This window comes from Streptomyces sp. NPDC001904, from assembly GCF_040297005.1.
Classification (GTDB): Bacteria; Actinomycetota; Actinomycetes; order Streptomycetales; family Streptomycetaceae; genus Streptomyces.
The window spans coordinates 162,058-277,400 of the sequence record NZ_JBEOYI010000002.1; the positions used below are offsets into that span (position 1 = coordinate 162,058).

General features: G+C 71.6%; 95 protein-coding genes, 4 tRNA genes and 1 pseudogene (1 of these 100 running past the window's edge). 75 read left to right on the plus strand and 25 right to left on the minus strand.

Annotation, left to right across the window (positions count from 1 at the left end; translation table 11 throughout):
* Nucleotides 1-203: 203 nt before the first annotated feature.
* A tRNA-Gly gene (locus tag ABT127_RS03230) sits at nt 204-277 on the minus strand.
* 130 nt (nt 278-407) lie between these two features.
* Here ABT127_RS03230 and ABT127_RS03235 point away from each other — a divergent pair.
* The 5 genes from ABT127_RS03235 to clpX all read left to right on the plus strand — a co-directional run bounded on the left by ABT127_RS03235 (nt 408) and on the right by clpX (nt 5,158).
* Nucleotides 408-484, plus strand: a tRNA-Pro gene (locus ABT127_RS03235).
* Between the two features lie 161 nt (nt 485-645).
* Nucleotides 646-2,004, plus strand: a complete 1,359-nt coding sequence (tig, locus tag ABT127_RS03240; RefSeq protein ID WP_351444191.1) for a trigger factor — start codon at nt 646-648, stop codon at nt 2,002-2,004.
* A 390-nt stretch (nt 2,005-2,394) separates the two neighbouring features.
* Entirely contained in the window at nt 2,395-3,000 is a 606-nt protein-coding gene (locus ABT127_RS03245) for an ATP-dependent Clp protease proteolytic subunit (RefSeq protein WP_111668324.1), read from the plus strand.
* Between the two features lie 56 nt (nt 3,001-3,056).
* Nucleotides 3,057-3,716, plus strand: a complete 660-nt coding sequence (locus ABT127_RS03250) for an ATP-dependent Clp protease proteolytic subunit (protein ID WP_111668325.1) — start codon at nt 3,057-3,059, stop codon at nt 3,714-3,716.
* Between the two features lie 155 nt (nt 3,717-3,871).
* The gene (gene clpX, locus ABT127_RS03255) at nt 3,872-5,158 is read left to right on the plus strand and encodes an ATP-dependent Clp protease ATP-binding subunit ClpX (RefSeq protein WP_351444192.1); all 1,287 of its coding nucleotides are present in this window, start codon (nt 3,872-3,874) and stop codon (nt 5,156-5,158) included.
* A 76-nt stretch (nt 5,159-5,234) separates the two neighbouring features.
* Here clpX and ABT127_RS03260 read toward each other — a convergent pair whose 3' ends face one another.
* Complete coding sequence (locus ABT127_RS03260; protein WP_351444193.1) at nt 5,235-6,185, minus strand: hypothetical protein; 951 nt, start codon at nt 6,183-6,185, stop codon at nt 5,235-5,237.
* A 115-nt stretch (nt 6,186-6,300) separates the two neighbouring features.
* Here ABT127_RS03260 and ABT127_RS03265 point away from each other — a divergent pair, with 115 nt between their 5' ends.
* Entirely contained in the window at nt 6,301-8,931 is a 2,631-nt protein-coding gene (locus ABT127_RS03265) for a valine--tRNA ligase (protein WP_351444194.1), read from the plus strand.
* A gap of 63 nt (nt 8,932-8,994) precedes the next feature.
* Here ABT127_RS03265 and ABT127_RS03270 read toward each other — a convergent pair whose 3' ends face one another.
* Together ABT127_RS03270 and ABT127_RS03275 are read right to left on the minus strand one after the other, a co-directional pair.
* On the minus strand, nt 8,995-9,546 hold the full coding sequence (locus ABT127_RS03270) for a hypothetical protein (RefSeq protein WP_351444195.1): 552 nt from the start codon (nt 9,544-9,546) through the stop codon (nt 8,995-8,997).
* Nucleotides 9,547-9,774: 228 nt separating this feature from the next.
* Nucleotides 9,775-10,788: a rod shape-determining protein gene (locus ABT127_RS03275; RefSeq protein ID WP_351444196.1), complete on the minus strand. Its 1,014-nt coding sequence runs from the start codon at nt 10,786-10,788 to the stop codon at nt 9,775-9,777.
* Nucleotides 10,789-10,930: 142 nt separating this feature from the next.
* Between ABT127_RS03275 and folC the strand changes: the two genes are divergently transcribed.
* The 10 genes from folC to ABT127_RS03325 all read left to right on the plus strand — a co-directional run bounded on the left by folC (nt 10,931) and on the right by ABT127_RS03325 (nt 23,672).
* Entirely contained in the window at nt 10,931-12,466 is a 1,536-nt protein-coding gene (gene folC, locus ABT127_RS03280) for a bifunctional tetrahydrofolate synthase/dihydrofolate synthase (protein WP_351444197.1), read from the plus strand.
* 5 nt (nt 12,467-12,471) lie between these two features.
* Nucleotides 12,472-12,816 (plus strand): DUF4233 domain-containing protein, encoded by a 345-nt coding sequence (locus tag ABT127_RS03285; protein ID WP_351444198.1) that lies wholly within the window; start codon nt 12,472-12,474, stop codon nt 12,814-12,816.
* A 152-nt stretch (nt 12,817-12,968) separates the two neighbouring features.
* A complete protein-coding gene (gene ndk, locus ABT127_RS03290) occupies nt 12,969-13,382 on the plus strand; it encodes a nucleoside-diphosphate kinase (protein ID WP_111668332.1) in 414 nt (137 codons plus the stop codon).
* Nucleotides 13,383-13,718: 336 nt separating this feature from the next.
* On the plus strand, nt 13,719-14,738 hold the full coding sequence (locus ABT127_RS03295) for a rod shape-determining protein (protein ID WP_059131610.1): 1,020 nt from the start codon (nt 13,719-13,721) through the stop codon (nt 14,736-14,738).
* A 209-nt stretch (nt 14,739-14,947) separates the two neighbouring features.
* Nucleotides 14,948-15,883: a rod shape-determining protein MreC gene (gene mreC, locus ABT127_RS03300; protein ID WP_351444199.1), complete on the plus strand. Its 936-nt coding sequence runs from the start codon at nt 14,948-14,950 to the stop codon at nt 15,881-15,883.
* Nucleotides 15,884-15,901: 18 nt separating this feature from the next.
* On the plus strand, nt 15,902-16,573 hold the full coding sequence (mreD, locus tag ABT127_RS03305) for a rod shape-determining protein MreD (RefSeq protein WP_351444201.1): 672 nt from the start codon (nt 15,902-15,904) through the stop codon (nt 16,571-16,573).
* A 102-nt stretch (nt 16,574-16,675) separates the two neighbouring features.
* Nucleotides 16,676-18,856 carry a penicillin-binding protein 2 gene (mrdA, locus tag ABT127_RS03310; RefSeq protein ID WP_351444202.1) on the plus strand — a complete coding sequence of 727 codons (2,181 nt, stop codon included), beginning with the start codon at nt 16,676-16,678 and terminating at the stop codon, nt 18,854-18,856.
* A 6-nt stretch (nt 18,857-18,862) separates the two neighbouring features.
* Nucleotides 18,863-20,068, plus strand: coding sequence for a rod shape-determining protein RodA (rodA, locus tag ABT127_RS03315; RefSeq protein ID WP_351444203.1), 1,206 nt, complete (start codon nt 18,863-18,865; stop codon nt 20,066-20,068).
* A gap of 77 nt (nt 20,069-20,145) precedes the next feature.
* Complete coding sequence (locus ABT127_RS03320; RefSeq protein ID WP_351444204.1) at nt 20,146-21,675, plus strand: CYTH and CHAD domain-containing protein; 1,530 nt, start codon at nt 20,146-20,148, stop codon at nt 21,673-21,675.
* A gap of 41 nt (nt 21,676-21,716) precedes the next feature.
* A complete protein-coding gene (locus ABT127_RS03325) occupies nt 21,717-23,672 on the plus strand; it encodes a TIGR03960 family B12-binding radical SAM protein (protein ID WP_351444205.1) in 1,956 nt (651 codons plus the stop codon).
* A gap of 71 nt (nt 23,673-23,743) precedes the next feature.
* Here ABT127_RS03325 and ABT127_RS03330 read toward each other — a convergent pair whose 3' ends face one another.
* Nucleotides 23,744-24,331, minus strand: coding sequence for a TerD family protein (locus tag ABT127_RS03330; protein WP_351444206.1), 588 nt, complete (start codon nt 24,329-24,331; stop codon nt 23,744-23,746).
* Nucleotides 24,332-24,417: 86 nt separating this feature from the next.
* Here ABT127_RS03330 and ABT127_RS03335 point away from each other — a divergent pair, with 86 nt between their 5' ends.
* From ABT127_RS03335 to obgE, 7 genes are all read left to right on the plus strand, one after another.
* Nucleotides 24,418-25,557, plus strand: coding sequence for a hypothetical protein (locus ABT127_RS03335; protein WP_502971619.1), 1,140 nt, complete (start codon nt 24,418-24,420; stop codon nt 25,555-25,557).
* A 46-nt stretch (nt 25,558-25,603) separates the two neighbouring features.
* Complete coding sequence (locus ABT127_RS03340) at nt 25,604-26,407, plus strand: TIGR03936 family radical SAM-associated protein (protein WP_351444208.1); 804 nt, start codon at nt 25,604-25,606, stop codon at nt 26,405-26,407.
* Nucleotides 26,408-26,659: 252 nt separating this feature from the next.
* Entirely contained in the window at nt 26,660-30,721 is a 4,062-nt protein-coding gene (locus ABT127_RS03345; protein ID WP_351444210.1) for an Rne/Rng family ribonuclease, read from the plus strand.
* A 211-nt stretch (nt 30,722-30,932) separates the two neighbouring features.
* Nucleotides 30,933-32,261, plus strand: a complete 1,329-nt coding sequence (locus ABT127_RS03350) for a phospholipase D-like domain-containing protein (RefSeq protein WP_351444211.1) — start codon at nt 30,933-30,935, stop codon at nt 32,259-32,261.
* A gap of 196 nt (nt 32,262-32,457) precedes the next feature.
* Nucleotides 32,458-32,778 carry a 50S ribosomal protein L21 gene (gene rplU, locus ABT127_RS03355; RefSeq protein ID WP_351444212.1) on the plus strand — a complete coding sequence of 107 codons (321 nt, stop codon included), beginning with the start codon at nt 32,458-32,460 and terminating at the stop codon, nt 32,776-32,778.
* A 16-nt stretch (nt 32,779-32,794) separates the two neighbouring features.
* Nucleotides 32,795-33,052 (plus strand): 50S ribosomal protein L27, encoded by a 258-nt coding sequence (gene rpmA / locus ABT127_RS03360; protein WP_026245994.1) that lies wholly within the window; start codon nt 32,795-32,797, stop codon nt 33,050-33,052.
* A gap of 117 nt (nt 33,053-33,169) precedes the next feature.
* Entirely contained in the window at nt 33,170-34,618 is a 1,449-nt protein-coding gene (gene obgE / locus ABT127_RS03365; RefSeq protein WP_351444213.1) for a GTPase ObgE, read from the plus strand.
* 83 nt (nt 34,619-34,701) lie between these two features.
* On the opposite strand, the gene ABT127_RS03370 is transcribed toward obgE, so the two are convergent.
* Nucleotides 34,702-36,810 carry a hypothetical protein gene (locus ABT127_RS03370; RefSeq protein ID WP_351444214.1) on the minus strand — a complete coding sequence of 703 codons (2,109 nt, stop codon included), beginning with the start codon at nt 36,808-36,810 and terminating at the stop codon, nt 34,702-34,704.
* Nucleotides 36,811-37,069: 259 nt separating this feature from the next.
* On the opposite strand from ABT127_RS03370, the gene proB reads away from it, so the two are divergent.
* From proB to ABT127_RS03395, 5 genes are all read left to right on the plus strand, one after another.
* Complete coding sequence (gene proB, locus ABT127_RS03375; RefSeq protein WP_351444215.1) at nt 37,070-38,221, plus strand: glutamate 5-kinase; 1,152 nt, start codon at nt 37,070-37,072, stop codon at nt 38,219-38,221.
* A gap of 177 nt (nt 38,222-38,398) precedes the next feature.
* The gene (locus tag ABT127_RS03380; protein WP_351444216.1) at nt 38,399-38,890 is read left to right on the plus strand and encodes a DUF8830 family protein; all 492 of its coding nucleotides are present in this window, start codon (nt 38,399-38,401) and stop codon (nt 38,888-38,890) included.
* A gap of 157 nt (nt 38,891-39,047) precedes the next feature.
* Entirely contained in the window at nt 39,048-40,334 is a 1,287-nt protein-coding gene (locus tag ABT127_RS03385) for a glutamate-5-semialdehyde dehydrogenase (RefSeq protein ID WP_351444217.1), read from the plus strand.
* 77 nt (nt 40,335-40,411) lie between these two features.
* Nucleotides 40,412-40,996: an SCO2584 family spore wall biosynthesis protein gene (locus tag ABT127_RS03390; protein WP_351444218.1), complete on the plus strand. Its 585-nt coding sequence runs from the start codon at nt 40,412-40,414 to the stop codon at nt 40,994-40,996.
* A gap of 58 nt (nt 40,997-41,054) precedes the next feature.
* Entirely contained in the window at nt 41,055-42,155 is a 1,101-nt protein-coding gene (locus ABT127_RS03395; protein ID WP_351444220.1) for an SCO2583 family membrane protein, read from the plus strand.
* Here ABT127_RS03395 and ABT127_RS03400 read toward each other — a convergent pair.
* Nucleotides 42,152-43,264: a M48 family metallopeptidase gene (locus ABT127_RS03400; protein WP_351444221.1), complete on the minus strand. Its 1,113-nt coding sequence runs from the start codon at nt 43,262-43,264 to the stop codon at nt 42,152-42,154. The two genes, ABT127_RS03395 and ABT127_RS03400, sit on opposite strands and share 4 nt — an antisense overlap.
* Nucleotides 43,265-43,363: 99 nt before the next feature.
* Between ABT127_RS03400 and ABT127_RS03405 the strand changes: the two genes are divergently transcribed.
* From ABT127_RS03405 to ABT127_RS03435, 7 genes are all read left to right on the plus strand, one after another.
* Nucleotides 43,364-43,492, plus strand: a complete 129-nt coding sequence (locus ABT127_RS03405; protein ID WP_351444222.1) for a hypothetical protein — start codon at nt 43,364-43,366, stop codon at nt 43,490-43,492.
* Nucleotides 43,493-43,620: 128 nt separating this feature from the next.
* A complete protein-coding gene (locus tag ABT127_RS03410) occupies nt 43,621-43,785 on the plus strand; it encodes a hypothetical protein (protein WP_181512755.1) in 165 nt (54 codons plus the stop codon).
* Between the two features lie 57 nt (nt 43,786-43,842).
* A complete protein-coding gene (gene nadD / locus ABT127_RS03415) occupies nt 43,843-44,505 on the plus strand; it encodes a nicotinate-nucleotide adenylyltransferase (RefSeq protein ID WP_351444223.1) in 663 nt (220 codons plus the stop codon).
* A 25-nt stretch (nt 44,506-44,530) separates the two neighbouring features.
* Nucleotides 44,531-46,234 carry an LCP family protein gene (locus ABT127_RS03420; protein WP_351444224.1) on the plus strand — a complete coding sequence of 568 codons (1,704 nt, stop codon included), beginning with the start codon at nt 44,531-44,533 and terminating at the stop codon, nt 46,232-46,234.
* A 172-nt stretch (nt 46,235-46,406) separates the two neighbouring features.
* Nucleotides 46,407-46,865, plus strand: coding sequence for a ribosome silencing factor (gene rsfS, locus ABT127_RS03425; protein WP_351444225.1), 459 nt, complete (start codon nt 46,407-46,409; stop codon nt 46,863-46,865).
* Complete coding sequence (locus ABT127_RS03430; RefSeq protein ID WP_351444226.1) at nt 46,862-47,509, plus strand: histidine phosphatase family protein; 648 nt, start codon at nt 46,862-46,864, stop codon at nt 47,507-47,509. The genes rsfS and ABT127_RS03430 overlap by 4 nt, the downstream gene beginning before the upstream one ends.
* A 113-nt stretch (nt 47,510-47,622) precedes the next feature.
* Nucleotides 47,623-47,695, plus strand: a tRNA-Ala gene (locus tag ABT127_RS03435).
* A 20-nt stretch (nt 47,696-47,715) separates the two neighbouring features.
* On the opposite strand, the gene ABT127_RS03440 is transcribed toward ABT127_RS03435, so the two are convergent.
* Entirely contained in the window at nt 47,716-48,606 is an 891-nt protein-coding gene (locus tag ABT127_RS03440; protein WP_351444227.1) for a helix-turn-helix transcriptional regulator, read from the minus strand.
* 236 nt (nt 48,607-48,842) lie between these two features.
* On the opposite strand from ABT127_RS03440, the gene ABT127_RS03445 reads away from it, so the two are divergent.
* From ABT127_RS03445 to ABT127_RS03455, 3 genes are all read left to right on the plus strand, one after another.
* Entirely contained in the window at nt 48,843-50,201 is a 1,359-nt protein-coding gene (locus tag ABT127_RS03445; RefSeq protein ID WP_351444619.1) for an MFS transporter, read from the plus strand.
* 88 nt (nt 50,202-50,289) lie between these two features.
* Nucleotides 50,290-50,520 carry a hypothetical protein gene (locus ABT127_RS03450; RefSeq protein ID WP_351444228.1) on the plus strand — a complete coding sequence of 77 codons (231 nt, stop codon included), beginning with the start codon at nt 50,290-50,292 and terminating at the stop codon, nt 50,518-50,520.
* A 3-nt stretch (nt 50,521-50,523) separates the two neighbouring features.
* Nucleotides 50,524-50,757, plus strand: coding sequence for a hypothetical protein (locus ABT127_RS03455; RefSeq protein ID WP_266719727.1), 234 nt, complete (start codon nt 50,524-50,526; stop codon nt 50,755-50,757).
* Here ABT127_RS03455 and ABT127_RS03460 read toward each other — a convergent pair.
* On the minus strand, nt 50,726-51,916 hold the full coding sequence (locus ABT127_RS03460; RefSeq protein WP_351444229.1) for a glycosyltransferase 87 family protein: 1,191 nt from the start codon (nt 51,914-51,916) through the stop codon (nt 50,726-50,728). The two genes, ABT127_RS03455 and ABT127_RS03460, sit on opposite strands and share 32 nt — an antisense overlap.
* A 158-nt stretch (nt 51,917-52,074) precedes the next feature.
* Here ABT127_RS03460 and ABT127_RS03465 point away from each other — a divergent pair.
* A tRNA-Ala gene (locus ABT127_RS03465) sits at nt 52,075-52,147 on the plus strand.
* 53 nt (nt 52,148-52,200) lie between these two features.
* Here the strand turns inward: ABT127_RS03465 and ABT127_RS03470 are convergent.
* Nucleotides 52,201-53,775, minus strand: coding sequence for an NADH-ubiquinone oxidoreductase-F iron-sulfur binding region domain-containing protein (locus tag ABT127_RS03470; RefSeq protein ID WP_351444230.1), 1,575 nt, complete (start codon nt 53,773-53,775; stop codon nt 52,201-52,203).
* Nucleotides 53,772-55,007 carry a ferric reductase-like transmembrane domain-containing protein gene (locus tag ABT127_RS03475; RefSeq protein WP_351444231.1) on the minus strand — a complete coding sequence of 412 codons (1,236 nt, stop codon included), beginning with the start codon at nt 55,005-55,007 and terminating at the stop codon, nt 53,772-53,774. The genes ABT127_RS03470 and ABT127_RS03475 overlap by 4 nt, the downstream gene beginning before the upstream one ends.
* Nucleotides 55,008-55,415: 408 nt before the next feature.
* Between ABT127_RS03475 and leuS the strand changes: the two genes are divergently transcribed.
* The 8 genes from leuS to holA all read left to right on the plus strand — a co-directional run bounded on the left by leuS (nt 55,416) and on the right by holA (nt 66,335).
* Nucleotides 55,416-58,340 carry a leucine--tRNA ligase gene (leuS, locus tag ABT127_RS03480; RefSeq protein WP_351444232.1) on the plus strand — a complete coding sequence of 975 codons (2,925 nt, stop codon included), beginning with the start codon at nt 55,416-55,418 and terminating at the stop codon, nt 58,338-58,340.
* Between the two features lie 130 nt (nt 58,341-58,470).
* Nucleotides 58,471-59,166 carry a hypothetical protein gene (locus tag ABT127_RS03485; protein WP_351444234.1) on the plus strand — a complete coding sequence of 232 codons (696 nt, stop codon included), beginning with the start codon at nt 58,471-58,473 and terminating at the stop codon, nt 59,164-59,166.
* 84 nt (nt 59,167-59,250) lie between these two features.
* A complete protein-coding gene (locus ABT127_RS03490; protein WP_351444235.1) occupies nt 59,251-60,099 on the plus strand; it encodes a DegV family protein in 849 nt (282 codons plus the stop codon).
* 96 nt (nt 60,100-60,195) lie between these two features.
* Nucleotides 60,196-61,173: a ComEA family DNA-binding protein gene (locus tag ABT127_RS03495; protein WP_351444236.1), complete on the plus strand. Its 978-nt coding sequence runs from the start codon at nt 60,196-60,198 to the stop codon at nt 61,171-61,173.
* A complete protein-coding gene (locus ABT127_RS03500) occupies nt 61,170-63,794 on the plus strand; it encodes a ComEC/Rec2 family competence protein (protein ID WP_351444237.1) in 2,625 nt (874 codons plus the stop codon). Before ABT127_RS03495 ends, ABT127_RS03500 begins: the two co-directional genes overlap by 4 nt.
* Before the next feature lie 271 nt (nt 63,795-64,065).
* On the plus strand, nt 64,066-64,947 hold the full coding sequence (locus tag ABT127_RS03505; protein WP_351444238.1) for a YceI family protein: 882 nt from the start codon (nt 64,066-64,068) through the stop codon (nt 64,945-64,947).
* 30 nt (nt 64,948-64,977) lie between these two features.
* The gene (locus tag ABT127_RS03510) at nt 64,978-65,223 is read left to right on the plus strand and encodes a hypothetical protein (RefSeq protein WP_351444239.1); all 246 of its coding nucleotides are present in this window, start codon (nt 64,978-64,980) and stop codon (nt 65,221-65,223) included.
* Nucleotides 65,224-65,348: 125 nt separating this feature from the next.
* Nucleotides 65,349-66,335 (plus strand): DNA polymerase III subunit delta, encoded by a 987-nt coding sequence (gene holA / locus ABT127_RS03515; protein WP_351444240.1) that lies wholly within the window; start codon nt 65,349-65,351, stop codon nt 66,333-66,335.
* Nucleotides 66,336-66,677: 342 nt separating this feature from the next.
* Here the strand turns inward: holA and rpsT are convergent, their stop codons facing one another.
* Nucleotides 66,678-66,944, minus strand: coding sequence for a 30S ribosomal protein S20 (gene rpsT, locus ABT127_RS03525; protein WP_351444241.1), 267 nt, complete (start codon nt 66,942-66,944; stop codon nt 66,678-66,680).
* 291 nt (nt 66,945-67,235) lie between these two features.
* Here rpsT and lepA point away from each other — a divergent pair, with 291 nt between their 5' ends.
* Both lepA and ABT127_RS03535 read left to right on the plus strand, forming a co-directional pair.
* A complete protein-coding gene (lepA, locus tag ABT127_RS03530; RefSeq protein WP_351444243.1) occupies nt 67,236-69,098 on the plus strand; it encodes a translation elongation factor 4 in 1,863 nt (620 codons plus the stop codon).
* Nucleotides 69,099-69,334: 236 nt separating this feature from the next.
* Complete coding sequence (locus ABT127_RS03535; RefSeq protein ID WP_351444244.1) at nt 69,335-71,224, plus strand: AMP-dependent synthetase/ligase; 1,890 nt, start codon at nt 69,335-69,337, stop codon at nt 71,222-71,224.
* 33 nt (nt 71,225-71,257) lie between these two features.
* Here ABT127_RS03535 and ABT127_RS03540 read toward each other — a convergent pair whose 3' ends face one another.
* Nucleotides 71,258-71,836 carry a response regulator gene (locus ABT127_RS03540; protein ID WP_351444245.1) on the minus strand — a complete coding sequence of 193 codons (579 nt, stop codon included), beginning with the start codon at nt 71,834-71,836 and terminating at the stop codon, nt 71,258-71,260.
* A gap of 13 nt (nt 71,837-71,849) precedes the next feature.
* Entirely contained in the window at nt 71,850-76,007 is a 4,158-nt protein-coding gene (locus ABT127_RS03545; RefSeq protein ID WP_502971620.1) for a HAMP domain-containing protein, read from the minus strand.
* 75 nt (nt 76,008-76,082) lie between these two features.
* Here ABT127_RS03545 and ABT127_RS03550 point away from each other — a divergent pair, with 75 nt between their 5' ends.
* The gene (locus tag ABT127_RS03550) at nt 76,083-78,092 is read left to right on the plus strand and encodes a SpoIIE family protein phosphatase (RefSeq protein ID WP_502971621.1); all 2,010 of its coding nucleotides are present in this window, start codon (nt 76,083-76,085) and stop codon (nt 78,090-78,092) included.
* Between the two features lie 39 nt (nt 78,093-78,131).
* The gene (gene hemW, locus ABT127_RS03555) at nt 78,132-79,364 is read left to right on the plus strand and encodes a radical SAM family heme chaperone HemW (protein ID WP_351444246.1); all 1,233 of its coding nucleotides are present in this window, start codon (nt 78,132-78,134) and stop codon (nt 79,362-79,364) included.
* A 207-nt stretch (nt 79,365-79,571) separates the two neighbouring features.
* Here hemW and ABT127_RS03560 read toward each other — a convergent pair whose 3' ends face one another.
* Both ABT127_RS03560 and ABT127_RS03565 read right to left on the minus strand, forming a co-directional pair.
* The gene (locus ABT127_RS03560) at nt 79,572-80,390 is read right to left on the minus strand and encodes a DUF3097 domain-containing protein (protein ID WP_351444247.1); all 819 of its coding nucleotides are present in this window, start codon (nt 80,388-80,390) and stop codon (nt 79,572-79,574) included.
* 34 nt (nt 80,391-80,424) lie between these two features.
* Entirely contained in the window at nt 80,425-81,177 is a 753-nt protein-coding gene (locus tag ABT127_RS03565) for an MBL fold metallo-hydrolase (RefSeq protein WP_351444248.1), read from the minus strand.
* A gap of 140 nt (nt 81,178-81,317) precedes the next feature.
* Here ABT127_RS03565 and hrcA point away from each other — a divergent pair, with 140 nt between their 5' ends.
* The 9 genes from hrcA to ABT127_RS03610 all read left to right on the plus strand — a co-directional run bounded on the left by hrcA (nt 81,318) and on the right by ABT127_RS03610 (nt 92,055).
* Nucleotides 81,318-82,334 carry a heat-inducible transcriptional repressor HrcA gene (hrcA, locus tag ABT127_RS03570; protein WP_351444249.1) on the plus strand — a complete coding sequence of 339 codons (1,017 nt, stop codon included), beginning with the start codon at nt 81,318-81,320 and terminating at the stop codon, nt 82,332-82,334.
* The gene (gene dnaJ, locus ABT127_RS03575; protein ID WP_351444251.1) at nt 82,335-83,471 is read left to right on the plus strand and encodes a molecular chaperone DnaJ; all 1,137 of its coding nucleotides are present in this window, start codon (nt 82,335-82,337) and stop codon (nt 83,469-83,471) included.
* A 203-nt stretch (nt 83,472-83,674) separates the two neighbouring features.
* A complete protein-coding gene (locus ABT127_RS03580; protein ID WP_351444252.1) occupies nt 83,675-84,751 on the plus strand; it encodes a nitronate monooxygenase in 1,077 nt (358 codons plus the stop codon).
* The gene (locus ABT127_RS03585) at nt 84,748-85,494 is read left to right on the plus strand and encodes a 16S rRNA (uracil(1498)-N(3))-methyltransferase (protein ID WP_351444253.1); all 747 of its coding nucleotides are present in this window, start codon (nt 84,748-84,750) and stop codon (nt 85,492-85,494) included. The genes ABT127_RS03580 and ABT127_RS03585 overlap by 4 nt, the downstream gene beginning before the upstream one ends.
* Nucleotides 85,495-85,654: 160 nt before the next feature.
* Nucleotides 85,655-86,227: a hypothetical protein gene (locus tag ABT127_RS03590; protein WP_351444254.1), complete on the plus strand. Its 573-nt coding sequence runs from the start codon at nt 85,655-85,657 to the stop codon at nt 86,225-86,227.
* Between the two features lie 58 nt (nt 86,228-86,285).
* Entirely contained in the window at nt 86,286-89,528 is a 3,243-nt protein-coding gene (locus ABT127_RS03595) for a S41 family peptidase (RefSeq protein ID WP_351444255.1), read from the plus strand.
* A 175-nt stretch (nt 89,529-89,703) separates the two neighbouring features.
* Nucleotides 89,704-90,057 carry a histidine triad nucleotide-binding protein gene (locus tag ABT127_RS03600; protein ID WP_351444256.1) on the plus strand — a complete coding sequence of 118 codons (354 nt, stop codon included), beginning with the start codon at nt 89,704-89,706 and terminating at the stop codon, nt 90,055-90,057.
* A gap of 16 nt (nt 90,058-90,073) precedes the next feature.
* A complete protein-coding gene (locus ABT127_RS03605) occupies nt 90,074-90,982 on the plus strand; it encodes a ribonuclease Z (RefSeq protein ID WP_351444257.1) in 909 nt (302 codons plus the stop codon).
* A gap of 23 nt (nt 90,983-91,005) precedes the next feature.
* Nucleotides 91,006-92,055, plus strand: coding sequence for an adenosine deaminase (locus tag ABT127_RS03610; protein WP_351444258.1), 1,050 nt, complete (start codon nt 91,006-91,008; stop codon nt 92,053-92,055).
* Here ABT127_RS03610 and ABT127_RS03615 read toward each other — a convergent pair.
* Nucleotides 92,028-93,356, minus strand: coding sequence for an MFS transporter (locus tag ABT127_RS03615; protein ID WP_351444260.1), 1,329 nt, complete (start codon nt 93,354-93,356; stop codon nt 92,028-92,030). The two genes, ABT127_RS03610 and ABT127_RS03615, sit on opposite strands and share 28 nt — an antisense overlap.
* Before the next feature lie 256 nt (nt 93,357-93,612).
* Complete coding sequence (locus ABT127_RS03620) at nt 93,613-94,425, minus strand: IclR family transcriptional regulator (protein ID WP_351444261.1); 813 nt, start codon at nt 94,423-94,425, stop codon at nt 93,613-93,615.
* Nucleotides 94,426-94,493: 68 nt separating this feature from the next.
* Here ABT127_RS03620 and ABT127_RS03625 point away from each other — a divergent pair, with 68 nt between their 5' ends.
* The 8 genes from ABT127_RS03625 to ABT127_RS03660 all read left to right on the plus strand — a co-directional run bounded on the left by ABT127_RS03625 (nt 94,494) and on the right by ABT127_RS03660 (nt 102,389).
* The gene (locus tag ABT127_RS03625; RefSeq protein WP_351444262.1) at nt 94,494-95,474 is read left to right on the plus strand and encodes a 5-dehydro-4-deoxyglucarate dehydratase; all 981 of its coding nucleotides are present in this window, start codon (nt 94,494-94,496) and stop codon (nt 95,472-95,474) included.
* Entirely contained in the window at nt 95,471-96,766 is a 1,296-nt protein-coding gene (locus ABT127_RS03630; protein WP_351444263.1) for a glucarate dehydratase family protein, read from the plus strand. Before ABT127_RS03625 ends, ABT127_RS03630 begins: the two co-directional genes overlap by 4 nt.
* Nucleotides 96,767-96,949: 183 nt before the next feature.
* On the plus strand, nt 96,950-98,041 hold the full coding sequence (locus tag ABT127_RS03635; RefSeq protein WP_351444264.1) for a carbohydrate kinase family protein: 1,092 nt from the start codon (nt 96,950-96,952) through the stop codon (nt 98,039-98,041).
* A 243-nt stretch (nt 98,042-98,284) separates the two neighbouring features.
* The gene (locus ABT127_RS03640; protein WP_351444265.1) at nt 98,285-99,037 is read left to right on the plus strand and encodes a GNAT family N-acetyltransferase; all 753 of its coding nucleotides are present in this window, start codon (nt 98,285-98,287) and stop codon (nt 99,035-99,037) included.
* A 162-nt stretch (nt 99,038-99,199) separates the two neighbouring features.
* Nucleotides 99,200-100,234, plus strand: a complete 1,035-nt coding sequence (locus ABT127_RS03645) for a PhoH family protein (protein WP_351444267.1) — start codon at nt 99,200-99,202, stop codon at nt 100,232-100,234.
* 15 nt (nt 100,235-100,249) lie between these two features.
* On the plus strand, nt 100,250-100,747 hold the full coding sequence (gene ybeY / locus ABT127_RS03650) for an rRNA maturation RNase YbeY (RefSeq protein WP_111667652.1): 498 nt from the start codon (nt 100,250-100,252) through the stop codon (nt 100,745-100,747).
* Entirely contained in the window at nt 100,744-102,036 is a 1,293-nt protein-coding gene (locus ABT127_RS03655; RefSeq protein WP_351444268.1) for a hemolysin family protein, read from the plus strand. Before ybeY ends, ABT127_RS03655 begins: the two co-directional genes overlap by 4 nt.
* Nucleotides 102,033-102,389, plus strand: a complete 357-nt coding sequence (locus ABT127_RS03660) for an MmcQ/YjbR family DNA-binding protein (protein WP_351444269.1) — start codon at nt 102,033-102,035, stop codon at nt 102,387-102,389. The genes ABT127_RS03655 and ABT127_RS03660 overlap by 4 nt, the downstream gene beginning before the upstream one ends.
* A 3-nt stretch (nt 102,390-102,392) precedes the next feature.
* On the opposite strand, the gene ABT127_RS03665 is transcribed toward ABT127_RS03660, so the two are convergent.
* Nucleotides 102,393-103,376 (minus strand): zinc-dependent alcohol dehydrogenase, encoded by a 984-nt coding sequence (locus tag ABT127_RS03665; protein WP_351444270.1) that lies wholly within the window; start codon nt 103,374-103,376, stop codon nt 102,393-102,395.
* A 111-nt stretch (nt 103,377-103,487) separates the two neighbouring features.
* On the opposite strand from ABT127_RS03665, the gene ABT127_RS03670 reads away from it, so the two are divergent.
* Nucleotides 103,488-103,841, plus strand: a complete 354-nt coding sequence (locus ABT127_RS03670; protein WP_351444271.1) for a cytidine deaminase-like protein — start codon at nt 103,488-103,490, stop codon at nt 103,839-103,841.
* 366 nt (nt 103,842-104,207) lie between these two features.
* Nucleotides 104,208-104,564: pseudogene (locus ABT127_RS03675) on the plus strand (transglycosylase family protein); the annotation flags it as partial.
* Between the two features lie 32 nt (nt 104,565-104,596).
* Here the strand turns inward: ABT127_RS03675 and ABT127_RS03680 are convergent.
* Nucleotides 104,597-104,935 carry a P-II family nitrogen regulator gene (locus ABT127_RS03680; RefSeq protein ID WP_351444272.1) on the minus strand — a complete coding sequence of 113 codons (339 nt, stop codon included), beginning with the start codon at nt 104,933-104,935 and terminating at the stop codon, nt 104,597-104,599.
* Nucleotides 104,932-106,245: an ammonium transporter gene (locus ABT127_RS03685; RefSeq protein ID WP_351444273.1), complete on the minus strand. Its 1,314-nt coding sequence runs from the start codon at nt 106,243-106,245 to the stop codon at nt 104,932-104,934. The genes ABT127_RS03680 and ABT127_RS03685 overlap by 4 nt, the downstream gene beginning before the upstream one ends.
* 120 nt (nt 106,246-106,365) lie before the next feature.
* Between ABT127_RS03685 and era the strand changes: the two genes are divergently transcribed.
* Nucleotides 106,366-107,328 carry a GTPase Era gene (gene era / locus ABT127_RS03690; RefSeq protein ID WP_351444274.1) on the plus strand — a complete coding sequence of 321 codons (963 nt, stop codon included), beginning with the start codon at nt 106,366-106,368 and terminating at the stop codon, nt 107,326-107,328.
* A 10-nt stretch (nt 107,329-107,338) separates the two neighbouring features.
* Here the strand turns inward: era and ABT127_RS03695 are convergent, their stop codons facing one another.
* Complete coding sequence (locus tag ABT127_RS03695) at nt 107,339-108,172, minus strand: helix-turn-helix transcriptional regulator (RefSeq protein WP_351444275.1); 834 nt, start codon at nt 108,170-108,172, stop codon at nt 107,339-107,341.
* 145 nt (nt 108,173-108,317) lie between these two features.
* On the opposite strand from ABT127_RS03695, the gene ABT127_RS03700 reads away from it, so the two are divergent.
* Nucleotides 108,318-109,172, plus strand: coding sequence for an NAD-dependent epimerase/dehydratase family protein (locus ABT127_RS03700; RefSeq protein ID WP_351444625.1), 855 nt, complete (start codon nt 108,318-108,320; stop codon nt 109,170-109,172).
* A gap of 28 nt (nt 109,173-109,200) precedes the next feature.
* Here the strand turns inward: ABT127_RS03700 and ABT127_RS03705 are convergent, their stop codons facing one another.
* From ABT127_RS03705 to ABT127_RS03715, 3 genes are all read right to left on the minus strand, one after another.
* Nucleotides 109,201-110,532 carry a GH1 family beta-glucosidase gene (locus tag ABT127_RS03705; RefSeq protein WP_351444276.1) on the minus strand — a complete coding sequence of 444 codons (1,332 nt, stop codon included), beginning with the start codon at nt 110,530-110,532 and terminating at the stop codon, nt 109,201-109,203.
* Between the two features lie 57 nt (nt 110,533-110,589).
* A complete protein-coding gene (locus ABT127_RS03710; protein ID WP_351444277.1) occupies nt 110,590-110,856 on the minus strand; it encodes a protealysin inhibitor emfourin in 267 nt (88 codons plus the stop codon).
* Between the two features lie 81 nt (nt 110,857-110,937).
* Nucleotides 110,938-112,032: a M4 family metallopeptidase gene (locus tag ABT127_RS03715; protein WP_351444278.1), complete on the minus strand. Its 1,095-nt coding sequence runs from the start codon at nt 112,030-112,032 to the stop codon at nt 110,938-110,940.
* A 290-nt stretch (nt 112,033-112,322) separates the two neighbouring features.
* On the opposite strand from ABT127_RS03715, the gene leuA reads away from it, so the two are divergent.
* The 3 genes from leuA to ABT127_RS03730 form a co-directional block, all read left to right on the plus strand.
* On the plus strand, nt 112,323-114,044 hold the full coding sequence (leuA, locus tag ABT127_RS03720; protein WP_351444279.1) for a 2-isopropylmalate synthase: 1,722 nt from the start codon (nt 112,323-112,325) through the stop codon (nt 114,042-114,044).
* A 187-nt stretch (nt 114,045-114,231) separates the two neighbouring features.
* Nucleotides 114,232-114,930 carry a tellurite resistance TerB family protein gene (locus tag ABT127_RS03725; RefSeq protein WP_351444280.1) on the plus strand — a complete coding sequence of 233 codons (699 nt, stop codon included), beginning with the start codon at nt 114,232-114,234 and terminating at the stop codon, nt 114,928-114,930.
* A gap of 29 nt (nt 114,931-114,959) precedes the next feature.
* A protein-coding gene (locus ABT127_RS03730) for a cysteine hydrolase family protein (protein WP_351444281.1) crosses the window boundary here: on the plus strand, nt 114,960-115,343 show its 5' portion. Its footprint extends 162 nt past the window's final position; 384 of the gene's 546 nt are visible here — the first part of the coding sequence; the start codon lies at nt 114,960-114,962; its stop codon lies beyond the right edge, outside the window.

Here is a 115,343-nt window from a genome sequence, read left to right on the forward strand (position 1 = left end):
CGTCCCGTCCTGTACGCGGTCGGCCGGTTCGCCGGCTCGCCCTTCCTGCCGACCGCGTTCCTGCCCGGTGCCATCGGGATCGCCTGCCGTGCGACAGCCTCACGGGCGTTCCCCGAAAGCTCTCGCGGAATGGACACGAACGCAGCGCGGAAACGAACGAGGCCAGGTCGGAGAATGAACCTCTGACCTGGCCTTGTGTCCTGTGGAGCGGGTGACGGGAATCGAACCCGCGTAGCTAGTTTGGAAGACTAGGGCTCTACCATTGAGCTACACCCGCACAGCGCGCACCACCGATGACCGGCGACGGCACGAAAAGCATCGTAGCGGGTCAGGGGGCCCGCCCGCACACCCCGTTTAAGTCGGGCGCCGCACCGCCTGCGGGCATGTACCCTACGTGTCGCACCGAACGGGGTGTGGCGCAGCTTGGTAGCGCGTCCGCTTTGGGAGCGGAAGGCCGTGGGTTCAAATCCCGCCACCCCGACCAGCTACTTCCCCCGGCCCCGCACCCGCCTCACCGGCGCCTCTCGGGCTCTCTCAAGATCGCATTGTGGCTGGGCAGCGGCTTGCCGTTACTATGCAAGCTGCATGCCCGTGTGTCTCTAAGCCGGGCAGATCCCTAAAGTCAGCCCCCAAGGAGACCGAACCGTGAAGAGCGCCGTCGAGACCCTGAACCCGACCCGGGTTCGGCTCAGCATTGAGGTGCCCTTCGAGGAGCTCAAGGACAGCCTCGACGCGGCGTACAAGAAGATCAACCAGCAGGTCACGGTGAAGGGCTTCCGCAAGGGCAAGATCCCGGCCCGCGTCATCGACCAGCGCTTCGGCCGCGGTGCGGTGCTGGAGGAGGCCGTCAACGACGCCCTCCCGAAGTTCTACACCGAGGCGGTCAACGAGGCCGAGCTGAACGTCCTCGGCCAGCCCGAGGTCGACATCACGGAGCTGAAGGACGGCGAGACGCTGAACTTCACCGCCGAGGTGGACGTCCGTCCGGCCATCGAGATCCCGGACTACTCCGGCATCGAGGTCGAGGTCGACGCGGTCGAGGTCACCGACGAGGACATCGAGAAGTCGGTCGAGCAGCTGCGCGACCGCTTCGCCTCGACCTCCCCGGTCGAGCGCGCCGCCGAGGACGGCGACGTCGTGACCATCGACCTGGAGGCCAAGGTCGACGGCGAGGTCCTGGAGGACGGCGTCGCGTCCGGCGTCTCCTACACCATCGGCTCCGGTGAGCTGCTCGACGGCATCGACGACGCCGTCAAGGGCCTGGAGGCCGGTGGCGAGGCCACCTTCACCTCCCAGCTCAAGGGCGGTTCCGCCGAGGGCAAGGACGCCGAGGTCACCGTCAAGGTCACCCAGGTCGCCGCCCGTGAACTCCCGGCCCTGGACGACGACTTCGCCCAGCTCGCCTCCGAGTTCGACACCCTCGACGAGCTGAAGGCCGACAGCCGCAAGCGCCTCGAGAACATGAAGCAGTACGACCAGGCCACGCAGGCCCAGGAGCGCGTCCTGGAGAAGCTGCTCGAGCTGGTCGAGGTCCCCGTTCCCGAGAAGCTGCTCGAGGACGAGGTCAACACCCGCAAGCACAACCTCGAGCACCACCAGCTCGGCCAGATGGGCCTGGACATCGAGAAGTACCTCGAGATCCAGGGCAAGTCGGTCGAGGAGTTCGACGCCGAGACGCGCGAGCAGGCCGTCAAGGGCATCAAGACCCAGTTCGTCCTCGACGAGCTGGTCAACAAGGAGAAGCTGAACGTGAACCAGGAGGAGCTCACCGAGCACCTCATGCGTCGCGCCGCCTCCTCCGGCATGTCCCCCGACCAGTTCGCCCAGGCGGTCGTCGAGGGTGGCCAGGTCCCGATGCTGGTCGGCGAGGTCGCCCGCGGAAAGGCCCTTGCCGTGGTCGTCGAGGCCGCCACCGTCAAGGACACCAACGGCGAGGTCGTCGACCTCGAGGACGACGAGGACGAGGCCACCGAGGCCCCGGCCGAGGAGTCCACGGAGGCCTGATCTCCGTAGCGCCATTCCGACAGGCCCCCGGGACGTCATGTCCCGGGGGCCTGTCGCGCCCCGTCAGGGGCGCGGGGAACCGCGCGAGAAGCCCCACCGGCCCGCGGACGCGTCCGCCCCCTGAGGCGCCACGGCGGCCGCGGCCCTCACATGGCTGAGCGCGCAGTTCCCCGCGCCCCTGACGGGGCGCATTCGCCCCGGCGCCGATCAAGGGCCAACCTGCGCTCACAGCGAACAGTTCCATCTGCGGGATTCCCCGAAGGGACCCGCGCGTTAGGGTCCATGAAGAGGAGGGCAGGGGAGTCCCTGAGCAAGGGCCCCGCCCCCAGCTAGAGACGCGAGACGGCGCGTGGCCGTCAGAGACGAGCAGGTGGATACGTGACGATTCAGATGCCTTCCGCCGCAGGCGAGCCGTCCATCGGTGGTGGCCTCGGCGACCATGTCTACAACCGGCTGCTCGGCGAGCGGATCGTCTTCCTCGGCCAGCAGGTCGACGACGAAATCGCCAACAAGATCACCGCGCAGATGCTGCTCCTTGCCGCCGACCCGGACAAGGACATCTACCTCTACATCAACAGCCCCGGCGGCTCGGTGACGGCCGGCATGGCGATCTACGACACCATGCAGTACATCCCGAACGACGTGGTCACGATCGGTATGGGCATGGCGGCCTCGATGGGCCAGTTCCTGCTCACGGGCGGCACGGCGGGCAAGCGCTTCGCCCTGCCGAACACCGACATCCTGATGCACCAGGGCTCCGCGGGCATCGGCGGTACCGCCTCCGACGTCAAGATCCAGGCCGAGTACCTGCTGCGTACGAAGCAGCGCATGGCCAGGATCACGGCCGAGCACTCCGGCCAGACCATCGAGACGATCATCCGTGACGGTGACCGCGACCGCTGGTACACCGCGGAGGAGGCCAAGGATTACGGCCTCATCGACGAGATCATCACTGCCGCTACGGGTGTTCCGGGCGGCGGCGGCACGGGCGCCTGAGCCCAGGCCCCGATTCCAGCCCACTGCCTCCCTCACCAGGACGGAACACCGCCATCATGAACAACACCCCCGGCAGCGGCCTCTACACGGGCCCGCAGGTCGACAACCGCTACGTGATCCCGCGCTTCGTCGAGCGCACCTCGCAGGGCGTCCGTGAGTACGACCCGTACGCGAAGCTGTTCGAAGAGCGCGTGATCTTCCTCGGCGTCCAGATCGACGACGCGTCGGCCAACGACGTCATGGCGCAGCTGCTGTGCCTGGAGTCGATGGACCCGGACCGCGACATCTCCATCTACATCAACAGCCCCGGCGGCTCGTTCACGGCCCTCACGGCCATCTACGACACGATGCAGTTCGTGAAGCCGGACATCCAGACGGTCTGCATGGGCCAGGCGTCCTCCGCGGCCGCCGTCCTGCTCGCCGCCGGCACCCCGGGCAAGCGCATGGCCCTGCCGAACGCGCGCGTCCTGATCCACCAGCCCTCCGGCGGCACCGGCCGTGAGCAGCTCTCCGACCTGGAGATCGCGGCCAACGAGATCCTCCGGATGCGTACGCAGCTGGAAGAGATGCTGGCCAAGCACTCGACGACGCCGATCGAGAAGATCCGCGACGACATCGAGCGCGACAAGATCCTCACGGCCGAGGACGCCCTCGCGTACGGCCTGGTGGACCAGATCATCTCCACCCGCAAGATGAACAACGAGGCGATCGCGTAACCGCGCGCTGTATCGTCTGCCATTCCCCGGCACGGTTCACGTCAAAGTGAACCGTGCCAAGGGGGGCCCGAACGGGGGGCCCGGCAAGGTACCGTCGGATACAGGCACCAGGAGCCGCTGAACGTGGCGTCTCCCAGGCGAAGGGGAAGCACCTCGTGGCACGCATCGGTGACGGCGGCGATCTGCTCAAGTGCTCGTTCTGCGGAAAGAGCCAGAAGCAGGTCAAAAAGCTCATCGCAGGCCCCGGTGTATACATCTGCGACGAGTGCATCGACCTCTGCAACGAGATCATCGAGGAAGAGCTCGCGGAGACCAGCGAAGTGCGTTGGGAAGAGCTTCCCAAGCCGCGCGAGATCTACGAGTTCCTCGAGGGCTACGTCGTGGGCCAGGAGGCCGCCAAGAAGGCGCTCTCCGTGGCGGTGTACAACCACTACAAGCGCGTCCAGGCCGGGGAGAACGGCGGGGGCAGCGGCCGTGACGACGCCATCGAACTGGCGAAGTCCAACATCCTGCTGCTCGGCCCGACCGGCTCCGGCAAGACGCTCCTCGCGCAGACGCTGGCGCGCATGCTGAACGTCCCGTTCGCCATCGCGGACGCCACGGCGCTCACCGAGGCGGGCTACGTCGGCGAGGACGTCGAGAACATCCTGCTGAAGCTCATCCAGGCCGCTGACTACGACGTCAAGAAGGCCGAGACGGGCATCATCTACATCGACGAGATCGACAAGGTCGCCCGCAAGAGCGAGAACCCGTCGATCACCCGCGATGTCTCCGGCGAGGGCGTCCAGCAGGCCCTGCTCAAGATCCTGGAGGGCACCACCGCCTCCGTGCCCCCGCAGGGCGGCCGCAAGCACCCGCACCAGGAGTTCATCCAGATCGACACGACGAACGTGCTGTTCATCGTGGGCGGCGCGTTCGCCGGTCTGGAGAAGATCATCGAGTCGCGGGCCGGCGCCAAGGGCATCGGCTTCGGCGCGACGATCCACTCCAAGCGCGAGCTGGAGGAGAAGGACCAGTTCCAGGAGGTCATGCCGGAGGACCTGGTGAAGTTCGGGATGATCCCCGAGTTCATCGGCCGTCTCCCCGTCATCACCTCGGTCCACAACCTCGACCGCGAGGCCCTGCTCCAGATCCTCGTCGAGCCGCGCAACGCACTGGTGAAGCAGTACCAGCGCCTCTTCGAACTCGACGGCGTGGAGCTGGACTTCGAGCGCGAGGCCCTGGAGGCCATCGCCGACCAGGCGATCCTGCGCCGCACCGGCGCGCGTGGCCTGCGGGCCATCATGGAGGAGGTCCTCCAGTCGGTGATGTACGAGGTCCCGTCCCGCAAGGACGTGGCCCGCGTGGTCATCACGGCGGACGCCGTCCACTCGAACGTGAACCCGACGCTGATCCCGCGGGACGCCCGCGGCGGCGGCAGCGGGGAGCAGAAGTCGGCCTAGCCGTACGGCGCCTGACGCGGTGAAGGGCCCCGACCGGATCTCCGGTCGGGGCCCTTCACGCGTACCGCGGCGCGTGTTACGCGGGGACGCGGACTTCCTTGCGGAGCTTCACGGCGATGTCCGACGCGGACTTCAGGTCCGCGGTCTTGCCGGACATCATGTCCGAGAGCGTGAGCGGGATGACCACCGCGACCGTGCTGTTGTCGGCCCAGATGCAGACCGGCATGTGCACGTCCTTGCCGCCGGTCGTGCCCGCCGCCGAGCCGGACATCTTCAGTTCCTGGCACTTCATGACGTAGTCGTCCGTGCTGTAGTCCGTGGGGCTGCCGACCAGCGGGGCCTTGTCGTCGCCACTGCTGCCGAGCGCACCCTTGTCGAACATGCCGTCGACGAGCTTGCCGGGGTTCTCGACCTCGCCGTAAGCGCCCTGGAACTGCAGCATCTTGCCGTTCAGCGGGTCGGCGGGGTCCCCGGCCTTGTATTGAGCGTTGACGGGCTTGCCGTTCTTCAGGCCGTCCTTCTCGGCATCCGCCATGTCCGAGGAGCTGAAACCGCCGCTGGAACTGGCTTCCTTCTTGTACTCGGTGAGGACGGTCTCGGGCGCCGACAGCTTGTGGGCGCCGTCGTCGGACACGGTCGCACCGCCGCCCCCGCCCCCGCCGATCACGAAGTACGCCCCCACGCCGATCGCCGCGACCACGGCGACCGCGCCGATGATGAGACCGACCTTCTTGCCGCCGCCACCGCCGGCCGGAGGCTGCGGCGGGTACTGGCCGTACTGGTCCTGGCCGTACGGGGCCTGCTGCTGCGGGTAGCCGTAACCGGCCTGCGGCTGCTGCGGCTGCTGTCCGTACGGGTTCGGCGGCTGCTGGGGCGGGACACCGGGCGGTGCCTGCTGGGGATACCCGTAGCCGGGCTGCGGGGCCTGGGGCTGCTGGCCGTACGGGCCAGGCTGCGGCTGCTGGCCGTACGGCCCCGGCTGCTGCGGCTGCTGGCCTCCGTAGGGGCCCGGCTGGTTGTAGCTCATTGGATGGGTTCCCTCCCGATGCTTATGTGCTCCTCACATCCTGGCGTACTGCAGTGCGGATCGGGCCACCGGATATGGTTTCAGTACGGGACTGTGACCCCCCTAAACTGGCTCCGTGACCGAGAACTCTCAGCAGCAGCACTCAGCGCCCACCACCGAACTGCCGACCCAGTACGCGCCGGCCGAGGTAGAGGAGACGCTGTACGAGCGCTGGGTAGACCGGGGCTATTTCACGGCGGACGCCAAGAGTGAGAAGCCGCCGTACACGATCGTCATCCCGCCGCCGAACGTCACGGGTGCGCTGCACCTGGGGCACGCCTTCCAGGTGACGCTGATGGACGCCCTCACGCGCCGCAAGCGCATGCAGGGCTTCGAGACGCTCTGGCTGCCGGGCATGGACCACGCCGGTATCGCCACCCAGAACAAGGTCGAGCAGCAGCTCGCCGATGAGGGCAAGTCCCGGCACGACATCGGCCGTGATGCCTTCGTCGAGAAGACGTGGCAGTGGAAGAACGAGTACGGCGGCCGGATCCTGGGCCAGCTCAAGCGGCTCGGCGCCGGTCTCGACTGGTCCCGTGAGCGGTTCACGATGGACGAGGGTCTGTCCCGCGCCGTCCAGAGGATCTTCAAGGATCTGTACGACGACGAGCTGATCTACCGCGCCGAGCGCATCATCAACTGGTGCCCGCGCTGCCTGACCGCCATCTCGGACATCGAGGTGGACTACCAGGACGACGACGGCGAGCTGGTCTCGCTGAAGTACGGCGAGGGCGACGAGACGGTCGTCGTCGCGACCACCCGGGTCGAGACGATGCTGGGCGACACGGCTGTGGCCGTCCACCCGGACGACGAGCGGTACGCGCACCTCATCGGCAAGCGGATCAAGCTGCCGCTGACGAACCGCACCATCCCGGTCGTCGCCGACGAGCACGTGGACCCGGAGTTCGGCACCGGCGCCGTCAAGGTGACCCCGGCGCACGACCCGAACGACTTCGCGATCGGGCAGCGCCACGACCTCGAGACGCTCACCATCATGGACGAGCGCGCGGTCATCACCGTCCCCGGCCCGTTCGAGGGCCTCGACCGGTTCGAGGCGCGGTCCGCGATCGTCGCCGCGCTGCGCGAGCAGGGCCGTGTCGTCGCCGAGAAGCGTCCGTACGTCCACTCCGTCGGGCACTGCTCGCGGTGCAAGACGACCATCGAGCCGCGCCTGTCGCTGCAGTGGTGGGTCAAGGTGGAGACGCTGGCGAAGGCGGCCGGTGACGCCGTCCGCGACGAGCGTGTCGCGCTGCACCCGAAGGATATGGAGAAGCGGTACTTCGACTGGGTCGACAACCTCAACGACTGGTGCATCTCGCGCCAGCTGTGGTGGGGCCACCGCATCCCGGTCTGGTACGGGCCGAACGGCGAGGTCGTCTGCGTCGGCCCCGACGAGCAGCCGCCCGGCACCGAGGCCGACGGCTGGACGCAGGACGAGGACGTCCTCGACACCTGGTTCTCGTCCGGCCTGTGGCCGTTCTCCACGCTGGGATGGCCGGAGGAGACGGACGACCTCGCGAAGTTCTATCCGACCGACGTCCTGCTCACCGGGCACGACATCATCTTCTTCTGGGTCGTCCGGATGATGATGTTCGGTCTCTACGCGATGGACGGCGAGATCCCGTTCAAGACGGTCGCCCTCACCGGCCTGGTCCGGGACGAGTTCGGCAAGAAGATGTCGAAGTCGAACCCGAACGCGGTCGACCCGATCGACTGGATGAACGCGTACGGCTCGGACGCCGTGCGGTTCACGCTCGCGCGCGGTGCCAACCCCGGCGCCGACGTCCCGATCGGCGAGGACTGGGTCCAGGCGTCCCGGAACTTCGCCAACAAGATCTGGAACGCGACGCGCTTCGCGCTGATGAACGGCGCGACGATCGAGGGCCCCCTGCCCGAGCCGCAGGACATGACCGCCACCGACCGGTGGATCCTGTCGCGGCTGAACAAGACCGTGGCCGAGGTCGACGGCTTCTACGACGACTACGAGTTCGCCAAGGTCTCCGACGCCCTCTACCACTACGCGTGGGACGAGGTCTTCGACTGGTACGTCGAGCTGTCGAAGACCACGTTCATGGCGGGCGGCGAGCCGGCCAAGGTGTCGGGCCGGGTCCTCGGCGAGGTCCTGGACGTCACGCTGCGTCTGCTGCACCCGATCGTCCCCTTCGTCACCGAGACGCTGTGGACGACGCTCACCGGGCGCGAGTCCGTCGTGATCGCCGACTGGCCGAAGGACTCGGGCTTCCGCGACGAGGCGGCCGAGAAGGAGATCGAGACGGTCCAGCGGGTCGTCACCGAGGTCCGCCGCTTCAAGGGCGACCAGGGCCTGAAGGCCGGCCAGCGCGTCCCGGCCCGCCTCACCCTGGACGGCACGGCGCTCGCCGCGCACGAGCCCGCCATCCGCCAGCTGCTCAAGCTGCAGCCGGCGGGGGAGGAGTTCCAGGCGACGGCGACCCTGCCGGTCGCCGGGGCCGAGGTCGCGCTCGACCTGTCCGGCGCGATCGACGTGGCCGCGGAGCGCAAGCGCCTCGCCAAGGACCTCGCCGCCGCCGAGAAGGACAAGGCGCAGGCCGAGGGCAAGCTGGGCAACGAGAAGTTCCTCAGCAAGGCCCCCGACCACGTCGTCGACGGCATCCGGGCCCGCCTGGCCAAGGCGGACGAGGACATCGCCCGCATCCAGGCCCAGCTGGAGCGCCTGCCGCAGGCGTGAGCCGTGTGCGTACGTGACTGAGGCCCCGGAACCCTTCGGTTCCGGGGCCTCGCTCGTGCGGCGTCAGGCGGTGCGCAGTCCGAGCCGGACCAGTTCCGCCTCCGCCAGCGCGTCCAGGGTCGCGGGATCGCCCTCGCGCCAGCCCTCGGCGAGACTGCCCGGCGTGGTCTCGGGCAGCGCCTCCGCGGTGCGGCCCACCTCGTCGAGCGGCCGCAGCAGCGCCCGCAGCGCCAGCAGTTCGCGGCCGTCCTCACTGTTCGCGAGGTCCCGGGCGGCGGCGGCCCGCCGCACCCAGCGGATCCGGCGCGGCAGCCACAGCGCGCAGAGCAGCCCGACCGGCACGACGAACACCGCGACGGCGGCGAGCAGCACCAGCAGCCGCACCGGCCCCGCCCCTTCCGGCGCGGCGCTCACGATCCGGTCCCCGGCCCGCGCCACCCCGTGCAGCGGTCCGGGCAGCCCGATCCGCGGTCCGGCGGGCACCGGCCGGGTCGCGAGCCCGAGCACCCGATGCGCCCCGGCCGCCACCACGGCCCACCCCGCGACCCACAGCAGGGCCGCTCCGTCACCGATGATCTGCCGAGCACGCCGGCTCGGCTGATGTGCGTACCACATGGTCCGATTGGACCCCTTGTCGCCCGTACGGGGCGCTCACCGCGCCGAACAGGGGTGCGCCTTTACGACAGATGGCGGTGCGCCCCGCCGGGGGCGCGGGAAACCGCGAGCCCGGCCACGACGTACCGTCACGAGCCCACGGGGGAGTGCCCCGTCAGGGGCGCGGGGAACTGCGCGACCAACCACGACGCACCCGCACCCGCCCACCACACAGCACCCACCCCACCCTCAGGCGGCCCCGAGCATCCGCTCCAGCCCGTCGAAGTCCTCCACGCACTTCCCGCACCCCAGCGCGACGCTGTCCAGCGGCTCGTCGGCGACGAACACCGGAATACCGGTGCCGGAGGCGATCCGCAGATCGAGCCCCGGCAGCAGCGCACCCCCACCGGTCAGCACGATCCCGTGCTCCATCACGTCGCCGGACAGCTCCGGAGGGCACTCCTCCAAGGTGCCCTTCACCGCCGAGACGATCGCCTCCACGGGCTCGTCCAGCGCCGCGCGCACCTCGCGCACCGTCAGCTCCACCGTCTTCGGCAGCCCGCGCACCTTCTCCCGGCCCCGCACGGTGAACGCCCGCATCTCGAACGCGTCCTCCCCGGGCACGGGCCACGCCGACCCGATCGCGACCTTGACGTCCTCGGCGGTGCGCTCCCCGATCAGCAGCCCGTGCTCCTTGCGCACGTGATCGGTGATGGCCTCGTCGAGCCGGTCCCCGCCCACCCGCAGCGACCTGGCCGTGACGACACCCCCGAGCGAGATGACGGCGACCTCGGTGGTCCCGCCGCCGATGTCGATCACCATCGACCCGCGCGGCTCCGCCACCGGCAGCCCGGCCCCGATCGCCGCCGCCATCGGCTCCTCGATCAGATGGACGGCCCGCGCCCCCGAACTCTGTGCGGCGTGCACGATGGCCCGCCGCTCGACCGGGGTGACCCCGCTGGGCACGCAGACGACCATCCGGGTCCGGGGCCGGCGGCCCGGGGCGACCTTGCGGACGAAGTGCCGGATCATCTGCTCGGCCGCCTCGTAGTCGCTGATGACGCCGTCGCGCAGCGGCCGGATCGCGGTGATGGTGCCCGGGGTGCGCCCGATGGTCTCCTTCGCGTCGGTGCCCACGGCGAGCACGGAGCCGTGCTTGCCGCCCTGCTTGACGGCGACCACCGACGGTTCGTTCAGCACGATCCCCTGACCGCGTACGTAGAGAAGAGTGTTGGCGGTGCCGAGATCGATACCTATGTCCATGATCGCCAAGTTTGCAGGCTGAGGCTGTGTCGCGGCGGGACCAAAGTCCTGATTCGGACAGGCCGAAAGTCCCGTTCCGTTCCGGAGGGCGGCTTGCACACCGCTGTCCCCACTTGTCGGGGACCTCCGTAGACTGGCGTACGTGAGTGACCTCCCCCCGCGCGACAGCAGCGACGACCACGGCCCCAGCGACAGCCCGGACGCCTTCGAGGAGATCGTGGGCGCCGAGACCGACCGTGACCCCGACCTCGCGGTCATCGAGGCGGGCAGCCGCACCCTGCGCACGCAGGGCGGCCCCCCGCAGGGCGACGGCATCCCGGCCCGGCCGCAGGACCCGGAGGTGGAGAAGGCGCTGCGGGCGGTCGAGGCGGACCTCGCCACCCGGTGGGGCGAGACCAAGCTGGAGCCGTCGGTGGCCCGCATCGCGGCGCTGATGGACGTGCTGGGCGAGCCGCAGAAGGCGTACCCCTCGATCCACATCACGGGCACGAACGGCAAGACGTCGACGGCCCGCATGATCGAGGCCCTGCTGGCCGCCTTCGACCTGCGCACCGGCCGGTACACCTCGCCCCACGTGCAGTCGATCACCGAGCGGATCAGCCTGGACGGCGCGCCGATCGACCACGAGCGCTTCATCGAGACGTACGAGGACATCAAGCCCTACGTCGAGATGGTCGACTCCCAGCAGGAGTACCGGCTGTCCTTCTTCGAGGTGCTCACCGGCATGGCGTACGCGGCCTTCGCGGACGCCCCCGTCGACGTGGCGGTCGTCGAGGTCGGCATGGGCGGCAGCTGGGACGCGACGAACGTCATCGACGGCTCGGTCGCGGTCATCACGCCGATCGACCTCGACCACACCGACCGGCTGGGCTCCACGCCCGGTGAGATCGCGGTGGAGAAGTCCGGGATCATCAAGCAGGACGCCACCGTGATCATGGCGCAGCAGCCGGTGGACGCGGCGCAGGTGATCCTGAAGAAGGCCGTCGAGACGGACGCCACGGTCGCCCGCGAGGGCCTGGAGTTCGGCGTGGTGGACCGGCAGATCGCCGTCGGCGGCCAGCTGGTCACCCTGCGCGGCCTGGGCGGCGAGTACGAGGAGGTCTTCCTCCCGCTGCACGGCGCCCACCAGGCGCACAACGCGGCGGTGGCGCTCGCCGCCGTCGAGGCGTTCTTCGGCATCGGCTCGGAGCACGCGCGCCCGCTCGACATCGACACCATCCGCACGGCGTTCGCCTCCGTCACCTCGCCGGGGCGCCTGGAGATCGTGCGGCGCTCGCCGACCGTCGTGCTCGACGCCGCGCACAACCCCGCGGGCGCCCGGGTCACCGCCGACGCCATCAGCGAGGTCTTCGACTTCAGCCGGCTCATCGGGGTCGTCGGGGCCAGCGGCGACAAGAACGTACGGGGGCTGCTGGAGGCCTTCGAGCCGATCTTCGCGGAGATCGTCGTCACCCAGAACTCCAGCCACCGCGCCATGGACGCCGACGAGCTGGCGGGCATCGCCGTCGAGGTCTTCGGCGACGACCGGGTCCAGGTCGAGCCGCGCCTCGACGACGCCCTGGAGGCCGCGATCACGCTGGCCGAGGAAGAGGGCGAGTACGCGGGCGGCGGCGTGCTCGTCACCGGGTCCGTGATCACCGTCGGGGAAGCCCGGCTGCTGCTGCTTGGGAAGGACTGAGCACTGTGCGTACGTTGTGTGCGTCGACCTTGATCGGCGAGTTCTTCGTCATCGGGTTCGCCGGGCTTGTCGCCATGAAGGACCAGGACCTGTCGAGCGGGCTGGTCTGGACGGTCTGTGGCGTGGCCATGGTGTTCTCCGTCCTGCTGTGCGGCATGGTCACCCGTCCCGGCGGTGTCCAGCTGGGCTGGGCCCTGCAGATCGCGCTGATCGTGAGTGGCTTCTGGGTGCCGGTGATGTTCTTCCTCGGTGCCTGTTTCGCGGCGCTGTGGTGGGCGTCGGTCCACTTCGGCCGCAAGGTCGACGAGGCGAAGGCCCGCTGGGCGCAGCAGGGGCCGAGCGCGGCCTGAGCTTTTCACCGCCCGTCGTCAGAGAAGCGGCCACCGGCCGTCAGCCGACCGGCAACCGGGCAGGGGCGGAACCCCGGTGCCGGGCGGGTGATAACCCCCTGTAACCTCAGGGCCCACCGCACAAACCCGGCCGCACAAGGAGCCCACCCAAAATGACCCAGCGCACGCTCGTCCTGCTCAAGCCCGACGCGGTCCGCCGTGGCCTGATCGGCGAGATCATCGGCCGTATCGAGCGCAAGGCCGGCTGGACGATCGGCGCACTCGAACTGCGCGAGCTCGGCCAGGAGACGCTGGAGCAGCACTACGGCGAGCACAAGGGCAAGCCCTTCTACGAGCCGCTGATGACGTTCATGGCGTCCGGCCCGGTCGTCGCGCTGGTCGTCGAGGGCGAGCGCGTCATCGAGGGCGTCCGTCAGCTGGCCGGTCCGACCGACCCGATCGCGGCGGCCCCGGGCTCGATCCGCGGGGACTTCGGCGTCATCGTCCGCGAGAACCTGATCCACGCGTCGGACTCCGAGGAGTCGGCCGAGCGCGAGCTGAAGATTTTCTTCCCGAACCTGGTCTGACGCCGGATCTCGCCCATTGAGACGAACCGCATTCCCCGTCGGCTGATTCTGACGATTCGTCAGTCACGGAGCGCCACTGACCTGGAACGGCCTGAGAATTCGGGCCGTTCTTTGGCATATGCGCCCCGATTGGGGGAACGCAACCCTCCGTCGGCACGTCCCCATTAGCGGGGCGGGGATTCATCTGCTGACAATTGGCGAAGACCCTCGCGCCGTGATCGTGCAGGCGAGACTACGATGGAGCCTCCACGCCACACCGCGTCCACCTCTCGCCTACCTGACAAGCAATCAAACGCTCCACTTGGGAAGGCCAGACGAATCCTGATGGGGAACTCAATGTCGTTCATCGGCCGTGACATGGCTGTCGACCTCGGGACCGCCAACACGCTGGTGTACGTCAGGGGTCGCGGGATCGTGCTCAACGAACCGTCCGTGGTCGCGATCAACACCAACACCGGTGGCATCCTCGCGGTCGGCGCCGAAGCCAAGAAGATGATCGGGCGCACCCCTGGCAACATCGTCGCCGTGCGCCCGCTGAAGGACGGCGTGATCGCCGACTTCGAGATCACCGAGCGCATGCTCCGCTACTTCATCCTGAAGATCCACAAGCGGCGCTACCTCGCCCGGCCCCGGGTCGTGGTCTGCGTGCCCTCCGGCATCACCGGCGTCGAGCGCCGCGCGGTCATCGAGGCCTCCTCGCAGGCCGGTGCCCGCCAGGTGCACATCATCGAGGAGCCCATGGCCGCGGCCATCGGCTCCGGCCTGCCGGTCCACGAGGCCACGGGCAACATGGTGGTGGACATCGGCGGCGGCACCACCGAGGTCGCGGTCATCTCGCTCGGCGGAATCGTCACGGCACAGTCGATCCGCGTCGCGGGCGACGAGCTGGACAACGCGATCATCCAGCACATCAAGAAGGAGTACTCGCTCCTCCTCGGTGAGCGGACCGCCGAGCAGATCAAGATCACGATCGGTTCCGCGTACGACCTGGACTCCGACGAGCACACCGAGATCCGCGGTCGTGACCTGGTGTCCGGCCTGCCGAAGACCGTCGTCATCTCGGCGGCGGAAGTCCGCAAGGCCATCGAGGAGCCGGTCAACGCGATCGTCGACGCGGTCAAGACCACCCTCGACAAGTGCCCGCCCGAGCTGTCGGGTGACGTCATGGACCGGGGCATCGTTCTCACCGGTGGCGGCGCCCTGCTGCGCGGCCTCGACGAGCGGCTGCGCCGCGAGACGGGCATGCCGATCCACATCGCCGAGGACCCGCTGGACAGCGTGGCGCTCGGTTCCGGAAAGTGCGTCGAGGAGTTCGAGGCGCTGCAGCAGGTGCTCGACGCCCAGCCGCGCAGATGAGTGGTGTGAACACCTGAAAGGGTGGGTCCGCCGTACGAGTGCCTGCCACTTCGTACGGCGGATCGTTGATATAGAGGCAAGGCGCAAGAATTCCCGGACATCGGTTACATCCGTCCGGCATCCCCCTATCACCCCGACAAACCCATATCCCCGGACATCGTGACACCGCCCCACCCGATTTCTGATTGAGGAAGGCACGGCCGCCGCACGTGAGGGACACACGAGAGAGCCGGCTGCTCCTGGTACTGCTGATCGCCATCGCGTTCGCGCTGATCACGGTGGACATCCGCGGAGGAGAGGACTCGCCGGTCGACGGTGCCCGTCAGGGCGCCGCCAAGGTCTTCGGACCCGTGGAGAGCGGTGTCGCCGGCGCGGTCGACCCGATCGGCAACGCCATAAGCGCGGTCCGCGACTCCGACAAGCGGCACGACCGGATCAGTCAACTGGAGCGCGAGAACGCCGCGTTGAAGTCGAAGCTCGGCAGCGACGACCGCAACCGCAGCAAGATCCACCAGCTCGACACCATGCTGAAGACGGCGGGCGCCGGGCAGTACGGCATCAAGGGCGCCCAGGTCATCGCCATAGGGTCCGCGCAGGGCTTCTCCTGGACGGTGACCATCGACGCCGGTGCCGATGACGGCATCAAGCGCGACATGACCGTGCTGAACGGCGACGGACTCGTCGGCCGCGTCACCACGGTCGGCCCCGGCACCTCCACGATCCTCCTCGCCAACGACCCGGACTTCACCGTCGGCACCCGGATGGAGAAGACCGACGAGCTCGGCTTCGCCACCGGCCAGGGCGACCGGCCGCTGCGCGTCCAGCTCCTCAACGGCAAGGCCAAGGTGAAGAAGGGCGACCGGCTCGTCACCTTCGGCTCGGCGGCCGACAAGCCGTTCGTGCCCGGCGTGCCCGTCGGCAGGGTCGTCCGCGTCGACCCGTCCGGCGGCGACCTGACCCGTACCGTGTACGTCACGCCGTACGTCGGCTTCACCAAGCTGGACATCGTGGGCGTCGTCGTCCAGCCGCCGCGCAGCGACCCGCGCGACGAGGTCCTGCCGGCCAAGCCCGCGAAGCCGAAGCCCGCGCCGACCGTGACCGTCACCGTCACCCCGTCCGCGCCCGCCGACGGCGCCCAGCAGTAACAGGAGGAGCTGACCACCATGCGCTTCAACCGGATCCTCCTCTCCACGACCCTCGTCGTCGTCGCCCTCGTCCTCCAGGTCTGTGTCCTGGCCCGGCTCCAGCTCCCGGGCGCCGTGCCCGACCTGCTGCTGCTGACCGTCCTCGGCCTTGCACTGGTCTACGGCCACGTCGGCGGCGCCTTCATCGGCTTCGGCGCGGGCCTGCTCGCCGACCTGGCCCCGCCCGCCGATCACGCCGCCGGGCGCTACGCCCTGGTCCTGTGCGTCATCGGCTACCTCGCGGGCCTGGCCAAGCCGGAGACCGGGCAGCTGCGCTCGGCCTTCGGCCCGATGGTCGTGGTGGTCGGCGCCGCCGTCGGCACCACCCTGCTGTACGCGGGCGTGGGCGCCCTCGTCGGCGACACCGCCGCCCGCCACGTCGGCCTCGGCAGCCTGCTGTTCACCGCCGCCCTCTACGACCTGCTGCTCGCGCCGTTCGTCGTACCCGGCGTGATGGCGCTCGCCAGACGCGCCGAGAACGATCCGCTCGGCGACAGCGGCGGCTCCGGCAAGGTCTCCGACGTCTCCTCCGGCTGGCTCTCGGCCGGCACCGGTCTGCGCATCGGCAACCAGCGCGGCGGCCTGCGCATGAAGTCCGTGAAGGCGCGCGCCGCCCGCGCCGGACGCATCAAGGGGGTCAAGCGCCTGTGAGCGCAGAGCAGCTGACCGCTCCGGCCGATCGGGCCGCGCACAGGTCGGGCGTGTACACGTACTACGCGTACACGCACACGTACTAGGGGGAGCACGGGCACCATGACCAACATCCCGGAGACCGGCCGGACCCCGCGCGTCCAGATCCGTCTCGTCGTCCTCCAGATCCTCGTCCTGTCCCTCCTGTTCACGCTCGGCGGCCGCCTCTGGTACCTCCAGGTGCGCAACGGCGACGAGTACGCCAAGGAGGCGTCGGGCAACCACGTCCAGCAGGTCGTCACACCCGCCGTGCGCGGCTCGATCCTGGACTCGCGGGGCGTGGCCCTCGCCGACAACGAGACCCGCCTCGTCGTCTCCGCCTCGCGGACCGACCTGATGAAGATGAAGGACGACGGCGAGTCCGTCCTCACCAAGCTCGCCGGCGTCCTCGGCATGAAGCCCAAGGAGGTCGAGGAGAAGGTCCGGCTGTGCGACGCCAAGACGCCGCAGCCCTGCTGGAACGGCTCGCCGTACCAGCCCATCCCGATCACCGACGAGGCCACGCCCAAGCAGGCGCTGCAGATCCGCGAGCGCGGCGAGGACTTCCCCGGCATCACCGCCGAGCCCACCGCCGTGCGCCGCTACGCCGCCCCCGGCAAGGCCAACACCGCGCAGGTGCTCGGCTACCTCTCCCCGGTGACCGACTCCGAGATCGAGCAGGCGAAGGACACGGACTCGCCGTACCTCCGCTCCGACCAGGTCGGCCGCTCCGGTCTTGAACGCACGTACGACAAGGACCTGCGCGGCAAGGCCGGTGTCACCCGCTACGAGGTCGACAACCTCGGCCGCGTCATCGGCCGCGCCAAGAGCGACAAGGCCGAGCCGGGAGCGAACGTCGTCACCTCGATAGACGCACGGGTCCAGCGCGTCGCCGAGTACGAGCTGAACGAGGCCATGAAGGCCGCCCGCCACGAGTTCGACAAGAACACCGGCACCAACTACAAGGCCGACTCCGGCGCCGTCGTCGTGATGGAGGCCAAGACGGGCCGCGTCGTCGCCATGGCGTCCAACCCGAGCTACGACCCGAACGCCTGGGTCGGCGGCATCTCCGGCAAGGACTACGCCCACCTGACCGGCAAGAGCTCCAACTACCCGCTGCTGAACCGGGCCATCCAGGGCCAGGCGGCCCCCGGCTCCATCTTCAAGGTCATCTCGACCACGGCGGCGGTCAACGCGGGCTACCAGTTCAACGGGCGCTACCCGTGCACCAGCTCGTACTCGATCGGCAACCAGGTCTTCAAGAACTTCGAGTCGGAGAACTTCGGGCCCATCTCCCTGGGCCGCGCCCTGGAGGTCTCCTGCGACACCGTCTTCTACGGCATCGCCCACAACGAGTGGAAGAAGGACGGCGGCCTCAAGGGCAACAAGGACACCCAGGACTGGTTCTACAAGACCGCCCACCAGTTCGGTCTCGGCAAGGAGACCGGCATCGACCTGCCCAACGAGGTCACCGGCCGGGTTCCCGACCGCCAGTGGAAGCAGCGGTTCTGGAAGGCCAACAAGGACTCCTGGTGCAAGTCCGGCAAGAAGAACGGCGACTACGTCCAGCGCCTGAACTACGAGAACTGCCTCGAAGGCAACCTCATGCGCGCCGGTGACTCCGTCAACTACTCCATCGGCCAGGGCGACACCCTCGTCACCCCGATCCAGATGGCGTCGATCTACGCGGCGATCTCCAACGGCGGCACCCTGCACGAGCCCGAGGTCGGCAAGGCCATCGTCAGCGCCGACGGCAAGCAGGTCCACGCGATCCAGCCCAAGGTCAACGCCAAGCTGCCGTTCAAGGGCAAGACCCGCGACGAGATAGACGAAGCACTGGCGGGAGTGGCGACCCGCGGTACGGCGGCCTGGCGCTTCGGCGGCTGGCCCCAGGACAAGATCCCGATGCACGCCAAGACCGGTACGGCCGAGGTCTACGGCAAGCAGACGACGTCCTGGTTCGCGTCCTACACCAAGGACTACTCGATCGTCATGACGATCTCCCAGGGTGGTACGGGTTCGGGCGCCTCCGGCCCGGCCGTCCGCAAGATCTACGACGCGATGTACGGCCTCGACGACAAGGGCCAGCAGGACCTGAAGAAGGCCCTGCTGCCCGAGCCCGAGAAGGCCCTGCCGAAGATCCAGAAGGACGGTTCGATCGACGCCCCGACGATCGACACGTACGACCCGAGCAAGCAGCAGGCGCCCGCGCAGCAGGAGCTGGCGGCCGGGCTGCCCGCCTCGACGTACAGCAGGAGGGACTGACCGACCATGGCAGGCCACACCAACGGTTTCTCCGTCTCCGGGTACGGCCCGCAGCAGCGCTCCACCATGTCCCGGCTCATGGCCCGCGACTCGGTGGTGCGGCGGCTCGACTGGCCGATACTGCTGTCGGCGATCACGCTCTCGCTGATCGGCTCCGCGCTCGTCTACTCGGCGACCCGCAACAGGACCGAGCTGAACCAGGGCGACCCGTACTACTTCCTCTTCCGCCACCTGCTCAACATGGGCATCGGCATCGGGCTGATGGTCGGCACGATCTGGCTCGGCCACCGCACGCTGCGCACCGCCGTCCCGATCCTCTACGGCATCTCGGTCTTCCTGGTGCTGCTGGTGCTCACCCCGCTCGGCGCGACGGTGAACGGCGCGCACGCGTGGATCATCGTCGGCGGCGGCTTCTCGCTCCAGCCCTCGGAGTTCGTGAAGATCACGATCATCCTGGGGATGGCGATGCTGCTCGCGGCGCGGGTCGACGCCGGTGACCGCGAACATCCCGACCACCGGACCGTCCTCCAGGCCCTCGGCCTCGCCGCCGTCCCCATGATGGTCGTCATGCTGATGCCGGACCTCGGGTCCGTCATGGTCATGGTGATGATCGTGCTCGGTGTGCTGCTGGCCTCCGGGGCCTCCAACCGCTGGGTCCTCGGCCTGATCGGCGTCGGCGCGGCGGGCGCCGTCGCGGTGTGGCAGCTCGGCGTCCTCGACGACTACCAGATCGCCCGCTTCGCCGCCTTCGCCAACCCGGCGCTCGACCCGGCCGGCGTCGGCTACAACACCAACCAGGCGCGCATCGCGATCGGCTCGGGCGGGCTGACCGGCTCCGGGCTCTTCCACGGCTCGCAGACCACCGGGCAGTTCGTGCCCGAGCAGCAGACCGACTTCGTGTTCACGGTGGCGGGGGAGGAGCTGGGCTTCGTCGGGGCCGGGCTGATCCTGCTGCTCCTCGGCGTGGTGCTGTGGCGGGCCTGCCGGATCGCCCGGGAGACGACCGAGCTGTACGGGACGATCGTCGCCGCCGGGATCATCGCCTGGTTCGCCTTCCAGGCGTTCGAGAACATCGGGATGACGCTCGGCATCATGCCGGTGGCCGGTCTGCCCCTGCCGTTCGTGTCGTACGGAGGTTCGTCGATGTTCGCGGTCTGGGTGGCGATCGGCCTCCTCCAGTCGATCAGGGTGCAACGCCCCATGTCGGCCTGATCGTGCCGCCCGCTCCGCCGCGCCCCTGGCGGAGCCGGCCTCTATCGGGGCGCTCCCGAGGCGTCTAGATTCGGGTTATGGCGGAGACGAAGCGCGAGATCGAGCGGAAGTACGAGGTGCCGGGCGCTCCCGACGAGGCCTTCGAGCTGCCCGACCTGGGCAAGGTCCCCGGCGTGGCGGAGGTCATCGACAAGGGCGTCGTGGAGCTCGACGCCGTGTACTACGACACGGCCGACCAGCGCCTCGCGGCCGACCACATCACCCTGCGCCGCCGCACCGGCGGCGACGACGCGGGCTGGCACCTGAAGATCCCGGTCGCCCTGGGCGAGGGCGTGCGGGACGAGATCCGCGCCCCGCTCTCCGCGCAACTGCCCCGCTCGCTCGCCGGACTCGTCCGGTCCCGGGTGCGCCAGGCACCGCTGCTGCCGGTGGTCCGCCTGATGTCGTCCCGCGACGTCTCCCACCTGACCAACGCGGACGGCGCGCTGCTCGCCGAGGTCAGCGTGGACGCCGTACGCGCCGAGCGGGCCGACGGCCAGGGCGGCACGGCCTGGACGGAGATCGAGGTCGAGCTGGCGGACGACGGCGATCCCGACTTCCTCGGCAGGGTCGAGAAGCGGCTGCGCAAGGCCGGCGCCGACCGCTCCGGATCCCTGTCCAAGCTGGCCCGCGCGCTCGACGAGACGGGCGCCGGAGCACCGGCGCCGCAGCCCGCCGCCTCCCCAGGATCCGACACCGCGGGGGACCACGTCGTCGCCCATCTCCGCGCCCAGCGCGACGCGCTCGTCGACCTCGACCCGGCCGTCCGCCGCGACCTCCCCGACGCGGTGCACCAGATGCGGGTCGCCGCCCGCCGGATGCGCAGCGCGTTCAAGACGTACAAGAAGATCCTCGACCCCGCCGCCACCGACCCGGTCGCCGAGGAGCTGAAGTGGCTCGGCGGAGAGCTGGGCATCGACCGCGACCACGAGGTGCTGACCGAGCGGCTCACCGCCCGGATCGACGCCGTGCCGCGCACCCTGCTGCTCGGCCCGGTCCGCGGCCGGCTGCGGATCTGGGCGGTGGCCCGGCGCCAGGGCTCGCGCCGCCACACGGTCGCAGTCCTCGACAGCAAGCGCTACCTCGCCCTGCTGGACGCCCTCGACGCCCTGCTCGCCGACCCGCCGCTGCGGCCCGCCGCCCGGAAGCCGGCCGCGGAGCGCCTCGCCGCCGCCGCCCTCAAGGACCGGGCCCGCCTCGCCGCCCGCATCGAGCACGCCCTGTCACTGCCCGCGGGCACCGACCGCGACCTGGCGATGCACGAGGCCCGCAAGGCGGCCAAGCGCGCCCGGTACGCGGGCGAGGCCGCCACCCCCGCGCTCGGCAAGCAGGCCAAGAAGTTCGCCAAGCGGATGAAGGCCGTCCAGTCCCTCCTCGGCGACCACCAGGACTCCGTCGTCGCCCGGGAGACGCTGCGCCAGCTCGCGATCCAGGCGCACGCGGCCGGCGAGACGGCGTTCACCTGGGGACTGCTGTACGGACAGGAGCAGGCGGCGGCCGCGGACCGCGAGCGGGAGCTGCCCGGGGTGTGGGCACGGGCGGCGGAGGCGGGTCTTTCGGCGGGTTAGGCTTGAGGGTCCCCCCTGTCAGCTCACAAAGGTCCACGGTTATGCCTGCCGATGCCGTCGCCGCGGCGCCCCAAGCGGTCGAGTCTGTCTTTCCGCAGCTCGAAGCGCTGCTCCCGCATGTGCAGAAGCCGATCCAGTACGTCGGCGGAGAGCTCAACTCCACGGTCAAGCCGTGGGAGTCCTGCGACGTCCGCTGGGCACTGATGTACCCGGACGCGTACGAGGTCGGTCTGCCCAACCAGGGCGTCATGATCCTGTACGAGGTGCTGAACGAGCGGGAGGGCGTCCTCGCCGAGCGCACCTACAGCGTCTGGCCGGATCTGGAAGCCCTGATGCGCGAGCACAAGGTGCCCCAGTTCACGGTCGACTCGCACCGCCCGGTGAAGGCCTTCGACGTCTTCGGACTCTCCTTCTCCACCGAGCTGGGCTACACCAACATGCTCGCCGCGCTCGACCTGGCCGGCATCCCGCTGGAGTCCAAGGACCGCGGTCTCGACGACCCGATCGTCCTCGCGGGCGGGCACGCCGCCTTCAACCCCGAGCCGGTCGCCGCCTTCATCGACGCCGCCGTCATCGGCGACGGCGAGCAGGCCGTGCTCGACATGACCGAGATCATCCGCGCCTGGAAGGCCGAGGGCCGCCCGGGCGGGCGCGAGGAGGTCCTGCTCCGCCTCGCGAAGACCGGGAACATCTACGTCCCGGGCCTCTACGACGTCGAGTACCTGCCCGACGGCCGCATCGGCCGCGTCGTCCCGAACCGGTCGGGCGTGCCGTGGCGGGTCTCCAAGCACACCGTCATGGACCTCGACGAGTGGCCGTACCCCAAGCAGCCGCTGGTCCCGCTCGCGGAGACCGTGCACGAGCGGATGTCCGTCGAGATCTTCCGCGGCTGCACCCGAGGCTGCCGCTTCTGCCAGGCCGGCATGATCACGCGCCCCGTGCGGGAGCGAAGCATCACCGGCATCGGCGACATGGTGGAGAAGGGCCTCAAGGCGACCGGCTTCGAGGAGGTCGGCCTGCTCTCGCTGTCCTCGGCGGACCACTCCGAGATCGGCGACATCGCCAAGGGCCTGGCCGACCGCTACGAGGAAGACAAGATCGGCCTCTCGCTGCCGTCGACCCGCGTCGACGCGTTCAACGTCGACCTGGCCAACGAGCTGACCCGCAACGGCCGCCGCTCGGGCCTGACGTTCGCCCCCGAGGGCGGCTCGGAGCGCATGCGCAAGGTCATCAACAAGATGGTCAGCGAAGAGGACCTGATCCGCACCGTCGCCACCGCGTACGGCAACGGCTGGCGTCAGGTGAAGCTGTACTTCATGTGCGGTCTGCCCACGGAGACGGACGACGACGTCCTCCAGATCGCCGACATGGCGATGAACGTGATCCAGAAGGGCCGCGAGGTCTCCGGGTCCAACGACATCCGCTGCACGGTCTCCATCGGCGGTTTCGTGCCCAAGCCGCACACCCCGTTCCAGTGGGCGCCGCAGCTGTCGGCGGAGGAGACGGACGCCCGTCTCGAGAAGCTCCGCGACAAGATCCGCGGCGACAAGAAGTACGGCCGCTCCATCGGCTTCCGCTACCACGACGGCAAGCCCGGCATCGTCGAGGGCCTGCTCTCCCGCGGTGACCGCCGCATCGGCGACGTCATCCGCGCGGTCTACGAGGACGGCGGCCGCTTCGACGGCTGGCGCGAGCACTTCAGCTACGACCGCTGGATGGAGTGCGCCGCCAGGACGCTGCCCGCCCACGGCGTCGACGTCGCCTGGTACACGACGCGTGAGCGCACGTACGAGGAGGTCCTGCCCTGGGACCACCTGGACTCCGGTCTCGACAAGGACTGGCTCTGGGAGGACTGGCAGGACGCGCTCGACGAGACCGAGGTCGAGGACTGCCGCTGGACGCCGTGCTTCGACTGCGGCGTCTGCCCCGCGATGGACACGTCCATCCAGATCGGCCCGACCGGCAAGAAGCTGCTGCCGCTGACGGTCGTCAAGTAGCGCACACCGCGGACGCGGTGAAGGGCGGGGCCACGGCCCCGCCCTTCACCGTTTCCGTCCTGCTTGCCGTCCTACTTGCTGACCGCGAAGCGCATCAGCGCACGCTCGTCACCCTGCTTGATCTTGCCGGTCTCGTTGACGACCTGGAGCTTCCAGACGTCGCCCGCGCTGCGGACCGCCTTCGCCACGAGGCAGCCGTTGTCGGCGGTGAGCAGGCTCGGCCAGATGTCCGCCACCTGCTGGCTGCTGCCGCCGGTCGCGTCGTACACCTTGAAGCTGATGTTGCGGGCCTTCTGGAACGAACTGCCCTTCTTGTAGGCCGCCGCGATGAACACGATCGACGTGATGACCGGCGGCACCTTCGCGAACTCGACGGTGACGGTCTCGTCGTCGCCGTCGCCCTTGCCGGTCTGGTTGTCGCCGCTGTGCAGCAACGCGCCGTTGCCCAGCGGGTCAAGGGAGTCGAGGCCGGCCAGCCGGACCGGGTCGCCGCCCTGGAGAGCGACCGCTATCAGGTCCAGGTCCGTGCCCTGCTTGCGGCGCAGCGCGCCGAGCACGCCACCGCTGCTGCCGGCGGTCGGGTCCCAGGAGACCCCGATGGAGAGATGGGTGACACCGTCGAGATCCGCGGGGCCGTCTTCCTTCGTAAGCGTAATCATGCGCAGATTGTGCCTGGCACGGCCGCTTTGTGAAGCACCGGCGTCCCCTCCGCATCCGGAAAGCCCTCTCCGGCGTCTGACACTGCATGGACATGGAGAAGCGCCCCGGCCCCGCGCCCGTCCCCGCGGAAGGCTGTCTGGTGGCGGCGATCCGCATGCCGGTGCGGATCCTGGCGCTCGTCGTCGTGGTGCCGGTCCGGCTCGTGTGGGACGCGCTCGTCACGGGCGGCCGCTTCCTGTACGAGAAGGCGCTCGTGCCGCTCGGCCGCGGTCTCGGCCTGCTGCTGTACGGGATCCTCTGGCCGCTCGTCCAGCTCGTTCGCGGACTCGCCTTCCTGGGGCGGGTGTTGGTGGTCGTCCCGCTGGTCTGGCTGTACGCGCGCGTGCTCGCGCCCGTCGGGCGGGCGGCCGCCGTGGTGCTCGGCTGGGTCGGCAGGGCCCTGTTCGTGTGGCCGTGGGTCTGGCTGTGGCGGCAGGTGCTCGTCCCGGTCGGACGTGGACTCGGCCGGCTGGTGCGGCAGTTGGCGGCGGGGCTCGCCGCGGCCGGGCGCGGGCTCGGCCGGCTCGGACGGATCCTGCTCGTGGTGCCCGCCGTGTGGCTGTACGCGCGCGTGCTGACACCGATCGGGCACGCGATCACCCTGCTCGTCACCGGGGTCGGCTTCGGGATCGGGTGGCTCGCGGCAGGTGTCCACCGGTACCTCCTCACCCCGCTCGGCCGCGCCGCCCTGGCACTCGTCCGGTGGATTCTCGTGCTGCCCGCGCTCGCCCTGTGGCGCTGGGTGCTGGTGCCCGTCGGGCGGGCCCTCGGCGTGCTGCTGCGGGAGATCGGCGCGGCGCTCGGCGTCGCCTGGCGCGTGGCCGGGTACGTGTCGCTCGTCGTCGGACGGTTCCTCGGCACCCTGCTGCGGTGGACCTTCGTGGAGCCCGTGCGCTGGGTGTACCGCAGCGTGCTCACCCCGGTCGGGCACGTCCTGCGGGACGGGCTGTGGCGGCCTGCCGCCCGGGTGGTCCGGGAGACGCTCGGCGCGGTCCGGGCCACGGTCCGGCAGGTCAGGGCCGATGTGCGGCGCGCCCTGTTCGGTCCGGGCCGCCCGCCCGAGCCGCTGGTCAGGGAGGTGCGGGAACCGCAGGACGCGCAGGGACGTACTCTTGGTAGCAGTACTGACAGCAGAACTGGCAGCAGTACGACCGCTCTCACGAAGACCGCGTTCATTAAGGATTAGGACACTGGGCAAGCGACAGCCCGAAGGCCCGCCGCCCGCACCCGCGGTGCAGCGCATCCGACTGCGCTACACCAAGCGCGGCCGCCTCCGGTTCACCAGCCACCGAGACTTCCAGCGCGCCTTCGAGCGGGCGCTGCGCCGCGCCGAGGTGCCCATGGCGTACTCGGCGGGGTTCACGCCGCACCCGAAGGTGTCCTACGCCAATGCCGCACCCACCGGCACGGGCAGTGAGGCCGAGTACCTGGAGATCGCTCTCACCGCGCCCCGCGATCCCGAGACCCTCCGCGCGCTGCTCGACGAGTCGATGCCGCACGGCCTCGACATCGTCGACGCCGTCGAGGCCCGCACTTCGGGCCTCGCCGACCGGCTCGCCGCCTCCGTGTGGGAGCTGCGGCTCGACGGGGTCACGGCCGAGGAGGCCGCCCGCGCCGCGGAGGTCTTCCGGGCCGCCGAGACGGTCGAGGTCCAGCGCCGCACCAAGAACGGCGTGCGGACGTTCGACGCCCGCGGTGCCGTCGTGTCCCTCGAGGCACATGAGGCGGCGCGGAGCTCGGATGTCCCGGCTGATAGGCCCCGCGACACGGCCTGTGCGATACTGCGCCTGGTTGTTCGGCACGTGACGCCTGCCGTTCGACCCGACGACGTCCTGTCCGGTCTCCGCGCCGTGGCCGACCTGGCGCCGCCGGTCCCCGCAGCGGTGACCAGGCTGGCGCAGGGGCCTTTCGATGAAGAGACCGGCACGGTGACCGACCCGCTCGCGCCCGACCGCGAGGCAGTCCAGGCCACCCCGCACGCGGGGGCCGCAGGATCTGCCGCCGCGAAGGTGCCTGCCGTGGAAGGTTCCGCGTAAGGACGGTCGCCGTCGCGCCGCCCTCGTACTCGGGAGCCACCTGGGTCGGGCAGCGCACCCACCCAAGGACTTTCGCCAGGCCGTACGTACATCGCGTACCGGAACCGGCGAGAACAGACAGAAGAGCCCCCGTGCGGCGCCCGCGCCCCGGACCGGCGGCCCTCGCGCCCGACAACAGGCGCGAGCGAGCCGCGGACGTCACCGGTCATGGATCAGGCGCGGCGCCCGGGGGCCGACGGGAGATCCACCCGCATGCCCGAGTCGACCGAACCCACCACCTCCGAGCTGGACAGCCCCAGCGACACGCTGCCCTCGCGCCGCCGGCGCCGGGCCGCGTCGCGTCCCGCGGGCCCGCCCGCGGCTCCCTCCGCAGAGGCCGCCGCGCCGGCCATACCGGCCGCTGCCGCGGACGCCGAGGACGAGCTCGCCCCCGCAGACGAGGCCGCCGAGGCCACTGCCACCCCTGAGACTTCTCCGGCGCAGGACGCGGCGCCCGCCGCCCGCCCGCGCCGCCGCGCCACCCGGCGCGCCTCCGCGCCCACCGGTGCGCCCGCACAGGCCGAGACCGCCGAGCCGGTCGTCGAGCCGGCCGCGGAGCCGGTCGCCGCGCCCGCCGCCGACGAGGCCCCGGCCGAGGCCGCCGCGCCGCGCCGCCGGCGCCGCGCGACCCGGACCGCGTCCGCGCCCGTGGCGGAGCCCGCCGAGAGCGCCGAGGCCGCCGCGCCCGCCGAGGACGCGCCGAAGGCCGTCGCGCAGGAGACCCCGGCCGCCGAGGAGGCGCCCGCCGAGGCCGCCCCGCCGCGCCGTCGCCGCCGTGCGACCCGTACCGTCGCCACGCCCGCCGCCGAGGCTCCGGCCGTCGAGGCGGCTCCGGCCGAGGAGCCGCAGGCCGTGGCGCCCGTCGCCGAGCCGGTCGCCGAGACCCCGGCCGAGGACGCCGCTCCGCGCCGTTCGCGCCGCCGGGCCACCCGCGCCGTGTCGGCCCCCGAGGCCCCGCAGGCCGCCGAGCCGGTCGCGCAGGAGCAGGCCGCGCCCGCCGCCGAGCAGGCCGAGACCGCTCAGCCGGCCGAGTCCGCCGAGGACGACGCGCCGCGCCGCCCCCGTCGCCGCGCCACCCGCAAGGCCGCCGGCGGCTTCTCCGAGCCCAAGCAGGCGAAGGGCCGGCAGGCGAAGCAGTCCGACGCGGCCGACGCCGACGGCGGCAGCCGCCCGAAGCGGCCGTCCGTCGCCGTGTTCCAGGCGCCGGTCTTCACCGAGCCGATGTTCCAGACGCCCGAGCGCGCCGCTGCCGCCGCCGCGGCCGAGGCCGCCGGCGAGCAGAACGCCGAGCCCGAGGCCGAGGCCGAGCCCCAGCCGGTCGCGGCCGTCGAGGAGGACCAGACGCCGCGCCGTCGCCGCCGTCGCCGCGCCACCGACGAGCGCCCCGCCGCCGAGCCCGAGACCGCGCCCGCCACCGCGCCGGAGCCGGTCGCCGAGGCCCCGGCCGACGAGCAGGACGAGCAGGCCACCGAGGCGGCCGAGACCGCCGAGGACCACGAGCAGGACCACGACGACCACGACGAGCAGGGCGACCGCCCGGCCCGCCGTCGCCGTCGCGGCGGCCGCCGCCGTCGTCGCGGGGACGCCGCCGACTCGGACGCCGACGCCGACACCGAGGGCGCCGACGACGACAGCGCCGAGGCCGAGGGCGCCGACGACGAGCACGCCGACGACCACGACGACGAGCAGGACGCGCACGGCGGGTCCGGCGGGTCGAGCAGCAGCCGTCGCCGCCGCCGTCGCCGCCGTCGCGCCGGTGACGCGTCCTCCGAGCCCGAGCAGTCCTCGGACGACCCGGAGCGCACCGTCGTCAAGGTCCGCGAGCCGCGCAAGAAGGACGAGAAGGCCGAGCGCTCGACCTCCTCGGACGAGGTGCAGTCCATCAAGGGCTCCACGCGTCTGGAGGCCAAGAAGCAGCGCCGCCGCGAGGGCCGCGAGCAGGGCCGCCGCCGCGTGCCGATCATCACCGAGGCCGAGTTCCTGGCCCGCCGCGAGGCCGTCGAGCGCGTGATGGTCGTCCGGCAGAACGGCGACCGCACCCAGATCGGCGTGCTCGAGGACAACATCCTCGTCGAGCACTACGTCAACAAGGAGCAGTCGACCTCGTACGTCGGCAACGTCTACCTGGGCAAGGTCCAGAACGTGCTGCCGTCGATGGAGGCCGCCTTCATCGACATCGGCAAGGGCCGCAACGCGGTGCTGTACGCCGGTGAGGTCAACTTCGAGGCGCTCGGCATGGCCAACGGGCCGCGCCGCATCGAGACCGCGCTCAAGTCCGGCCAGTCCGTGCTCGTGCAGGTCACCAAGGACCCGATCGGCCACAAGGGCGCCCGCCTGACCAGCCAGGTCTCGCTGCCCGGCCGCTACCTGGTCTACGTGCCCGAGGGCTCGATGACCGGCATCAGCCGCAAGCTGCCCGACACCGAGCGCGCGCGTCTGAAGACCATCCTCAAGAAGATCGTCCCCGAGGACGCGGGCGTCATCGTGCGCACCGCCGCCGAGGGCGCGAGCGAGGACGAGCTGCGCCGCGACGTCGAGCGTCTGCAGGCCCAGTGGGAGGACATCCAGAAGAAGTCCAAGCAGATCTCGACGTCGTCGCCGAGCCTGCTGTACGGCGAGCCGGACATGACCGTCCGCGTCGTGCGCGACATCTTCAACGAGGACTTCTCCAAGGTCATCGTCAGCGGTGACGAGGCGTGGGAGACCATCCACGGCTACGTCAACCACGTCGCCCCCGACCTGTCCGACCGGCTGTCCCGCTGGACGTCCGAGGTCGACGTCTTCGCGACGTACCGGATCGACGAGCAGCTCGCCAAGGCGCTCGACCGCAAGGTGTGGCTGCCCTCCGGCGGCTCCCTGGTGATCGACAAGACCGAGGCGATGATCGTCGTCGACGTCAACACCGGGAAGTTCACCGGTCAGGGCGGCAACCTCGAAGAGACCGTGACGAGGAACAACCTCGAAGCGGCCGAGGAGATCGTCCGCCAGCTGCGCCTGCGCGACCTCGGCGGCATCGTCGTCATCGACTTCATCGACATGGTCCTGGAGTCCAACCGGGACCTGGTGCTGCGCCGTCTGCTGGAGTGCCTGGGCCGTGACCGGACCAAGCACCAGGTCGCCGAGGTCACCTCGCTCGGCCTGGTCCAGATGACCCGCAAGCGCGTCGGCCAGGGCCTCCTGGAGTCCTTCTCCGAGACCTGCGTGCACTGCAACGGCCGCGGTGTCATCGTCCACATGGAGCAGGCGTCCTCCGCCGGCAGCGGTGGCGGCGGCAAGCGCAAGAAGCGCGGCCGCGGCGGCAACGGCGCGGACCACCAGCACGACACGCACGAGCACGACACGCACGAGCACGAGTCCCACGAGGACGCGTCGGAGCCGGCCGAGACCGAGGCCGAGGTCGCCGCGGAGGTGGCCGCCCCGGTGGCGCTGCCCGAGCCCGAGTTCGTCCCGGACGAGGAGCTGTACTCCAGCGCCGCCGAGGCGGAGGCCGCGGCGGGCAGCCGTGGCCGCTCGCGCCGCCGTGCCACGCGCCGCGCGTCGGCCCCGGCCGGTGCCCCGAAGGCGGAGCAGACCGACAAGCGGTCCGCGCGTGCCGAGCGGGCCCGCAAGGCGGAGCAGGCCGAGGAGCAGCGGGAGGCCGCCGCGGCCGCCCCGGTGGCCGAGGCCGAGCCGGTCGTCGAGGCGCCGAAGCCCCGGGAGACGCCCGAGCCCGTGGCGGAGCAGGCTGCCGAGGCCCCGGCCCCGCGCGCCCGCCGTCGTGCCACCCGCAAGGCCAGCGCTCCCGCCGGTGCCCCGAAGGCGTCCTCCGACGAGGCCGCCGCGGTGACCGTCGTGGAGTCGGTGACCGAGGCCGAGCCGAAGCCCCAGGAGGCCGCCGAGCCCGTGGCTGAGGCGCCGAAGGCCGAGCCGGTGACCGAGGCCGCCCCGGCCCGCCCGCGCCGTCGTGCCGTCCGCAAGGCGACCGCCCCGACCGCGTCGGAGGAGCCGGCCGTCGTGGTCGTCCCGTCCGCCACGGACGAGCCGGCCGCTCAGGAGGAGGCCGCCGAGGAGGCGCCCGCCGCCAAGAAGACGGCCCGTAAGACGGCCAAGAAGGCGACGGCGAAGAAGGCGGCCACCACCACCAAGAAGACCGCGGCCAAGAAGACGGCCGCGAAGAAGACGACGGCCAAGAAGGCGGCGACCAAGACCGCCGCCAAGAAGACGACCGCGAAGAAGACCGCGGCGGCCGAGCAGCAGTCGCTGCCGTCCGTCACGGCCGCGGCCGACGAGGCCTGAGCCACCGACGACGGCGCCCCCGGCACAGCCACGGCTGTGCCGGGGGCGCCGTCGTGTTCCGGGAGGGGCGAGCGGCATTTCGTACGTAAATCGCCCCCCCCGCCCTTGGGGCACGGCAAACTACCTGTAAAACTCAAGCAGTCGTCCATGCGCAGGAGAAGCGGGGATGTCCGTTGGGGAGACGGCCGCGTCCCTGTCAGGGAGGGAAGCCATGACGCACGTGCGTGTCAGAGGTACGGGCCGGCACCGGGCGGCCAAGCCGGTCAAGGGAGCCCGGCAGGCGGTGGCCCTCGCCACCGTGCTCTCGGCCGCCGGGGTGCAGGCGGGGATCGCGGCGGACACCGCGTCCGCGGACACCAGGTCCTGGACCGAGGGGCCCATCTTCAACGACCCGCTGGGGACGGCGGACGCGCAGTACGCGATCCGCACCCGGCTCGTCGAGCTGACCGACGCGGCGCTGCCCGGCTCGACCATCAAGGTCGCGGTCTACCACGTGTGGGAGCAGACGATCGCGGACGCGCTGATCCGGGCCAGGGCCCGCGGCGTGAACATCCGGATCGTGCTCGACTCGTCCAGCGTCAACGACCGCCCCACCAACCCGATCTACAGCCAGCTGAAGGCGGCGTTCGGCACCGACATCGCCGCGTCGTCCTTCGTGACGCTGTGCCCGAAGGACAAGTCGTGCCTGGGCGACCCCAAGTTCGGCAAGTCGATCATGCACAACAAGTTCTGGCTGTTCTCCGCCGTCGACGGCGCCAAGAACGTGGTCGTGCAGACCACGGCGAACTCCACACCGTCGGCCAGCACGCGCTTCTTCAACGACGCGCTCCAGCTGCCGGACAACCCGGTCCTCTACGGCGCCTACTCGGACTACTTCGACGACATAGCCGCCAAGGACTGGAAGAACTGGGACTACCGCACGGTCAGCAACGGCCGCTACAAGGCGTACTTCTATCCGCGGGCCGGCACCACGAACTCCACGGACACGCTGTACTCGGTGCTCAACAACGTCTCCTGCACCTACAAGAACCCCGCGACGGGGGCGACGCAGCACACGGTCGTGCGGGCCGCGATCTTCCAGATCACCCGGCAGGCCATCGCCGACAAGCTGGTCGCGCTGCAGAAGGCGGGCTGCACCGTCTCCATCGAGTACGCGACCTCCGACAGCGGCACCTGGAAGTCGATGCACGCCACCGGCGCCCCGCCGCGCCGCTGCTACAACGACGACCGCGACCCGCTGAACCCGGGCACCAAGCTCGGCACGCCGTTCATCATCCACACCAAGTACGTGGCGATCGACGGCATGTACGACGGCGCCCGGAACAAGGTCACGTTCACCGGCTCGCAGAACGCCTCGAACCCGGCGCTGCGCGAGAACGACGAGGCGTACGTCAAGATCGACGACGACTCCGTGCACGACACGTACCGCGCGCACTTCCTGAAGGTGTGGAACGTCGCGTACCCGGGGACGAAGGACAGCACCAACCTCTGCAAGGGCGTCAGCACGCTGCCGCAGGACGGTGAGCCCAAGGCGCCCTGACGGTTCCGGGGGAGGGGCCGGTTTGACCCTTCTGCGGGGTGGCCCGTAACCTTGACCGTCGGCGTGTCCATCGACGCGTCTCACTCCCGTAAACCTCTTCCTCCGGATTCTCTGCCGAATCGGCCGGGATTCTCGGAGAGGCCGCCTCGCGCGGCTGGACTGCGGGGGTTCCGTTCCGAGCGAAAGAGAGATCCGCGTGTACGCCATCGTGCGCAGCGGTGGTCGCCAGCACAAGGTTGCTGTCGGCGACATCGTTGAGGTTGACAAGCTTTCCACCGCCAAGGTTGGCGACACCGTAGAGCTCTCTACGCTGCTCGTTGTCGACGGCGAGTCCGTGACCAGCGACCCGTGGGTCCTGGCCGGCATCAAGGTCCAGGCCGAGGTCGTGGACCACCACAAGGGTGCGAAGATCGACATCCTTCGCTACAAGAACAAGACCGGCTACCGCCGTCGTCAGGGCCACCGCCAGCAGTACACGGCGATCAAGGTCACTGAGATCCCCGCGGCTGCGAAGTAAGGGTAGGGACTGAGACATGGCACACAAGAAGGGCGCATCGTCCACTCGGAACGGGCGCGATTCCAATGCTCAGCGGCTCGGCGTGAAGCGCTTCGGCGGTCAGACCGTCAACGCCGGTGAGATCCTGGTCCGCCAGCGCGGCACCCACTTCCACCCGGGCAACGGCGTGGGTCGTGGCAAGGACGACACGCTGTTCGCGCTCGACGCCGGTGCGGTGGAGTTCGGTACCCACCGTGGCCGCAAGGTCGTGAACATCGTTCCGGTCGCCGCCTGAAAGGCAGCCTGACCGGCAGTTTTCGCGAGGCGGACCTCACTTCCCTTTCGGGGAAGCGGGTCCGCCTTTCGCGTGTTAGACGTTAGACATTTCCGTAAGTCTCTGGAGGCACCAACCATGACCACCTTCGTGGACCGCGTCGAACTGCATGTCGCCGCGGGTAGCGGGGGCCACGGCTGTGCCTCCGTCCACCGTGAGAAGTTCAAGCCGCTCGGCGGCCCTGACGGTGGCAACGGCGGCCGTGGCGGCGACGTGATCCTGGTCGTCGACCAGGACGTCACGACGCTCCTCGACTACCACCACTCCCCGCACCGCAAGGCGACCAACGGCGCGCCCGGCGCCGGTGACAACCGCTCCGGCAAGGACGGCCAGGACCTGGTCCTGCCCGTGCCCGACGGCACGGTCGTCCTCGACAAGCAGGGCAACGTGCTGGCCGACCTGGTCGGCCAGGGCACCACCTTCGTCGCCGCCCAGGGCGGCCGCGGCGGCCTGGGCAACGCGGCGCTGGCCTCGGCCCGCCGCAAGGCCCCCGGCTTCGCGCTGCTCGGCGTGCCCGGCGACGAGAGCGACGTCGTCCTGGAGCTCAAGACCGTCGCCGACGTCGCCCTCGTGGGCTACCCGAGCGCCGGCAAGTCCTCGCTGATCTCGGTGCTCTCGGCGGCCAAGCCGAAGATCGCCGACTACCCGTTCACGACGCTCGTCCCGAACCTGGGCGTGGTCACCGCGGGCTCGACCGTCTACACCATCGCCGACGTCCCGGGCCTGATCCCGGGCGCCAGCCAGGGCAAGGGCCTCGGCCTGGAGTTCCTGCGGCACGTGGAGCGGTGCAGTGTGCTGGTGCACGTGCTCGACACGGCGACGCTGGAGTCCGACCGCGACCCGGTCTCCGACCTCGACATCATCGAGGCGGAGCTGCGCGAGTACGGCGCGGGCCTGGAGAACCGGCCGCGCCTCGTCGTCCTGAACAAGATCGACATCCCCGACGGCCAGGACCTCGCCGAGATGGTCCGCCCGGACCTGGAGGAGCGCGGCTACCAGGTCTTCGAGGTCTCCGCCGTCGCCCACAAGGGCCTCAGGGAGCTCTCCTTCGCCCTCGCCGAGCTGGTGTCCGCGCACCGCGCCGCGCAGCCCAAGGAGGAGTCGACCCGCGTCGTCATCCGCCCGAAGGCCGTGGACGACGCCGGGTTCACCGTCACCCGCGAGGACGTCGACGGCGAGCCGCTGTTCCGCGTACGGGGCGAGAAGCCGGAGCGCTGGGTGCGCCAGACCGACTTCAACAACGACGAGGCCGTGGGCTACCTGGCCGACCGTCTCAACCGCCTCGGTGTCGAGGACGAGCTGATGAAGGCGGGCGCCCGCAACGGCGACGGCGTCGCCATCGGCCCCGAGGAGAACGCGGTCGTCTTCGACTGGGAGCCCACCATGATGGCGGGCGCCGAGATGCTCGGCCGCCGTGGCGAGGACCACCGTCTGGAGGCCCCGCGGCCGGCCGCGCAGCGCCGCCGCGACCGGCAGGCGGAGCGGGACGAGGCACAGGCGGAGTTCGACGAGTTCAACCCGTTCTAGGCAGCCTGTGCAGCCATGAGTTCGCACGCATGAGGAAGGGCCCGGGAGAATCTCCCGGGCCCTTCCTCATGCTCTGTGCGGTGTCACGCGGTGACGGAGTCCTCCGACTCGGCGGAGTCCTGCGCGTCCGCCGCCTCGGCCTCCACGGCCTCGGCCACCTGCTCCTCGACCGAGTCCTCGCGCTGTATCGGGATCTCGCTCTCGCCGCGCGCGGCCATCCGCACCCGGCGCTCGTCGGCCCGCGTGCACAGCGCGCGCACGGCGCCGTTGAAGCGGTCCATGGAGGGCGGGTCCGAGGGGCCCAGGAGGTGCTCCTTGAGCTCCAGACGGGCCTCGGCGTACTTGTCCTCGGCCTCGCCGCGAACGGCCGCGAGAAGGGCGGGTACGCCCTTCGCCTTCGGCGTCAGGATCGTCGCCGCGCTCACCGTCGGGAAACCGGTGCGGAAGTCCGCCTCGGACAGCCCCGTGGTGTTGGCGACCGCGTACGGCTTCTCGCTGCTCAGCCAGTCGGAGACGACCGAGGAGACGTCGGAGATCAGCACGTCGGCCTGGTTGAAGCAGGTGAAGATCGCCGGGCGGGCCTCGGTGACGATCAGGTGCTCCCACTCCGGGAAGGAGGCCCAGTAGGCGGCTTCCCAGGCGGCCGTCGCCTCGGCCACGGCCGTGGCACGGTCACCCTCGGGCCTGCCCTGGAGCAGCATCTTCTCCATCTCGTCCGCGCTGGTGCGGAAGGCGGTGGAGGTCAGCCGGTCGAGGGCGGCGGCCGCGCGGGTCAGCTCGGCGGCGGCCTCCGGGCCGGGGCGGGCGCCCGAGCGGCGGGTGTTGGCCTCGCGGATCATCGCCATGATCCGCTGGTTGGCCTCGCCCGCGGCGGGGACCTGCGAACCGGTCATCGGGTGCGGCTTGTAGATCAGGCGGACCCGGTCGTCGGCGAGCAGGTGCCGCACGATGTTCTCGCCGGCCAGGATCACCGAGGTGTTGCCCGGGTTGCCGTCCCAGCCCTCCCAGGTGGGGGCGTAGAGCACGGTGGTGTACGCGCCCGTGGCCGGGCCCGTGCCGACCTCGATCGGGGACAGCTGCGGGCGGCCCACCTCGACGACGTCCTTGTCGTCGACGCCGACGTCGGCCAGCTGGTAGCGGTCGCGGGCCGCGGGGCCCGCCACCCACACCTCGTCGTACGCCTTCGCGTACGGGTTGCACGACGACAGCTTGTCGGACTCGCCGTGGTTGATGAAGGCGTGCTTGATCGTCGGGATGCGCAGCACCTGCGAGGTCTTCGCCGCGTTCGCCGGGTGCAGCATCATCTTCAGCGTCGAGTTCTCCAGCGAGAACATCGTGGCGACCTTCGGGAAGCAGATGATCGGCACGTCGGTCGCGTCGATCTTGTTCACCATGAAGCGCTCACGCAGCACGATCAGCGGCTTGCCGTCGACGTCGGCGAGCGTGGAGAGCCACATGTTCGCCTGGTACGCGGAGGTCGTGCCGCCGGAGAAGTACATCGCCACGGTCGGCTGGTAGTCGGCCAGCCATCGGTCGAGCCACTCGATGGTCTGCTGGTCGTTCAGCGGGCGCTTCTTCGGCAGCAGCCAGGTCGCCAGGTAGGCGGCGCCGCCGCCCAGCAGCACGATCGAGACGCCGATGCCGATGCCGCCCCACAGCGCGTTCGTCGTCGCGGCCGTCAGCAGCAGGCCGATCGTGGCCGGCACCGAGAAGGCAAGGAGACGGTGGCTGGAGCGGCGCGCGAGCAGGCGCGGCGGGGCCGCGGAGAGCCGCAGCGGGGTGGAGTCGATGTTCCGGGTGACGATCGGCAGCGTCCTGGTGCGGCGCACCAGGACGGCGGCCGCCTGGCAGGCGAAGTGCAGCACGTAGACCGCGAGCACCATGATCAGCAGGGGCGCCTGCTCACCGAGCGGGTCGATGCCGTCGATGCGCAGCAGGCCGACGAAGATCAGCATGTCCCGCAGCAGCTGACGCACGGTGACGTCGAAGCGGATCTTGCCCAGGAGTGACAGCAGGCCCGGCTGGCGGAACTGCAGATACGTGTCGAGGGCGAGGCCCGCGGCGCTCGCGACGACGAACACGGGTACATACGGAACGAGCGCGCTCACGAGCTGGGCCACATAGAGCGCAAACATCGCGAACAGCGCTGAGAGCTGCACGATGCGGCGGGGGGCAAGTCCGGCGGAGGGCACGGGCTGGGCTCCTGGCAGGGATAGGAGGACGAGGAGGACCGTGGGGGGCTGGCTCACCTCGGTGAAAAGGCTGACCACTGACCGTATGACTTTGAGCGGTCCCGTAGCAATCCTCGGTGAAATCAATCACGACAAATAGGGTCAAAGGACATCTCCTTTGTGAGCCGAGGTCCTCTACGCACGGCGGCCGGGCACCGCGGGCGTCCGCCCCTCGAAATCCCTGAGCGTCCGTCCGGTCACGTCCCGTAGATTGCGCAGCATGTCAGGGGCAACAACAGGGGCAGCTCGTTCGGCGCGGCAGGGCGTCGCGGAAGCGCGCCGGATCGTGGTCAAGGTCGGATCGTCGTCGCTCACCACGGCCGCCGGGGGGCTGGACGCCGACCGCGTCGACGCCCTGGTGGACGTCCTCGCCAAGCACCGGAGCGGGGGAGCGAAGGAGATCGTCCTCGTCTCCTCCGGCGCCATCGCGGCCGGACTCGCCCCGCTCGGCCTGACCCGCCGCCCCAAGGACCTCGCCCGCCAGCAGGCCGCGGCCAGCGTCGGCCAGGGCCTGCTCGTGGCCCGCTACACGGCCTCCTTCGCCCGCTACGGCGTCCGCGTCGGCCAGGTCCTGCTCACCAGCGACGACATGGCCCGCAGGGCGCACCACCGCAACGCCTCGCGCACCCTCGACCAGCTCCTCGCCATGGGTGCCTTCCCGATCGTCAACGAGAACGACACCGTCGCCACCGACGAGATCCGCTTCGGCGACAACGACCGGCTGGCCGCGCTCGTGGCCCACCTCGTCCACGCCGACCTGCTGGTGCTCCTCTCCGACGTCGACGGGCTCTACGACGGGGACCCCGCGAAACCCGGCACCTCCCGCATCGCCGAGGTGCGCGGCCCCGCCGACATCGCGCACGTCAGGATCGGCTCGGCCGGCAAGGCGGGCGTCGGCACCGGCGGCATGGTCACCAAGGTCGAGGCCGCCTCCATCGCCGCGGCCGCCGGCATCCCCGTCGTGCTGACCTCCGCGTCGTCCGCCGCCGACGCCCTCGCCGCCCGCGACACCGGCACGTACTTCCACCGCACGGGACGGCGCAGCGCCGACCGGCTGCTGTGGCTCCAGCACGCCTCCACCCCGCAGGGCGCGATCACTCTCGACGAGGGTGCCGTACGGGCGGTGGTCGAGCGGCGCAAGTCGCTGCTGCCCGCCGGGATCGCCTCGGTGGAGGGCGAGTTCAGCGCCGGCGACCCGGTCGAGCTGCGGGACGAGAGCGGGCGCGCGGTCGCCCGCGGTCTGGTGAACTTCGACGCCAAGGAGATCCCTCAGCTGATCGGCCGCTCCACCCGGGAGCTCGCCCGCGACCTCGGCCCGGCCTACGAACGCGAAGTCGTACACAGGGACGATCTGGTCCTCCTCCCGGCTTGAAACACCGCCCGTCACCTTCGAAACCGCCTGTGTAATCGGCCGAAAGCCTGCCACCCGTGGGGGACCTTCCCCAAAACCACCCCACGAAGGCTCGTGTCCTGCTCAACTCTTGAGGCAGGGAGTTCAGCCGAAGTGGTTCCGCACGACCATCACGACCAATTCGCGAAGGAGGCCGTCGTGAGACGAGCGCGCCCGGGGGCCGTGTCCAAGGGGTCCCGAGGGTCGGCTGAGCGGGCCCTGACGAGTGTGGCCGCGGGGGACGCGTACGAGGAGCTGTCCGGCGAGACCGCGGACGCCGTCGGGGAGCCCACGGGAGTGGCCGAGGAAGGCCCCCGCCTGTGGCACATCACGCTCAGCGTCTCCGGCGCCGAGGCACCGCTGGCCGAAGTCCGCCGTGGCCTCGAACAGCTCGCCCACGACCACCCCTTCCTGCTGACGAGCCGCTACGCCGTCGACCACGCCGAGATCCGCTACTGGGAGGAGGCCCGCGACCTGCACGACGCCGCGGCCGTCGCCCTGCGCCTGTGGGGCGAGCACCGCCAGACGTCGCAGCTGCCGCCGTGGGAGATCGTCGGCCTGGAGGTCATCGACCGCCAGACCTACCACCACCGCATCGCGGAGGGCTACGGCCCCCTCCCGGCGACCCCGGTGGGCGTGCATCCTTTCTGAGTGCCCCGCAGGGGCGCGAGGAACTGCGCGAGCAGCCACGACGAACCCGCTACCCGGCGACGAAACAGAACCCCCCACCCACGAACCGTTTTCAGCCATGTCTCACCCCCCGAAACACGTGCTGGACGCCGCCCGCACCCCCGTTACCCTGCGGAGCATGACGCCTTCGCTGAACCCGTACGACTCGATGACTCCGGTCACTCAAGCCGCCTACCGCGCCCGCGCCGCCGCGAACACCCTCGCCCCGCTGCCGCGCGCGCAGAAGGACGACGTCCTGGCCGCGATCGCCGACGCCCTCGAAGTCCGCACGGCCGAAATCATCGAGGCCAACGCCCAGGACATCGCCAAGGCCCGCGAGGCCGGTACCAGCGAAGCGATCATCGACCGGCTCACCCTCACCGCGGAGCGCGTCCGCGCCATCGCCTCCGACGTCCGTGACGTCATCGCGCTGCCCGACCCGGTCGGCGAGGTGGTCCGCGGCAGCACCCTGCCCAACGGCATCGACCTGCGCCAGATCCGCGTCCCGCTCGGCGTCGTCGGCATCATCTACGAGGCCCGGCCCAATGTGACGGTCGACGCCGCCGCCCTCTGCCTCAAGTCGGGCAACGCGGTCCTGCTGCGCGGCAGCTCCTCCGCGTACGCATCGAACACCGCGCTGGTGCGCGTCCTGCGCGACGCCGTCGGCGGCGCCGGGCTGCCCGCCGACGCGGTCCAGCTGGTGCCCGGCGAGTCCCGCGAGTCGGTGACCGAGCTGATGCGCGCCCGCGGCCTCGTCGACGTCCTCATCCCGCGCGGCGGCGCCTCCCTCATCAAGAACGTCGTCGAGAACTCGATCGTGCCCGTCATCGAGACCGGCACCGGCAACTGCCACGTGTACGTCGACAAGGACACCGACCTCGACATGGCGGTCGACATCCTCGTCAACTCCAAGGCCCAGCGGCCCTCCGTCTGCAACTCCGCCGAGACGCTCCTCGTGCACGCCGGCATCGCCGACGCGTTCGTGCCGCGCGCCCTCGACGCCCTCGCCGACGCCGGGGTCACCGTCCACGCGGACACCCGGATCCTCGGCTACGCCGAACAGTCCAAGGCCACCGTCGTCGAAGCGACGCCCGAGGACTGGGAGACCGAGTACCTGAGCTACGACATCGCGGCCGCCGTCGTCGACGACCTCGACAGCGCCGTCGAGCACATCCGCCTGTGGTCCTCCGGCCACACCGAGGCCATCGTCACCACGTCGCAGCAGGCGGCCCGCCGCTTCACCCAGCTCGTCGACTCCACGACCGTCGCCGTGAACGCCTCGACCCGGTTCACCGACGGCGGCCAGTTCGGCTTCGGCGCCGAGATCGGCATCTCCACGCAGAAGCTGCACGCCCGTGGCCCCATGGGGCTGCCGGAGCTGACGAGCACGAAGTACATCGTCACGGGCGACGGGCACACCCGTTAATCACCGAGTGGTGCGGTTCGTGCGGTGAATTTCCTTACTGTCTGCCCAAATTGACCCCTCAGGTCTACTCTGGACAGGTGCCGGAGGACGTGGGGGGCACGCCGTTTCCGGACGGCTGGGAGCCCGACGACGACCACGACCGCGGGGGTTCGGACGACGAGTTCGCCTCCGTGGTCTTCGACGAGGACTTCGTGCGGGCTGCGAAGGTCCATGAGCCCACCGCGGTCGAGCGCCTGCTCGCCGCGGCGCAGGCCCGTGCCGAGGCCCAGGAGGCCGAGGCCCGCAGGGCGCGCATACGCCGCGGCGCCGACGACGATTTCTACGACGAGTCCGATCCCGAGGGGTTCGGCCCCGACGACGCCGACTTCGGCCGCGAGCTCGACGACCTGTACGACGACGGGCCCGACGCGGCCGGCCGCGGTGCTGTCTACCCCGGCCGGATGCGCTGGCGCAGGCCCGTCGCCTGGGCGCTCGCGCTGCTGATGGGCGTCGGCATGGTCGCCCTCGCCTTCACGGCCGTCTACCGCGGCGCCTCCGCGGGCCGCCAGGACGACCGGGTGCCCCCGCCCGCGACGACGGAGCTGGAGAAGAGCGTGCCGGGCCCGTCCGCCTCCGCCGACTACTCGCGGCCCGCGGTGTCGGCGGTTCCCCGTACGCCCTGACGGAAGTTGTCGTGTACCAGGGCGTTTACCTGAGGCCCCAGGGACCTACCCTGAAGGTATGGGCGGGCCAGCAGACCCACCGGAGGGGACCCCCGAAGGCGGCCCCGGAGGTGGTGGCGGAAGCGAGGACGAATACCGATCCGTCGTGTTCGACGAGTCGTTCGTCCGGGCTGCCCGGCTCCAGGAATTCTCCGCACAGGAGCGAATAGCCGACCACGCCCCCGCCGTGCGCCGCACGCCCGCGCTGCGCCGGGGACTGACCCGGCAGGCCGTCGTCCTCGTCGTGATGATCGTGCTCGCCTTCGGCACCGCGATCTACATGGGCGTCCGCAGCCCCTACCGCACGGACCGGGCCGTCCGGCACACCGAACCGCTGCGGATGACCGTCATCCCGCTCTCCCCGGCCGGCAAGGTGCCCGGCGCCGCCTCGGCCGCCGAACTCTACGAGCACAGCCCCGCCGCCCAGTTCCACACCGCCGCCGACGGCATCGCGCTGCCCACGCCGACCAGGCGCACCGCGCACTTCTCCGACAGCCAGGTCGTCGCCGCGCTGACCACGTCCAAGGACTATCTCGTCGACTCCTCGCTCGACCCGGACGTGCTCACCGGCTCCACCCTGCGGCCGGTGCGCCAGCTCGTCGACCCGCAGCAGCTCGACCAGTTCGACCAGAGCTTCGACCACCCGGCCGCCGACGGCCGGCACGCGGCCACCGGCTGGCTGGTCCGCTTCGACCCGGCCGAGACCGCCCTCGCCGATTCCCGGATCCGGGTGACCGGCACCCTGCACGTCGCCGAGACGGACGCGGACACCCTGGAAGTCACCTCGGACCACACGTTCGTGTACGCGCTGCGGCCCGTCGACCGGCCGGACGCCGACGCGTCCCTGTTCACGGTCCGGCGCGAGCTGCACTTCCGCTTCGACCGCGACGACCTGCGCAACCACCAGGCCGAGGTGCTCGTGTCCTACCTCCAGGCCGGGCCGCTGTCCTGCTCCGCCGACTCGGCCGAGCGGCTGCACCCGCTGCTCGCGGGGCAGCGGGCCACGAAGGACGGCCCGGCGGGCACCGACCCGTACGCCACGGGCGGCGCGACCGCGCTGTGCGGCGCGCTCGCGCCCGGTGCCCAGCCGTCCGTCCGGCAGAAGCACCCGGGAGACTAGTCCTCGTCGTCCCGGGCGCCGTGGTTGCCGTTGTTGCCCCCGCCGCTGCCGCCGTCGCTGCTCTGGCCGCTCTGGCCGCCGAAGCTCCCGAAGCCGCGCCGCACCCGGCCGCCCAGGTCGCCCGCGCCGCCCGCGATGTCGCTGACCAGCTTCATCAGCGGGTCCTTCGAGTTCTTCACGTGCTCCGAGTAGTGCGCGGCCGACTCGCGGAAGGAGTCCGTCACCGAGGCTTCCTTGTCCTCGGTGCGGCGCGGGTAGTGGCCGTCCATCAGCCGCTGGTAGTCGCGGGACTCCGCCCACTTCTTCAGTTCGGCGGCGCGCACCGTGGTGAACGGGTGCGAGCGCGGCATGACATTGAGGATCTTGAGGACCGAGTCGCGCAGATCGCCCCCGGCCTCGTACTCCTCGGCCTGCTTGAGGAACGCGTCCACGTTCATCTCGTGCAGGTGATTGCCGCCCGCGATCTTCATCAGGCCGCGCATGGAGGCCTGGAGGTCCTGGCCGACCAGCAACCCGGCCCGGTCCGCGGAGAGTTCGGACTTGCGGAACCACTCGCGCAGCGCCGTCACGATCGCCATGATCGCGAGGTTGCCCAGCGGGATCCACGCCACGCGCAGCGCCAGCGACGTCAGGAACAGCAGTATCGTCCGGTAGACCGAGTGGCCGGACAGCGCGTGGCCGACCTCGTGGCCCACGACCGCCCGCATCTCCTCCTCGTCGAGCAGCTCCACGAGGCCGGTCGTGACGACGATGATCGGCTCGTCGAGGCCGATGCACATCGCGTTGGGCTGCGGGTCCTGCTGGACGTACATCGGCGGGACCTTCTCCAGGTCCAGGATGTAACAGGCGTCCCGCAGCATCGAGTTGAGGTGCGCGAACTGATCGTCGGAGACCCGCACCGAGTCCGACAGGAACAGCAGCCGCAGGCTGCGCTCGGGCAGCAGGCCGCTCAGCGCCTTGAAGACCGTGTCGAAGCCGGTGAGCTTGCGCAGCGCCACCAGCGCCGAGCGGTCCGCGGGGTGCTCGTACGCCCGCGAGGAGATCCCGGGGAAGCGCCTGCGCTGCCTGCTGGGTACGTGATCGTGCTGCTCGTTCGGTACGTCGGGCATGCGGCCCCCCATGTCTGTCGTCCGGTCGTGCCCCCGAGATGGGGACCACATTAGGCGGAGATACCGTGACGGGTCAGCAGACAGAAGGAGCGAACCGCCATGGATCACATCATCGCCGCGTCCGACCAGGGCGCCGGCAACCTGTTGCGCATCGTGCTGGTCGTCGGTGTGCTCGGAGCCGTCTTCCTGGCCTGGTTCCTGCTGCGCGGCTACAAGCGCGACGACTGACCCGCAGACCCGGCCGGCCGTATGCGCGGACCCGTACGGCAGAGTCGGCGTGAGCGCCGCCAGGGCCCCCGCTTACGATGGGCGGGAAGTCTTTGTCCCGATCCCACACCGGATAGGTCCTGCTGACGATGAGCCTCCACGCCACCGCTGCCCAGCTGGCCACCCTCGCCTCCGAGGGCGGCGAGCACGGCGGCAACCACGAGAGCATCAGCCCCCTGATGACGGGCGGCGCCGCCTTCATCATCCTGCTGCTGCTGCTCTGGATCACGACCCGCTTCAACCGCGACCGCTGATCCTCTCCGGGCCCTCCCGGCGGGACCACCCGGATCGGGCCAGTAGGCTCTGCACGCATGGGAGCGCAGGACATGCCTACCGGCCCGGTCAACAGCCCGACCGGCGGCCCGGATCACCAGTGGGTCTCACCGGCCAAGAGACGCCTCGGCGTCATGGGCGGAACGTTCGACCCGATCCACCACGGACACCTGGTGGCGGCCAGTGAGGTCGCCTCGCAGTTCCACCTCGACGAGGTGGTCTTCGTGCCGACCGGGCAGCCCTGGCAGAAGAGCGACAAGAAGGTCTCGCCCGCCGAGGACCGCTATCTGATGACGGTCATCGCGACCGCCGAGAACCCGCAGTTCTCGGTCAGCCGCATCGACATCGACCGCGGCGGACCCACCTACACGACGGACACGCTGCGCGATCTGCGCGCGCTCAATCCGGACACGGACCTCTTTTTCATCACGGGCGCCGACGCCCTGGGCCAGATCCTCACCTGGCGGTACACCGAAGAGCTCTTCTCCCTGGCACACTTCATCGGCGTGACCAGGCCGGGTCACCCGCTCGCGGACCCCGGCCTGCCGGAGGGCGGCGTCTCGCTCGTCGAGGTGCCCGCCCTCGCGATCTCGTCCACGGACTGCCGTGACCGGGTCGCGAAGGGCGACCCCGTCTGGTACCTGGTGCCGGACGGTGTGGTGCGCTACATCGACAAACGTCAGCTGTACCGAGGCGAATGACCCTGCACCGCCGAGAGGGGCATCGGTGAACGACCGATACGACGGTTACGACCAGCAGAATTACGAGCTGGTCGGCTACGACGAATTCGGCCAGCCGGTCTACCGGCAGGTCGGGCAGACGCCGTCGTACGAGCAGCACGCGAACCACCCCTACCCCCAGGGCACCACCGGTGACCCCGCGTACGGCTACGGCTACGACCCGTACGCGACCGGGCAGCAGCAGCCGGTCCCGCCGCAGTCCTACGACCCCTACGGCGGGGCGCAGCAGGGGAGTTCGGGCGGTTACGACCCCTACGGCGCGGCCGCCGGCACCGGGCAGCAGCCGCGCGCCGGGTACCGCCCCGAGCAGCAGGCCCAGGCCACCGCGTACATCCCGCAGCAGGCCCCGCCCGTTCAGCCCCCGGCGCAGCCGGAGCCCCGGCCGCAGGCCCCGTCGCAGGGCGAGGCCCAGGGGGACGCCGAGCCGCGCGAGTACCGCACCGAGCAGTTCGAGTTCGTCGAGGAGCCGGACGAGAACTCCGAAGACGTCATCGACTGGCTGAAGTTCACCGAGTCCCGCACCGAGCGGCGCGAGGAGGCCCGGCGCCGCGGCCGCAACCGGGTCGTCGCCCTCGTCGTCGTCCTCGCGCTGTGCGTCGTCGGCGGCGTCGGCTACCTCTGGTCCGCGGGCAAGCTGCCGTTCCTGTCCGACGACGCCTCGAAGACCGGCTCTGCGGCCGCCGCCGGTCCGCAGAACCGCGACGTCATCGTCGTGCACCTGCACAACACCAAGGGCGGCGGCACCTCCACGGCGCTGCTGGTCAACAACACCACCACCAAGCAGGGCACGACCGTGCTGCTGCCCAACACCCTCGGCCTGACGGACGAGGAGGGCAGCTCGACCACGCTCGCCAAGTCCGTCGACGACGACGGCTCCTCGGGCACCAGCGACTCGATCGACACCCTGCTCGGCACCGACATCGAGGGCACCTGGCGGCTCGACACCCCCTTCCTCAGCAACCTCGTCGAACTCGTCGGCAACATCGACATCACCACCGACACCGACGTCCCGGACCCGGCCAAGAAGGGCACCACCCTCGTCCACAAGGGCCAGGACCAGACCCTGAGCGGCGCGCCGGCCGTGGCCTACGCCACCTACCGGGCCAAGGGCGAGTCGGAGACCGCGCAGCTCATGCGGTTCGGCCAGGTCATGCAGGGCGTCCTGCGCAAGATCTCCTCGGACCCGCAGGCCGCGACGACCACCGTGCAGACCCTCACCCAGATCATCGAGCCGCCGCTCACCGAGAAGGACCTCGGCGCCTTCCTCGCCAAGCTGGCCGACCACGCCAAGGAGGGCGACTACAAGACCGCCCTGCTCCCGGTCCAGCAGGACGGCTCCCTCTCCAAGGCGACCGCGAACTCCGTGGTCAAGGACGTCCTCGGCGGCACCGTGAAGGCCCCGTCCTCGGGCGACTCCCCGCGCGTCTCCGTCGAGAACGCCACCGGCGACAAGGGCCGCACCGAGCTGGCCCGCGTGGCCCTGGTCAACGGCGGCTACACCTACGTCTCCGGCGGTACGGACACGGCGGTGGCCGCCTCCCGGATCACCTACGCGGACGCGGACAGCAAGCAGGACGCCGTGGAGGTCGCCAAGACCCTGAACCTGCCGACCTCGGCCGTGAAGAAGGGCGAGACCACCGCGAACGCGGACGTGTCCGTCGTCCTCGGCCAGAACTACACCGGCAAGTGACACCCGGCGCCGACGCCCCCCGCACGGGGGCGCCGGCAATGCCGTGAGGCCGCCCGGTGGTCCGTGAGACCCTTGGGGTATCCCCGTGAGGCCCGGTGAGGGACAGTCCGGGGGAATTCCGGGGGTATCCGACCCGAAAAGATCGCCCCGACCTTCGACCGAAAGCCTTGTAGTGACCGCCACTGACCGTTCCATCGAGCTCATCAACGCCGCCGCGCAGGCGGCCGCCGACAAGCTCGCGCACGACATCATCGCCTACGACGTCAGCGACGTGCTGTCCATCACGGACGCCTTCCTGCTGGCCTCGGCGCCCAACGACCGCCAGGTCAAGTCCATCGTGGACGAGATCGAGGAGCGCCTGAACAAGGACCTCGGCGCCAAGCCGGTCCGCCGTGAGGGCGACCGCGACGCCCGCTGGATCCTCCTCGACTACGTCGACATCGTCGTCCACGTCCAGCACAGCGAGGAGCGCGTCTTCTACGCCCTGGAGCGGCTGTGGAAGGACTGCCCCGAGCTGGACCTGCCCGAGGAGGCCAAGGCCACCCGCGGCAAGGGTGCCGAGCACGCCCAGCGCGAGGAGGCGGCGGCCGAGGCCGAGGACATCCGGGACCTCGGCGGTGAGGTCCTTTGACGGCGGCTTCACGCGGTCGCCGGGTCATCCTGTGGCGGCACGGCCAGACCTCCTGGAACCTGGAGCGCCGCTTCCAGGGCACCACGGACATCGAGCTGACCGAGACCGGCACCGGGCAGGCCCGGCGCGCCGCCCGGCTGCTCGCCTCCCTGAAGCCGGACGCGATCGTCGCCTCCGACCTCAAGCGGGCCGCCGCCACCGCCGGTGAGCTGGTCCGGCTGACCGGCCTCGACATCACGTACGACGAGGGCCTGCGCGAGACGTACGCCGGCGCGTGGCAGGGCCTCACGCACGACGAGATCCAGGAGCAGTACGGCGAGCAGTACGCCGCGTGGAAGCGCGGCGAGCCGGTGCGGCGCGGCGGTGGCGAGCTGGAGACCGAGGTCGCCGACCGGGCCGCGCCCGTGGTGCTGCGGCACGCCGACAAGCTGCCCGACGGCGGCCTGCTCGTCGTGGTCAGCCACGGCGGCACCATCCGCACCACCATCGGCCGCCTCCTGGGGCTCGAGTCCCAGCACTGGGAGGGGCTCGGCGGGCTGTCGAACTGCTGCTGGTCCGTGCTCGGCGAGGGCGCACGCGGCTGGCGCCTGCTGGAGCACAACGCGGGCACGCTGCCGGAGCCGGTGCTCGGCGACGACGACTGAGTCGGCCGGTCCCCGCGGCACGGGGGCCGGATTTCACTTTCTGGCAGGTCGCAGGCTAGAGTTCTTCTTGTTCGGGCCGCCGGGGAAACCGGCCGGAAACCGAATGAAAGCAAGGGGCTATAGCTCAGTTGGTAGAGCGCCTGCATGGCATGCAGGAGGTCAGGAGTTCAATTCTCCTTAGCTCCACAGAAAGAAATCCCGTCCCGTCAGGGGCGGGATTTTTCTCTGCCCCGATCCTCGTCTAGATAGGCGCGGGTGGCGTCGTCCGCGGGCGAGTACACGACGATCCGGCACTCCGGCATCCCGTCGATCGACAGGGACGTCGACGTCATCCGCAGTTCCCCCGGCGACCGGTCGCACCGGAAGGTCTTCACGCGGGGGCCCGGAGGCACGACGTCGCCGCCCTCCCAGAGCCCGGCGAAGTAGGGGCTGGCCGCCGCCAGCTCGCCGATGAAGCCCTCCCAGGCGGGCTCGCCCACGTGCCGTCCGTAACCGGAGCGCAGGGTCGCCACCATCACCGGCAGCTCCGCCTCCCGGTGCACCAGGGGGCAGGTCCCCTCGGGGGCCAGGAAGAGCGTCCGCAGCGCGTTGGGGATCCGGGGCGGCGGGGTGGGGACGACGATGAACAGCGACCGGTAGGCGGCATTGGTCGCCAGCAGGTCGTACCGGGCGTTGTAGACCACCGCGGGCAGCGGGCCGATCGCGTCGAGGATGCCCTGCACCTGCGGGCCCACCGACTGCCCGGCGTCCTCGTGCGCGGGCGCGAACGCCACGTCGGCCAGGTGGTACAGGTGCTCGCGCTCCGGCCGGTCGAGCCGCAGGGTGCGCGCGACCGCGTCCAGGACCTGCGGCGAGGCATTGATCGGGCGGCCCTGCTCCAGCCACGTGTACCAGGTGACGCCGACGCCGGAGAGCTGGGCGACCTCCTCGCGGCGCAGGCCGGGGGTGCGCCGGCGCGGCCCCGCCGGCATGCCCACGTCCTGCGGGCCGACTCTGGCGCGGCGGCTGCGCAGGAAGGCCGCCAGCTCCGGCCTGCGGCGGTTCGCCGGCCTGCCCGTGGTCCGCTCCGTCGTGGTCATCGTCGTCACATCCCCCATCGTGTGCCCCCGTGCCGGGCCCCGGAAGGTACGAACCGGGTGGTGCCGGTACCAGCATCAGCGGGCTCTCGGTACCCGTGTCCGATCGCCGTCACGCTCCAGGCATGACGACAACCGCCCCGGAAGGTCCCCAGTCCCCAACTCCCGTGTCCAGTAAAGCCCGCGCCACTGACAACGGCACTGACAACGGCACCGACAACGGTCTCGCGCGCGGCAACCGGCGGCTGCTCGCCGTGGTGCTGACCGCGCAGTTCATGGCGGTCCTCGACGTGTTCATCGTGAACGTCGCCGCCCCCACCGTCCGCGCCGAACTCCACGCGTCCGGCTCCGCGTTGCAGCTGATCGTCGCCGGATACACCATCACGTACGCCGTCCTGCTGATCACCGGTGCCCGGCTCGGCGACCTGTTCGGGCACCGGCGGGCGGTGCTCGGCGGGCTCGCCGTGTTCACCGCGGCCTCGCTCGCCTGCGGCCTCGCGCAGAGCAGCGGCCAGCTGATCGCCTTCCGCATGGTGCAGGGGGCCGGCGCGGCCCTGCTGGTGCCGCAGGTGCTCAGCCTCATCCAGCGGCACTTCGCCGGGGAGGCCCGCACCCGGGCGCTCGGCCTGTACGCGGCCGCCCTCGCCGTGGGCGCCGCCGCCGGGCAGGTGCTCGGCGGACTGCTGGTCGGCGCCGATCTGTTCGGCACCGGCTGGCGCGCGGCGTTCCTGGTGAACGTGCCCGTCGGCGTGGCCCTGCTCGTCCTCGGCCGGGGCGCGCTGCCCGCCGACACCGGGCGCGGCGCCGGGCGCCGCCTCGACCTGGTGGGGCTGGTGCTCCTCGGCGGCTCGGTGTCGCTGCTGACCGTGCCGCTGGTGCTCGGCCAGGAACAGGACTGGCCGCTGTGGTCCTGGCTCTGCCTGGCGTCCTCCGTCGTGCTCTTCGCCCTGTTCTGCGGCTACGAGTCCGCTCTCGCCCGGCGCGGCGGGGCGCCGCTGATCGTGCCGCGGGTGCTGCGGCTGCCCGGCATCGGCCTCGCCGTGTTCCGGGTGCTCGCCGTGATGGCCGTGAACGCCGGCTACCTCTTCGCGCTCACCCTGCACCTCCAGAGCGGCCTCGGCGACGGCCCGCTGCGGGCCGGGCTGACCGTCGCCCCCACCGCGGTCGCGTTCGGCGCCGTCGGGCTGACCTGGCGGCGCTGGCCGGCGCGTGTGCAACGGGTCCTGATCCCGGCCGGGTTCGCCCTCGCGGCGGCGGGAGCGCTCGGCACCGGGCTCGCCCTGCACGGCGGGGGCGACGGCGGTGCGGTTCTTCACCTGTCCTTCGTGGCGATCGGCGCGGGCCTCGCGCTCGCCTTCGGCCCGACGCTCACCGGGGCCCTGGCGACGGTGCGGCCCGAGGACGCGGCCGACGCCAGCGGACTGCTCACCACCATGACCCAGCTCGGCATGCTGATCGGCGTCGCCGCCTTCGGCACGCTTTTCCTCGGCCGCGTTGAGTCGCTGGGGGCTCCTGGGGCGTACAACTCTTCGGACGCGCTCCTGATCTGCACCTACGCACTCGCCGCGGTGGCGGTCGTGGGCGCCGTGTCCGGACTGGTACGCAGGCGTCGCTGACCGTATTGCTCCGGCCGTGGCAGAATCGGACGGCCGGGAAGGGGCAGCGTCCGACCGACGAAGACGGCCCGACGGGAGGGAGTGCGCGATGCCCGCGAGCATCAACGAGGAGGCCGACCGCTTCCTCGGCGAGGCAGCGATATCCGCCGAGCCCCCGTCCCCGCCCGCCCCCGGCGTCCTCGCCCAGGAGGTCGCCTCGCGCGGCACCCGGGTGCTTCTCAACTGTCCGTCCTGCGGTTCCTCCCATGTCGCCCAGATGCTGGGTGACAACGGCGGGGTCTCGTACGTGTGCACGGCCTGCGGCCACAGCTGGAGCTGATTGATGGGTGCACACAGGAGGAAGTGCGACTGGTGCGGCAGTGGTACGCCCATCGTGCGCGACATGGAACCTCTCAACCCCGACTACCAGTACTGGTGCGAGGAGTGCGCGCGGGCGCTGATCATAAAAGGCGACCCGATCGAGACGTACCGGGAGCTGGAGGGCGAGCCGATCTACGGCCGTCTGCTGGACGAGCACTGCACGCTCAAGCGGTTCTACTCGTTCGCCAGAGCCTGACCCCGGCGTACGCCAGAAAGCCGCAGCCCGCTCCCACGTAGAGGGCCGACAGGAGCAACTGGACACCGCTCTGGTGCAGTTCGGGACGGCCGCCGCCGTGCGGCACCCACCACAGGGCGTACGAGCAGAACACCGCTCCGAGGACGGCCGCGGTGCGGCGGCGGCCCGCCTCCCACGTCAGCAGGACCAGCGGGACGCACCACACCCAGTGGTGCGACCAGGAGACCGGGCTGACCAGGAGCGCCGTCGTCGCGCACGCCACGACGGCGAGTGCCCGCCGTCCGCGCAGCGCGGCCGCGACCGCCACCGCGAGGCCGGCGGTCCCCACCGCGGCGGCCACCAGGACCCACCACAGGCCCGGGTCGTCGGTGTGCAGCAGCCGGGCCAGAACACCGCGCAGCGACTGGTTCGCGGTCTCCTCGGCGTGCCCGACCCGGCTCGCCTCGAAGACCGTCCGGGTCCAGAAGCGGCGCGAGTCGTACGGCAGGACCACGGCCGTCAGCGCCGTGACACCGGCGAACGTGACGGCCGCCACGGACGCCGCGCGCAGCCACGGTCGCCACGCGCCCCGGGTGGCCGCGAGCGCGAGGCCGGTGCACAGCAGGAACACCGCGAACAGCGCCGGGGTCAGCTTGATCGCCGCGGCCACCCCGATGCCCACCCCGGCCCACCGGTGTCCGGGCCGCCGGGTCAGGTCCCACAGGACGAGCACGGCGAGCAGCAGGTTGACCTGGCCGTAGCGCAGGGTGGTCCACACCGGTTCGCACCACACGGCGCCCGCCGCCACCCACAAGGCGTGCTCCACGCGCGCGTGCCGTCGCACGAGCAGCAGGGAGAGATGGACGAACGCGACGAGCAGGGCGAGGTTCAGCGCCGTCGCCGCGGCGCGCAGGGAGGCGAGGTCCAGCAGGGGCAGGGGCGTGAACAGCAGCGCGGCGAACGGCGGGTACGTGGTCGGCAGCCCGGCGTGGGTCACCCGGAGCGCGTACAGATCGCCGCCCGCCCGTACGGTCGCGCCCTCCGCCCGGTAGACGAGCAGGTCGATCATCGAGACGTGAGCCGCGCGCTGGGCGATGCAGAAGCTCACGAAGGAGAGCAGGCAGACTCCCACGGATACGGAGACACGACGGTGGGTACGAGGCAGGACGAGCGCGGTCACGGGACGCACCGTAGTGGCCCCATAAGGATCTTTTCCCAACAAGGTGGGGCAGATGGGAAACGATTTGGTGGTGCACCCAGGTGACCGTGTAATGTTGGCGTCGCCGCCGGGGAAACCGACAAGGAAGACCTCAAGGACACCACGGCAGCACACCGCAAGGGGCTATAGCTCAGTTGGTAGAGCGCCTGCATGGCATGCAGGAGGTCAGGAGTTCAATTCTCCTTAGCTCCACAGTAATTGAAAGCGGGCCATCCGATTCGGATGGCCCGCTTTCTTGTGTCCGGCTACCTCCGGGCGCGGCTGCGGCCCGGTGGCAGTGCGGGCGGTGACGTGGGACGGGGCGGGAGCGCCGCGGGGTCGGACTCGAGGCGCAGGGCGAGCGCCGGGCAGCGGCGTACGGCCCGCACCGCGTTCGCCTCCGAGTAGCGCGGCACCGCCGCCTCGGCGACCGAGGGGAAGCCGTCGGGGCCCAGCTGGATCAGCTCCGGCACGATGTCCGCGCACAGGCCGTGCCCCTGGCACAGCGTCCAGTCGACGGCGAGCCGCTTGCCGCTGGGGGTGGCGCTCGGCGGGGCCTCGGTGTGCAGCGGCAGCACCCCGCGCACCGGCCGCCCGCATCCGGCGCCCAGCACGTGCGCGGCCAGGTCGTCGGTGAACGCCGAGATGGTCGACTCGATGAACGCCGCCGATCCGTCGGGGTGCTTGCAGGCGCCCCGGCGTTTCACCGCGCGGGTCACCTCACGCAGCGCCTCCAGGGCGGTCGGGCCGCCGCCGTTCAGGACGTCCTCCAGGCCGCGCGCCGCCGCCGGGAGCCCGAGGTAGCAGGGCCCGCACTGGCCCGCGCTCTCCGCCGCCAGCCACTGCGCGACTTTCAGGGACTCGCCCAGCGGGCAGGTGTCCGGGCCGATCGGCAGGATCGCGCCCGCGCCCAGAGCGCCGCCACAGGCCTCCAGGGAGGCCCGCGAGACGATCGCGTCCTGCGCTCCGACGCCGTCCAGCCACTTGCCGTGGTAGCCGCCCGTGAGCACGCCCTGGGGGAGCGGCGGGGCGCCGGCGAGCTGAAGGACGTAACGCAGCGGGACACCGGAGGGGACCTCCAGGACCATGGGCCGGGCCACCGCGCCGGAGAGGGTGAGCAGCACCGTGCCGGGCTCGTCGTGCAGGCCGGTGCGGCAGTAGCGCTCGGGGCCGGTGCGGGCGGCGATGGCGAGCTGCGCGAAGGTCTCCGCGTTCGACAGGAGCGTGGGCGCGCCGCCCACCCCGGAGTCGGAGGCGCGGACCTTGCGGCCCGGCGGCATCGGCGGGCCGCCGTCCGCCGAGCGGATCAGCGCCGAGGACTCCCCGGTGACCATGCGCACCGGATTGCGCTGCACGCGCGCGCGAAGCGGGGCGCCGCGCCGGTTGGTCAGGCCGCGCTCGGCGAAGGCCGCCTGCATCGAGGCCTCGGTGGAGTCGCGGGTCACGCCCACGACGAGGGTGCGCGCGCCGAGCGCCTCGGCGACCAGCAGGGCGCCGTCGAGGATCAGGTGCGGGGCCCGGTTGAGCAGCACCGTGTCCTTGCGGCAGGCCGGCTCGTCCTCGCTGCCGTTGACGACGACCACGGGGCGCACCCCGCGCCGGATCGCCGACTCGGCGACCGCGCGCAGCTTCTTGGCGAACGGGAAGCCCGCGCCGCCCCGGCCGCGCAGCGACACCGCCTGGGCCAGCCGGGCCAGCTGCTCGCCCGCCATGGGCTCCAGCGGGCCGTGCACCTTCAGATGCATGTCGAGGTCGAGCCGCTCCACCAGGTCGAACCCGGCGGTGAGCTGGGGAAGGCCGACGACGCGTACTTCCGGGACGTCGGGCAGTGCGGTGTTCACTGCGCTCCTCCGTAGGGCGTGGACCAGGGCTCACCGGAGGACGGTGGCTGGAAGGGGTCGGGGGGCGGCGCGGGGTGGGCGCCGGTGGTGTCCTGGGTCCCGTAGGGGGCGTCGTTTCCGTACGGGCTTCCGTAGGTGGCCTCGTACCGGGGCATCCCTCCGTAGGGCGTGTCGTACGTGGGGTCGTACGCGGACGGCGGCGCCTCGGCCGGGGGCGGGGGCGAAGGGGCGGGCCAGCGCTGGGTGGCGGCCGGCTCGACGGTGTTCAGGGGTGCCGTCAGGGGGTCCACGGCCTCCAGGGGATCCGGGGGCGGTTCTGTGGGCGCCGGGTAGGGCGTCGCCCGCACGTAGGGGATCGATTCGGTGATCGCCTCCGCGCGCGGGGCGGTCGAGACGGCGCGGTAGGCGGCGGCGAACCCGGCGTCGGGCGGCGCGGGGCGCACCGGCGTCTCGTCCGCCGGCCGGGGCGGTCGCTCGGCCGCGCGGCTCGTCCCGCTCATCGCGCCGATCCCGCGTGGGCCGCGCACGGCGCGGGCGTCCCGGTCGAGGAGGGTGAGGATGCGGGCCGCCACCTTGGCCTTCACGGGCCTCGGCGCCGCCCGCAGGGCCACCGCGCCGGCGACCGCGAGCAGGCACAGGCAGTACAGGACGATCACGTACGTCTTCGGCGGCCGGCCCGCGTACAGGCCGTGCATCAGGGCGAAGCACCAGGCCGGATAGGCGAGCATGTGGGTCGCGCGCCAGCGGGTGGCGAGCCGGGCCGGGGAGGCCATCGAGCTGCGCAGCGCGCCGGTGATGCCGGTGGTCACCATCAGGAGCCCGGCGAGCACCCCGAGGCCGATCAGGCCGCTGCTGCCGGTGACGCCTGTGCCGAAGGGGATCAGCGCCCCGATGACCGTCACGTGCGCGAGCGCCAGCTTCACGCTGACGTGCAGCAGCAGGAAGCCCAGCGAGGCGACCGCCGTGGTCCGGTGGACGGCCTGGGACAGCAGCCGCTGCCGCGAGGTGAGGAACAGACGGTCCGAGGCCACCAGGCCCCAGACGACCGATGCCGAGAGCGACACCAGGGACAGCACCCCCGTGGTGAAGTCGAGCGCCGCTCTGAAGGCGTCGCTCCCTGTGACCACGATCAGGGGGCCGAGCAGGAGCACCGCCGCGCCGAACACCCCCGTGGTGGCGCGGCGGCTGTTACCGGTGGTGCGTGAACTCCGCTTGGTACGCGGGGAGTTCACTATGCGAGGGATTCGAGGGCTCATGGGGGGCGACTCCGAAAGGTTCGGCACAGTGGACCCACAGCCCGCACTCTAGGTCGCCGCATACCAGCCAGTACGAGGTTTGAGTTATCTCGCCGTTATCTAGAGGAAGCCTGGTATTTGTGTTGCCCCGATAGAGGGTGGTACGCGGAGTAACCCGGGGTGTCCCACGGGGCGCGAGGAAGCCCGTCGCGGCCCGTGCGGGGGCTGCGGTACCCTGACGCCATGCGTGCCGTACGCCTTCTGCTTAGTGAGCCGCGCTGATCAGTCCCGACCCGCCCCTGGCGTGAGGTCGGCATCGGCGCGGCGTCCCCTCCTGTGCGAGGGGCTTTTTCATTTCTTGAGCACTGGCCGCCGGCAGAGACGATCGATGGAGCTTTGAGGATCATGAGCGAGACGAACACCGCCGCCGCTTCCGAGGCGGCGGTCGCGCCGCACCGCTACACGGCGGCCATGGCCGCCGACATCGAGGCACGCTGGCAGGACTTCTGGGACGAGCAGGGCACCTACGAGGCACCGAACCCGACCGGTGACCTGGCCGGGGAGACCGACGAGGCCCGGGCGGTCGCCGCCCGCCCGAAGAAGTTCATCATGGACATGTTCCCGTACCCCTCGGGTGCGGGCCTGCACGTCGGCCACCCGCTGGGCTACATCGCCACGGACGTCTTCGCGCGCTTCCAGCGCATGAACGGCCACAACGTGCTGCACACCCTGGGCTTCGACGCGTTCGGCCTGCCGGCCGAGCAGTACGCCGTGCAGACGGGCACCCACCCGCGCACGTCGACCGAGGCCAACATGGAGAACATGAAGGCGCAGCTGCGCGCCCTGGGCCTGGGGCACGACAAGCGCCGGTCGTTCGCCACGATCGACCCCGAGTACTACAAGTGGACGCAGTGGATCTTCCTGCAGATCTTCAACTCCTGGTACGACGACGAGCTGAAGAAGGCCCGTCCGATCGCCGACCTGGTCCAGCAGTTCGAGACCGGTGAGCGCGCGGTTCCCGGCGGCGGTTCGTGGTCCGCGCTGAGCGAGGCCGAGCGCGCCGACGTCCTGGGCGAGTACCGCCTGGCGTACGCCTCCGACGCGCCCGTGAACTGGGCGCCGGGCCTGGGCACCGTCCTGGCCAACGAGGAGGTCACCGCCGACGGCCGCTCCGAGCGCGGCAACTTCCCCGTCTTCAAGGCCAAGCTGCGCCAGTGGAACATGCGCATCACCGCCTACGCGGACCGCCTGATCGACGACCTGGACGGCCTGGACTGGCCCGAGGCGATCAAGCTGCAGCAGCGCAACTGGATCGGCCGCTCCGAAGGCGCCCGCATCGACTTCGGCTTCGACGCAGGCTCTGCTTGTCGCGATGACGTCATCACCGTCTTCTCGACCCGCCAGGACACCCTGTTCGGCGCCACCTACATGGTGCTGGCCCCCGAGCACGACCTGGTGGAGAAGATCACCCCCGCCGCCTGGCCGGAGGGCACCCACGACGTGTGGACGGGCGGCCACGCGACGCCCGCCGAGGCCGTCGCCGCCTACCGCAAGCAGGCCGCCTCCAAGTCGGACGTCGAGCGCCAGGCCGAGGCCAAGGACAAGACCGGCGTCTTCACCGGCGCGTACGCGGTCAACCCGGTCAGCGGCGAGCAGGTCCCGGTCTTCATCGCCGACTACGTGCTGATGGGCTACGGCACCGGCGCGATCATGGCCGTCCCGGCGCACGACGCCCGTGACTTCGCCTTCGCGCGCGCCTTCGAGCTGCCCATGCGGTGTGTGGTCCAGCCGTCGGACGACCGCGGCACCGACACGTCGACGTGGGACGACGCCTTCGTCGCGTACGAGGCGAAGCTGGTCAACTCCTCGAACGACGAGGTCGCGCTGGACGGCCTGGGCGTCGCCGACGCCAAGGCCCGGATGACCGACTGGCTGGCCCGCAAGGGCATCGGCCACGGCACGGTCAACTTCCGGCTGCGCGACTGGCTGTTCAGCCGCCAGCGCTACTGGGGCGAGCCCTTCCCGATCGTCTACGACGAGGACGGCATCGCCCACCCGCTGCCCGAGTCGATGCTGCCGCTGGAGCTGCCGGAGGTCGACGACTACACCCCGCGCACCTTCGACCCGGACGACGCCGACACCGAGCCCGAGACGCCGCTGTCGCGCAACCAGGACTGGGTCAACGTCACCCTGGACCTGGGCGACGGCCGCGGCCCGCGCCCGTTCCGCCGCGAGACCAACACCATGCCCAACTGGGCCGGGTCGTGCTGGTACGAGCTGCGCTACCTGGACCCGCACAACAGCGAGCGACTGGTCGACCCGGGCGTCGAGCAGTACTGGATGGGCCCGCGGGAGGGTCAGCCCACCGGCGGTGTCGACCTGTACGTGGGCGGCGCCGAGCACGCCGTGCTGCACCTGCTGTACGCGCGCTTCTGGTCGAAGGTGCTGTTCGACCTGGGCCACATCTCGTCGGCCGAGCCGTTCCACAAGCTGTACAACCAGGGCATGATCCAGGCCTTCGTCTACCGGGACGCGCGCGGGATCGCCGTGCCCGCCGCCGAGGTGGAGGAGCGCGACGGCGCGTACTACTACCAGGGCGAGAAGGTCTCCCGGCTGCTGGGCAAGATGGGCAAGTCCCTGAAGAACGCCGTCACGCCGGACGAGATCTGCGAGGAGTACGGCGCGGACACGCTGCGCCTGTACGAGATGGCGATGGGCCCGCTGGACGTGTCGCGGCCGTGGGACACGCGCGCGGTGGTCGGCCAGTTCCGGCTGCTGCAGCGCCTGTGGCGCAACATCGTCGACGAGACGACGGGCGAGGCCACCGTCGTCGACGCCGCCGAGGCCGACATCGACGAGGCCACGCTGCGCGCCCTGCACAAGGCGATCGACGGGGTCCGCGGCGACCTGGAGGGGATGCGGTTCAACACCGCCATCGCCAAGGTCACCGAGCTGAACAACCACCTGGTCAAGTCGTACGCGGGCGGAGCGCTGCCGCGCTCGGTCGCCGAGCGCCTGGTGCTGCTGGTCGCGCCGCTGGCCCCGCACGTCGCCGAGGAGCTGTGGCGCAAGCTGGGCCACACCGAATCGGTCGTCCACCAGGACTTCCCCGTCGCCGACCCGGGCTACGTGGTCGACGAGACCGTGACCTGCGTCGTCCAGATCAAGGGCAAGGTCAAGGCGCGCCTGGAGGTCTCCCCGTCGATCTCCGACGAGGAGCTGGAGAAGATCGCCCTGGCCGACGAGAAGGTCGTCGCGGCGCTGGACGGTGCCGGGATCCGCAAGGTGATCGTGCGGGCGCCGAAGCTGGTGAACATCGTGCCCGCGTAGGGCACTCAGGGTTGTTCCCTACGGGCAGGTTGGGGGTTCCGCTGGAACCCCTGGCCTGCCCGGTCCGTTTACGGTGGGAGGACGGGTCCGAAGGGTCGGACGGGGCGGGCGGACGAATCGGAGGAGCGCCGTGGAAGCTGTGCTGGTGATCGTGGCGCTGATCTTCATCGCGTTCGTCGCCCTCGGCGCGTACGCGACGGTCAAGGCGGTCGGCGCGGCCAAGCGCGGGGTGGACCGCACGGTGGCGCAGGCGCGCAGGACCGTGGAGGACACCACCCTGCGGGCCAAGACTTTCCAGCCGGGCGCGGCCAGCGAGCTGGCTCAGCTGCGGCTGAGGCTGCGCGGCTCCATGCGCGCCACGCAGGACGCGCTGCACGCGCGCGTGGCCGAGGACGAGTCCCTCAAGGAGTCCCTCGACCTCTTCAAGCGGCTGAGCGCGCACGGCCACGAGCTGGACGGCGAGCTGAAGCGTCTGGAGAGCGAGCCCGACAAGGCGCAGGTCGCGCGCCTGGTGCCGGAGCTGCGGGCGCGTACCGAACAGATCACCCAGTCCGCCGACGCCCTGCGGCACGCGGCCCGGGACCGGGCCACCCGGTTCGCGAGCGACGACCTGGACGCGCTGCGCACGCAGATCGACGTGGAGGCGGGGGCGCTGCGGCACTGGACGACCGAGGCCGCCCCGGACGCGTCGGCGGTGCCGGACGCGGGCGGATCCGGGTCCACCGCGGCCGGGCGGAAGGCGCCGGACCGGTCCGCGATCGCGCCGCCAGGTGTGCGTCCGGTGTACCCGTGGCAGAAGAAACCCCGTCCGGAGAGTACGACTTGATCCCCGGTCGCTCGTCGGCCGACAGACGCCGGTCGCCGGGGGCCGGGCTGCCGACGGCGGGCCTCGCCGGGTAATCTCCGGTGCATGTCCCGCCATGTCGCGATCGTCACCGATTCAACGGCCTACCTGCCGCAGCGGACGATGGAGCGCCACGGCATCACGGCGGTGCCGCTGACCGTGGTCCTGGGCGACCGGGCGCTCGAGGAGGGCACGGAGATCTCCGCCCGCTCGCTCGCCGAAGCGCTGCAGAAGCGCCGGCCGGTGACGACGTCGAGACCGAGTCCTGAGCTGTTCGCCGAGACCTACCGTGAGGTCGCCGAGCGCGGCGCCACCGACATCATCTCGCTGCACTTGTCGGCCGAGTTCTCCGGGACCTACGACGCGGCGGTCCTCGCGGCGCGTGGGGCCCCGGTCCCGGTGCGGGTGGTGGACACCGGGATGGTCGCCATGGCCCTCGGGTTCTGCGCGCTCGCGGCGGCGGAGACGGCGGACGCCGGCGGCACCGTCGACGAAGCGGTCGCCGCGGCGGAGAAGCGGGCCGCGGGCACCTCCGCGTACTTCTACGTCGACACCCTGGACTATCTGCGCCGCGGCGGCCGGATCGGGGCCGCTCAGGCCCTGTTCGGCTCGGCGCTCGCGGTCAAGCCGCTGTTGCAGCTCGACGGCGGCCGCATCGAATTCCTGGAGAAGGTCCGTACGGCGTCGAAGGCGATCGCGCGGCTGCAGGAGATCGTCGCCGAGCGGGCGGGAACCGGACAGGTCGACATCGCCGTGCACCACCTGGCGGCGCCGGAGCGGGCGGAGGCCCTGGCGGACTGGCTGCGCGAGCGGGTGCCGGGCCTCGGTGAGCTGCACGTCAGCGAGGTCGGAGCGGTGATCGGGGCGCACACGGGGCCCGGGCTGCTCGGCGCGGTGGTTTCGCCCCGGACGTAGCCGGTGCGGGTGACGGGGTTTTCCACAACTGGCTTGTTGTCCCCGGAAATTGAGCAAGATCCACTAGTTCGGGGCGCGGTGCCTACCGTCTCGGACATGGCACTTCGATCACTGTCCAGGACAGCACGGGCATCCAGCGGGCCGGGGCGCGACCCCGCATCCGACAGCCGCGCCCGCAAGCGGCGGCAGACCCGGCGTCGCGTGCGGGACGGGCGCGTCCGCGGCGGGGCCGATGAGGAGACACGGCTGCGCGCGGAGGCCCTGTTCGCGCCGCCGCGCCGGGACGGTCCCTCGGCGCGGGATCCCGTGCCGGATACGGAGCCCGGTGCCGCTGAGGAGCCGGGTCCGTCGTGGCGGGAGCGCGCCGCTCTGGCCGTACGCGACCGGCTGCCGCTGTGGGTGCAGGCCCGCTGCGGTGTCGAGCGGCGGGGCGCGCTGGCCCTGGTCGTGGTCCTCTGCGTCGCGGGGCTCTTCGCCGTTCAGCACTTCTGGGCCGGACGCACGCAGCCGGTGCGGGCCCCGGAGACGGTGCGGGCGGCGGCTCCGGCGGAGGCCGGGGCGGGCGCCGATCCCGTTCCCTCACCCGTGCCGGGGCCCGAGCCCGTGCCCGCGCCGACGGGCGGCGCGGGGATCGTCGTGGACGTCGCCGGGAAGGTACGCCGCCCCGGCGTCCAGCGACTGCCCGCCGGGGCCCGGGTCGCGGACGCGTTGCGGGCGGCCGGCGGGGTCCGTCCCGGCGCGGACACGGCGGGGCTCAACCGGGCGCGGCTGCTGACCGACGGCGAGCAGGTCCTGGTCGGCGAGCCGGTGGCGGCCGGTGCGGCCCCGCCGGGCGGGAGCGGCGGTCCGGGCACGGGCACGGGCACGGCAGCGTCGCCCACCGGGCCGATCGGCCTCAACACCGCCAGTGTGGAACAGCTCGACACCCTGCCCGGCGTCGGCCCGGTGCTGGCCCAGCACATCATCGACTACCGCACCGAGCACGGCGGCTTCCGCTCCGTGGACGAACTGCGCGAGGTCAACGGCATCGGGGACCGGCGCTTCGAGGACCTGCAGAGTCTGGTACGGCCATGACCGGCACCGACAAGGCCACCGGCACCGACAAGGCCGACGCGCGCCGAGAGGGCCCCCTCGACCTGAGGCTGGTCCCGCCCGCGCTGGCGGCCTGGGCGACGGCGGCGCTGCTGCTGACGGCCCCGGGACGGTGGGCGGCAGCGGTGGCCGGGCTGTGCGCACTCACCGGCGCGGGGTTACTGATCGCGGGCCGCCCCGCAGGGGCGCGGGGAACCGCGCGCCCAGCCCCACGCGAACCGCACCCGACCACGGACCACCCGCACCCGACCACGGACCACGCGCACCCGGCACCCAGTGAGACCCGCGATCCCCGCGCCTGGCGGAGCCCCTCCGCCGCGCTGCTGCTCCTCTGCACCGCCGCGGCAGCTGCATCGGCGGGGCTGCACGGAGCCGACCTGCACCGTGGCCCGGTGCCGGACCTCGCGGCCCGTTACGCCCGGGTCGACGCCGAGGTGGAGATCACCTCCGATCCCCGGCTCACCCGGCCGCGGATCAGCGGGGACCACACCGCACCGGCCTCCGTGCTCGTCGAGGCGGACATGGTGCGGGTGACTGCGCCGGACGGCGCGGTGTACCGGACCCGGGCGCCCGTCCTGGTCCTCGTGGACGCGCCCCGGGGGCCCGCGGGCGACCGGAGCGCGGAATCGAGCGCAGGGCCGCGCGGCAGCCCCTGGCTGTCCCGGCTGCCGACCACCCGGCTGCGGGTCACGGGCTCGCTCGCGCCGGCCCTGACCGGCGGCGACCGGACCGCGGCGGTGCTGCGCGTCGGGTCCGGGGAGCGGCCTCGCGTGGTGGGGGCGCCGAGCGGTCCGCAGCGGCTGGCCGGCGCCCTGCGCGCGGGACTGCGGCGGGCGACGGACGGACTGCCCGCGGACGCGCGCGCCCTGCTGCCCGGACTCGTCGTCGGCGACACGGCACGGGTCACGCCGGAGCTGCACGCGGCGTTCGAGGCGACCGATCTGCTCCATTTGACCGCTGTCAGCGGGGCCAACTTCACGATCTTGCTGGCGCTGCTGATCGGGCCGCCGGGCACCGCGCACCTCGTTGAGAGACGGGGTCTCGCACCCCGGATCGGTCTGTCGCTCAGGACGACCGCGGTGCTCGGCGGCGGGCTGACGCTCGGCTTCGTCGTCGTGTGCAGGCCGGAGCCGAGCGTGCTGCGGGCGGCGTCGTGCGGGCTGATCGCCCTGCTCGCCGTGGCCACCGGACGCCGCAGATCCCTCGTCCCCGCACTGGCCACGGCGGTGCTGCTGCTCGTCCTCTACGACCCCTGGCTGGCGCGGAGTTACGGGTTCCTGCTCTCGGTGCTGGCCACCGGGGCGCTGCTCACCCTCGCCCCGCGCTGGAGCGCCGCGCTGCGCGCACGAGGAGTGCCGGGGCGGCTCGCCGAGGCGCTCGGCGCGGCGGCCGCGGCCCAGGCCGTGTGCGCGCCCGTCGTCGCCGTCCTCGCGGCGCGGGTGAGTCTGGTGGCGGTGCCGTGCAATCTGCTGGCCGAGTTCGCCGTCGCGCCCGCGACCGTGCTGGGATTCGCGGCGCTCGCGGTGGCGCCGGTCGCGATGCCGGTGGCGGAGTTCTGCGCGTGGTGCGCGAGTTGGCCCGCGGGCCTGATCGCGGGGATCGCGCGAACGGGGGCCGCGATGCCGGGCAGCGGTGTGGACTGGCCGGGCGGCTGGCGCGGGGGAGCGCTGCTCGCGATCGGCACGGTGGTGCTGGTCGTCATGGGGCGCAGAGTGCTCAGATCCGCCTGGATCTGCGGGGCCTGTGCGCTGCTGCTCCTGCTGGTCGTGGTGCAGCCGCCGCCCCTGACCCGGGTGATCACGGGCTGGCCGCCGCCGGGCTGGCGGCTGGTGATGTGCGACGTCGGGCAGGGGGACGCGCTGGTGCTCGCCGCCGGGGCGGATGCCGGGGTCGTGGTGGACGCCGGGCCCGACCCGGTGCGCGTCGACCGGTGTCTGCGCGCGCTGGGCATCACCCGGATCCCGCTGGTCCTGCTGACGCACTTCCACGCGGACCATGTGGCGGGCCTGCCGGGGGTGTTGCGGGGACGGTCGGTCGGGGCGATCGAGACGACGGGTTTCGCGGAGCCGGTGGACCAGGCCGCCTTCGTCCGGCGGCTCGCGGCGGCGCACGGACTCACGATGGTCCGCGCGGTGGCGGGGGAGCGGCGCCGAGCGGGACCGCTCGACTGGCGGGTGCTGTGGCCTCCGCCGCGCCCCGCGCCCGACCCGGACGGGCCGAACGACGCGAGCGTCACGCTGCTCGTGCGGACCGGTGGCCTGACCCTGCTGCTGCTCGGCGATCTCGAACCGGCCGCGCAGCGCGCGCTGATGAGGAGCGGCGCGGGCGCCGGGCTGTCCCGCGTGGACGTGCTGAAGGTCGCCCACCACGGTTCGGCCTATCAGGACCCGGGGCTGCTGCGGCGGGTCGCGCCCCGGCTCGCGTTGATCAGCGCGGGGGCCGGCAATCCGTACGGGCATCCGGCTCCGCCGACCTTGGCGGCGCTGCGGGCGCAGGGGACCGCCGTGCTGCGGACGGACCGGGACGGAGCGATCGCTGTGGTGAGCGGTGGGGGCGGGGCGCGGGGCGGAGCCGGTCTGGAGGTGGCGCACGGCGGACCCTGACGGTGCGGGACCGCGTTGGACCGGTGAACACGGCAGTCGCTACAAGGGGGTTGGAGTGTGCAGGAAGCGAAGATCGCCGATCGGGATCGGGGTGCTGTGCGCGCGCTGTGCGCCTGGATGTGGGCGGTGCGGGTCACCGGTGCGTCGGCGCGCAAATGCTACCCGTGAGTAGAAATGGGCCTGTGTTGCCTCGAATGCCGCAACGGTGGTCGAATGTTTCTTCGTTGAAGAAGTGACGACACTCGTCAAGGCGTACTGGGGTGGGTAGTTCATGTTCGGCCGCAGGCTGGGAAATCGTACGAACCGGGCTCAACGGGCACATCCCTTGGCGGCGGTGACGGTCCCGCCCAGCGCGGGCGTCCTGAGCTGCCGGGTTCTCGACCCGGTCAACGAGCCGGTGCGCGGCGCCGAGTTCGCGGTCAGCGACGCGATGGGGCGCAAGGTAGTGAGCGGCGGGACCGACCCGTACGGCTCGTTCATGGCGGCCGTGCCCGCCGGGGACTACCGCCTCGCCGTCTCGGCCGAGGGGTTCGCGCCCTACCGGGTCAGCGCCACCGTCGCCGAGAGCGGGCACGCCTCGCTCGGTGACGTCACGCTCCAGGTCGCGCCGCCGCCGCAGCTGCCCCGGCCCGGCGAGTGGGAGATCGAGCCGACGCACTCCTCGATCGCGTTCACGGCGCGGCACATCGGGCTCGCCCGGGTCCACGGCCGATTCAACACCTTCGCCGGCGCGCTGCGGGTCGCCGACCGCATCGAGCAGTCCGCGATGCACGTGGTGATCGACGCGTCGTCCATCGACACGAACGTGAAGATGCGCGACGACCACCTCAGGTCCGCCGACTTCCTCGACGTCGACCGCTTCCCGACCCTGGAGTTCTACAGCGACCGTTTCGTGCACAAGGGCGGCAGCCGCTGGGGGATCACCGGCGCGCTCTCGCTGCACGGTGTGACCCGCACGGTCACGCTCGACGCCGAGTACCTGGGACTCGGCAACGGTATGGAGGGCGAGACCCGCGCCGCCTGCCGGGCCACCACCGAACTGCACCGGGACGACTTCACCGTCAGCTGGCAGACGATGCTGGCGCGGGGCATCGCGGTCGTCGGTTCCAGTGTGCGCATCGAGCTCGACGTGCAGATCGTGCCCCAGGGCTGATCCGTGGTGGCGATGTCCGAAGATGGTGGCGTGAGCGATGTGAGACACGTGCTGGTGCTGCCCGACCGCGACGCGGCGGAGGAGGCCGCCGAAGCGCTCGGCGACCGTTTCGGCGTGGCCGAGGAGCCGCAGCTGGTCCGGGACGCGCTGGCCGGTGAGGACGACGCCGAGGACGCGCAGTGGCTGGTGGTCGTGGAGGACCCCGAGGGGCGGCTCGACCCCGGGGAGCTGGACGGGTTCGCGGGGGAGTGGGACGGGTGGCGGGAGGCGCCCTGAGCGCCGGTTCCGGATTCCTCGGTTCCTGACTCCTGACTTCTGGCTCGCTCCTGATTCCTGGTCCCGGCTCCCTCCTTCCGGCGGGCGGGCCGGGTTGTCGGTGGCGCGTGGGATGCTTGACCGCGATGGCCAGGAAGACTGCAAACGACGATCCCCTCGCCCCGCTCACCGTCGCGGTGGGCCAGGAGGACCTGCTGCTCGACCGCGTGGTGCAGCAGGTGGTGGCGGCCGCCCGGGCCGCCGACGCCGACACGGACGTCCGCGACCTCACCTCCGATCAACTGCAGCCCGGGACGCTCGCCGAGCTGACGAGCCCGTCGCTGTTCGCCGAGCGCAAGGTCGTCGTCGTGCGCAACGCGCAGGACCTGTCGGCGGACTCCGTCAAGGACGTGAAGGCGTACATCGGCTCGCCCGTCGAGGAGATCACGCTCGTCCTGCTGCACGCCGGTGGCGCCAAGGGCAAGGGGCTGCTCGACGCGGCGCGCAAGGCGGGGGCGCGGGAGGTCGCCTGCCCGAAGATGACCAAGCCCGCGGACCGGCTGTCGTTCGTGCGCTCGGAGTTCCGCACGCTCGGCCGTTCGGCCACCCCCGAGGCGTGCCAGGCGCTCGTCGATTCCCTCGGCAGCGATCTGCGGGAGCTGGCGTCCGCCGTCTCGCAGCTCGTCGCCGACATCGAGGGGACCATCGACGAGGCCGTGGTCGCGCGGTACTACACCGGGCGCGCCGAGGCGTCCAGCTTCACCGTGGCCGACCGGGCCGTGGAGGGGCGGGCCGCGGAGGCGCTGGAGGCGTTGCGGTGGTCGTTGGCCACCGGCGTCGCGCCGGTGCTGATCACCAGTGCGCTGGCGCAGGGGGTGCGGGCCATCGGGAAGCTGTCCTCCGCGCGCGGAGGGCGGCCGGGTGATCTCGCCCGGGAGCTGGGGATGCCGCCGTGGAAGATCGACCGGGTGCGGCAGCAGATGCGGGGGTGGACTCCGGACGGGGTCGCCCTGGCGTTGCGGGCCGTCGCCGAGGCGGATGCCGGGGTCAAGGGGGGCGGGGACGATCCCGAGTACGCCCTGGAGAAGGCCGTCGTCGCTGTTGCCGGGGCTGCGCGGGCTCGGGGGCGTTAGCCGTTGTTCGTGGGGTGCGAGGTGCGGGGTGCCGGGGTCGCCGCCCGGTGAGTCGCCCCCGCCGCCCCTTCACGTCCCGTCCCTGGGGGCTGCGCCCCCAGACCCCCCCGTCGGCCTTCGGCCTCGTCCTCAAACGCCGGACGGGCTGGAGGGGGAAGGGTCAGAGCCAAAGCCAAAGCCAGAGGCCCCGCCTTCTCAGCCGAGAAGGCGGGGCCTCTGGTCACGCTCTGGGTGAGCCCACACCCGCGTGGCGAACGCAGGCCGCGTGCGGGCTCGGGGGCCGGTCGGGGGCGGATGAGAGAGGGCCCGCCCGGGTCCTACCGGCGACAGATCAGGTCAGGTTCAGCCCTGGAGGGAAGCGACCTTCGAAGCAAGCGCCGACTTCTTGTTGGCGGCCTGGTTCTTGTGGATGACGCCCTTGGCGACGGCCTTGTCGAGCTGACGCGCGGCAGCGCGCTGGTACTCGGTGGCCTTCGCGGTGTCACCCGCGGCAGCGGCCTCACGGGCCTTGCGGATCGCGGTCTTCAGAGAGGACTTGACGGCCTTGTTGCGCAGCCGGGCCTTCTCGTTGGTCTTGTTCCGCTTGATCTGGGACTTGATGTTCGCCACGAAATGAGCCTTTGCAGGTTCAGGCACGGGGCCGGTGAAGGTCCCGTACCGGTGATTTTCTCTGAGTGTGTGCCTCGCGCTGAGAGGGCATGAGACACAGCTGCCCACGGTACCAGCCGTACTCCCACCGGCCCAAACCGCCCGCTCGTCTCCCGCCGCCCCCCTCGAACGAGGCCCCGCGGACCGCCCCTCAGATGCCCAGTGTCCCGGCCGTGGGACCATGGAAGCTACGTATCGATCCCAACCGAGGCCGACCTGAGGCAAACGGCGCCTCAAGAGACAGGACCCTGCGTGCCCGCGACCCCTAAGAATGTGCCCGAGCCGAGCCGTACCGACCCGGCTCTGATCCGCAATTTCTGCATCATCGCGCACATCGACCACGGCAAGTCCACGCTCGCCGACCGCATGCTCCAGCTCACGGGCGTGGTCGAGCAGCGGCAGATGCGTGCTCAGTACCTCGACCGGATGGACATCGAGCGCGAGCGCGGCATCACGATCAAGTCCCAGGCGGTGCGTCTCCCGTGGGCCCCGACCCACGACAAGAGCAATACGCACATCCTCAACATGATCGACACTCCGGGCCACGTGGACTTCACGTACGAGGTCTCGCGGTCGCTCGCCGCCTGTGAGGGCACCATCCTCCTGGTCGACGCGGCCCAGGGCATCGAGGCGCAGACTCTCGCCAACCTCTACCTGGCGATGGAGAACGACCTCAAGATCATCCCGGTGCTCAACAAGATCGACCTGCCGGCCGCCCAGCCCGAGAAGTTCTCCGAGGAGCTGGCCAACCTCATCGGCTGCCAGCCCGAGGACGTGCTCAGGGTCTCCGCGAAGACCGGCATGGGCGTCGAGGCGCTGCTGGACAAGGTCGTCGCCGAGATCCCGCAGCCGGTCGGCGTGAAGGACGCCCCGGCCCGCGCGATGATCTTCGACTCGGTCTACGACTCGTACCGCGGTGTCGTCACCTACGTCCGTGTCATCGACGGCCAGCTCAACAAGCGCGAGCGGATCCGGATGATGTCCACCGGCGCCACGCACGAGCTGCTCGAGATCGGTACGAACTCGCCCGAGATGCTGTCGGCCGACGGCCTCGGCGTCGGCGAGGTGGGCTACCTGATCACCGGTGTGAAGGACGTCCGCCAGTCCAAGGTCGGTGACACGATCACCTCCCTGCACAACGGCGCGACGGAGGCCCTCGGCGGCTACAAGGACCCGAAGCCGATGGTCTTCTCGGGTCTGTATCCGCTCGACGGCTCGGACTACCCCGAGCTGCGCGACGCGCTCGACAAGCTCCAGCTCAACGACGCGGCGCTGGTCTACGAGCCGGAGACCTCGGCCGCCCTCGGCTTCGGCTTCCGCGTCGGCTTCCTCGGGCTGCTGCACCTCGACGTGATCCGCGAGCGCCTGGAGCGCGAGTTCGGGCTCGACCTGATCGCCACGGCGCCGAACGTGGTGTACCGCGTCGACATGGAGGACGGTGCCGAGCACATCGTCACCAACCCGAGCGAGTTCCCCGAGGGGAAGATCGACAAGGTCTACGAGCCGGTCGTGCGCGCCACCATCCTCGCGCCGTCCGAGTTCATCGGCTCGATCATGGAGCTGTGCCAGACCCGGCGCGGCACCCTGCTCGGCATGGACTACCTCTCCGAGGACCGCGTGGAGATCCGCTACACGCTGCCGCTCGCCGAGATCGTCTTCGACTTCTTCGACCAGCTGAAGTCGAAGACCAGGGGCTACGCGTCGCTCGACTACGAGCCCACGGGCGAGCAGACCGCGCACCTGGTGAAGGTCGACATCCTGCTGCACGGCGACAAGGTCGACGCCTTCTCGGCGATCACCCACCGCGACCAGGCCTACGCCTACGGTGTGCGGCTCGTCGCCAAGCTGCGCGAGCTCATCCCGCGCCAGGCCTTCGAGGTGCCGATCCAGGCGGCCATCGGCTCCCGGGTCATCGCCCGCGAGACCATCCGCGCGATCCGCAAGGACGTCCTCGCCAAGTGCTACGGCGGTGACATCTCCCGCAAGCGCAAGCTCCTCGAGAAGCAGAAGGAGGGCAAGAAGCGGATGAAGATGGTCGGTTCCGTGGAGGTTCCGCAGGAAGCCTTCATCGCGGTGCTCTCCAGCGACGACAGCGGCGGCAAGAGCAAGAAGTAGCCGTCGCGGCAGTACCGGAAGGCAGCGGCGGTGGGCCCGGCACGCACGAGCGTGTCGGGCCCACCGCTTTTGTGTGGGCCCTGTGTGGGCAGGGGCGGATGGGGCGGTCCCCCGGGAAGTCGGAGGCCGGAGCCTCTTACGCGCCGGGGCAGTGGCCCTTACCCTGATCACTGCTCAATGGTTACTCGCCAGTTAAACAAGCCGCGTTTCAACAGCCGCGGGCCCCGGAGGACGTCGTGAGCGACACACAGACCCTGATCGAGAACCGGCCGCCTTCCGTGGCGTCTCTCTTCCTGGAGCGCGTGGCGGCGACACCTGATGCCGAGGCCTATCGCTACCCGGTGCCCGCGGCCTCCGGCTCGGGCCCGGACGAGTGGAAGTCGCTGAGCTGGGCGCAGGCCGCGCAGCGGGTCTACGCGATCGCCGCCGGCCTCGTCGAGCTGGGTGTGCGGGCCGAGGAGCGGGTGGCGCTCGCCTCCTCGACCCGGGTCGAGTGGATCCTCGCCGACCTCGGCATCATGTGCGCGGGCGCGGCGACCACCACCGTCTACCCGCAGACCAACGCCGAGGAGTCGGCGTTCATCCTCTCCGACTCCGAGTCGAAGGTGCTCGTCGCCGAGGACGCGGCCCAGCTCGCCAAGGCGCGCGAGCGCCGGGCCGAGCTGCCCGAGCTGCGCCACGTCGTCGTGGTCGACGCGACCGGCGTCGAGCCGGACGCCGCCGACCCCGACGGCTGGCTGCTCACCCTGGAGGACCTGGAGGCGCGCGGCGCCGCCTACCTGGAGAAGAACCCGGAGGTGGTGCAGGAGCGCATCGGCGCGATCCAGCGGGAGCAGCTCGCCACCCTCATCTACACCTCCGGCACCACCGGCCGCCCCAAGGGCGTCCGCCTCCCGCACGACAACTGGTCGTACCTGGCGAAGGCCATGGCCGCGACCGGGCTCATCGGCCCGGACGACGTGCAGTACCTGTGGCTGCCGCTGGCGCACGTCTTCGGCAAGGTGCTGATCAGCGGGCAGCTGGAGGCCGGACACGTCACCGCGGTGGACGGCCGCGTCGACAAGATCATCGAGAATCTGCCGGTCGTGCAGCCCACGTACATGGCCGCCGTGCCGCGCATCTTCGAGAAGGTCTACAACGGGGTCGCCGCGAAGGCGCGGGCCGGTGGCGCCGCCAAGTACAAGATCTTCCAGTGGGCGGCCGGGGTCGCGCGCGAGTACGCGAAGGTCAGCCAGGACAACTTCCGCAGGACCGGTGTGGCGTCCGTGCCGTTCGGCCTCGCCTCCAAGCACAAGGTCGCCGACACCCTGGTCTACAGCAAGCTGCGCGAGGCCTTCGGCGGCCGGCTGCGGGCCTGTGTCTCCGGCTCCGCCGCGCTGGCCCCCGAGATCGGCTACTTCTTCGCCGGCGCGGGCGTGCACATCCTGGAGGGCTACGGCCTGACGGAGTCCTCGGCCGCGTCCTTCGTCAACCCCGGCGAGGCCTACCGCACCGGTACCGTCGGCAAGCCGCTGCCCGGCACCGAGGTGCGCATCGCCGACGACGGCGAGATCCTGCTGCGCGGCCCCGGCATCATGGAGGGCTACCACAAGCTGCCCGACAAGACCGCCGAGGTGCTGGAGAGCGACGGCTGGTTCCACACCGGCGACATCGGCGAGCTGTCCAACGACGGCTATCTGCGGATCACCGACCGCAAGAAGGACCTGATCAAGACCTCCGGCGGCAAGTACATCGCGCCCGCCGAGGTCGAGGGCCAGTTCAAGGCCGTCTGCCCCTACGTCTCCAACATCCTGGTGCACGGCGCCGACCGGAACTTCTGCACCGCCCTCATCGCGCTCGACGAGCCCGCGATCCTGGAGTGGGCGAAGGACAACGGCCTGGAGGGCAAGACGTACGCGGACGTCGTCGCCGCCCCCGCCACCGTGCGGCTCGTCGAGGGCTATGTCGCGGAGCTGAACCAGGGGCTGCAGCGCTGGCAGACCATCAAGAAGTTCAAGCTCCTGCCGCGCGACCTCGACATCGAGCACGGCGAGCTGACGCCCAGCCTCAAGCTCAAGCGGCCGGTCGTCGAGCGCGAGTACAAGGGGCTGCTCGACGAGATGTACGCCGGTACCCGCGAGGGCTGAGCCCCGTACGGCACGCCGTTGGGGCGCCCCGGGTCAGGGGCGCCTCAGCGTGCGCAACGTTTCCTCCATCTCTCCGACGCGGGCGCGCAGCTCGCAGACGTCGGGCTGCGGGTGCTCGGCCAGCAGGTGCTCGATCGAGGACATCCGGCCGGCCAGCGCGTCGAACTGCGCCTGCTCGCGCGCGAGCAGCCGCTCCAGCTGCTGGTTCTTGCGGTGCAGTTCGAGGAAGACGGTGACCTTGGCGCGCAGCACCCACGGGTCGAAGGGCTTGGTCAGATAGTCGGCCGCCCCGGTCGCGTAGCCGCGGAAGGCGTAGCCCGAGTCCGCGTCCGTGCCGGTGAGGAAGATGATCGGGACGTCCTTCGTCTGGTCGAGGCGCTTGATGTTCGTCGCCGTCTCGAAGCCGTCCATGCCCGGCATCCGGATGTCCAGAAGGACGACCGCGAACCGGTGCCGCAGCAGCGCCTTCATGGCTTCCTCGCCCGAACGGGCCCGCACCAGAGGCTCGTTGAGCGATCCGAGGACCGCTTCGAGCGCGACCAGGTTGTCCTCCATGTCGTCGACCAGGAGGATGCTGGCGCGGTCCAGCGAACTGGCGTCTGTGATGGTCATGGTGACGGGTGCCTCACTCAGTCGTCGGTGGGGTCACGGACTCTCCCTCGTAGGGTGTCCCCGGCTCGGCGGTGTCCGGGGCCAGCAGGTCGCAGACGACGGTCAGCAACTGGTCGACATCCACGGGTTTCGGTACGTAGTCGTTGGCGCCCTTGGCGATCGACTTCTCACGGTCGCCGGGCATCGCCTTCGCGGTCAGCGCCACGATGGGCAGCCCGGCCCAGTGGGGTGTCGCGCGGATCACGGAGATGGTCTCGTAGCCGTCCATCTCCGGCATCATGATGTCCATCAGGACCAGCTCGATGTCCGGGTTGAGCTCCAGGGTGTCGATGCCCTCGCGGCCGTTCTCCGCGTACAGGACGGGCATGCCGACCCGGCCCAGCACATGGGTGAGCGCGAAGACGTTGCGGATGTCGTCGTCGACGATCAGGACCCGGCGCCCGGCCAGCATCTGCCCCGCGCGGCCCGACCTCCACTGCTCCAGCTTGGTGGGCGTGGGCCAGTTGTCCTCCTGCTCGTGCAGGGGGTACGAGTCCGGGGCCAGGGTCTGCTGCTCCGGTACGAGCGGCGGCCGCTGGCCGGTGTGCGGGACGGCCTGGCCCGGCTCCGCGACCGGCTCGTGCGGCTCGTGGCTGGGATGGCGCACCGGCACGTACAGGGTGAAGGTGGAGCCGTGGCCGGGCTCGCTCTCGGCGATGATGCGGCCGCCGAGCAGCCCGGAGATCTCCCGGCTGATGGACAGGCCGAGGCCGGTGCCGCCGTACTTGCGGTTCGTGGTGCCGTCGGCCTGCTGGAACGCCTCGAAGATGACGGGGAGTTTGTCGCGGGCGATGCCGATGCCCGTGTCGGAGACGGCGAACGCGATCAGGTCGTCGCTGTCGCGCACGTACTGGTGCTCGGGATCCTTGACCCGGGAGACCCGCAGTTCGACCTTGCCGTTGGCGGTGAACTTGATCGCGTTCGACAGCAGGTTGCGCAGGATCTGCTGGAGCCGCTGCTCGTCGGAGAACATCTCCCGCGGCACGTCCTCGCCGACGGTCACCTCGAAGGCGAGACCGCGGTCGAGGGTGATCGGGCGGAACGTGGCGTGGACGTAGTCGAGGAGCTTGATGAGCGGCAGCTTCTTGGGCCGGACGTCCATCCGGCCGGCCTCGATCTTCGACAGGTCGAGGATGTCGTTGATGAGCTGGAGCAGGTCGGACCCGGAGCGGTGGATCGTGGTGGCGAACTGCACCTCCTGGTCGTTGAGGTGGCCGTCCGGGTTGTCGGAGAGCAGCCGGGCCAGGATGAGCAGGGAGTTCAGCGGCGTACGGAGTTCGTGCGACATGTTCGCCAGGAACTCCGACTTGTACTGGGACGAGGTCGCCAGCAGGGCCGCCTTCTCCTCCAGCTCGGCGTTGGAGCGCTGCAGCTCGGCCTGCTGGCGCTGGAGTTCGTTCGAACGTTCCTGCAACTGCGTCGCCAGGCGCTGCGACTCGCCGAGCAGGGACTCCGTGCGGGAGTTGGCGATGATGGTGTTGATCGCGACGCCGATGGTGTTGACGAACTGGTCGAAGAAGGCCAGGTGGACGTCGGAGAAGCGGGAGAAGGACGCCAGCTCGATCACGCCGAGGAGCTTGTCCTCGAAGAGGATCGGGATGATGACGACCGAGGCCGGGGCCGCTTCCCCCAGACCGCTGTTGATCTTGATGTAGTCCGGCGGGGCGTCCTCGACGAGGATGCGCTTCTTCTCCAGGGCCGCCTGGCGGACCAGGCCGTGCACGGGCATGCCGCCGGTGTCGACGACCGAGGCCGCCGCGGACGCGTACCCCGCGATGTAGGCGAGTCCCTTGGTGGGGATGGCGGGGCGGATCGGGGTGTCGTCCTCGTCGGGCTCGGCGAGGAAGAACGCGCCGTACTGGGCGTTCACCAGCGGGGTCAGCTCGCGCAGGATCAGGTCGGCGACCTCCATCAGGTCGCGGTGCCCCTGCATCAGGGCCGCGAGCCGGGCCAGGTTCGACTCCAGCCAGTCCTTGGCGCGGGTCGTCTCGCGCAGATTGGCGACCATCAGGTTGATGTTGTTCTTCAGCTCGGCGACCTCGCCCTGCGTCTCCACCGTGATGGAGCGGGACATGTCGCCGGAGGTCACCGCGGAGGCCACCTCGGCGATGGCCCGGACCTGGGTCGTCAGGTTCGACGCCAGCTCGTTCACGTTCGTCGTCAGGCGCTTCCAGGTGCCGTACACGCCCTCCACCCGCGCCTGGCCGCCGAGCTGCCCCTCGGAGCCCACCTCACGGGCCACGCGCGTGACCTCGGAGGAGAAGGACGAGAGCGTGTCGACCATCGTGTTGATGGTCGTCTTCAGTTCGAGGATCTCGCCGCGCGCGTCGACGTCGATCTTCTTGGACAGGTCGCCCTGCGCCACCGCGGTGGCGACCTGCGCGATGTTGCGCACTTGGGAGGTCAGGTTGTCCGCCATGTAGTTGACGTTGTCGGTCAGGTCCTTCCAGACGCCCGACACGCCGTGGACGGTTGCACGCCCGCCGAGGCGGCCGTCGGTGCCGACCTCGCGGGCCACGCGCGTGACCTCGTCGGCGAAGCCGCGCAGCTGCTCCACCATCGTGTTGACGGTGTCCTTCAGCTCCAGGATCTCGCCGCGCGCGTCGACCGAGATCTTCTTCGACAGGTCGCCCTGCGCCACGGCCGTGGTGACCTGCGCGATGTTGCGGACCTGCGAAGTGAGGTTCGACGCCATGAAGTTGACGTTGTCGGTGAGGTCCTTCCAGACGCCCGAGACGCCCCGCACCTGGGCCTGACCTCCCAGGTTGCCTTCGGTGCCGACCTCGCGGGCCACGCGCGTGACCTCGTCGGCGAAGGCGGAGAGCTGGTCGACCATCGTGTTGATCGTCGACTTGAGTTCGAGGATCTCGCCCTTCGCCTCGACGGTGATCTTCTTGCCGAGGTCGCCCTGGGCCACGGCCGTGGACACGAGGGCGATGTTGCGGACCTGGGAGGTCAGGTTGTCCGCCATGAAGTTGACGTTGTCGGTGAGGTCCTTCCAGACGCCGGAGACGCCCCGGACCTGGGCGCGGCCGCCCAGCTGGCCCTCGGTGCCGACTTCGCGGGCCACGCGTGTGACCTCGTCGGCGAAGGCGGAGAGCTGGTCGACCATCGTGTTGATCGTCGACTTGAGTTCGAGGATCTCGCCCTTCGCGTCGACCATGATCTTCTGGCTCAGGTCGCCGTTGGCCACGGCCGTGGTGACCTGCGCGATGTTGCGCACCTGCGAGGTCAGGTTCGACGCCATGAAGTTGACGTTGTCCGTGAGGTCCTTCCAGACGCCCGAGACGCCCCGGACCTGGGCGCGGCCGCCCAGCTGGCCCTCGGTGCCGACCTCGCGGGCCACGCGCGTGACCTCGTCGGCGAACGCGGAGAGCTGGTCGACCATCGTGTTCACGGTCAGCTTCAGTTCGAGCAGCTCGCCCGTCGCCTCGATGGTGACCGTACGGGTCAGGTCGCCACGGGCCACCGCCGTCGTCACGAGCGCGATGTCCCGCACCTGCGCCGTCAGCCGCGACGCCATCGTGTTCACGGCCTCGGTCACATCGCGCCAACTGCCCGACAAGCCCTGCGCCTTGGCCCGGCCGCCGAGCCGGCCCTCGGTGCCGACCTCGCGGGCGACCCGGGTCACCTCGCCGGTGAACAGGGAGAGCTGGTCCACCATCTTGTTGACCGCGCGGCCCAGACTGCGCAGGTCGCCGCGTAACTGCCGGGTGCCGTCGTGCAGGTCGACGCGCTGCGTCAGATCGCCGCCCGCGACCGCGTCCAGCACCCGGGTGGCATTGGCCGCCGGGGCCACCAGAGCCCCGATGACGGTGTTCACGTCGTGGACGCGGGTCGCCCACGCGCCGTACCCGGGGCTCGCCTCCATCCGCTCGTCGAGCCGCCCGTGCCGGACGATCTCCCGGCGCACCCGGGTCAGTTCGGAGCTGAAGTGGGCGCTGCGGTCGACCAGTTGGTTGAACACCGCCCCCAGCTCGCCGACCAGGCCCTCCCCGGGCTCCTGGACGCGGACGAAGTTCCCGTCCCGCGCGGAGGTGATGGCGGCCAGCAGCGGGCGCAGATCGGAGGCGCGGAGCATGTCGCTCTCGAGCCCGCTGGGGTCCACACGCATAGCACTGTTCTCACTCATAGCGGCCCACTTCGGTGACTCGGCGCTTATGGCCATGGTCAGTCTGTCACTCTGTTGCTGTCGCCTGAGGCGTAAATGCCCGAACTGCTCTGGAGCCGAACCGTGGCGCCCATTCCACTTCAGCGGGAGACCACCGTCAGTGGTCCCGACCTGGCGAACGTCGGGTCGGACGCAGGACCGGTCGTGGTGCGCACGTCACTGCCGGGGAACCCATTGGCACCCGCCGCCGCGCGCCGTTTCGTGCGCGCCGCCTTCGCCGACTGGACCGAACTGGCCCTGCCCGTGGCCGCCACCCTCAGTGACCGGCTGATCGGCGACGCGGTCGTCGTCCTGAGCGAGCTCGTCACGAACGCCGTCGTGCACGCGGGCACCAGCGTCGAGCTGCTGTGCCGGATGGAGCCCGCCGCGCCGGACGGCACCCCCGCGGGGTTCGTCGTCGAGGTCACCGACCACCACCCGGCACGCGCCGTGCGCACCGACCGCGCGGTGCGCTCGCCCGAGACCCCCGAGTACGGCCGCGGCGTCCAGCTCGTCGCCGGGCTCGCCGAGGAGTGGGGGATCACCTACCGCGCGGGCACCAAGACCGTGTGGGCCCGCCTGCCCGCCGACTCCGCCGATACCACCGCACCCGTGCCGCCGGAACAGCAGACGGGCGGACAGGGTGCGGCGCCCCAGGGCCAGGAGGCGTCCACGCGCGCCCTCCAGCGCGGCCTGCGCGCCGCGGAGATCCTCGCGCCCGTGCCCCGCCGCGACCCGCAGGACCGGGACTGGATCAACCGCGGTGCGCTCTCCTTCCTCGCCGAGGCCTCCGACCTGCTCGCCGGACAGCTCGACGAGGACATGGTCGCCGCGCTCGTCGGCCAGCTCCTCGTGCCGCGGCTCGCCGACTGGTGCGCGATCTGGCTCTACGACGAGGAGGGGCGCGGCCTGCCGGGCATCGCCGACCACGACGCGCGCGGCGGCGACCCCTTGCACGCGCCCCGGCTCGCCCGTGTCTGGCACACCCACGAGAACCGCATCGAGGACCTGCGCCGGATCCTGGAGAAGGAACCGCCCCGGCTGCCCGACGCCGTGCGCACCGCCGCCGTGCCGGTGCCCTGCCCCTTCGACAGCACCCCCGGGGACGCGGGCGCCGCGCTCGCCTACCGGCTCTCGGCGGGCGGCCGCACCCTCGGCATCCTGCTCATCGGCCGGAGCGGGCTGCAGACCTTCCCCGACGAGGTCACCGGCCTCGTCGAGGACTTCAGCCGCCGGGTCGCGCTCGCCGTCAGCGCGGCCCGCCGCTTCACCCGGCAGGCCACCATCAGCCGGATCCTCCAGCGCGGCCTGCTGCCCACCTCCATCGCCGAGATCCCCGGCCTCAAGAGCGCCCTCGTCTACGAGCCGAAGGAGCAGGGCGGCCCCGGCGGCGACTTCTACGACGTCTTCCCCGCCGGGGACGGACGCTGGTGCTTCGCGCTCGGCGACGTCCAGGGCAAGGGGCCCGAGGCGGCCGTCGTGATCGGCCTCGCCCGGCCGTGGCTGCGGCTCCTCGCCCGCGAGGGCTACCCCGTCCACCAGGTCCTCGACCGGCTGAACCGGCTGCTGCTCGACGACGCCACCGAGGCCGCCGACGCCGCCGCCCGCGCGCTCGCCGTCGTCGGCGGACAGGGCCTGCCGCCGGAGGGCTCCACCTCCCGCTTCCTGTCCCTGCTCTACGGCGAACTGACCCCCACCGCGGACGGCATGAGCTGCACCATCGCCTCCGCCGGGCATCCGCTGCCGCTGCTGATGCGGCCCGGCGGCGAGGTCGTCCCCGCCGCCGGGCCGCAGGTGCTGCTCGGGGTCGTCGACGACCCCGACTACACCAGCGAGACCTTCGAGCTGTCCGCCGGCGACACCCTGCTGTGCGTCACGGACGGCGTGACCGAGCGGCGCCGCGGTGCCCTCCAGTTCGACGACGGGGACGGGCTGGCGCAGGCACTCGCCGGGTGCGCCGGCCTGTCGGCCCCTCTCCTCGCCGAGCGCATCCGGCGCCTCGTGCACGCCTTCGCCGACGCCCCGCCGGACGACGATCTGGCCCTGCTGGTGCTCCAGGCCGAGTAGGCGGGGCGCTCCGCTCGGCCGGTGCCGGAGAATAGAGGTATGCCTTCCGCACTCCCCGACGGCGAGCCCGTCCCCGCCGACGGTTCCCTGCCCGCCTCCGCCCTGGCCGGAGCGGCCTCGCGGCCGCTCGGCTTCTATCTGCACGTGCCGTACTGCGCGACCCGCTGCGGCTACTGCGACTTCAACACGTACACCGCGACCGAGCTGCGCGGCACCGGCGGCGTCCTTGCCTCCCGGGACAACTACGCGGACCTGGTGGTGGAGGAGGTCCGGCTCGCCCGGAAGGTCCTCGGCGACGATCCCCGGCCGGTGCGGACCGTGTTCGTCGGGGGCGGTACGCCGACGCTGCTCGCCGCCTCCGATCTCGTACGGATGCTGGGCGCGATCCGCGACGAGTTCGGGCTCGCCGACGACGCCGAGGTGACCACCGAGGCGAACCCCGAGTCGGTGGACCCGGCGTATCTGGCCGAGCTGCGGGCCGGCGGGTTCAACCGGATCTCGTTCGGGATGCAGAGCGCGCGGCAGCACGTCCTGAAGGTCCTCGACCGCACGCACACGCCCGGGCGGCCCGAGGCGTGTGTCGCGGAGGCGCGGGCCGCAGGGTTCGAGCACGTGAACCTCGACCTGATCTACGGCACGCCGGGGGAGACCGACGAGGACTGGCGGGCCTCGCTGGACGCGGCCATCGGGGCGGGCCCCGACCACGTCTCGGCGTACGCGCTGATCGTCGAGGAGGGCACGCAGCTCGCCCGGCGGATCCGGCGCGGCGAGGTGCCGATGACCGACGACGACGTGCACGCGGACCGGTATCTGATCGCCGACGAGGTGCTGTCGGCGGCCGGGTTCGACTGGTACGAGGTGTCGAACTGGGCCACGTCCGACGCCGGGCGGTGCCTGCACAACGAGCTGTACTGGCGCGGGGCCGACTGGTGGGGGGCCGGGCCCGGGGCGCACTCGCACGTGGGCGGGGTGCGGTGGTGGAACGTGAAGCATCCCGGGGCCTATGCCGCAGCGCTCGCCGGGGGGACGTCTCCGGGGGCCGGGCGGGAGGTGCTGGCCGACGAGGACCGGCGGGTCGAGCGGATCCTGCTGGAGCTGCGGCTGCTCGAAGGGTGCCCGGTGTCGTTGCTGAAGCCCGCCGGGCTGACCGCGGCGCGCAAGGCCGTGGCGGACGGGCTGCTGGAGAGCGGGCCGTTCGCGGAGGGGCGGGCCGTTCTGACGTTGCGGGGGCGGTTGCTGGCCGACGCCGTGGTGCGGGATCTGGTCGACTAGGGCCTGTCCGGCGGATCAGGTCGCAGCCCGGTCCGCCCGCGCATTTCTGAACTGGTGAGCGGGGTCTGGCGCGTCGAGATGCAAGGCGGAGGAGGGCGTCGACGCGGAGCGTCGGCAACCGACGACAACGCCGCAGGTCGGCGTGCCAGACCCCGCGCCCGCGACAAGATCCGCCGGACAGGCCCTAGCCCCTCGCGGGGCGCCGCCTCAGCCCGTCACGAAGTCGATCAGTTCTTCCACTCGGCCCAGGAGTTCCGGTTCCAGGTCCTTGTAGGAGCGGACGTGGGACAGGACGTGCTGCCAGGCCTCGCCCGTGTTCGCCACGCGCCAGCCCAGGGCACGGCAGACGCCCGTCTTCCAGTCCTGGCCGTGCGGGACGCGGGGCCAGGCGTCGATGCCCACCGAGGACGGCTTCACCGCCTCCCAGATGTCGATGTACGGGTGGCCGACCACCAGGGCGTGCTCGCTCGTCACCGACCGGGCGATCTTCCATTCCTTGGTGCCGGGGACCAGGTGGTCGACCAGGACGCCGAGGCGCGCGTCGGGGCCGGGGGCGAAGTCGGCGACGATCGACGGGAGGTCGTCCACGCCCTCCAGGAACTCCACGGCCACGCCCTCGATGCGCAGGTCGTCGCCCCACACCCGTTCGATGAGTTCGGCGTCGTGCTTGCCCTCGACATAGATCCGGCCGGCCCGGGCCACCCGGGCACGGGCGCCCGGGACCGCCATCGAGCCGGACGCCGTACGGGCCGGACGCGCGGGTCCGGCCGACGCCGACGGGCGGACCAGCGTGACGGGCCTGCCCTCCAGCAGGAACCCGCGCGGCTCCATCGGGAAGACGCGGTGCTTGCCGAAGCGGTCCTCCAGGGTCACCGTCGGCCCCTGCGCCGTCTTCTCCACGCGCACCACCGCCCCGCAGAAGCCGGTACCGACCTCCTCGACCACCAGGTCCGGCTCGGCGGGAACCTCCGGAGCCGGCTTGTTCCGCTTCCAGGGAGGGGTCAGGTCAGGTGAGTACTGGCGCATTCGGCCGACGATATGAGGAAGGCGCCGGTCTCCGTCACGACACGCCGGAACGGGCCACCAGTGTGGCGCGTTGCGCGCGGACGAACGCCGCATTCACCACCGAACCGTGCCCGGGGACGTACAGCGCGTCCTCGCCGCCGAGCGCGAGCAGCCGGTCCAGCGCCGCCGGCCAGTGGCCCGGTGCCGCGTCCGGGCCCGCCTGCGGTTCGCCGGACTCCTCGACCAGGTCGCCGCAGAAGACGGTCACGGGGTTCCCCGGCACCAGGACCACGAGGTCGTGGGCGGTGTGGGCGGGGCCGAGGTTCGCCAGGAGCACCTGGAGGCCGTCCCCCAGATCGAGCGTCCACTCGCCGCTGACCCGGTGCCGCGGGGTGACCAGGACGTCGGTCGCCCCGGCCGCCTCGTCCGCGGGCAGCCCGTGCCGCACGGCGTCCTCGTACAGGGCGTCGCGGCCCCGCGCGAGGACGGTGTCGACGCCCACCGCCCCGTAGGTCTCGACGCCCGCGAAGGCGGCCGTGCCGAGCACGTGGTCGAAGTGTGGATGGGTGAGCACGATGTGCGTCACCCGTGCGTGTGCTCCGAGCAGCCGCCGGACGTCCGCGCGCAGCCGGGCCCCCTCCCGAAGTGAGGATCCCGTGTCGATCAGCAGGGCGGCACCGGATCCGACGACGAGGCCGGTCGTGGCGTCCCAGCCCGGCAGCCGGATCCGCCCCACGTGGGGCGCCAGCTCCTCCCAGCCCGCGGTCTTCCAGTCGACGACCGCCCTGACTTCGCTATGGCCTTCCATACGTCGACGCTAGCGGCCTTGCCGGGCCCGTACCCGTCGGCCGTACACTGAGCCGGGGACTCCTGGCACTCACCCATAGCGAGTGCCAGACAGGAAAGATCGCCAAAGATCGCTCAGGGCGAAGCTGGAGGTGTGCGCCGATGCTCAGTGAACGCAGGCTCGAAGTGCTGCGCGCCATCGTCCAGGACTACGTGGGCACCGAGGAGCCGGTGGGCTCCAAGGCGCTCACCGAGCGGCACCGGCTCGGCGTCTCCCCGGCGACCGTGCGCAACGACATGGCCGCCCTGGAGGACGAGGGGTACATCGCCCAGCCGCACACCAGTGCCGGGCGGATCCCCACCGACAAGGGGTACCGCCTCTTCGTCGACAAGCTCACCGCGGTGAAGCCGATGACCGGGCCCGAGCGGCGCGCCGTCCAGAACTTCCTGGAGGGCGCCGTCGACCTCGACGACGTCGTCGGCCGCACCGTGCGGCTGCTCGCGCAGCTGACCCGGCAGGTCGCGGTCGTCCAGTACCCGTCCCTGACCCGGTCCACGGTGCGCCACGTCGAGCTGCTGTCGCTGGCGCCCGCCCGTCTGATGCTCGTACTGATCACGGACACCGGGCGGGTCGAGCAGCGGATGATCGACTGCCCGGCGCCCTTCGGCGAGACGGCCCTCGCCGATCTGCGGGCCCGGCTCAACAGCCGGGTGGCAAGCCGCCGTTTCGCGGATGTGCCGCAGTTGGTGCAGGATCTGCCGGAGGCCTTCGACACGGAGGACCGCGGTACGGTCGCGACGGTGCTCTCCACTCTGCTGGAGACGCTCGTCGAGGAGTCCGAGGAGCGGCTGATGATCGGCGGCACCGCCAATCTCACCCGCTTCGGACATGACTTTCCCCTCACCATCCGGCCCGTGCTGGAGGCCCTTGAGGAGCAGGTCGTGCTCCTCAAGTTGCTTGGTGAGGTGGGCGATTCGGGCATGGCCGTACGCATCGGTCACGAGAACGCCCACGAGGGACTCAACTCCACGTCCGTGGTGTCGGTGGGCTACGGTTCGGGCGGCGAGGCAGTCGCCAAGCTGGGTGTCGTCGGACCGACACGCATGGATTACCCGGGAACGATGGGAGCAGTACGCGCAGTGGCACGTTACGTCGGACAGATCCTGGCGGAGTCGTAAGTGGCCACGGACTACTACGCCGTACTCGGCGTGCGCCGCGACGCTTCCCAGGACGAGATCAAGAAGGCTTTTCGGAGGCTCGCCCGCGAGCTGCACCCGGACGTGAATCCGGATCCGAAGACCCAGGAGCGGTTCAAGGAGATCAACGCCGCCTACGAGGTGCTCTCCGACCCGCAGAAGAAGCAGGTCTACGACCTGGGGGGCGACCCCCTGTCGCAGTCCGGCGGAGGCGGTGCCGGAGGCTTCGGCGCCGGCGGGTTCGGGAACTTCTCGGACATCATGGACGCGTTCTTCGGTACGGCGTCGCAGCGCGGGCCCCGGTCCCGCACGCGCCGTGGCCAGGACGCCATGATCCGGCTGGAGGTCGAGCTCGACGAGGCGGCCTTCGGCACCACCAAGGACATCCAGGTCGACACGGCTGTCGTCTGTACGACCTGCAGCGGTGAGGGTGCCGCGCCGGGGACCTCCGCGCAGACCTGTGACATGTGCCGCGGCCGCGGTGAGGTCTCGCAGGTGACGCGGTCCTTCCTCGGTCAGGTCATGACCTCGCGGCCGTGTCCGCAGTGCCAGGGCTTCGGCACCGTCGTGCCGACCCCGTGCCCGGAGTGCGCCGGTGACGGCCGCATCCGGTCGCGGCGGACGCTGACGGTGAAGATCCCGGCCGGCGTGGACAACGGCACGCGGATCCAGCTCGCCGGTGAGGGCGAGGTCGGGCCCGGTGGCGGGCCCGCCGGTGACCTCTACGTCGAGATCCACGAGCTGCCGCACCCGGTGTTCCAGCGGCGCGGCGACGATCTGCACTGCACGGTCACCATTCCGATGACCGCGGCGGCGCTCGGCACCAAGGTGCCGCTGGAGACGCTCGACGGGCTGGAGGAGATCGACATCCGTCCCGGGACGCAGTCCGGGCAGTCGGTTCCGCTGCACGGGCGCGGCGTCACGCATCTGCGGGGCGGCGGGCGCGGTGACCTCATCGTGCACGTCGAGGTGATGACGCCGCAGAAGCTCGATCCGGAGCAGGAGCGGTTGCTGCGCGAGCTGGCCAAGTTGCGGGGTGAGGAGCGCGTGAACGGGCAGTTTCAGCCCGGTCAGCAGGGGCTCTTCTCGCGGCTGAAGGATGCGTTCAACGGGCGGTGACCTGGTGAATTCGAGGGGCCTGGGGTTTTCCCCGGGCCCCTTTTCGCGGCTTCGGGGGTGGGCCTGCCGGTTGGCGCCCGGGTGCCGGCCGGTGGGGCTTCCCGCGCAGTTCCCCGCTCCCCTTCGGGGCGCTTGTCGGGGGCTGTGACGTGGCTGCTGGGCTGCGATTCGGTGGTGTTGGCCGGACGTGGCACGATGCCGGTATGTCCTCCTCCGTGCTGGCTGATCTCTGTCACTGCCCGATCGTTTCGGCCCCGATGGCGGGCGGCGCGTCGCGGCCCGAGCTGGTGGCCGCCGTGTCCGAAGCGGGCGGGCTCGGTTTCCTCGCCGCGGGGTACAAAACCGCCGACGGGATGTACCAGGAGATCCAGCAGGTCCGGGGACTCACCGGGCGCCCCTTCGGCGTCAACCTGTTCATGCCGCAGCCCGAGTACGCCGACCCGGCCGCGGTCGAGGTGTACCGCAACCAGCTGGCCGGCGAGGCCACCTGGTACCAGACGCCGCTCGGCGACCCCGACAGCGGGCGCGACGACGGCTACGACGCCAAGCTGGCCATCCTCGTCGACGACCCGGTGCCGCTGGTCTCCTTCACCTTCGGCTGCCCCACCGCCGAGGCCGTCGACGCGCTGCGCCGGGTCGGCACCCTCACCGTGGTCACCGTGACGACGGCGGCCGAGGCGCGGGCCGCGGAGGCCGTCGGCGCCGACGCCGTCTGTGTGCAGGGCATCGAGGCCGGCGGCCACCAGGGCACCCACCGGGACTCCGCCGAGACCGACGGCAGCGGCGTCGGGCTGCTCGCCCTGATCGCCCAGGTGCGCGAGGCCGTGCGGCTGCCCGTCGTCGCGGCCGGCGGGATCATGCGGGGCGCGCAGATCGCGGCCGTGCTCGCGGCCGGTGCCGATCTCGCGCAGCTCGGCACCGCGTTCCTGGTCACGCCCGAGTCCGGGGCGCCCGATCTGCACAAGCGGGCCATGACCGACCCGCTGTTCACCCGCACCGAGCTGACCCGGGCGTTCTCCGGGCGGCCCGCGCGCGGCCTCGTCAACCGCTTCCTGCGCGAGCACGGCCCGTACGCGCCCGCCGCGTACCCCGAGGTGCACCACATGACATCGCCGATCCGCAAGGCCGCCGCCAAGGCCGGTGACCCGCAGGCCATGGCGCTGTGGGCGGGGCAGGGCCACCGGCTCGCCCGGGAACTGCCCGCCGGGCAGCTCGTCGAGGTGCTCGCCGCCGAACTCGCCGAGGCCGGCGGCGCGTTGGGCCAGCGGGGTGCCGCGTGACGGCGCCGGTGTTCGTGGTCGAGGGGCCCGTCCCCGACGGCCGTACGTACGTCCTCGACGGGCCCGAGGGGCGGCACGCCGTCTCCGTGAAGCGGCTGCGGGCCGGGGAGCAGGTGGTGCTCACCGACGGCCTCGGCGCGTGGTGCGAGGGCGTCGTCGCGGGCAGCGAGGGCAAGGACCGGCTGCTCGTGGAGGCCGGGCCGGTGCGCGCCGAGCCCGAGGAGCGGCCCCGGATCACCGTCGTCCAGGCCCTCCCCAAGGGCGACCGGGGCGAACTGGCCGTCGAGACCATGACCGAGACCGGCGTCGACGCGATCGTGCCGTGGTCGGCGTCGCGCTGCATCACCCAGTGGCGCGGCGAGCGCGGCGTCAAGGCGCTCGGCAAGTGGCGGGCCACCGCGCGCGAGGCCGGGAAGCAGTCGCGGCGGGTGCGGTTCCCCGAGGTCGTCGACGCGGCCTCCACGAAGGAGGTCGCCGCGCTGCTCGCCGGGGCGGATCTCGCGGTGGTGCTGCACGAGGACCGGGAGCACGAGAGCGCCGCGCTGGCCTCCGTCGACCTCCCGGCGACCGGCGAGATCGTGCTCGTCGTCGGCCCCGAAGGAGGCGTTTCTCCCGAGGAGCTGGCGGTCTTCGCGGAGGCCGGGGCGCGGACCTGCCGGCTCGGGCGGAGCGTGCTGCGGACCTCGACGGCCGGGACCGCGGCGGTGGCGCTGCTGCTGGGCCGAACCGGCCGCTGGGGCTGAAACCTGCCGGTGCCCCGGTCCCCGCACGGGCCCGCAGTGCTGGCCGCAACTGCTCTACCGCCCGGGGAGCCGTGGTGGCATCCTGCCGCACATGGGGGCATTGAGGGGTATCGGTGACCGTTTGCTCCGGTTACGGGGACGGCGCGTCGCGGCGGCTGCCGTGTGCGTCGCCACCGCCGGACTGGGGGCCGTGGCGTGCCAGCCGGTCGACGAGGGCCTGAATCCGTCGACCGTCGCCGCCACCACGGACCAGCAGGGCACGGCCGAGCTCAACCGGCAGAACGCCCATGTGCGGTGGCTCAGTTGCAGCGCCGCCTACGTCAACCGCACCTCCGGCAGCGGCTCGACGTCGCAGGACGTCCACGTCGACTGCCAGGGGAAGACGACGGACGGCAAGGAGATCACGCTCACCGGGAACGCGTACGCGGTCGTCTCCGGCAAGTGCGTGCGGGGCTCGTTCACGGCGAAGGTCGAGGGAAAGCTCTGGTTCCGTGTCGGTGTGCTCGGCAACTGCGAGGCCTCGGACACCTGGACACCGTCGGAGGAGCCCGAGCCGTCGGACACGTGGAAGCCGGAGCCGTCCGACACGTGGAAACCGGAGCCGTCGGACACCTGGAAGCCGGAGCCGTCGGACGAGCCCGAGCCGGGGGAGACCCACACGGTCACCGAGACCGTCACCGTGCCGGAACCCGAGCCGACCTGCACCACCTCCCAGGAGGCCCGGAGCAAGTGAACGGCCGGTGATCGCGAAACCGCGGACGCGGGACGCGGGGCAAAATTAGGCTGGCCGGGTGACGAACCCTGCCGCCTCTGCCTATCTCCGCTTCCCGCACCCGCACGGCGAGTTGGTGGTCTTCACCGCCGAGGACGACGTGTGGGCCGCGCCGCTCGACGGCGGCCGCGCCTGGCGGATCAGTGCCGACAACGTGCCGGTCGGCCACCCCCGGACATCCCCCGACGGCACCATGGTCGCCTGGACCTCGCGCCGTGACGGCGCCCCCGAGGTGCAGGTCGCCCCGGTCGACGGCGGACCGGCCGAGCGTCTGACGTACTGGGGCAGCTGGACCACGTCCGTCCGCGGCTGGACGCCCGACGGCCGGGTCCTCGCCCTGAGTACGTACGGGCAGGCCTCGCTGCGCCGCAGCTGGGCGCGGGCGGTGCCGCTGGACGGCGGACCCGCCGAGACCCTCCCCTACGGGCCGGTCGGCGGGGTCGCGTACGGCCCCGGCTCCCGGGTGGTGCTGCTCTCCGCGTCGATGGGCCGGGAAGCCGCCTGGTGGAAGCGGTACCGGGGCGGCACCGCGGGCAAGCTGTGGATCGACCGGGCCGCCGAGGGCGCCGCCGGTGAGTTCGTACGGCTGCACGCCGATCTCGACGGCAACATCGAGTACCCGATGTGGGTCGGCGAGCGGGTCGCGTTCCTCTCCGACCACGAGGGCGTCGGCGCCCTGTACTCCTCGGCGGCCGACGGAACCGACCTGCGCCGCCACAGCCCCGTGGACGGTTTCTACGCCCGGCACGCCGCGACCGACGGCACCCGGGTCGTCTACGCCTGCGCCGGTGAACTGTGGGCCGTCGACGACCTGCTCGCCGCCGACGCGGCACCGCGGCGCCTCGACATCCGGCTCGGCGGACAGCGCACCGGTCTGCGGCCGCGCGCGGTGGACGCCGCCCGCTGGTTCGGCGCCGCCTCGCCCGACCACACCGGGCGCGGCAGCGCCGTCGCGGTGCGCGGCGCCGTGCACTGGGTGACCCACCGCTCAGGACCGGTCCGCGCGCTCGCCGCCGAGCCCGGCGTCAGGACCCGGCTCCCGCACACCTTCCGGGCCGGCGGCGAGGAGCACGTGGTGTGGGTGACGGACGCCGAGGGCGACGACGCCCTGGAGTTCGCGCCCGCCACCGGCACCGCGCCCGGCGCCACCCCGCGCCGGCTCGGCGGCGGCCGGCTCGGCCGGGTCCTCGGGCTGACCGTCGCCCCGGACGGCGGGCGGGTCGCCGTCGCCGCGCACGACGGCCGGGTCCTCCTCGTCGAGCGGGACAGCGGCGACGTCCGCGAGGTCGACCGCAGTGAGGACGGCCACGCCACCGGTCTCACCTTCTCGCCCGACTCGGCCTGGCTCGCCTGGTCGCACCCCGGCCCGCACGACCTGCGCCAGCTCAAACTGGCCAACGCCGCGGACCTGTCCGTGAGCGAGGCGACCCCGCTGCGGTTCCGGGACTACGCGCCCGCGTTCACGCTCGACGGCAAGCACCTGGCGTTCCTGTCGGCGCGCTCCTTCGATCCGCTCTACGACGAGCACTCCTTCGACCTCGCGTTCGTCGGCGGCTCGCGGCCGCATCTGATCACCCTGGCCGCGACCACCCCCTCGCCGTTCGGACCGCAGCGGCACGGGCGGCCCTTCGACGCGCCGGACAGCCCCGGCTCCGAGACCCCGGAGAGCGAGGGCGCCCCCGCCACCCGCGTCGACCTCGACGGACTCGTCGACCGGATCGTGCCGTTCCCCGTCGAGGCCGCCCGCTACTCGACGCTGCGCACCGCCAAGGACGGAGTGCTGTGGCTGCGGCACCCGGTGCGCGGCGTCCTCGGCGACGCACGGGCCGCCCTCGCCGACGCCGAGCCCAAGACCCGCCTGGAGCGCTACGACCTGCTCCAGCAGCGCATCGAGGAGATCGGCTCCGACGCCGACCACTTCGAGGTCACCGGCGACGGCAAGCGGGTCCTGCTGTGGACCGGTGACGTGCTCAAGGTCGTCCCGAGCGACCGGCGGCCCGCGCACGACGACTCCAGCGACACCAACATCACCGTCGACCTCGCCCGGATCTCCCAGCGCGTGGACCCGGCCGCCGAGTGGCGGCAGATGTACGAGGAGACCGGCCGCCTGATGCGGGACAACTTCTGGCGCGCCGACATGAACGGCGTCGACTGGGACGGTGTCCTCGCCCGCTACCGGCCCGTCCTCGACCGGGTCACCACCCACGACGACCTCGTCGACCTGCTGTGGGAGGTGCAGGGCGAGCTCGGCACCTCGCACGCCTACGTCGTGCCGGGCGGCAGGGGCGGCTCCGGACGCCGCCGCCAGGGGCTGCTCGGCGCCGACGTCTCCCGTCACGAGGACGGCAGTTGGCGTGTCGACCGGGTGCTGCCCTCGGAGACCTCCGACCCGCGTGCCCGGTCCCCGCTCGCCGCGCCCGGGGTCGCCGTGCGCGCCGGGGACGCGATCGTCGCGGTCGGCGGGCTGCCCGTCGACCCCGTCACCGGGCCCGGCCCGCTGCTCGTCGGCACCGCCGACAAGCCGGTCGAGCTGACCGTCTCGCCGGCCGGGGGCGGCGACGCCCGCCATGTCGTCGTCGTCCCGCTGGAGAACGACGAACCGCTGCGCTACCACGCCTGGGTGGCCGACCGGCGGGCCTACGTCCACCGGCTCTCCGGCGGGCGGCTCGGCTATCTCCACGTCCCGGACATGCAGGCGCCCGGCTGGGCACAGATCCATCGCGACCTGAGCGTGGAGGTGGCCCGGGAGGGGCTCGTCGTCGACGTCCGGGAGAACCGGGGCGGGCACACGTCCCAGCTCGTCGTGGAGAAGCTCGCCCGCCGGGTCGTCGGCTGGGACGTGCCGCGCGGCAGCCGCCCCTTCACGTACCCGATGGACGCGCCCCGGGGGCCCGTCGTCGCCGTCGCCAACGAGTTCTCCGGGTCGGACGGGGACATCGTCAACGCGGCGATCAAGGCGCTCGGGATCGGGACCGTGGTGGGGACCCGGACGTGGGGTGGCGTCATCGGCATCGACAGCCGGTACCGGCTGGTGGACGGGACGCTGGTGACACAGCCGAAGTACGCGACCTGGATGGAGGGGGTCGGGTGGGGGCTGGAGAACTACGGGGTGGATCCGGACGTCGAGGTGGTCGCCGCGCCCCATGACGTCGCGGCCGGCCGCGATCCGCAGCTCGACGAGGCCGTACGTCTGGCGCTGGCCGCGCTTGCCCGTACCCCGGCGAAGTCGGCACCGGATTTGCCGGACCCGTCCGTCGGCTGACTCTCTCGTCGTGGCTGGTCGCGCAGTTCCCCGCGCCCCTGAAGCGAGCTGCGCTCGCTCAGGGGAAGGCGCGCGAAGCGGCCACCGGGCTGCACACGACACCGATGCCGTCCCCGACCCCCGTGATCGATACCATGCGGCCAGGCCGCGACCCCCGCGTAAAGGAGACCAGAACATGCCCGGCGACCCCCAGGCGGACTGCCTGTTCTGCAAGATCGTCGCGGGAGACGTCCCCGCCACGCTCGTCCGCGAGACGGAGACCACGGTCGCGTTCCGGGACATCAACCCCCAGGCCCCCACCCACATCCTGGTGATCCCGCGCGTCCACCACCCCGACGCCGCATCCCTGGCCGCGGCGGAGCCGGCCATCGCCGCCGACGTGCTGCGCGAGGCGGGCGAGGTCGCCAAGGAGGAGAAGCTGGACAGCTACCGGCTCGTGTTCAACACGGGCAGCGGCGCCGGCCAGACCGTCTTCCACGCGCACGCCCACGTCCTCGGCGGCCGCGGCCTGCAGTGGCCCCCCGGATAGCCACGGCCGACACCTGATGTCCGTACGGGAATTCGTCGTCCTCGGCACCGCCAGCCAGGTGCCCACGCGGCACCGCAACCACAACGGCTACCTGCTGCGCTGGGACGGCGAGGGCATCCTCTTCGACCCCGGAGAGGGAACACAGCGCCAGATGCTGCACGCCGGCGTCGCCGCGCACGACCTGCACCGGATCTGCGTCACCCACTTCCACGGCGACCACAGCCTCGGCCTCGCCGGGGTGATCCAGCGGATCAATCTCGACCGCGTCCCGCACCCGGTGACCGCCCACTACCCGGCGTCCGGGCAGCGGTTCTTCGACCGGCTGCGGTACGCGACCGCGTACCGCGAGACCGTCGGGATCACCGAGGAACCGGTGAGCGGCGACGCCGCGGTGCTCGCCGAGACGCCGGGCTACCGCCTGGAGGCGCGGCGCCTGTCCCACCCCGTCGAGTCGTACGGCTACCTCCTGGTCGAGCCCGACCGGCTGCGGATGCTGCCCGAGCGGCTCGCCGCGCACGGCATCACCGGGCCGGACGTCGGCCGGATCCAGAAGGCGGGCGAACTGCGCGGGGTCACGCTCGCCGACGTCAGCGAGACACGGCGCGGGCAGCGCGTCGCGTTCGTGATGGACACCCGGCTGTGCGAGGGGGTCACCGCGCTCGCCGAGGGCTGCGACCTGCTCGTCATCGAGTCGACGTTCCTGGACGAGGACGCGCAACTCGCCGCCGACCACGGGCACCTCACCGCCGGGCAGGCCGCAGCCGTCGCCCGGGACGCCGGCGTCCGGCACCTCGTGCTCACCCACTTCAGTCAGCGCTACGCCGACCCCGAGGAGTTCGCCCGGCAGGCGCGGGCCGCCGGGTTCGAGGGGGAGCTGACGGTCGCCCGCGACCTGGACCGCGTCACCGTCCCCAGACGCCGCTGACCAGGGCGCCGTACGATGAAGGGATGTCCCACGCACCACTCGCGCCCCTCGGGTCGCACGCCCTGATCCCCAAGGCCGAGCTCCACCTGCACATCGAAGGCACCCTCGAACCCGAGCTGGCCTTCGAGCTCGCCGCCCGCAACGGCATCACCCTGCCGTACCCGGACACCGAGGCGCTGCGCACGGCGTACCTCTTCGCCGACCTCCAGTCCTTCCTCGACCTGTACTACGCGCTGATGGCCGTCCTGATCACCGAGGACGACTTCGAGGCGCTGGCCGACGCCTATCTCGCCCGCGCCGCCGCGCAGGGCGTACGGCACGCGGAGATCTTCTTCGACCCGCAGGCCCACACGGCCCGCGGCGTGGCGATGGGGACCGTCGTGGAGGGCCTGTCGCGGGCGCTCGCGCGCAGCGAGGAGCGGCACGGGGTCAGCACCAAACTGATCATGTGCTTCCTGCGCGACCAGTCCGCCGAGTCGGCGCTGGAGACGCTGGACGAGGCGAAGCCGTACCTCGACCGGATCGTCGGCGTCGGGCTCGACTCCGCCGAGGTCGGCAACCCCGCGGCGAAGTTCCGCGAGGTGTACGAGGCCGCGGGCGAGCTGGGTCTGCGCAAGGTCGCGCACGCGGGCGAGGAGGGCGACCCGAGCTATGTGTGGGAGGCCCTGGACGTGCTCGGCGTCGAGCGCGTCGACCACGGCCTGCGCTCCCTGGAGGACCCCGACCTGGTGGCCCGCCTGGTGCGCGACCGGATCCCGCTGACCCTGTGCCCGATGTCGAACGTGCGGCTGCGCACCATCGACGTCCTGGAGGACCACCCGCTCGTCGCCATGATGGACGCCGGGCTGGTGTGCACGGTGAACTCCGACGACCCGGCCTACTTCGGCGGCTACGCGGGCGACAACTTCCACGCGGTCGGCGAGGCGCTCGCCCTGGACCACGAACGGCTGCGGGAACTGGCCCGCAACTCGTTCGTGGCGTCCTTCCTGGACGGCAGCGCCGAGGAGGAGGCGCTGCGGGCGCGCTACCTCGCCGAGGTCGAGGCCTACGCGTTCGACGCGGCCACGGACTGACCCGACTGCTGGGGGCCCGCCGTCGTGAACTCGCCCTGGACCGGCTCCGGTCCGGCCTCGGACACGGCCGCGGGCACCTCGATCTCGTAGACCGGCTGCTCGGGCAGGCCGGACGGCGGGACGATCGCGCCCACCGGGGCGCCGCTGCGCCGCCGTGCCGCACCCGCGAACAGCGGGCGTCCGCTTGTGTGCAGGGCCACCGCGGTCAGCGGCACCGCCAGCAGGAGCAGCAGCGTGGCGAGGACCGCGCCCATCGCGGGGAAGCCCGCCGACTGCGACAGCGAACTGCCCACGAGCGGCCCGCAGGCCGTGCCGAGCGAGGACGCCGAGCCGACGAGGACCGCCCAGCGGCCGCGCGGGTCCAGGGACGCGGCGAGGCCGAGCAGGTAGGAGAGCACCACCGGGTAGAGGGTGTTCCAGGCGATCTCGCCGAACGCGAAGGACCCGAGGCCGTCGGCGCGGGCGCTCAGCGCGATGCAGCAGGCGATGGCCGCCGTGCCCACGCCGATCGGGACCGCGCGGCCGAGCCGGGCGCCGAGCGCGCCCGCGCCCAGCACCCCGAGCAGACCGGCGCCGAGCCCGAGCGCGAAGACCGAGCCGACGGCGACCTCGGACAGGCCCGCCTGCTGGGTGCCGATGCGGCTGCTGACGCCCCACAGGGAGTTCTGCGCCATGGACCAGCAGACGATGACCGCGGCCAGCACCATTCCCGAACGGGCGTAGGGGAGGGGTGACTTGGGTGCGGGCGCCGCGCTGTTGTCCGGGCCCGCCGGGCCGTCCAGGACGTGGGTCGCGGGCCAGACGCACAGCGCCGTCAGGGCCAGCGCCGCGAACGGCAGCCCGTGCCCGGTGCTGACGCGGGGGATCGTGAGATAGAGGGCGCCGGCGAGCGCCGAGACGGACAGCAGGCCGAGCGTCGAGGCGCGGTGCGGATCCTTCTGGGCGGCGATCCCGGTGGCGGCGACCGCGGTCGCGGTGCCCGAGCCGAAGCCGCCGATCATCGCACCCGCGACGACCAGCGGGACGGAGGAGGCGAGCGCCGCGGTGCCGTAGCCGACGGCCGCGAGGAGCAGTCCGGAGCGGGCGGCGCGGCGCGCTCCGATCCGCTCGACGCGGGTCGCGAGGGTGAGGCCCGCGGTGGCCGAGCTCAGCAGCAGCGCGCTGCCGATGAGACCGGCCTGGGTGGGGTTCAGGCGCAGGCTGTCGGCGAGACGGCCGACAACCGTGGGCAGGAGATAAGCAGCGAGGTACCCGGCCGTGAAGAGGGCTATGAGCGCGGGCCGGGGAGTGCGCGAGGACACGGGCGTTCCTGTATGACGGACCCCCTGCCTTGGACGCTGTTTTGGGCAAGGGGGTGGTAAGGAAAGGGGTGTGGGAGCGCGACGTCTTTGCGAACGGGACCGAACCGGGGACGTTGGGGCGCGGCCAATTTGTATCAACCCGAGAGGGCCCCGAGAAAGCCGGGATCTTGTGACGCGCACCACATTTGGTTTGTGGGTGGTTCGGCCGGGTAATCGAGGTGACTTTCGGGCGGACGGCAGGCGGCCGTTCCGTTGCTCAACGGCGCCAGTCGGGGGTTCCCGAGGAGCCGCGGCGGGCGGCCGCCAGCTCGATCCGTGAGCGGATCTCCCGCATCACCGCCACGATGCGTTCCTCGTGCTCCGGCGTCAGCCGCACGACCGGCACCGAGCAGCTGATCGCGTCGTGCGCGGGGGTCGCGTAACGCAGGGCGAAGCCGAAGCCCGTGATGCCCGCGACGGCCTCCTCGCGGTCGACCGAGTGGCCGCGCCGCCGGGTCGCCGCGAGATCGGCGGCGAGCGCCTCGCGGGTGGTGCGGGTGCGGTCGGTGGCGCGCGGGTACGGGCCGGGCGGGAGCGTGTCGTCGCCGCGTTCGGCGAGCAGCGCCTTGCCGAGCGCGCCGACGTGCGCGGGCAGCCGGCGGCCGACCCGGCTGATGGTGCGCAGGTACTCGTGGGACTCGCGGGTGGCGAGGTAGGCGACGTCGAAGCCGTCGAGCCGTCCCAGGTGGATCGTCTCGCCGAGCGCGTCGGACGCCTCGTCGAGGAAGGGCCGCGCGACCCGCACGTACGGATCCGTGTCCAGATAGCTGGTGCCGGTCAGCAGGGCGTGGATGCCGATGCCGTACAGCGAGCCGGTGACGTCCGTACGGACCCAGCCGCGCGCGATCAGCGTCCGCAGCAGCGCGTACATGGAGCTGCGCGGCACCCCCAGTTCGTCGGCCAGCTCCTGGAGGCGGGCCGGGCGGTCGCCGCGGGCGGCGAGCACGTCGAGCAGCTCGACGGTGCGGGCCGCGGACTTCACCTCGCGGACACCGCCGCCGGTCTGTTCCTCCGTCGGCTCCTCTGACATGGGCCGATCGTAAGGCGGTGCCTCCGCCCCATTGACGCCGTGTGTTCGCGTATCTAATCTCCGTCTACATGTGTGGATGTCATCTACGTACGGAGACAGCAGAGGCGACGGAGACGGTGGAGCGGCTGCGCGCGGGGATGGAGCGCGGCGTGCTCTCCTTCCCGCTGACCGGCTTCCGGGCCGACGGCTCGCTCGACCTCGACGCCTTCCGGGAGTACGTCGCCGCGCAGGTGGCCACCGGGCCCGGCGCGGTCTTCCCGGCCTGCGGCACCGGCGAGTTCTTCTCCCTCGACGAGGAGGAGTACCGGCAGGTCGTCACGGCCACCGTCGAGGAGAGCGCGGGCCGGCTGCCCGTCGTCGCCGGGATCGGCTACGGCTGGGCCCAGGCCGCCCGCTTCGCCCGCATCGCCGAGGAGGCGGGCGCCGACGCCCTCCTGGTCCTGCCGCACTACCTGGTCAGCGGGCCGCAGAGCGGGCTCGTGGCGCAGGTGGAGCAGATCGCGGCACGCACCCGGCTCCCGCTGATCGTCTACCAGCGCGACCAGGTCGCCTTCAGCACCGAGTCGCTGGAGCGGATCGCCGCCCTGCCGACCGTCGTCGGCCTCAAGGACGGCCACAGCGACCTCGACCGGCTCCAGCGCCTCACTCTCGCCGCGCCGGACGGCTTCCTGTTCTTCAACGGCGCCGCCACCGCCGAGATCCAGGCACGGGCCTACGCGGCCGTGGGCGTCCCCGCCTACTCCTCGGCCGTGCACGCTTTCGCCCCGGAGATCGCCGCCGCCTTCTTCACGGCCCTGCGCGACGGCGACCACCCCCGCGTCGACCGGCTGCTGCGCGACTTCTACCTCCCCTTCGTCGAGATCCGCGACCGCGTCCCCGGCTACGGCGTCTCGCTCGTCAAGGCCGCCGCCCGGCTGCGCGGCCGCCCCGTCGGCCCGGTCCGCGCCCCGCTCACCGACCCGGCCCCGGCCGACCTCGCCGACCTGGAGCGGGTCCTCGCCGCCGGCCTCGACCTCGTACCGTCCGCCCTGACCGGAGCCGCCCGATGACCGATCTGACGATCACCGACGTCCGCCTCACCCCGATCCTCGTCGCGGACCCGCCCCTGCTGAACACCCAGGGCCTGCACCAGCCGTACACGCCCCGGCTGCTCGTCGAGGTGGTCACCGCGGACGGCATCACCGGGGTCGGCGAGACGTACGGCGACGCCAAGTACCTGGAGCTGGCCCGCCCCTTCGCCGAGCGCCTGACAGGCCGTCGCGTATCGGACCTGAACAGCCTGTTCACGATCGCGGACGCCGTCTCCGTCGATGACTCCCGGGTCGACCACCAGGTCGACGTGGGCGGGCTGCGCGGCGTCCAGACCGCCGACAAGCTCCGCCTCTCCGTCGTCTCCGGCTTCGAGGTCGCCTGCCTCGACGCGCTCGGCAAGGCGCTCGGCCTGCCCGTGCACGCCCTGCTCGGCGGCAAGCTCCGCGACAGCGTCGAGTACAGCGCCTACCTCTTCTACAAGAACGCCGAGCACCCGCCCGGCACCGCGGGCGAGCGCGACGACTGGGGCGCCGCCCTCGACCCCGCCGGTGTCGTCGCCCAGGCCCGCCTCTTCCACGAGCGCTACGGCTTCGAGTCGTTCAAGCTCAAGGGAGGCTGCTTCCCGCCGGACGAGGAGATCGCCGCCGTCCGCGCGCTCGCCGAGGCGTTCCCCGGCAAACCGCTGCGCCTCGACCCCAACGGCGCCTGGTCCGTGGAGACCTCGCTGGAGGTCGCCGCCGAGCTGAAGGACGTACTCGAATACCTGGAGGACCCGGCGCTCGGCACCCCCGCCATGGCCGAGGTCGCCGCCCGGGCCGGCGTGCCCCTCGCGACCAACATGTGCGTGACGACCTTCGCCGAGATCCAGGAGGCCTTCACCACCGGCGCCGTGCAGGTGGTCCTCTCCGACCACCACTACTGGGGCGGGCTGCGCAACACCCAGCAACTGGCCGCGATCTGCCGCACTTTCGGGGTCGGCGTCTCCATGCACTCCAACACGCACCTCGGCATCAGCCTCGCCGCGATGACCCACGTCGCGGCGACCGTGCCCAACCTGCATCACGCCTGCGACTCCCACTATCCGTGGCAGTCCGAGGACGTCCTCACGGAGCGCCTGACCTTCGACGCCGGCCGCGTCACGGTCTCCGACGCCCCCGGTCTGGGCGTCACCCTCGACCCGGACAAGGTCGCCCGCCTGCACCGGCGGTGGCTGGACCCGGCCCACGCGCATCTGCGCGACCGGGACGACGCCGCCGCGATGCGCGTCCTGGACCCGGCGTGGGTGACCCCTGCCGTCCCGCGCTGGTAGTCGCGCGCCCGCGGCCCGGTGGCCGCTTCTCGCGCAGCGCATGCCTTCAGGGGCGCGGGGAACTGCGCGACCAGCCACGACGGCGGGACGGTCCGAAGAGCACCGGAACATGGCACACGCGTCCGACGACCTCGCCCACGGTTCAGGCACACTGTCCAAACCCGCACCCCCAGGGAGGACCCCGTGCCGCTCGCAGAGAGGCCCCGAACCGACCCCCTCGCCCCCCTGCGCACCGCCGCCGACCCGCCCTGCGACGTCTACCTGACCGGCACCGTCTTCCTCGACATCATCTTCACCGGCCTCGACTCGGCCCCCGTTCGCGGCACCGAGTCGTGGGCCCGCGGCATGGGTTCGAGCCCCGGCGGCGTCGCCAACATGGCCACCGCCCTGGCCCGCCTCGGCCTGCGCACCTCACTCGCCGCGGCCTTCGGCGACGACCACTACGGCGAGTACTGCTGGGACACCCTCGAACAGGGCGAGGGCATCGACCTCACCCACTCGCACACCGCCCCCGGCTGGCACTCGCCGGTCACCGTCTCCATGGCGTACGAGGGCGAACGCACCATGGTGAGCCACGGCCACGAACCGCCGCCCCAGGAGCCCGCCCCGCGCTGCCCGCCGCGCTCCCGCGCCGCCGTGGCCTCCCTGGCGCCGGGCGTCGACGAACCCTGGGTGGGCGAGGCCGCGCGCCAGGGCACCCGGATCTTCGCGGACGTCGGCTGGGACGAGACCGGCCGCTGGGACCTGGCCGCGCTGCCCGACCTCGGCCAGTGCGAGGCGTTCCTGCCCAACGCCGAGGAGGCGATGCGCTACACCCGCACCTCCTGCCCCCGGGCCGCCGCGCACGCCCTCGCCGAACACGTCCCGCTCGCCGTCGTCACCCTCGGCGCCGAGGGCGCCTACGCCGTGGACGGCCGCACCGGCGAGACCGCCTCCGTCCCCGCGATCGAGGTCGAGGCGCTCGACCCGACCGGCGCCGGGGACGTCTTCGTCGCCGGATTCGTCACCGGCACCCTCGCCGGCTGGCCCCTCGCCGACCGCCTCGCCTTCGCCGGACTCACCGCCGCCCTCTCCGTCCAGGAGTTCGGCGGCTCCCTGTCCGCGCCCGGCTGGTCGGAGATCGCCGCCTGGTGGAAGCAGGTGCGGACCTACGCCGACCAGGACCGGGCGGCGCTGAGCCGGTACGCCTTCCTGCACCCGCTGCTGCCCGAGACGTCCCGGCCGTGGCCGCTGCGGCGCGCGGTGCCGACGATCGGCTTCGGCCGGTCCGCGTAAAAGCGCTTGTCGGGTCCGCGGCGGCCGTGCCAAAGTGGCGGCCGCCGTCACCCGACGGCGACCAGCCTTCTCATCCTTCGAGGACTGAAGCCCATGAACTCGGCGACCTCCAGCGGCCGCCGTCGGTACTGACCGCCTCCACGGTCCGGTACCGGGCGCCCACGCCTCCTCACGGCGGCCCCACGCACCCGCATTCACCTGTGCAGCAGTGCGCTTTTCTCACGTGAGGGAATCACCATCACCATGGACCACGACGTCCAGCGTTTCACCGTCGCCCACCTGCGCCGCCGCCCGGCGCCCGTGGAGCGCGGCGGCTTCGTCCTCGGCTTCGACCCGGACACCACCAGCCCCTTCATCAACTACGCCACCCCGCTGCCCGGCGCCGCCCCCACCGCGGCCGACGTGGCGGCCCTCGTCGCCGCGTTCCGCGAGCGGGACCTGACGCCCCGCCTGGAGTTCGCGCCGGACGCCGCACCCGCGGCGGCCGCCGCGCTCACCGCCGCGGGCTTCACCACCGAGGCGGAGCACACCTACCTGGTGTGCACCCCCGGCACGCTGGCCGTGCCGGAGGCGGGCCCGGCCGTCGACGCGCCGACGGCCGACGCCGACTACTTCGACCTCGACGCGGCCCTCGCCGAGGCGTTCGGCGGAGAGTTCCCGACGTCCGAGGAGGGCGCGGCCCGGCTGCGCCGCACCGCGGAGACGGGCGGGGCCGTCCGGCTCGTCCGGGCCGCGGACGGCACCGTCGCCGGTGGCGCCCTGTGCAGCGCGCCCGCCGCGGGCACCGCCGAACTGGCCGGCGTCGGCACCCGCCCCGCCCACCGCGGCCGGGGCATCGCCGCCGCCGTCACCGCGGAACTGGCCCGCACGATGCTGCACGAGCGCGGCACCGGCTCGGTGTGGCTCGAGTACGGCGGCCAGGACTCCCGCCGCGTCTACGAACGCGTCGGCTTCCGGCCGCACGGGACCCGCCTGTACACCCGGCTCGAAGCCTGAGCCACCGGCGGCCGGGGCCCATCACCGGGGCCCCGGCCGTATCCGGAAACCCGCTCGGCGTTGTCGTACCCGCGCCGTACCCTTGGCGGTGTAGGACCCGCAGCACGATCCGCAGATTCACCAGCCCGTACGGGGAGGAAGCAAGGGCCACCGGCCCGGCTCATGACGCAGACACCATCCAGCGCCCGCGCGCAGTTCACCGTCCCGGCCAAGCACCCCATGGTCGAGGTCCTGGGATCCGGCGACGCACTGCTGCGAGTGATCGAGAGGGCCTTCCCGGAGGCCGACATCCACGTCCGGGGCAATCAGATCAGCGCGACCGGAGAGCCGTCCGAAGTGGCCCTCGTCCAGCGACTGTTCGACGAGATGATGCTGGTCCTGAGGACGGGAGCCCCGATGACCGAGGACGCCGTGGAGCGCTCCATCGCGATGCTGAAGGCGACGCAGAACGGCGAGGGCGACGGCGCGGAGACCCCCGCCGAGGTCCTCACGCAGAACATCCTCTCCTCGCGCGGACGCACCATCCGCCCCAAGACGCTGAACCAGAAGCGGTACGTCGACGCGATCGACAAGCACACGATCGTCTTCGGCATCGGCCCCGCCGGTACCGGCAAGACCTACCTGGCGATGGCCAAGGCGGTCCAGGCCCTGCAGTCCAAGCAGGTCAACCGCATCATCCTCACCCGCCCCGCGGTGGAGGCCGGCGAGCGCCTGGGCTTCCTGCCCGGCACCCTCTACGAGAAGATCGACCCGTACCTGCGCCCGCTGTACGACGCGCTGCACGACATGCTCGACCCGGACTCGATCCCGCGCCTGATGGCGGCGGGCACGATCGAGGTGGCGCCGCTGGCGTACATGCGCGGGCGCACGCTCAATGACGCCTTCATCATCCTGGACGAGGCCCAGAACACGAGCCCCGAGCAGATGAAGATGTTCCTGACCCGGCTCGGGTTCGAGTCGAAGATCGTGATCACCGGTGACGTGACGCAGGTCGACCTGCCCAACGGCACGAAGTCGGGGCTCCGGCAGGTCCAGGAGATCCTGGAAGGCCTCGACGACGTGCACTTCTCGCGCCTGTCGTCCCAGGATGTCGTGAGGCACAAGCTGGTCGGCCGTATCGTCGACGCGTACGAGAAGTACGACACCGAGCACGGCACGGAGAACGGCACCCACAAGGGCCGCCCCAGAGGGAAGTAGAGAACCAACAGCGCCATGTCGATCGACGTCAACAACGAGTCCGGAACCGAGGTCGACGAGCAGGCGATCCTCGACATCGCCCGCTACGCCCTCGCGCGGATGCGCATCCACCCGCTCTCCGAGCTCTCGGTGATCGTCGTGGACGGCGACGCCATGGAGCAGCTGCACGTGCAGTGGATGGACCTGCCGGGGCCGACGGATGTCATGTCCTTCCCGATGGACGAGCTGCGTCCGCCGATGAAGGACGACGAGGAGCCCCCGCAGGGGCTCCTCGGTGACATCGTGCTCTGCCCCGAGGTCGCGAAGAAGCAGGGCGCCGAGGCGCCGACGGAGCACTCCATGGACGAGGAGCTCCAGCTGCTCACCGTGCACGGCGTGCTGCACCTGCTCGGGTACGACCACGAGGAGCCCGACGAGAAGGCCGAGATGTTCGGGCTCCAGGCGGCCATCGTGGACGGCTGGCGCGCGGAGAAGGGGATCGAGGGTCCGTCACCGGCCCCGACCGTGTCATGAGTCCTTCCCTGATCGCGGGCGCCGTCGCCCTGGTCGTCGTCGCCTGGCTGGCGGCCTGCGCCGAGGCCGGCATCGCCCGCACGTCGAGTTTCCGCGCCGAGGAGGCCGTCCGGTCCGGGCGGCGCGGCAGCGCGAAGCTGGCCCAGGTCGCCGCCGACCCGACCCGCTATCTGAACGTGGCGCTCCTGGTCCGGGTGGCCTGCGAGATGGCGGCGGCCACCCTGGTCACGTACGCGTGCCTGGAGCAGTTCACCGAGACGTGGCAGGCGCTGCTCGTCGCGATCGGCGTGATGGTCCTCGTCAGCTACGTCGCCGTCGGGGTCTCGCCGCGCACCATCGGCCGCCAGCACCCGCTGAACACGGCGACGGCCGCCGCGTACGTGCTGCTGCCGCTGGCCCGGATCATGGGCCCGATCCCGCCCCTGCTGATCCTCATCGGCAACGCGCTGACACCCGGCAAGGGATTCCGCCGCGGCCCGTTCGCCTCCGAGGCCGAACTTCGCGCCATGGTCGACCTCGCCGAGAAGGAGTCGCTCATCGAGGACGAGGAGCGCCGCATGGTGCACTCGGTCTTCGAGCTGGGCGACACCCTGGTCCGCGAGGTCATGGTGCCGCGCACGGACCTCATCGTCATCGAGCGCTACAAGACGATCCGCCAGGCGCTGACGCTGGCCCTGCGCTCCGGTTTCTCCCGGATCCCGGTGGTCGGCGAGAACGAGGACGACATCGTCGGCATCGTGTATCTGAAGGACCTGGTCCGCAAGACGCACATCAACCGCGACGCCGAGGCCGAGCTCGTCTCGACGGCGATGCGCCCGGCCGCCTTCGTCCCCGACACCAAGAACGCCGGTGACCTGCTGCGCGAGATGCAGCAGCTGCGCAACCACGTCGCCGTCGTCATCGACGAGTACGGCGGCACGGCCGGCATCGTCACCATCGAGGACATCCTGGAGGAGATCGTCGGCGAGATCACCGACGAGTACGACCGGGAACTCCCGCCGGTGGAGGAGCTGGGCGACGACCGCTTCCGGGTCACCGCGCGCCTCGACATCGGCGACCTCGGCGAGCTGTACGGCATCGAGGAGTACGACGACGAGGACGTGGAGACGGTCGGCGGGCTGCTCGCCAAGGCGCTCGGGCGGGTGCCGATCGCGGGCGCGTCGGCGCAGGTGGAGCTGCCGGACGGGCGGGAGCTGCGGCTGACCGCGGAGGACTCCGCCGGACGCCGGAACAAGATCGTGACGGTCCTCGTGGAGCCCGTGGACCCCAAGGGCGAGGACTCGGCATGACCCCCGAGGAGCTGCGCGCGCTCTGCCTGTCGTTCAACGCGGCGGTGGAGGAGTTCCCCTTCGGCCCGGAGGCGTCGGTCTTCAAGGTCCTGGGCAAGATGTTCGCCCTGAGCAGCCTGGACGCGCGCCCCCTGACGGTGAACCTCAAGTGCGACCCCGAGGACGCGATCCGGCTCCGCCGCGAACACGAGGGCGCGGTCCGGCCGGGCTGGCACATGAACAAGCGGCACTGGAACACGGTGTCGGTGGGGGAGCTCCCGGCCCCGTTCGTACGGGAACTGGTCGAGGACTCGTACGACCTGGTGGTGGCGGGGCTGCCGCGGGCGGAGCGGCTGAGGCTCGACCGGGCGTGAGGGTCAGCCGGTTCCCGGCCCCGCGATCCACGTCTTCCCCGCCTGCCCCCTGGCCTCCGCGAACGCCCGGGGCGCGTCCTCGAAGGCGTATCGCGTCGTGAGGGCCACGGACGGGTGGACGCGGTCGGACGTGATGTCGTCCAGGGCGGATCGGAAGTCGTGCGGGTGGTCGTAGATCAGGGAGCCCTGGATCGTGAGCAGGCCGCGCACCACCTGGTCCATCGTCAGCGGCAGCGGGGCCGTGTCGAGGCCGACCAGGGTGAGGGTGGCGCCCGGGGCGAGGCGGGGGAGGGCCGCCGCCAGGGCCGGGGCGGCGCCCGTGGTCTCGTAGAGCCGGAGGAAGCCGCCGTCGCCGTCGCCCGCCGCGGTGGCGCCGAGAGCGACCGCGCGGGCGAGGCGCTCGGGGTGGAGCTCCACGACGACCGGCTCGGCGCCGAGGGCCAGCAGTGACTGGCTGAGCAGCAGCCCCTGCGCGCCGGCGCCGAGCACCAGGGCCCGCTCGCCCTTGCTGATCCCGCTGCGCTTGACCGCCGTGCGCGCCACCACGTACGGCTCGAACGCGGCCAGGTCCCGCACGTCCAGCTCCTCCGGGACGACATGCGCGAAGGGGGCCGGGACCGTGAAGCGCTCCGCCAGCAGGCCCGGCGCGTTCATGCCCACGATCGCCCGGTACGGGCACGCCGAGGTCAGCCCGCGGCGGCAGTCCGCGCACTCCAGGCACGCGAAGTTCGGCTCGACGACCACGCGGCGGCCCACGATCTGCGCGGGGACGGCGGAGCCGGTCGAAACGACCCGGCCGAACGCCTCGTGCCCCATGACCCAGGGGACGGCGGGGACGGCGCGGTGGCCCTCGTGGACGGACAGGTCCGAGCCGCAGACGCCGAGTCCTTCGAGCGCGACGACGACTTCGCCGGGGCCGGGGACGGGCTCCGGCAGGTCGTCGGCGACGGTGAGGCGGTGGGGGGCGGTGAGGACGACGGCCTTCATACGGGCTCCTGCGGGTGGGTGCCTCGGGGATGCCCCAGACTAATGTACGAACTGGTTAGTTATCTAGAGGGCGAGTCGAGGCGCCGCGCGCCGCCTCCTTATGCTCACCCCATGACTGACAGCACCGACCTCGGCCCCGAGGACCGCAAGATCGTCACCCTGGCCCGCTCCGCGCGGGCCCGCAACGGCGTGCCCGAGGGTGCCGCCGTGCGCGACGAGACCGGGCGCACCTACGTCGCGGGCACCGTCGCCCTGGACTCCCTGAAGCTGAGCGCGCTGCAAACCGCCGTCGCCATGGCCGTGGCCTCCGGCGCGCAGTCCCTGGAGGCGGCGGCCGTCGTCTCCGCCGCGGACGCCCTGGACGACGCGGACATCGCGGCCGTGCGCGATCTGGGCGGCAGCGGCACGCCGGTGTTCCTCGCGGCGGCCGACGGGACGGTCCGGGCGACCGTCGAGGCCGGCTGACCCGCACGAGGCGTGGGTCACAGGAAAAGCCGCTCGCCCAGTAATAGAGCGGCTTCCGCCTTTCGGGAGTGAAGACGCTCACGTCGGCCGCGGGCCGGGACTTTGGTCCCGGCCCTTTATGTCGCCGCCGGATGCCGCGGAAGGGCCGCGGGGCAAGGGATGGGGGCGGTTCGGCCCCGGGCCTCCGACCCGGTGCGGCGAGGGAGGAAAGAAGGACCAAAGTCCCGCCGACGGGACCTTCGCCTCATGGGGCAAACCCGGACACGCCGGTCATGGTGGAGCTGTTGCCCGACGCCGATGCGTTTCGCAGCTCCCGTACCTGGGAAGCGCCGGGCGGTCCCCGACCCCGAACAAAGGTTTTTCTACGTGTTCTCCCTTGCCCGCAAGACCTCGTCCCGTGTCCGTGCCCTCGCCGTCGGCACCGCCCTCGTCGGCGCCTCCGGCGCCATGGTGATCGCCGGCACCGGCTCCGCCTCCGCGGCGACGTCGGCCGGCTCCTGGGACGCCGTCGCGCAGTGCGAGTCCGGCGGCAACTGGTCCGCCAACACCGGCAACGGCTTCTCCGGCGGTCTGCAGTTCACCCCGTCCACCTGGGCCGCCTACGGCGGTACCCAGTACGCCGCCAACGCCCACCAGGCGTCCAAGGCCGAGCAGATCACCGTCGCCCAGAAGGTCCTCGCCGACCAGGGCGCCAACGCCTGGCCGCACTGCGGCGTCAGCCTGTAAGCAAGGCGTCAGCCTGTAAGCAGCACGTCTCAGACGGCGTCGGGGCCCCGTTCGCCCGTCCGCACCCGCACCACGGTGTCGACGGGCACGGCCCAGACCTTGCCGTCGCCGATCTTCCCCGTCCGGGCGGCCCGCACGATGGCATCCATCGCGGGCTCCGCGTCCTCGTCCGCGACGACGACCTCGATCCGCACCTTCGGGACCAGATCGACCTGGTACTCGGCGCCCCGGTACACCTCCGTGTGCCCGCGCTGCCGCCCGTAGCCACTGGCCTCGGTCACCGTCAGACCCAGCACACCCATCTCTTGCAGCGCCGTCTTGACCTCGTCGAGGCGGTACGGCTTGACGACCGCGGTGATCAGCTTCATGGCGCGACCTTTCGGGCAGCGGGAGCATGGGCGGGGTGCGTGGAGGCACTGAGGACGCCGTGATCGTACGCACTCTCCGCGTGCGTCGTCTGATCGAGTCCCGTCAGCTCCGCCTCGGCCTCCGCACGGAAGCCGAGCAGCCGGTCGACAGCCTTCCCGATCCCGTAGGTGACGAGGAAGGTGTACGCGGCCACGACCAGCACGGCGAGCGCCTGCTTGCCCAGCTGGCCGAACCCGCCGCCGTAGAACAGGCCCTCCTTCGCCGCCGAGCCGGTCATCGCCGACGTCGCGAACAGGCCGATCAGCAGCGTGCCCACCACACCGCCGACGAAGTGCACGCCCACCACGTCCAGCGAGTCGTCGTAGGAGAACCGGAACTTCCAGGCCACCGCGTAGGAGCAGACGACTCCCGCCGCGAGGCCGACCACGGCCGCGCCCGGCACGCCGACCACCCCGCACGCGGGCGTGATCGCGACGAGCCCGGCCACCGCGCCCGAGGCCGCGCCGAACGTCGTCGGGTGCCCGTCCCGCTTCTGCTCCACGAAGAGCCAGCCCAGCAGGCCCGTGCAGCCCGCGATCAGGGTGTTGAAGAGGGAGGCCGCGGCGATCCCGTTCGCGCCGAGCGCCGAACCGCCGTTGAAGCCGAGCCAGCCGAACCAGAGCAGCCCCGCGCCCATGATCACCATCGGCAGGTTGTGCGGGCGCATGGCGTCCTTCTTGAACCCGATGCGCGGGCCGAGGACGAGACACAGCGCGAGCCCCGAGGCGCCCGAGGCGATCTCGACGACCAGGCCGCCCGCGAAGTCGAGGGTGCCGAGCCGGTTCGCGATCCAGCCGTCCGGGCCCCAGACCCAGTGCGCGACGGGGACGTATACGAGCAGCGCCCACACCGGTACGAAGACCAGCCACGCCCCGAACCGGGTACGGTCCGCGACCGCCCCGCTGATCAGCGCCGCCGTGATGATCGCGAAGGTCAGCTGGAAGGTGGTGAAGAGGAAGGTGGGGACCGTGCCGGTGACCGAGTCCGGGCCGATGCCCGCCATCCCGGCGTGCGACAGATCACCGATCAGCCCGCCGAACGCGTCGTCGCCGAAGGCGAGCGAGTAGCCCGCCACCAGCCACACCACCGTCACGAGGGCGATCGACACGAAGCTCATCATCAGCATGTTGAGGACGGACTTCGTGCGGACCATGCCGCCGTAGAACAGGGCGAGGCCCGGTGTCATCAGCAGGACGAGGGCGGTGGCGGCGAGCAGCCAGGCGGTGTCACCGGAGTCGAGGGCGGGTGCGGCCAGTGTCGTCGCGGTCATGCGGGCCAGCGTCACGGGCCCGCGTTTCCGATTCCCTACCCCGGCGTTTCCGCAGTGTTTCGTGTTGCCGAGGGGTTACCGGAAGCTCACTGTGCTGCGGCCCCCCGGACATCAGGGAGAATGGGCGCCATGAGCGCTCGTACCCAGCAGTCCCAGCCCTCCGGGGAAGCCGTCCACCGCGCAGGTTTCGCCTGCTTCGTCGGCCGCCCCAACGCGGGCAAGTCCACCCTCACGAACGCTCTGGTCGGCAAGAAGGTGGCGATCACCGCCGACCAGCCGCAGACCACGCGGCACACCGTGCGCGGCATCGTGCACCGCGACGACGCGCAGCTGATCCTGGTGGACACCCCCGGACTGCACAAGCCGCGCACCCTGCTCGGCGAGCGGCTCAACGACGTGGTGCGCACCACGTGGGCCGAGGTCGACGTCATCGGCTTCTGCCTCCCTGCGAACGAGAAGCTGGGCCCCGGCGACCGCTTCATCGCCAAGGAACTCGCGTCCATCAAGAAGACGCCGAAGATCGCGATCGTCACCAAGACCGACCTCGTCGACAGCAAGCAGCTCGCCGAGCAGCTCATCGCCATCGACCAGCTCGGCAAGGAGCTCGGCTTCGAGTGGGCCGAGATCATCCCGGTCTCCGCCGTCGGCGACAAGCAGGTCGGCCTCCTCGCCGACCTGATCGTGCCCCTGCTGCCCGAGGGCCCCGCGCTCTACCCCGAGGGCGACCTCACCGACGAGCCCGAGCAGGTCATGGTCGCCGAGCTGATCCGCGAGGCCGCGCTCGAAGGCGTCCGCGACGAGCTGCCGCACTCCATCGCCGTCGTCGTCGAGGAGATGCTGCCGCGCGAGGACCGGCCCGCCGACAAGCCGCTTCTCGACATCCACGCCTTCGTCTACATCGAGCGGCCCAGCCAGAAGGGCATCATCATCGGCCCCAAGGGCAAGCGCCTGAAGGACGTCGGCATCAAGTCCCGCAAGCAGATCGAGGCGCTGCTCGGCACGCCCGTCTACCTCGACCTGCACGTCAAGGTCGCCAAGGACTGGCAGCGCGACCCGCGCCAGCTCCGCAAGCTCGGCTTCTGACCGCGGTTCCCTAGCGGCTGCTGGGGCTCAGATCCTGGAGCCCTATCACCCGCAGCAGCTCCAGACGCTCGTACGTGTCCGTGCCCGGCCGCGCCGAGTGCACCACGAGCTGCTGGCCGTGCCCGTCGCTGAGCAGCACCTCGCAGTCCAGGTCGAGCACGCCGACCACCGGATGCAGGAAGCGCTTCGGGGACGGGCGGCGCACCACGACCTCGTGGGACCGCCACAGCTCCTCGAACTCGCCCGACGCGGCCCGCAGTTCGGCCACCAGCGCGGCGGGCCCCGGGTCGTCGGGGCGGGCCGCGGTGACCGCGCGCAGACTCGCCACGTGGGCGCGGCCGTGCTTCTCGTGGTTCTCCGGCGGGAACATCGCCCGCGTCTCCGGCTGCGCGAACCAGCGGCGGATCAGGTTCACCCCGGTCAGATCGCCGCTCAGCGCGATCGACATCGTGTTCTGCGCCAGGCTCTCGCCCCAGTCGCTGAGCACCGCGGCCGGCAGGTCGTACAGCCGGTCCAGGATCATCAGCAGCCCCGGGCGGACATGGCCGGACGAGGTGCCGGGCCGGGGCGGTTCCTGACCCGCCAGATGGAACAGGTGGTCGCGCTCGGCGTCGCTCAGCCGCAGCGCGCGGGCCAGCGCGCCCAGCATCTGCCGCGAGGGGTGCGAGCCGCGGCGCTGCTCCAGGCGCGTGTAGTAGTCCGTGGACATCCCGGCGAGCTGCGCCACCTCCTCGCGGCGCAGTCCCGGGGTGCGCCGCCGCGCGCCCTCGGCCAGGCCCACGTCGGAGGGGCTGAGGCGGGTGCGGGCGCGGCGCAGGAAGTCGGCGAGTTCGGCTCGGTTCACCTCTCCAGCATCGCGCGGGCCCGCGCACCTATCCAGTGCTCATCCAGGGAGTGCCGCTCCCTGGACAACCGCGTCTCTCCCGCCGGACGCGCGGGCCGCGCAGGCTTCGGTCATGGCCTTGTACGACGAGATCGAGGAGGCGGCCATGCTGACGTTGGTGACCGGAGCGACGGGACAGGTCGGACGGCGGTTCGTGCCGCGGCTGCTCACAAGTGCTCCGCAGGGCGACCGGGTGCGGGTGCTGGTGCGGGACGAGGCGCGCGGGGAGCGGTTCGCGGAGCTGGGCGCCGAGGTGGTGGTCGGCGATCTGCGGGACGCCGGAGTCCTCGGCAGGGCGACGGCCGGGGTGGACGCGGTGGTGAACGTCGCGGCGGCGTTCCGCGGGGTGCCGGACGAGGAGGCGCGGGCCGTGAACCGGGACGCGGCGATCGAGCTGGGGCGGGCCGCGGTGGCCTCCGGCGTGCGGCGGTTCGTGCAGGTCAGCACCGGGATCGTGTACGGGGTCGGGCGGGGCAGGCCGCTCGTCGAGACGGACGAGACGGTGCCGGGCGGGCATCTGTGGGGCGTCTACCCCGAGTCGAAGTGGGAGGCCGAGCGGGCGCTGGGCGCCATGGAGGGCCTCGACGACCTGCGGATCGCACGGCTGCCGTTCGTGTACGGGGACGGCGACCCGCACCTCGACACCGCGATCGAGTGGGCGCCGGCCTGGCCCGCGATGCAGCGGCTGCACATGGGGCACCACGCCGACGTGGCGCAGGGCCTGCGGCGGCTGCTGTACGCGGAGGGGGCCTCCGGCGTCTACAACATCGCGGACGACGCCCCCGTGACGACGGTGGACATCCTTCAGCTCGGCGGGGTCGACGTCCCGTCGGAGTCCTACGAGAAGGACATCCCGGACCCCTGGCACGCGGTGCTCTCGACGACCCGGATCCGCCACGAACTGGGCTACCGCCCGATCTTCCCCTCGGTCTGGACCGCCCGCGACGCGGGCGCGCTGTGAACAGCCCTGGCGGCCGGGGCGACGAGCGTCAGCCCCGCTGGGCCCGCAATTGGGCCCGGAGCCAGGCGTACGACGTCTTCGGGGTGCGGCGCTGGGTGGCGTAGTCGACGTGGACGAGACCGAACCGCTTCGTGAAGCCCTCGGCCCACTCGAAGTTGTCCATCAGGGACCAGACGAAGTAGCCGCGCACATCGACACCGGCCCCGATCGCCCGGTGCAGCGCCCGCAGGTGCCCGTCGAGGAAGGCGACGCGTTCCCGGTCGTCGACACCGTCGTACGCGCAGCCGTTCTCGGTGACGACGAGCGGCGGCAGCCGGTCGCCGTAGCGCTCGCGCAGCCCGGTGAGCAGCTCGGCGAAGGCGTCGGGCACCACCGGCCAGTCGAAGTCCGTGCGCGGATACCCCTTGATCTCCCGTACGGAGAAGGGGAGTTCGGCGGGCAGGGTGAGCCCGGAGAACGCGACATCGGCCGTGCCGGGCGCGCCCACCTCGGTCGGCTGGTAGTAGTTCACCCCGTACCAGTCGAGCGTGCCCTCGGAGATCGTCCGCAGGTCGCCCGCCACGTCGCCGCCCGGCATCGCCTCGGCGAACCCGTCCGGGTAGCGGCCGAGGATCAGCGGATCGGAGAACAGCCGGTTCAGGAGGATGTCGTACAGCTCGGCCGCCTCGGTGTCGGCCGGGTCGGCGGACGCCGGCCAGGTCGGGCCGTGCGAGTTGGCGATGCCGATGCTCGTGGCGCCCGCCTCGCGCAGCACCCGGGCGGCGAGCCCGTGCGCGAGGAGCTGGTGGTGGGCCACCGGCAGCGCGTCGAAGAGCAGCTTGTGCCCGGGCGCGTGCTGACCCAGCGCGTGGCCGAGCAGGGTGTGCTCCGCGGGCTCGTTGAGGGTGATCCACCGGTCCACCCGGTCGCCGAGCCGCGCCGCGACCGTCGCCGTGTACGCGGCGAACCGCTCCGCCGTGGACCTGGACAGCCAGCCGCCCGCCTCCTCGACCTCCAGCGGGGTGTCCCAGTGGAAGAGGGTCGGCACGGGCCGGATGCCCTGGGCGCACAGCTCGTCGACGAGCCGGTCGTAGAAGTCGAGGCCGCCGGGGGACAGCACCCGCGGCCAGGAGACCGAGAAGCGGTACGCGTCCACGCCCAGGTCGCGGATCAGCCCCACGTCCTCGCGGTAGCGGTCCACGTGGTCGCAGGCCGTCTCCGCCGTCGTACCGTCCCGCACCCGGCCCGGCTCGGCGGTGAAGGCGTCCCACACCGACGGGCCGCGCCGGTCGAGGGCGCCCTCGATCTGGTGGGCGGAGGTGGCGACGCCCCACAGGAAGCCGGGCGGGAACGGGGGGAGCGGGTCCGGGTCAGCTGCCATGGGCGCGATCATCCGTACCGGTGGGTACGAAGTCAACGCCCATGACAGCGGCGGCTGTTACGCCCCTTCTTTGAGGACGCGCGAGATCAGTTTCCGCTGTTCCTCGGTGAGCCGGGGGTCCGCGCAGTACACGGTCCGGCCGTCCACGGTGATGGTGTAGCTGAACCCGTCCGGCACTCCCACGGGCCGTGTGTCCCGGCCTGCGGCCATCGCTTTCTGGGCCAGGGCGTGCCACTCGTGGGAGTCGGCGCGGCCCGCGGTGTCGATCTCGGCGTGCCGGTCGATGCCGGCGAATCCGCCGGTGCGCGCGACATGGATACGCATGTCCCCTGTCTACTCCTCTCCGCGCCCCGACGGGTAGTCCTTCGTCCGCCGGGCCGCAGGCGAGCGACAACCCTGCCGGCGCTACTGCGCGGGCACCCCGACCTGTTCCCAGCACTTCAGTACGGCCTGGTACTCCTCGGCCGCGCCGTAGCGGTCCTTCGCCGCCTTCACCGTGGCGCGGGCGAAGTCGGCGAACTTGCTGTCCGGCTTCAGCAGGCCGCCGGTGAGGGTGTCGAACCAGATCTGCCCGGCCCGCTCCCAGGCGTGCCCGCCGAGCGCGTCGGCCAGGAGGTAGAAGGCGTGGTTGGGGATGCCGGAGTTGATGTGCACCCCGCCGTTGTCCTGGCTGGTCCTCACGAAGTGGTCCATGTCGGCGGGCTGCGGGTCCTTGCCGAGGACGTCGTCGTCGTAGGCCGTGCCCGGCGCCTTCATGGAGCGCAGGGCCACGCCGGTGACGCGCGGCGCGAGCAGCCCGGCGCCGATCAGCCAGTCGGCCTCGGCGGCGGTCTGGCCGAGCGAGTACTGCTTGATGAGCGAGCCGAAGACGTCGGAGACCGATTCGTTGAGCGCGCCCGACTGGTCGTAGTAGGCCAGGTTCGCCGTGTACTGGGTGACGCCGTGGGTCAGCTCGTGGCCGATGACGTCGACGGGGAGCGTGAAGTCGAGGAAGATCTCGCCGTCACCGTCGCCGAACACCATCTGCTCGCCGTTCCAGAACGCGTTGTTGTAGTCCTCGTCGTAGTGGACCGTCGCGTTCAGCGGCAGGCCGCTGCCGTCGATCGAGTGGCGGGAGAACTTCTCCAGGTACAGCTCGAAGGTCGCGCCCAGACCCGCGTACGCGCGGTTGACGGTCGCGTCCCGGCCCGGCTCGTCTCCCTCGCCGCGCGCCTTGTGGCCCGGCAGTGTCGTGGTGTGGCGGGTGTCGTAGATGGTCCGGTGCGGCGACTGCTCCGCTCCGGCGTCGGCGTACGAGGGGGCGGCGGCGCGGGCGCCGATGACGGTGGTCATCCGGCGGCGGGTGCGCTCCAGGGAGTCGCGCTCCAGGGACCTGCGGGCCCGGGAGGCGATGGCGGGGTCCCCGGACCGGGCGGCCTTGTCGAGGATGTGCGGCGGCACGATGGTGCAGAACACGGGCTCGAACCCCGTCGGGTTCCCCGTGGTGGGGTTGGCGGTCATGCGACGCAATGTGGCACTGGGTCATGCCGCTGTCACTACCTGGAGCCATGATTAGTGAAATAGAGGGATCGATCACCTCTTACCCGTTACCTTCACGCGGTCCCGCATACTGATACGGGTTCTCGCGTCCGGCGCGACTCGACTAAGGTGCGGTGCATCATGCGTTTCGGGCTGCTTCTCCTTAGCTGCCGCGGCGAGGGCCTGTAGTCGAGGCCGACCCCCTCCCCGCGGAGTTTGGCGTTGCGCCGTCGGCCGACTGAACCGGCCACCTCTGAGGAGCCCCACGCATCATGCCGAATCACCAGCAGCCGAGCAGCATGCCGATCCGCAAGTACGGCCAGTACGACCAGGTGGACATCCCCGACCGCACCTGGCCCGACCAGCGGATCACGAAGGCCCCCCGCTGGCTCTCCACGGACCTGCGCGACGGCAACCAGGCACTGATCGACCCGATGTCGCCCGAGCGCAAGCGCCGGATGTTCGACCAGCTGGTCAAGATGGGCTACAAGGAGATCGAGGTCGGTTTCCCGGCCTCCGGGCAGACCGACTTCGACTTCGTACGTTCGATCATCGAAGAGCCGGGCGCCATCCCGGACGACGTGACGATCTCCGTACTGACCCAGGCCCGCGAGGACCTGATCGAGCGCACGGTGGAGTCCCTGAAGGGCGCCAAGCGCGCCACGGTCCACCTGTACAACGCCACGGCCCCCGTCTTCCGCCGCGTGGTCTTCCGCGGCTCGAAGGACGACATCAAGCAGATCGCCGTCGACGGCACCCGCCTGGTGATGGAGTACGCGGAGAAGCTGCTGGGCCCCGAGACGGTCTTCGGCTACCAGTACAGCCCCGAGATCTTCACCGACACCGAGCTGGACTTCGCCCTGGAGGTCTGCGAGGCCGTCATGGACGTCTACCAGCCGGGTCCGGGCCGCGAGATCATCCTCAACCTGCCCGCCACGGTGGAGCGTTCGACGCCGTCCACGCACGCGGACCGCTTCGAGTGGATGAGCCGCAACCTCTCCCGCCGTGAGTACGTGTGCCTGTCGATCCACCCGCACAACGACCGCGGCACCGCCGTCGCCGCCGCCGAGCTGGGCGTCATGGCCGGCGGCGACCGCGTCGAGGGCTGCCTGTTCGGCCAGGGCGAGCGCACCGGCAACGTCGACCTGGTCACCCTGGGCATGAACCTGTTCTCCCAGGGCGTCGACCCGCAGATCGACTTCTCCGACATCGACGAGATCCGTCGCACGTGGGAGTACTGCAACCAGATGGAGGTCCACCCGCGCCACCCGTACGTGGGCGACCTGGTCTACACGTCCTTCTCCGGCTCCCACCAGGACGCCATCAAGAAGGGCTTCGACGCGATGGAGGCCGACGCGAAGGCCAAGGGCGTCACCGTCGACGACATCGAGTGGGCCGTCCCGTACCTGCCGATCGACCCCAAGGACGTCGGCCGCTCCTACGAGGCCGTGATCCGGGTCAACTCGCAGTCCGGCAAGGGCGGCATCGCCTACGTCCTGAAGAACGACCACAAGCTGGACCTGCCGCGCCGCATGCAGGTCGAGTTCTCGAAGGTCATCCAGACGAAGACGGACGCCGAGGGCGGCGAGGTCACGCCGAAGGACATCTGGAACGTCTTCCAGGACGAGTACCTGCCGAACCCCACCAACCCGTGGGGCCGCATCCAGGTCAAGGCCGGCCAGACCACGACCGACACCGACGGCGTCGACACGCTGACCGTCGAGGCCGAGGTCGACGGCGTCGAGCAGGTCCTGGTCGGCACCGGCAACGGTCCGATCTCCGCGTTCTTCCACGCCCTCCAGGGCATCGACGTCGACGCGCGGCTGCTGGACTACCAGGAGCACACGATGAGCGAGGGCGCCTCCGCCGTCGCCGCCTCGTACATCGAGGTCGCCATCGGCGACAAGGTTCTGTGGGGGATCGGCATCGACGCGAATACGACACGTGCGTCGCTGAAGGCCGTCGTCTCCGCCGTCAACCGCGCGACCCGCTGAGGCAGTTGAGCTGGACTTTCCCGGCCCCGTACACCTGTTCGTGGTGTACGGGGCCGGGGCGCATCTCGGCCATGGTCACAAGATCTCCGTGACCTCGGCGTGACCAAGGTGCTGACGCCGCCTCACCAATGTGGCTAACATCACGCCAACGCCGCGATGTTGCGGCGCCGTTACGGAGGTGTGCGACGTGCTGCCGAACAGGGAACTGGGGCGACGGACCGGGATCTCGCGGGTCCTGGGCGTGCACACCACATGGACCACCGTGGGCGACGGGGAGTTCTTCTGCCCGGGCTGCGGCGGTGACCGCAACTACCAGCGGCGCACGGGCCGCCGCCGCTTCCTCGTGCTCGGCGTGCCGGTGCTGCCGCGCGGCGAGACCGGGCCCGTGGTGGAGTGCGCGGCGTGCCAGGAGCGGTTCGGCACCGACGCCCTCGACCACCCGACCACGCACCGCTTCTCCGCGATGCTGCGCGACGCCGTGCACACCGTCGTCCTCGCCGTCCTCGCCGCGGGCGGGGCCGGGGCCCGTACGTCCCTGGAGTGCGCCGTGGGCGTCCTGCGGGGCACCGGGTTCGAGGATGCCTCCGAGGAGCGCCTCGCGGCCCTCGTGGAGGCGCTGGTGACCGACGCCGGGCGGATGCCGGAGCACGCGGGGCCCGGCGCCTCCCTCGCCATCGAGCTGCACGAGGCCCTCGACCCGCTGGCACCGCATCTCGCTCCGGCCGGGCGGGAATCGATTCTTCTCCAGGGCGCCCGCATCGCCCTGGCCGACGGCCCGTACTCCTCCGCCGAGCGCGATGTCCTCGGCACGGTGGGCGCGGCGCTCACGATGTGCTCGGACGAGGTGGGGCAGCTCCTGGTGGCCGCCGCCCGCACCCCCAGCTGAGGGCTTGCGGCGGCCCATAGGGTGACCGCATGTCCCACGCCCCCGCGCTCCTCGTCATCGACATGCAGAACGCCCTGCTGCCGGTCATGCACCGGCCCGCCGCCACCGTCGCCGCCATCGCGGGGCTGTGCACCCGGGCGCGGGCGGCCGGGGTTCCCGTCGTCACCGTCCAGCACCACGGCGGCGGCCTCGAACCCGGTACGGAGGGCTGGCGCGTCGTCCCCGAGCTCGATCCCGCGCCGGGCGAGCCGCTGGTGGCCAAGACCACGGCGGACGCCTTCCTGGGCACGGACCTCGACGCGGTGCTGGGCTCGCTCGGCGTCACCGAGGTCCTGATCACCGGCTTCGCCACCGAGAACTGCGTGGAGACCACCGCCCGGCAGGCGCTGAGCCGGGGTTTCGACCTCGTCCTC

What these genes read in the sequence shown, in the direction of transcription:
- ABT127_RS03245 (WP_111668324.1), top strand. Translation starts at nt 2,395, where the DNA reads ATGCCTTCCGCCGCAGGCGAGCCGTCCATCGGTGGTGGCCTCGGCGAC.
- ABT127_RS03250 (WP_111668325.1), top strand. Translation starts at nt 3,057, where the DNA reads ATGAACAACACCCCCGGCAGCGGCCTCTACACGGGCCCGCAGGTCGAC.
- ABT127_RS03260 (WP_351444193.1), bottom strand. Translation starts at nt 6,185, where the DNA reads ATGAGCTACAACCAGCCGGGCCCCTACGGAGGCCAGCAGCCGCAGCAG.
- ABT127_RS03270 (WP_351444195.1), bottom strand. Translation starts at nt 9,546, where the DNA reads ATGTGGTACGCACATCAGCCGAGCCGGCGTGCTCGGCAGATCATCGGT.
- ABT127_RS03275 (WP_351444196.1), bottom strand. Translation starts at nt 10,788, where the DNA reads ATGGACATAGGTATCGATCTCGGCACCGCCAACACTCTTCTCTACGTA.
- ndk (WP_111668332.1), top strand. Translation starts at nt 12,969, where the DNA reads ATGACCCAGCGCACGCTCGTCCTGCTCAAGCCCGACGCGGTCCGCCGT.
- ABT127_RS03295 (WP_059131610.1), top strand. Translation starts at nt 13,719, where the DNA reads ATGTCGTTCATCGGCCGTGACATGGCTGTCGACCTCGGGACCGCCAAC.
- mreD (WP_351444201.1), top strand. Translation starts at nt 15,902, where the DNA reads ATGCGCTTCAACCGGATCCTCCTCTCCACGACCCTCGTCGTCGTCGCC.
- mrdA (WP_351444202.1), top strand. Translation starts at nt 16,676, where the DNA reads ATGACCAACATCCCGGAGACCGGCCGGACCCCGCGCGTCCAGATCCGT.
- rodA (WP_351444203.1), top strand. Translation starts at nt 18,863, where the DNA reads ATGGCAGGCCACACCAACGGTTTCTCCGTCTCCGGGTACGGCCCGCAG.
- ABT127_RS03320 (WP_351444204.1), top strand. Translation starts at nt 20,146, where the DNA reads ATGGCGGAGACGAAGCGCGAGATCGAGCGGAAGTACGAGGTGCCGGGC.
- ABT127_RS03325 (WP_351444205.1), top strand. Translation starts at nt 21,717, where the DNA reads ATGCCTGCCGATGCCGTCGCCGCGGCGCCCCAAGCGGTCGAGTCTGTC.
- ABT127_RS03330 (WP_351444206.1), bottom strand. Translation starts at nt 24,331, where the DNA reads ATGATTACGCTTACGAAGGAAGACGGCCCCGCGGATCTCGACGGTGTC.
- ABT127_RS03335 (WP_502971619.1), top strand. Translation starts at nt 24,418, where the DNA reads ATGGACATGGAGAAGCGCCCCGGCCCCGCGCCCGTCCCCGCGGAAGGC.
- ABT127_RS03345 (WP_351444210.1), top strand. Translation starts at nt 26,660, where the DNA reads ATGCCCGAGTCGACCGAACCCACCACCTCCGAGCTGGACAGCCCCAGC.
- ABT127_RS03350 (WP_351444211.1), top strand. Translation starts at nt 30,933, where the DNA reads ATGACGCACGTGCGTGTCAGAGGTACGGGCCGGCACCGGGCGGCCAAG.
- rpmA (WP_026245994.1), top strand. Translation starts at nt 32,795, where the DNA reads ATGGCACACAAGAAGGGCGCATCGTCCACTCGGAACGGGCGCGATTCC.
- obgE (WP_351444213.1), top strand. Translation starts at nt 33,170, where the DNA reads ATGACCACCTTCGTGGACCGCGTCGAACTGCATGTCGCCGCGGGTAGC.
- proB (WP_351444215.1), top strand. Translation starts at nt 37,070, where the DNA reads ATGTCAGGGGCAACAACAGGGGCAGCTCGTTCGGCGCGGCAGGGCGTC.
- ABT127_RS03385 (WP_351444217.1), top strand. Translation starts at nt 39,048, where the DNA reads ATGACGCCTTCGCTGAACCCGTACGACTCGATGACTCCGGTCACTCAA.
- ABT127_RS03395 (WP_351444220.1), top strand. Translation starts at nt 41,055, where the DNA reads ATGGGCGGGCCAGCAGACCCACCGGAGGGGACCCCCGAAGGCGGCCCC.
- ABT127_RS03400 (WP_351444221.1), bottom strand. Translation starts at nt 43,264, where the DNA reads ATGCCCGACGTACCGAACGAGCAGCACGATCACGTACCCAGCAGGCAG.
- ABT127_RS03405 (WP_351444222.1), top strand. Translation starts at nt 43,364, where the DNA reads ATGGATCACATCATCGCCGCGTCCGACCAGGGCGCCGGCAACCTGTTG.
- ABT127_RS03410 (WP_181512755.1), top strand. Translation starts at nt 43,621, where the DNA reads ATGAGCCTCCACGCCACCGCTGCCCAGCTGGCCACCCTCGCCTCCGAG.
- nadD (WP_351444223.1), top strand. Translation starts at nt 43,843, where the DNA reads ATGGGAGCGCAGGACATGCCTACCGGCCCGGTCAACAGCCCGACCGGC.
- ABT127_RS03440 (WP_351444227.1), bottom strand. Translation starts at nt 48,606, where the DNA reads ATGGGGGATGTGACGACGATGACCACGACGGAGCGGACCACGGGCAGG.
- ABT127_RS03450 (WP_351444228.1), top strand. Translation starts at nt 50,290, where the DNA reads ATGCCCGCGAGCATCAACGAGGAGGCCGACCGCTTCCTCGGCGAGGCA.
- ABT127_RS03455 (WP_266719727.1), top strand. Translation starts at nt 50,524, where the DNA reads ATGGGTGCACACAGGAGGAAGTGCGACTGGTGCGGCAGTGGTACGCCC.
- leuS (WP_351444232.1), top strand. Translation starts at nt 55,416, where the DNA reads ATGAGCGAGACGAACACCGCCGCCGCTTCCGAGGCGGCGGTCGCGCCG.
- ABT127_RS03490 (WP_351444235.1), top strand. Translation starts at nt 59,251, where the DNA reads ATGTCCCGCCATGTCGCGATCGTCACCGATTCAACGGCCTACCTGCCG.
- ABT127_RS03495 (WP_351444236.1), top strand. Translation starts at nt 60,196, where the DNA reads ATGGCACTTCGATCACTGTCCAGGACAGCACGGGCATCCAGCGGGCCG.
- ABT127_RS03500 (WP_351444237.1), top strand. Translation starts at nt 61,170, where the DNA reads ATGACCGGCACCGACAAGGCCACCGGCACCGACAAGGCCGACGCGCGC.
- ABT127_RS03505 (WP_351444238.1), top strand. Translation starts at nt 64,066, where the DNA reads ATGTTCGGCCGCAGGCTGGGAAATCGTACGAACCGGGCTCAACGGGCA.
- holA (WP_351444240.1), top strand. Translation starts at nt 65,349, where the DNA reads ATGGCCAGGAAGACTGCAAACGACGATCCCCTCGCCCCGCTCACCGTC.
- ABT127_RS03540 (WP_351444245.1), bottom strand. Translation starts at nt 71,836, where the DNA reads ATGACCATCACAGACGCCAGTTCGCTGGACCGCGCCAGCATCCTCCTG.
- ABT127_RS03545 (WP_502971620.1), bottom strand. Translation starts at nt 76,007, where the DNA reads ATGAGTGAGAACAGTGCTATGCGTGTGGACCCCAGCGGGCTCGAGAGC.
- ABT127_RS03550 (WP_502971621.1), top strand. Translation starts at nt 76,083, where the DNA reads ATGCCCGAACTGCTCTGGAGCCGAACCGTGGCGCCCATTCCACTTCAG.
- hemW (WP_351444246.1), top strand. Translation starts at nt 78,132, where the DNA reads ATGCCTTCCGCACTCCCCGACGGCGAGCCCGTCCCCGCCGACGGTTCC.
- ABT127_RS03560 (WP_351444247.1), bottom strand. Translation starts at nt 80,390, where the DNA reads ATGCGCCAGTACTCACCTGACCTGACCCCTCCCTGGAAGCGGAACAAG.
- ABT127_RS03565 (WP_351444248.1), bottom strand. Translation starts at nt 81,177, where the DNA reads ATGGAAGGCCATAGCGAAGTCAGGGCGGTCGTCGACTGGAAGACCGCG.
- hrcA (WP_351444249.1), top strand. Translation starts at nt 81,318, where the DNA reads ATGCTCAGTGAACGCAGGCTCGAAGTGCTGCGCGCCATCGTCCAGGAC.
- ABT127_RS03580 (WP_351444252.1), top strand. Translation starts at nt 83,675, where the DNA reads ATGTCCTCCTCCGTGCTGGCTGATCTCTGTCACTGCCCGATCGTTTCG.
- ABT127_RS03600 (WP_351444256.1), top strand. Translation starts at nt 89,704, where the DNA reads ATGCCCGGCGACCCCCAGGCGGACTGCCTGTTCTGCAAGATCGTCGCG.
- ABT127_RS03605 (WP_351444257.1), top strand. Translation starts at nt 90,074, where the DNA reads ATGTCCGTACGGGAATTCGTCGTCCTCGGCACCGCCAGCCAGGTGCCC.
- ABT127_RS03610 (WP_351444258.1), top strand. Translation starts at nt 91,006, where the DNA reads ATGTCCCACGCACCACTCGCGCCCCTCGGGTCGCACGCCCTGATCCCC.
- ABT127_RS03620 (WP_351444261.1), bottom strand. Translation starts at nt 94,425, where the DNA reads ATGTCAGAGGAGCCGACGGAGGAACAGACCGGCGGCGGTGTCCGCGAG.
- ABT127_RS03625 (WP_351444262.1), top strand. Translation starts at nt 94,494, where the DNA reads ATGTGTGGATGTCATCTACGTACGGAGACAGCAGAGGCGACGGAGACG.
- ABT127_RS03630 (WP_351444263.1), top strand. Translation starts at nt 95,471, where the DNA reads ATGACCGATCTGACGATCACCGACGTCCGCCTCACCCCGATCCTCGTC.
- ABT127_RS03640 (WP_351444265.1), top strand. Translation starts at nt 98,285, where the DNA reads ATGGACCACGACGTCCAGCGTTTCACCGTCGCCCACCTGCGCCGCCGC.
- ABT127_RS03645 (WP_351444267.1), top strand. Translation starts at nt 99,200, where the DNA reads ATGACGCAGACACCATCCAGCGCCCGCGCGCAGTTCACCGTCCCGGCC.
- ybeY (WP_111667652.1), top strand. Translation starts at nt 100,250, where the DNA reads ATGTCGATCGACGTCAACAACGAGTCCGGAACCGAGGTCGACGAGCAG.
- ABT127_RS03655 (WP_351444268.1), top strand. Translation starts at nt 100,744, where the DNA reads ATGAGTCCTTCCCTGATCGCGGGCGCCGTCGCCCTGGTCGTCGTCGCC.
- ABT127_RS03660 (WP_351444269.1), top strand. Translation starts at nt 102,033, where the DNA reads ATGACCCCCGAGGAGCTGCGCGCGCTCTGCCTGTCGTTCAACGCGGCG.
- ABT127_RS03665 (WP_351444270.1), bottom strand. Translation starts at nt 103,376, where the DNA reads ATGAAGGCCGTCGTCCTCACCGCCCCCCACCGCCTCACCGTCGCCGAC.
- ABT127_RS03670 (WP_351444271.1), top strand. Translation starts at nt 103,488, where the DNA reads ATGACTGACAGCACCGACCTCGGCCCCGAGGACCGCAAGATCGTCACC.
- ABT127_RS03680 (WP_351444272.1), bottom strand. Translation starts at nt 104,935, where the DNA reads ATGAAGCTGATCACCGCGGTCGTCAAGCCGTACCGCCTCGACGAGGTC.
- ABT127_RS03685 (WP_351444273.1), bottom strand. Translation starts at nt 106,245, where the DNA reads ATGACCGCGACGACACTGGCCGCACCCGCCCTCGACTCCGGTGACACC.
- era (WP_351444274.1), top strand. Translation starts at nt 106,366, where the DNA reads ATGGGCGCCATGAGCGCTCGTACCCAGCAGTCCCAGCCCTCCGGGGAA.
- ABT127_RS03700 (WP_351444625.1), top strand. Translation starts at nt 108,318, where the DNA reads ATGCTGACGTTGGTGACCGGAGCGACGGGACAGGTCGGACGGCGGTTC.
- ABT127_RS03705 (WP_351444276.1), bottom strand. Translation starts at nt 110,532, where the DNA reads ATGGCAGCTGACCCGGACCCGCTCCCCCCGTTCCCGCCCGGCTTCCTG.
- ABT127_RS03710 (WP_351444277.1), bottom strand. Translation starts at nt 110,856, where the DNA reads ATGCGTATCCATGTCGCGCGCACCGGCGGATTCGCCGGCATCGACCGG.
- ABT127_RS03715 (WP_351444278.1), bottom strand. Translation starts at nt 112,032, where the DNA reads ATGACCGCCAACCCCACCACGGGGAACCCGACGGGGTTCGAGCCCGTG.
- leuA (WP_351444279.1), top strand. Translation starts at nt 112,323, where the DNA reads ATGCCGAATCACCAGCAGCCGAGCAGCATGCCGATCCGCAAGTACGGC.